This is a genomic window from Paraburkholderia sp. CNPSo 3076 (assembly GCF_026343935.1).
GTDB lineage: Bacteria > Pseudomonadota > Gammaproteobacteria > Burkholderiales > Burkholderiaceae > Paraburkholderia > Paraburkholderia nodosa.
Genome location: NZ_JAPMAL010000006.1, coordinates 1 through 114271, shown reverse-complemented (window position 1 = coordinate 114271; position 114271 = coordinate 1). Strand labels below are relative to the sequence as shown.

Genomic DNA, 114271 nt, shown 5'->3' with positions numbered 1-114271 from the left:
TCCAGGCGGAGATCGCCTCGGGCCGCGACGCGGGTCTCAAGAAGGCCGCCACGGAAGGCCTGCCTGTGATCCAGGCCGACTATGCCAAGGCTCAGGAACTCGCCAAGCGCAAGCACCTGGCAGGCTGATGACGATGTGATGCTCGAAGGGGCCGGCCGCATGCGCGCCGGCCCCAGTGCCGTTTACTCTTCCTTCTTTTCGCCGGCCGCGAGGGCGAGCCGCTCCATGCGTCGATCGGGCACGAGCCAGAGCAACGCCACAAAGAAGTAGAAGGCCGCGCCAATGCGCGGATAGTCGAACGCCGCGAGCGCAAACCCCGCCAGATACAGCGCCGGTGAAATCTTGCCCTTCACGTCATTGCCCAGCGCAATGGCAAGCGGGCTTTGCGTCCCGTGATAGCGCACCAGCGTGAATTGCAGCACGACGTAAGCCAGCGCGCAGAGCAGCAGGTTGATGCCGTAGAGCGCGGTCGGCCAGCGCCCGAACTCGTTCTCGCCCATCCAGCCCGTGGTGAACGGCAATAGCGAAAGCCAGAACAGCAGATGCAGGTTGGCCCAGAGCACCGACCCGTTCACGCGGCGCGCCACCTGCAGCATGTGGTGATGGTTGTTCCAGTAGATACCCACGTAGATGAAGCTCAACACATAGCTCAGATAAACCGGCCAGAGCGGCGCGAGCGCAGCAAGATCGTCGCCATGCGGCACCTTGAGTTCCAGCACCATGATGGTGATGATGATGGCGAGCACGCCATCGCTGAATGCTTCGAGTCGGTTTTTTTCCATCTGCGGAATCGGCTTGCAAGGGATGTAAGGCGAGCGGCAAGTATCGCCGAAGTCGCCGCGCGACGCCACGTAACCGCTGAGGGCATCGCAGTTGAGCGGGTTGCGCCATACATCGCGCGCGCATTCCTGGCCTATGATGCCTTTGAGCGCTACGCCCGGCCGCCCGCCTCGAATCATGAGCTCCACGCCATCCGCAACCCGCGACCGTCCCGAGCCCCCCGACCGCCCTGAGCGGCGCGTGCCTGTCTGGGACCTGCCCACACGGCTTTTCCACTGGCTGACCGTCGTGCTTGTGGCGGCCGCTTACGTCACACAGCGCATGAACTGGATGCAGATGCACGTGCGCCTCGGCGAGACGCTGCTCGCGCTCGTGCTGTTTCGCATCCTGTGGGGGTGCTTCGGCAGCGAGACCGCGCGCTTCTCGCATTTCGTCGCCTCGCCGCGCAAGGCGATCGAGCATCTGCGCCATCTGTGGCGGCGCGAGCCCGACGTCCAGGTGGGCCACAACGCGGCCGGCGGCTGGATGGTTCTGCTGCTGCTCGCGCTGCTGCTGGTCGAAACGCTCACCGGCCTCTACGACAACAACGACATCGCCGACGAAGGCCCGCTCAGCGAAATCGTGCCCGCAAAAATCGCCAACGCGATCGCCGGCCTGCACGCGTGGGGCTGGGATCTGCTCGCGGCAGCGGTCGTGCTGCACGTGTGCGCGATTGCGGTCTATGCGCTCGTGAAAGGCCACAATCTGGTCGGCCCGATGGTGAGCGGCAAAAAACGCCTGCCCGCCTCGGTGTGCGCGCCCGCGCGCGGGTCGCTTTGGCTCGCGGCCTTGCTGATGGGGTTATGCGGCGTCGTGGTGGCGCTGCTCGCCGCGTATCTTTGATGCCGGAAATTGCGGCGTAAAGCCCACGCGAAGCCTGCACAACGCGTAAAATCAGCGGCTCGTTTCACTCGACAAGAATTATCGATGGCTACCTACCGCGAATTGCTCGCCCAGAAGCGCGAACTCGACGAGCGCATCGAAGCGGTGCGCGCCGAAGCGGCGCACGAGGCACTGGCCAACGTGCGCGCGGCAATCGCCGAATTCGGCTTCACGCCCGACGAGGTGTTCGGCAAACCGCGCCGCGAAAAGACCGCGCGCCGCGCCCGCAAGTCCGAAGGCAATGCAGGCAAAAAGCGCGAGCGCGCCAATCTGGACCTGTTCGGCGACAACGCCTGACCGAGCGCATTCGCCCTTCATCAGCAAACAGGGCCGCAAGGGCCCTGTCGCAAGCCATGCCGCGCGCCGGCTGGCGCGAGCATGGCGTAAATACCGGAAGCGTTACTGCGCGCCGAGCTTCTTGATCAGCACGTCGAGCTGCGCTACTTCCTCTTGCGTGAGGTCGGTGAGCGGCGCGCGCACCGGGCCCGCGTCGCGGCCCACGAGCTTCGCGCCCGCCTTCACGATGCTCACCGCGTAGCCCGCGCGGCGATTGCGAATGGCGAGGTACGGCAGGAAGAATTCGTCAATGAGCTTGCCCACCGTCGCGTGGTCGTCGGCGGCAATCGCGCGGTAGAACTGCATGGCCGTCTTCGGAATGAAGTTGAACACCGCCGACGAATACACGGGCACGCCCAGTGCCTTGTACGCCGCTGCGTAGACTTCTGCCGTGGGCAGGCCGCCCAGGTACGAGAAACGGTCGCCAAGACGGCGGCGGATCGTCACCATCGCCTCGATCTCGCCCACGCCGTCCTTGAAGCCGATGAGGTTCTCGCAGCGGTCCGCGAGCTGCTCGAGCATATCGGCGTTGAGCTTCGAATTGGCGCGGTTGTAGACGATCACGCCCATCTTCGGCACGGCCTTGCAGACCTGCTCCACGTGTGCGGCAATGCCTTCCTGCGACGCTTCCGTGAGGTAGTGCGGCATCAGCAGAATGCCCTGCGCGCCGTTGCGCTCGGCTTCCTGCGCGTATTCGATGGCCACGCGCGTCGCGCCGCCCGCGCCCGCGAGAATCGGCACCTTGCCCTTGCAGGTTTCGGTGGCGGTCTTGATGACCTGCGAGTATTCGCTCTTCGTGAGCGAGAAGAATTCGCCCGTGCCGCCCGCCGCGAACAGCGCGCTCGCGCCATACGGGGCCAGCCATTCGAGGCGCTCGGCGTAGGTGCTCGCGCGGAAGTTGCCTTGCGCGTCGAAGTCGGTCACGGGGAACGAAAGCAGGCCTTCGGAGACGATTTGCTTGAGTTCTTGCGGCGTGGTCATGGTCTTGATCCTGTTGCGAAGTCAGTAGAGGTGTTCAGTCGAAGACGGCGTTCAGCGCACGAGGCACGGACGCTTGTTGTCGAATTTCCAGTTGGGAATGAGGTATTGCATGGCGATCGCGTCGTCGCGCGCGCCGAGGCCGTGCTCCTTGTAGAGCGCGTGGGCCTTTTCCAGCGCGTCCATGTCGATCTCGATGCCGAGGCCCGGCTTGTGCGGCACCTGCACCTTGCCGCCCACGATCTGCAGCGGCTCGCGCGTGAGGCGCTGGCCGTCCTGCCAGATCCAGTGCGTGTCGATCGCCGTGATCTTGCCGGGCGCCGCGGCGGCTGCATGCGTGAACATCGCGAGCGAAATGTCGAAGTGGTTGTTCGAGTGCGAGCCCCACGTGAGGCCCCAGTCGTTACACATCTGCGCCACGCGCACCGAGCCCTGCATGGTCCAGAAGTGCGGGTCGGCGAGCGGAATGTCCACCGATTGCAGCTGAATCGCGTGGCCCATCTGGCGCCAGTCGGTCGCGATCATGTTGGTGGCCGTGGGCAGGCCGGTGGCGCGGCGGAATTCGGCCATCACTTCGCGGCCCGAATAGCCGTTCTCCGCGCCGCACGGGTCTTCCGCGTAGGCGAGCACGTCATGCTTGTCGCGACACAGGCGGATGGCTTCCGCGAGCGACCACGCGCCGTTCGGGTCGAGCGTCACGCGCGCTTCGGGAAAACGCTCGGCCAGCGCCGTGACCGCTTCCATTTCCGCGTCGCCCGCCAGCACGCCGCCCTTGAGCTTGAAGTCGTTGAAGCCGTAGCGCGCTTGCGCGGCTTCGGCCAGGCGCACGACGGCTTCCGGCGTCATCGCCTCTTCGGTGCGCAGGCGCTCCCAGTCGTCGCGGCCATCGGCGCCGCTCGCGTAGGCGAGATCGGTCTTGTTGCGATCGCCAATGAAGAACAGGTAGCCGAGCATCTCCACTTCGCTGCGCTGCTGGCCTTCGCCAAGCAGCGCGGCAACGGGCACGTTCAGATGCTGGCCGAGCAGGTCGAGCAGCGCGGCTTCGAGCGCCGTGACCGCGTGAATCGTGGTGCGCAGGTCGAAGGTCTGCAGGCCGCGGCCGCCCGTGTCGCGATCGGCGAACTGCTTGCGCACGGTGTTGAGCACCGACTGCATATTGCCGATGGACTGGCCGACCACGAACGCGCGCGCGTCTTCGAGCGTCTTGCGGATCGCCTCGCCGCCCGGCACTTCGCCGATGCCGGTGTTGCCCGCGCTGTCGCACAGCAGCACGACGTTGCGCGTGAAGAACGGACCGTGCGCGCCGGAGAGGTTCAGCAGCATGCTGTCGCGGCCCGCCACGGGCACGACGCGCAGCTCGGTCACAACGGGCGTGGCGTTCGGTTGAACGGTTTGTGTAGACATGAACGGATTACCTGTAAAAGTGCGGCGCTTGGCCCTGACAATCGAAACTTTGGGTTGAACCGGTCAAGCGCTGGCGGCAACGATCTCAACCCAGTTCGCACCGTTGCCGCCCTCGCCGCGCGAGACGGGTGTGAGCGCGCCGCTCGCCGCATCGATCGCGTAGACCGACACGTGTTGCGATTTTTCTCCGCACGCCACGAGAAAACGGCCCGTCGGGTCGATGCGAAAACCGCGCGGCTGCGTCTCGGTCGGGGTCGCGCCCACGTAATCGAGCGCGCCGTTCTGGGAGACGCGCAGCGTGAGTATCTGGCTCGTCGTGCGCTCGGACACGTAGACGAAGCGCCCATCGGGCGAGACGTGGATGTCGGCGGCCCAGACGAGCTTCGCGAGCACGGCGGGGTCGGGCTGCACGGGGTCCGTGGGGCTCGGGCGCGCAAAGCCGTCGTTCAGATGCTCGAGCACCGGCGCGCGCGGCGAGACGTGCAGCGCCGTGAGCTTGCCCGTGGCGGCGTCGCGCGCGAAAGCCGCCACCGTCGCGCGGAATTCGCTCAGCACGTACAGCACGTCGCCGTTGGGCGAAAAGCGCAGATGCCGCGGACCGAAGCCCGCCCCGAGATCGACCGTGCCGGTCTCGACGAGGCGCCCCGCGTCTTCCAGCGCGAAAACAAACACGCGGTCGCTGCCGAGCGACGACGCATAGGCGAAGCGCCCGTCGGCGGAAACGATCACGGCGTGCGCATGCTCGATCTCGCCGATCACCTGCAGCGGCGCGCCATGCCCGTTCTCGAGATCCCGCGCGCCATACAGGCTCAGGCGATGCTCGCCGTACGAAGCGCCCAGCAGGAAACGCCCCTGCGGCTCGGCACACAGATACGCGAGGCTCGATTCGATCGGCGTCTGCACACGCGGCGCGAGACTGCCGCTTTGCGCGTCGATGGCGTAGTCGTTGATGCGCTTGTCCGCACCGCGCGTGGCCGCGTAAAGGCGGCGGCGATCGGGCGAGAGCGCCATCGGCATCACGTTGTCCTGCGCGGCCACGCGCGCTTGCGGCGTGAGCGCGCCATTGCGCGCATCGAGATGAAACACGCCAATGTCGCCGTCTTTCGAATTCGCGACGTAGACGAAGAAGCGTTCGGGGTTCGGCTGGTCCATGGTGTGGGTTTCCTTCTCGATTGAGGGTTGCGCGCGGGTTCAGTGCGCGCCGCTGCGGATCGAATCGTCGGCGAAGGCACGGCGCGACGGCTTGTTACGGGCGAGGAACGCGGCGGCGGCGGCAATCAGCGACGTCACGCCAAGGCCGTAGAGGCCGCCCGTAATCGAGCCCGTATGCTGTTGAAGATAGCCGAAGGTGGCCGGCGCGAAGAACCCGCCCAGGTTGCCGAGCGAATTGATGAGCGCGATCACGCCGGCGGCCACGCGGGTGTCGAGATAGCCTTGCGGCATCGGCCAGAACAGCGACGAAGCCGCCTTGAAGCCGATGGCCGAGAAGCAGATCGCCACGAACGAGAACACCGGGTCCGACGAAGTCGAAGCGAACAGGCCGCAGGCCGCGATCACAAGTGCGACGGCGAGCCACGCCTGCTGGAAGCGGTACTTCGCCGAGAGCAGCGCGAAGCAGTACATCGCGACGATGGCGATCAGCCACGGAATGGCGTTGTAGAGGCCCACCTGGAAATCGGTCAGGCCACCCATCTTGCGGATGATCGTGGGCAGCCAGAACGTGGCCGCGTAGATCGTGAGCTGGATGGCGAAGTAGAGGAAGCAGAACAGCACGATCTGCGGGTCCTTCAAGAGGCGCAGCACCGGCACGTGCGCGCCCGTGGCGGCTTCGCGCTCGGCCTGCTCGCGCGCCAGGTACGTTTCGAGCGCGCCCTGCTCGTCGCTCGTGAGCCAGTGGGCATCGCGAATGCGCGACTTCAGGAACACCCAGCTCACGCCGCAAAGCACGATGGAAAAGCCGCCTTCGATCAGGAACATCCACTGCCAGCCCGCGAGACCGAGGCCGCGCACGGAAAGCAGCGCGCCCGTGATCGGACCCGAGAGCACCGAGGCGAACGCCGAGCCTGCGAGAAACACCGCCGCCGCCTTGCCGCGTTCTTTCTGCGGCAGCCACTGCGCGAAGTAATAGATCACGCCGGGAAAGAAACCGGCTTCGGCAACGCCCAGCAGAAACCGCAGCACGTAGAACGAGGTGTCGTTGTGCACGAACGCCATGGCGGCCGCCACGACGCCCCACGTACCCATGATGCGCGTGAGCCAGGCGCGTGCGCCATACTTTTGCATGAGGATGTTGGACGGCACCTCGAAAATCGCATAGCCCACGAAGAACAGCCCCGCGCCGAACCCATACGCCGCCGCCGAAAGACCGATATCGGCTTTCATGTGCGCGCCGGCGAAGCCGACATTCACACGGTCGATATAGTTCGCGATGAACATGATGAGGAAAAGCGGGAGCACGTGCCGCAGGACCTTCGCGCTGGCTGACTCCAGCAGGTCCTCATAACGGTTGGCAGGGACGGACATCGGGGTTGTCTCCTTCAGGCGCTGGCGGCGCGCGGATTAGATGTGTCGTGGTACGTTGTCTGATGACATTCTAAGCTCGGCTGTCGAGGGAGCCAATGTCGTGTTTACCCTGCTCCGGAACGGGAATCATAACCGATAAAGCTCGAATTGGCGCGCCTGCAGCGCTCTTTGTCTGGTACAGGTGCCTGCCGCGGGTGGGCGGCGGCGATGAACTGGCGTATTATGGTTGTACGATGACTTAACTCACTGCAACGATGCTCGGAGACGATATGCAAATCACTGGCGACATGCTCATTGGAGGCCGCGCGGTGCGCGGCTCGGAAAAGCCGCTCGCGGCTTTCAATCCCGCCACGGGCGAAGCGATCCCCGCACCGGCCTTCGGCAGCGGCACGGCCGCCGACGTCGACGCCGCCTGCAAGCTCGCCGCAGAGGCGTTCGACGCCTACCGCACGCTACCCCTCGCCGTGCGCGCGGCGTTCCTCGAACGTATCGCCGACGGCATCGCCGCGCTCGGCGACGCGCTCACCGAACGCGCCCACGCGGAAACCGGCCTGCCCAAGGCGCGCCTCGAAGGCGAGCGCGGCCGCACCGTCGGTCAACTCAAGCTGTTCGCACAGGAAGTGCGCCAGGGTCTGTGGCTCACGCCCACGCTCGACGCCGCCCTGCCCGAACGCAAGCCGCTGCCGCGCGCCGACCTGCGTCTGCAGAAAATCGCGCTCGGCCCGGTCGCCGTGTTCGGCGCGAGCAACTTCCCGCTCGCGTTCTCGGTGGCGGGCGGCGACACGGCCGCGGCGCTGGCGGCGGGCTGCCCGGTCATCGTCAAGGCGCACGGCGCGCACCTCGGCACCTCGGAGATGGTGGGCCGCGTGATCCAGCAGGCCGTGCAGGAGATGGGACTGCCCGAGGGCGTGTTCTCGCTCATCGTCGGCGCGGGGCGCACCGTGGGCGAGGCGCTCGTTGCGCACCCGGCCATCAAGGCCGTGGGCTTCACCGGCTCGCGCGCGGGCGGCACGGCGCTCATGCGCATCGCCGCGAACCGGCCTGAGCCCATTCCGGTCTACGCGGAAATGAGCAGCATCAATCCCGTGTTCCTGCTGCCCGAGGCGCTCGCGGCGCGTGGCGCGGCCATCGCGCAGGGCTTCGTCGATTCGCTCGTACTCGGCGCGGGTCAGTTCTGCACGAATCCGGGTCTGGCAATCGGCATCGAGGGTCCGGCGCTCGACCAGTTCGCGCAGGCCGCCGCGCAGGCGCTGGGCGTCAAGCCCGCGCAGACCATGCTCACGGCGGGCATCCATGCGGCGTATGAAGAAGGCGCGCGGCGGCTGGCCGAAACCCAGGGCGTCAGCGCCCTCGCGCAAGGCCAGAGCGCGAGCGGCCCGAACCAGGCGTTCGCCGCCCTCTTCGTGACGGACGCGCAAACCTTCCTCGCGCAGCCCGCCCTCGAAGACGAAGTGTTCGGCCCGGCCTCGACGCTCGTGCGCTGCAAGGACGAAGCCGAACTGCTCGCCGTGGCCGAGCACTTCGCGGGCCAGCTCACCGCGACGATCCAGATGGACCGCACCGATGTGCCCGCCGCGATGCGCCTCGTGCCGATACTCGAACGCAAGGCCGGCCGCCTGCTCGTGAACGGCTTCCCGACCGGCGTGGAAGTCACGCACGCGATGGTGCACGGCGGCCCGTTCCCGGCCACCTCCGATAGCCGCGCGACGTCGGTTGGCACGAGCGCGATGGAGCGCTTCCTGCGGCCGGTGTGTTATCAGGACTTCCCGGCCGAGCTGCTGCCGCAGGCACTGGCGGACGCCAATCCGCTCGATCTCTGGCGGCGCAAGAACGGCGAGATGATGCGCGGCTGAGTTGCCTCATCAGCGCCTTTCACGCATCGCAAATGAAAACAGCGGCCATTGGCCGCTGTTTTTCGATGCACGCTACGCGCTGCAACGCGCTATGCCTTTTCGCCCGACTCCGCCGCCGCGCGGCGCAGCCGCTCGCGGCTGCTCGACAGATGCATGCGCATGGCCGCGCGTGCGCCTTCGGGATCGTGACGGGCGATGGCGTCGAAAATGCTCTCGTGCTCGCGGTTCACCAGCTCGGCGTAAGCCTGCGGATCGCGATGCGCGATGCCAGCCGAATCGACGCGACGGCGCGGGATCAACGCCGCGCCCATCTGCGTGAGGATGTCGACGAAATAGCGGTTGCCCGTGGCGCGCGCCACCGAGATATGGAAGTCGAGGTCGGCGCCCGAGCTGTCGCCGCCCGTGCGGATGACGACGTCGAGTGCGTCGAGCGCGGCGCGCATGCCCGCCAGGTCGCGCTCGCTCGCACGCTGGGCGGCGAGGCCCGCGGCCTCCGTTTCGAGACTGATGCGCAGCTCCAGCACAGAAAGCACATCGTCCAGCGTGCTGGCCGGGACGACGTCGAGATCGAGCGGCTCGCGGCGCGGTTCCAGCACGAAGCTGCCAATGCCGTGACGCGTTTCGATCACCGACATGGCCTGCAGACGCGAGATGGCCTCGCGCACCACCGTGCGGCTCACGCCCAGTTGCGTCATGAGGTTGCTTTCGGTGGGCAGCTTGTCGCCGGGCTTGAGCGCGCGCGTGGCAATCTGCGCGCTGATGAAGTTGACGACCTGCTCGGCGAGATTGCGGCTACGCGCGGCGATGGGCGTGGCAAGCGACTCCGCCATGTGGATCTCCTTGGCTCGATATGCGTGCGTAAGTCATGTTGCATTATACGTTGTCGGACAACCACCGGAAAAGCACGCACGCATGCGACCAGGGACATCCTACGACCGCATGATGGACGCCACCTGTGGAGGCCCGGACACCACACGAAATCGCTCCGTGAACGATCCTTACTTTATTTCGCATTCCGATGCAATTCGCGACGCGCCGACCCGCGGGGAGAAACGCACATCGTTGTGTTAGCAAACATATCGCACTGCAATAATCCGGCGAATTTATTTGCACATCCTGGCTGCACAAGTCGGCGTTCTCCGATAATCTCCTCCAAAAGGTGCGCGCCCGGCCGTTTTAGACAATGAGAATCCCCCACGGACGACGCCTCAACTGATATCGAATCGCAACGCGTTTGTGTCGTTACCATCCGCAACGAGGGAATCATTGAGAACCCGCATCGTCCTCCTCATCCTTGCGCTCGCGCTGCCATGGGCGCCGCTCCTCGCGGCGCCGCCCGCCGAGCCCGCGCCTGACACGATGCAGGCCCGCGTGATGGGTTGCGCGGCCTGTCACGGCGCACACGGCGAAGGCACCGACAACGACTACTTCCCGCGTCTCGCGGGCAAGCCGGCGGGCTATCTGTTCAACCAGCTCGTCGCCTTCCGCGACGGCGGCCGCAGCTACCCGCCCATGAACTATCTGCTGGCGTATTTGCCCGACGCCTACCTCAAGCAGATCGCGGAATTCTTCTCGCAGCAGCACCCGCCCTATCCGCCGCCCGCCAAACCCACGGTCGACGCGGCCACGCTCGCGTTCGGTAAAACGCTCGTCATGAACGGCGACAGCAAGCGCAATGTGCCCGCCTGCGCAGGCTGCCACGGCGCCTCGCTCACGGGCATGCAGCCGGCCATTCCGGGCCTCGTGGGCCTGCATGCGAACTACATCAGCGCGCAGCTCGGCGCGTTCCGCTACGGCACGCGCCGCGCCGCTGCGCCCGACTGCATGCACGACATCGCCACCCGTCTCGCCGACCGCGACATCACCGCGATCGCGGCCTGGCTCTCGTCGCAACCCGCGCCCGCCGATACGACGCCGGCGGCGGCCTCGCCGCTGCCGCTCGCGTGCGGCAGCGTCCATAACTAGCCGGGGCCTCGACGTGCGCAGACTTCGATCCCTTCTCCCGTCATCGTCAAAGCCACTCGCGACGCGCCTCTCGCTCGCGGCCGCCACGCTCTGCATGGGCGCCGCGGTCGCGCTCGCACAAACGGCCGCGCCCAGCGCGAACGCAGCGGACGCGGCGAGCGCCGCCGCGGCGGCAGCCACGGCCAACGCGAAGCCGGTGGCGAGCAACGCCGAACTGATCGCGCGCGGCGAATATCTCGCGCGCGCCGGCGACTGCATTGCGTGCCACACCGTGCCTTCCGAGCAGATGTTCGGCGGCGGGCGTCCGATGGAAACGCCGTTCGGCACGCTCTACACGCCGAACATCTCGTCGGACAAGACCTTCGGCATCGGCTCGTGGACCGCCGACGAGTTCTACCGCATGCTGCACGAGGGCAAGTCGCGCGACGGCACGCTGCTCTATCCGGCCATGCCGTTCGCGTCATACACCAAGGTCACGCGCGCGGACTCGGACGCCATCTTCGCGTACCTGCTCTCCACCCAGCCCGTGCGCAAGGAGAACCGCGCGCACGACCTGCGCTTCCCGTATAACAAGCGCGCGCTGCTGCTCGGCTGGCGCACGCTGTTCTTCCGCCAGGGCGAGTTCAAGCCCGACCCGAAGCAGTCTGCCGAATGGAATCGCGGCGCCTATCTCGTGGAAGGCCTCGGCCACTGCACGATGTGCCACACGGCCATCAACGCGCTGGGCGGCAACTCGGCTTCGAAGGAGTTCCAGGGCGGTCTGATTCCCGTGCAGAACTGGTACGCGCCCTCGCTCACGTCGAACCGCGAAGCGGGCCTCGGCGACTGGAGCATCGAGGACATCGTCGATCTGCTGCACGCAGGCGTGTCCAAACGCGGCGCCGTGTACGGGCCGATGGCCGAAGTGGTCTACGACAGCTTCCAGTACCTCACCGAAGACGACGTGCGCGCCGTGGCCGTATATCTGAAGTCGCTGCCGGGCCACAACAACGAAGTCGACAAGTCGCCCAAGAGCACTTTCGCAACGGAGGAAGCCGCCCGCCTCGTGCCGCTCGGCAAGAAGATCTACGAGTCGCAGTGCGCGGTGTGCCACGCGACCGAAGGCCAGGGCAAGCCGCCGCATTTCCCGCCGCTCGCCGACAACCAGTCGATCCAGATGAACTCGGCCGTGAATCCCATCCGTATGGTGCTCAACGGCGGCTATGCGCCGGGCACGCGCAAGAACCCCATGCCCTACGGCATGCCGCCCTTCGCACAGTCGCTCTCCGATGAAGAAGTAGCGGCCGTGGTCACGTATATCCGCACGGCGTGGGGCAATCACGGCTCGCCGGTTTCCGTACACGAAGTGAACGCGCTGCGTTCCGCGCCGCTTTTCTGAGGCTGCGATGATCGAAACTCCCGTACCCGAACAACCGGGCGAGCGCCCGCAACATGAACAGGTCGACGAGATCGTGGCCAGCGGCCCGGGCGGCGCGCTCGCGGTAGCGGGCATTGCCACGGCGATCGTGGCCGCGCTCTGGTTCATCTTCTACTTCGTCGTGTTCCTGCCGCGCGGCATCATCCAATAGCTCAGACAGACAAGAAAAGGCCGGCCTCATGTCGAATCCGCTCGATAACCATGCCAGTGCCGAAGTCGCCGCGCGCGTCGAGCGCCGCTGGGCGACGGTCATGGTGGCGTTCGTCTCCCTGCTCGTGGCCGTGGTGGTGTTTACGGGCCTGCACTGGGCCATGATGCCGCCCTCGCGCGTGGAACTCGTCAATCCGGAAACGCTGCACGTGTCCGGCGAATTCGTCGAGTCGAACCTGGGCAGCGCCGTGGAAACCGACGGCTCCGTGACGGTGCGCATTCTCGCCCAGCAATACTCGTTCACGCCGCAATGCATCCTCGTCCCGGCGAACACGCCCATTACGTTTCGCGCGACGAGCGCCGATGTCGTGCACGGCTTTCTCGTTACCGACACCAACCTGAACTCGATGGTCGAGCCGGGCTACATCTCAACGTTCCGCACGACCTTCGACAAACCCGCCGACCACCTCATGCCGTGTCACGAATACTGCGGCACTGGCCACCAGGGCATGTGGGCCCACGTGAAGGTCATCGACAAGGACGCCTTCATGCAGATGGCGAACCAGGCAGGCAATTCAGCGCGGAGACTCAGCTGTGTTAAATAACAAGCGACTCGTACTCGCCCACTTCTGGCTCGCGTTCATCGTCTTCGGCGTGGCGCTGCTGCTCGGCGCGTGGCAGATGTTCGTGCGCAGCCCGCTGCATCCGTGGCTCAACGACCCCGAGCTTTACTACCGCTCGGTCACGGAGCACGGCACCGTGATGGGTTACGTGTTTCCCACGCTCATCGCCATGGGCTTCGGCTACGCGGTCAGCGAACTGGCGCTCAAGCGCCCGCTCGTGGGCGTGAAGTGGGCCTGGCTCGGCTTCATCCTGCTCGCGCTCGGCGCCGTCACGGCCTCGGTGCCCGTGGCACTCGGCCTCGCCTCCGTGCTCTACACCTTCTACCCGCCGATGATCGGCAACGTGTTCTATTACCTGGGCGTCGTGCTCGTCGTGGTGGGCTCGTGGGTCTGGGTCGCGCTGATGGGCGTGAACACCGCGAAATGGAAGCGCGAGAATCGCGGCAAACCGCTGCCGCTCGCCATGTTCGCGACCACGGCGGGCGCGTATCTCTGGGGCTGGACCGCGGTGGGCGCGGCCATCGAAGTGCTGTTCCAGATCCTGCCCGTGGCCTTCGGCTGGCGCAATACGATCGACGCGGGTCTCGCGCGCGTGTTCTTCTCCTGGACCCTGCACGCCATCGTCTACTTCTGGCTCGTGCCCGCCTATATCGCCTACTACACGATCATCCCGCGCGCGATCGGCGGTCGGCTCTACAGCGACGTGATGGCGCGCATCTCGTTCATCCTGTTTCTCGTGGTGGCCATGCCGATCGGCCTGCACCACCTCTTCACCGATCCGCAGGTGGGCTCGGGCTTCAAGTTCGTGCAGTCGGTGTTCACGGCGCTCGTCTCGGTGCCCACGCTGCTCACCGTGTTCACGATCTGCGCATCGGTCGAAATCGCCGGGCGGCTGCGCGGCGGCAAGGGCCCGTTCGGCTGGATCGCCAAGCTGCCGTGGCAGAACCCGCAAATGCTGGCCGTGGCGTTCTCGTTCGTCATGCTCGGCTTCGGCGGCGCGGGCGGGCTCATCAACATGAGCTACCAGCTCGACCAATCCGTGCACAACACGCAATGGATCACGGGCCACTTTCACCTGATCTACGGCGGCGCGATCGTCATCATGTATTTCGCCATCGCCTACGACCTGTGGCCGCAGATCACGGGCCGCGCGCTCAACAACTGGCGCCTCATGCGCTGGCAGTTGTGGCTGTGGTTCATCGGCATGATCGTGACGACCTTCCCGTGGCACCTGGTCGGCCTCATGGGCATGCCGCGGCGCATGGCCTATTACGACTACAGCGACCCGGCGCTCGCGGGTCAGGGCGCGCTCGTGGTGCTCTCGGCCCTTGGCGGGCTGATCCTCGTGATCTCGGCGGTGCTGTTCTTTACCGTGCTGCTCCAGGGGCATCGCAGCGAGGCGGCCGCGCCCGAGGAATATCGCTTCAGCAAGCCGGTGCACGAGTCGGCCACGCTGCCGGTGGCGCTCAATAGCTTCGGGCTGTGGGTCGTGCTGATGATCGCGCTCACGATCACCAACTATGGCTACCCGATCGCGCAACTGCTGACGACGCCCGAAACGGCCGTGCCCGCGATCCCGATTGGAGCACAGCGATGAGCGACGAACGCCTGTTCTCGTTTCGCAATGTGTGGTTTCGCGCGGGCGTGGGCACGGCGATCGTCGTGTTCGTCGTCTCCGTGCTGATCGGCTTCATCTGGCTGCCTTCCGCGAAGAGCGACCCGTATTTTCAGGGCATCTGGACGGCGATCTGCAGCGCGGCCGGCGTGCCGCGCGAGTGGCACCCGGTCGGGTCGGCGGTGCCGCCGGGCTACCAGCTGAGCCAGGTCGAACTGACGCCGCACATGCTCGACGGCGCGACGACGCTCTCGGTTGGCCGCGGCGCGACGCTCGGCTTGCGCTGCACGATGTGCCATGGCCCGCGCGGCATCAGCATGGCCAATTCGCCGAATCTGGCGGGCCAGTTCGCCATCGTGGTCTTCAAGGAACTGCACGACTTCCAGACCGGCGCCCGCCAGAACGCGGTGATGTCGCCCATGGCGCGCGATCTGTCCGACGAGGACATGCGCGACCTCGCCGCCTACTACGCCTCGCTGCAGCCGATCGCGCACCTGCATGGCGGCGCACCCGCCATCGTGGCGCACGGCGCGCCGCTGCGCAATATTCCCGCGTGCGCGGCCTGCCATGGCGGCGTGGACAGCAAGATCGGCAGCCCGTGGCTCGACGGCCTGCCGGCCGCGTACACCAAGGCGCAGTTGCTCGCGTTCGCGAACGGCACGCGCCATAACGACATTTCCGAGCAGATGCGCAACATCGCGCGCAACATGACGCCCGAGGAAATCGACGCCGCCGCCGCCTGGTACGCGGGCGAAACGCCGCCGAAGCAACCCTGAACCCAACCACGCGGGGCTTGCGGCGGTATGCAAATTGCGCGCCCTGCACGTCCCTCACCCAACCTCGCGGAGCGACATCATGCAAAAGACGGCATCGGCAATATGGCACGGCGGCATCAAGGACGGACAGGGCACGATCTCCACGCAAACCGGCGTGCTCAAGGAAGCGCCGTATGGCTTCGCCTCGCGCTTCGAAGGCGGTCCCGGCACGAACCCCGAGGAGTTGATCGGCGCGGCGCACGCGGGCTGCTTCACGATGGCGTTCTCGCTCTTTCTCACCCAGGCGGGCTTCACGGCCGAGAGCATCGAGACGAAATCGACCGTCACACTCGACAAGGTGGGCGAAGGCTTCGCCATCACGAGCTGCCAGCTCGACATGACCGCGAAGATTCCGGGCATCGATCAAGCGAAGTTCGACGAGCTTTCGAAGGGCGCCAAGGAGAACTGCCCGGTGTCGAAGCTCTTCGCCAACAACGCGAAGATCACGCTCAACGCGAAGCTCGTTTGAGAGGCTGTCATGGCCGTCCCCCATGCCGCGCCGGGTGAGGTCTTCGACGTGCGTCCGCTAGGCGGCGCGCTCAAGAACGCGAAGTCGACTACCCTGATCCGCGCGCAGCAACTCGAAGTCATGCGCATCGTGCTGCCCGCGGGCAAGCGCCTTCCCGAGCACAGCGTGCCCGGCGAGATCACGGTGCAGTGCGTGGAAGGCGTGATCCGTTTCTTCGTAAACGGCGACCCGCGCACCATGCACGCCGGCGACATGCTGCTGCTCGGCGGCGGCGAAACGCACGCGCTGGAAGCGCTCGACGACGCCTCCGTGATCGTCACGATTCATCTTGCCCATGGGGACAAGTAAGGGTTAGTGCAGCATCCGCCACAAAAAAGGGCGTGTCCTGGCGAATGCCGGACACGCCCTTTTACTTGTCGAAGACGGGTTGCCCCGCCTCGCTCATTGCTTCGACGGCTGCGGATCGTCGTTGAGCGTCTTGAGGAACGCGATGATGTCCTGAATGTCGCTTTGCGTCATCGCCGGCTTGTCGCCGAACTTGCGGTCGAACGGCGCATCGGTCACGTCCACGTTCTTCTGGAACTGCGGCGGAATATCGTCGTACTTGTCGATCTTGCCGTCGGGGCCGTGCGGATAGAACTTGCCCGGGTCCGTATTGCGATCGTTGTAGAACGCCATTACGTCGTCGAGGTTGTGGTACACGCCGTTATGGAAAAACACCGTGCGCGTGGCCGAATTGCGCAGCGTGGGCGTGAGGAACATGCCGCAGTACTGCGTCTGGTCCTTGAAGTCCAAGCGGAACGGGCCGCATACGCCCATATCGAAGAAGTGCGGGTCCTTGTTCTGCGCGAGCTTGTTGTTGCGCGGCACGCCCAGCGCCTCGTACTGGTAGTCGGTGAACATGGGCGGCAGGCCGTCCTTGCCGGGCTTCGAGAGGTGGCAGCCCGCGCAGTTCGCCTTGTTCGGGTCGTTGAAGAGGCGCAGGCCGCGCAGCTCGGCTTGCGAGAGGCGCGCATGGCCTTCGAGCCAACGATCGTACTTGCTGTTATAGGGATGGAACGACTGATCTTCCACCTGGTAGCGCGAGATCGCGAACATCGCCTCCGCGACGGCCAGCTTCGGGTCGCCAAAGATCCGGTCTCCGAACAGTTCCGTGAAGTGCTTCGCATACGGCGCCTTTTCGAGCTTCGTCGCCACCTGTTCGATGCTCGTGTTCGCCATTTCCACGGGATTGAGCAGCGGGCCATACGCCTGCTGCTGCAGCGTGTCGGCGCGGCCGTCCCAGAACAGGCCGCCCTGCGGCACCATCTCCGCGGAAGTCGATGCGCCGCCCGCCACCTTCTGCGACTTCACGACGTCGGCTGCGGCCGTGGCCTGCTGGGCGACCGTCGGCGCGTCGTCGGCTTCACCCTGGTCGGGACCGATGCTGAAGTTCGGTTGACGGTACAGATACATGAGCGAAGGCGGCGGACGATAACCCTGCTGGTTCATCGCGAGGCCGCCTATCTGCACGTCGTGCCCATCGGGAGGACCGTAGGAACGATCGGGGCTATGGCACGACGCACAAGACTGCTGACCGGAGCCCGAGAGCGCCGGATCGAAGAAAAGCTGCTTGCCGAGCTGCGCCATCGCCGAAAGCGGTGCGACTGGCGGGCGCTGCAGCACCACCGGGTGCGGATTCGCGCCCGTCGGGTTCTCGACGACCTCGCCCACGGCATCGGGCACGTTGGCAGGAAACGCCACGGCGTAGGCGCAAAAAACCAGTGCGCCGACCGCGATCACGGCGGCGGCAGCGCGCAGGACGAGCCGCGTGGGGCTCGCCGCGCTGCGCGGTTTGGGTGAAGACGGTGTAGGCGAAGTGGAAAGCTCGGACATGATGCGATCTTTCTTTGCGTAATACCACGAGAAGGAAAAGCCGAACGCCGCGAGCACCCAGCGAACATCGAAGCTGGCGCGCAGCGCGGCGAGAGCCACACGACGTGACAACGGCGCGAGGCCGGCCGCCCTGCACGCGCGCGACTTGCGCGTGCCGACGGTCGAACCTCGCGCCGGCCGTCGATCAAATCGCGGCGCGCACCAGTGCGCCCTGCCGCCGCGGCGTTCAGACGGCGCCCATCCATCCTGCCGACAGGCCCCAATGCGCCTTACATCAGAGCGAGCGCATTACAACATCGCAGGATGACTACACGGCGACCGTTTAATTTCCAAATACTTTCAGTTATTTTCAGAATCGAAAGAATCGCTGGAGGGACGGTGTGTGCAGGGTCCTGGATTCGGCCCTGGATTCGGTCCGTGCGCAGGGGCCGGGATTGAGCCGATTGCACTCCTTGGGGCGCGAGCTATAACTGAAAGCACAGTGCGGATGTTCTCTGCGCCCGCGCGCCCTTCTTCTTGCGCCGCGCCGCGCTGTGCCGCCCCCGAATGCGTGGGCGCGCTTCCTTCGTGAGCAGTGAGCTAAGACGTTCGGCAGCCGTGCGCTGCGCGCAGGCATCCCGACTTTCCAGATGAGTGTGCGACTTAAGGCTTTGCGTCTTGCTCGCGCGCACCTTCGCCGCGGAGCCACTCCGCCGTTATCCCGCAGTGACTTCGTCATTGCCGCGAAGGCGCACTCACGAACTCGAGAAAGGAGGTTGATATGACATTACGCCTGGCATTGATCGCCACATGCGTGGCGGCCGTGACAGCCGTTGCGCCCGGCACGGCGCGCGCGAAGGACGAACCCGTTTCGCAGGAGCGCGCGCATCAGACGATGACCGACGACGCCGATGCTTCGGCTCAGGCCAGCACCGATATGTCGTATGGCGGCACGCCCGATACGCACAGCGCCTCAGGCCATCGCACGGGCAAGATGTGCTGGCCGCGGCCCGACTGCGACGTGTTTTTTGGTCACTGACCCGCGCCCGGTGAGCGAGCGCCGATGAACCTGAGGCGGCGGCGCGCAAGATCCGCCGCCCTCGCCTCTCACACTTTCAATGCCTGCGCGCGGGCTGGCCGCCGCGTTACGCGCGCCGGGCGAAACCCACCGCGCGCCACGTGAACAGCGCGCCCGCCAGCATCAGCAGGCTCGTGCCGAGGAACACGGCGCGCATGCCCAGATGCCCGCCGACGAAGCCGCCGATCAGCGGCCCCAGCACCTGCCCCGCAAACTGCGCCGATACCGAATAGCCGAGCACGCTGCCCGCGGCATGGTCCGGCGCGTTGTGACGAATCACGGTCGCGATGCACGGCAGCAGCGCCGCGAGCGACACGCCCATGAGAAAGCGCAGCGCGACGAGTTGCCAGCCCGCCGTGACGAACGCCTGCGGCACGAGCAGCAATGCCGAGGCCGCCAGCGCCACGACGATCACTTTTGCGTGCCCTGCACGGTCCGCCACGCGCCCGAGCCGCGAAGCCGCGACGATGCTGCCGAGCGCCGCCGCCGACATCGCGAGGCCCGCGACGAAGGTCACGCGCGCGGGGTCGTGCACGAGCGTCGCCACATACACGGTGATGATGGGTTCGATCGACATGTTGGCGAGCATCAGCAGCATGCCGGTCACGAGCATGGCGACGATCGGGCGCTTGTTGGGCAGCGCCGACCAGCCGCCCTTCTGCGCCGCATGCGCTACGCGCGCGGGGCGCGGCGCTTCCTTGACGAACACGCAGGTCGCGATAAAGGCCGCGAAGATCGTCGCGCCCGCCACCCAGAAGGTGGCGCGCAGGCCGATGAGCGGCGGCAGCGTGCCGCCCAGCAGCGGCCCGATCAGATTGCCGGCCATGATGCCCGACGACAGCACGCCGAGCGCCCACGCCGAGCGGTGACGCGGCGTTTGCGTAGCGACGAGGATGGTCGAGCCCGACGAATAACCGCCCGCGAAACCCGCGAGCAAACGCAGCGCGACGAGTTGCCAGATATTGCGCGACATGCCGATGAGCGACATCGTGATCGCCATGCCGAGGCTCGCGCGCACGAGCATGGGCTTGCGGCCGTAGCGGTCGCCGAGGCGCCCCCACACGGGAGCGACGAGCGCCGCCGTGAAGAACGTCGCGCTGTACGCAATACCCGACCACTGCACAATCGCCGCGTGGCCGCACACGCCCAGTTCCTCCACGTAGAGCGGCAGGAACGGCAGCATCAGCGTCATCGCGACGAGCGTCGTGAACGAGCCGACCACGCAGACCGCGAGATTGCGCCGCCAGTGTTGCTCGACATCGGCGTCGTGCGGGTTTCCGGGTAGCGCTTGCTGCGTGTGGGAGATGGCAGGCGATGGCGTAGATGAAGATGCGGAAGTCGAATCGGACGCCCCGGCGCGATCGCGAGGCGGATCGTCGGGGTCTTCTGCGCGGGAGGTCATCGGCGGATCGAGGCAGCGGCGGGCTACGCGCTTCGCCCGCTCGCCGGGTGAAGTCGCAAGGCACCTACGTTAAGCGAAGCGCGCCGCGCCTGTCAATTTTTTAAGCGTCCGCCGAAGATGGGCGCTCAGGCGCCGGCCGATGTTACTGGCGCGAGGCGCGCAGTTCGTTTGCCGCTATTGCACGGCGGTCTGCAGCAGCCCCACCACGCGCTGCAGCGGCACGAGCACTTCGGCGTCGATGCCATAGAGCGGGCCGAGCGTCTGCGAGACGTCGCGATAGTCGAGCCGCGTGTGCCCTTCGTTGTCTTCCCAGATCACCATGCGCAGCGGCAACTCGACCGCCGCGTGAGGGTTGGCCGCCATGACGGGCGTACCCGCCTTCGGATTGCCGAACAGGATGAGGCGCGTGCGGCGCAGGTTGAGCCCGGCGGTCTCGGCGGCTTCGCGCTGGTCGACGTCGGCGAAGATATCCGCGCCTGCCTTGGCCAGCGCGGTCTTCAGGCGCGCGATCGTCGTGTCGAAGTCGTGGGCGCTCTTGAGCGCCAGCACGGACGAGGGATGTTGCCCGTATTCGGCCATGACAGACTCCTCCTATGGCGCACGGCCCGCGCGAATGCGCGATGCATGCAACGGCACTTTATCCCAGAATGCACAGCGGATGATCCAGGGCGCGCGCGGGGAGGAGTCAGGCGCACGGCTACCCGGCATGCGTCTTCTTCGCGCCATGCGACTCGGCGGCATGCGCTGCGTGGCGGGACCACGCACGCCACCATGCCCACGCCGCGCCTGCCGAGAGCACGGCGGCGATCAGCAGATTCACGCGCATACCCGCGCCGATCGACGCGCGCCCCGCGATCATGGCGCCCGCCACGGCCACGCCGAGCGCCGCGCCGGTCTGCCGGGCGGCGTTGAGCACGCCGGCGGCGATGCCCGCGCGGCCCTGATCGACCGTCGCCATGAGCGCCGCCGTGGCCGCAGGCGTGATGAGACTCGCGGCAAAACCGATGGCCGGCAGCGGCAAGGCCAGCAAGTCGTATCGCGCCGTCGCGGCGTACGCTGCCGCGCCGAGATAGCCCGCGGCCGCGAGCAGGCAGGCGAGCGCGACGAGCGCGCGCGGGCCGAGCCATGCCACCGCGCGCCGCGAAAGCAGACTGCCGATCGGCACCACCACGGTGAGCGGCAGGAAGGCGAGACCCGCGCGCAACGGCGCGTAGCCGCGCTCCTGCTGGAGATACAGGCTGAGTCCGAATAGCAGACCGTAGAACGTGAACGCCGAAATCATCGAGACCAGCACGGCCGCGCTGAACACGCTCTCGCGGAAGAAGCCGAGTGGGAGCATTGGTTGCGCGCGGTGCTTTTCGAGCGCGACGAAGGCGATCGCCGCCCCACCCGCCAGCACGAGACCGCCCGCGACGAGCGGCGCATGCCAGCCGTGCGCTGGCGCCTCGATGATGGCGGCATTGAGCAGCGCCAGCGCCGCGATGGCCGCCGCCTGGCCCGCGAGATCGAGCCGGCGTGGCGCGCCTCTTCGCGGCTGCGGCGCCACACGCGCGGCCATGACGATGCCGGCGAGGCACACCGGCACGTTGAGCAGAAAGATGCTGCGCCAGCCGACGAGCCCGATCAGCACGCCGCCCAGCAACGGGCCCGCCGCCATCGCGACGCCGCCGAGTCCAGCCCACACGCCGAAGGCGGCCGCGCGCTCGCGCGCGTTCGCGCACGCGCCGTTGATGAGCGCCATCGAGGCGGGCACGAGCAGCGCCGCGCCCAGGCCCTGCAGCACGCGTCCGAGCGTGAGCAGCGCGAGGCTCGGAGCGGCGCCGCACAACGCCGAGGCCGCCGTGAAGACCGCGAGCCCGGCCATATAGACCCGGCGCGCGCCGAGCCGGTCGCCGAGCGTGCCGCCCGACAGCAGCAGGCTCGCGAAGGTGAGCGTATAGGCGTTCACGACCCATTGCAGGCCGGCCACGCCGCCGGCAAGGCTCGCACCGATGCGCTCCAGCGCGACATTGACGATCGAGGTGTCGAGGATCACCACGACATAACTGATGCTCGTGGCCCAGAGCACCCGGCGTTGCTGTTCGCGGCTGTGCGTATCGTGCGTCTCGTGTATCTGCATGGGCTCCCCCGCTACGCCGGCGCGCGTTGGGCGCCGGTCACGAGCCCAGTATCGGGCGCACGGCAGTGCCGATGCTTCGATGCGTGTCGAAACATGCGACCCGGCTCGCGCGCTACGCTATGCGTATGTCCTGGAGAAACGCATGAATGGCATGAACACGCACCCGAGGGTGTCCGCCACGGCCTTCCTGATCGCCGACCCCGCGCGCGCCGCGATGCTGATGGCGCTCGCCGATGGCCGCGCGCTGCCCGCCGGCGAACTGGCTTACGCGGCCGGGGTGACCGCGCAAACCGCGAGCAGCCATCTGGCGAAGCTGCTGGATGGCGGGCTGCTGGCCGTGGAAAAGGAAGGCCGCCACCGCTACTACCGGCTCGCGGACGCCCAGGTCGCCACCTTGCTCGAAAACCTCGCGACGGTCGGCGCGCGCGCACCGGTGCGCCGCAAGCCGCTGGGCCGCGAGGCGCGGGACCTGCGCTTCGCGCGCTGCTGCTATGACCATCTCGCGGGCCAGGTCGGCGTGGCAATCACGGAGCGCCTCACGGATGCGGGGCTCATCACGGCGCAAGCGGACAAACGCTTCGCGGTGACACCCGCGGGCGAGACATGGTTCGGCGAACTCGGGCTCGACGTCGCCGCGCTCAAGCCGGGGCGCCACGGCATTGCGCGTCAATGCCTCGACTGGACCGAGCGCCAGCATCATCTGGCCGGGCCGCTCGGCGTGGCCTTGCTCACGCTGCTGTGCGAACGCGGCTGGATGCGGCGTTCGCGTGCGTCGCGCGCGGTGCAGGTCACGCCGCGCGGCTGGCTCGATCTGCGCGAGCGGCTGGGCCTGACGCCCGACCTGTTAGCCGCCCACGCAGATGATTCGAATGACTAACGAATTGCACTTCGTCACGCGACGAGAAACCGCTGCGCGAGCCGCACCCAGCACGCCGCGCCGAGCGGCAGCACCTGGTCGTTGAAGTCGTAGCCGGGGTTGTGCACCATGCAGCCGCCGAACTCCCCTTCTCCGTTGCCGAGCAGCAGGTAGCAACCGGGCACCGCATTGAGCATCCAGGCGAAGTCCTCGCTGCCGTTCAAGCCCTTGGGCGCCTGCATGACCACGTTGTCCTCGCCCACCAGCTCCGCGCAGACCTGCTGCGCGAGCGTGGTTTCGTCCGGCGTGTTGACCATCGGCGGCGTGAGCTGCCGGTAGTCGATCAGCGCCTCCACGCCGTGTGCCTGGGCGGTGAGCGCCACGATCTCACGTACGCGCGCTTCCACGAGCGCGCGCGTTTCGGCGCGCGCCGCACGGATGTTCAGCCCGAGCGTGACCGTCGCCGGGATGACGTTGTGGGTCGCGCCGCCGCGAATGTAGCCCACGGACACCACCGCGGATTCGTCGGGCGCCACGTTGCGCGCGACGATGGTTTGCAGCGCCGTCACGAGCGCCGCCGCAGCCACGATGGGGTCCTTCACGCGGTGCGGCATCGCGCCGTGGCCGCCCACGCCCTTGAGCGTCACGTCGGCCACATCCGATGAAAGGCTCACCGCCCCCGGCAGCACGCGAAACGTCCCGGCCGGCACGCCCGGCATGTTGTGCAGCGCGTAGACCGCATCGCAGGGAAAGCGCTCGAACAGACCGTCTTCGATCATCGCCTTCGCGCCACACAGGTTCTCTTCGTCGGGCTGGAAGATCAGGTTGAGCGTACCGTCGAAATCGCGCCGCTCCGCCAGCGTTTTCGCGGCGGCGAGCAGGATGGCCGTGTGGCCGTCGTGGCCGCACGCGTGCATCTTGCCGGGCGTCTGGCTCGCGTACGGCAGACCCGTGTTCTCGACGATCGGCAGCGCGTCCATGTCGGCGCGAATGCCCAGGCGCCGCTTGCCGCTGCCCACTTTGAGCTGCCCCACCACGCCGCTCTTGCCGATTCCCGTATGCACTTCGTAGCCCCACTTCTCCAGCAGCATGGCGACGAGCTTCGCCGTAGCGCCCACTTCGAAGCCTAGTTCGGGCTGCGAATGAATCTGGCGGCGAATGTCGATGAAGGTCCCGGCGTCGATCTCGATCTCGGGCAGCAAAGTGGGCAGCAACTGGAACGGCGTGAGCGACGGTTCACGTTTCATGAGGATTCCGTTAATCGTGTGAAGGATCGAAAGGCGAAAAGCTGCGTGCAACGCATCGTCAGCCGACGCGCCGCTCGCGAATCGCGCCGACGGCGCACAGCGAGATGAGCCCGCAAACGACGAGATAGACCGCAGGCGAAAGCGGATTGCCGGTCTTCGCGAGCAGCCACGTGACGATGAACTGCGAACTGCCGCCGAACAATGTCACGCCCACGCTATAGATGACCGAGAGACCGCTTGCGCGCACGCCGGCGGGAAGCATTTCCATGAGCATCAGCAGCATGGGGGTGGAGCCGAGATTCGCCGCGGCCGTGATCATGACCGAGAGCGCGAGCACGAGCGGCACGCCCGGCATGCGCGTCATCAGCCAGAACGCGGGCACGATGGCCACGATGTTGAAGAGCAGCGCACCGAGCACGAGCCGCTTGCGGCGCGCGAGGCGGTCCGCGAGACGCCCCGAGACGAGCGATGCGACGAGCATCGTGAAGCCCGTGGCGCAGCCCGAAAGCAGCGAGAGCGACGGCGGCATCTTGAGCACGCGAATCATGTAGGTCGGCATGAAGAACACCACGAGATACATTCCCACGGTGCCGGCTGTGATCGAGAGAATGCCGAGACCCACTTTCGCGCCGTGCTCACGCATGAGCGTGCCGAGCGGGCTGGGCGCGTCGGACTCGGCCTCGTGCGTTTCGTCGAGTTTCGAGCGGATATAGAGGCCCACCGGCGCGATCAGCAGGCCCCCCAGGAACGGCAGACGCCAGCCCCAGCTCTCCAGCGCCTGCGGCGAGAGCGTGGCGTAGAGCACCGCGCCCGTGAGCGCGCCGACGAGCGCCGAGATGCCCTGGCTGCCCAGTTGCCAGCTCACGCGAAAGCCGCGCTGCCCCACTTCGCCGGACTCCATCAGCATGGCCGTGGACGCGCCGATTTCGCCGCCGAGCGAGAAGCCCTGCAGGAGCCGCCCCGCGAGAATCACGAGCGAGCCCAGCACGCCGGCCTGCGCATAGGTCGGCGCGAGCGAGATGCACAGGGTGCCCGCCACCATCAGTGCGATAGTCAGCGTCATGGCGGCCTTGCGCCCGCGCCGGTCGGCATAGCTGCCGATCACGAGGCCGCCCAGCGGCCGCATCACGAAACCGATGCCGAACGTCGCCACAGCTAGCAGCAGCGAGCCGTAAGTGCTGTCCGAGGGGAAAAAGAGCCGGCCGATCAGCAGCGCGAAAAAGCTGTAGACCGTGAAGTCGTACATTTCGAGCGCATTGCCGATCGAACACGCGGCGATCAGGCGGAACTGGCTCTGGCGAGTGGCCGCGGGCGGCGCAAGCGGGGCGGTGGCGCTGAGCGTGGCGTCATTCATGGCGGATCTCCGCGAGACGTGGAGCGGTGGGAACAGGAAGTGGCCGGTCGATATTCAGGCAGGTCTCACTTTTGAAAGAAGTCACAAATTTTCATCTTGATAACCGGATGGAATCGCAGTGACGCGCAACGGCCATCGAGCGATGGCCGCCATTGCGCGTCTCCTCTCCATTGCGGCTCACAGCCCTCGACATGACTAGACAAATTAATGGGGCACACCAATGGCTGAAACAGTCCATGCCGCAACCACGTCTCGCCTTGCCACAAACACCGATTCATCGCGAATCCACGCCCGCTCACAGGGTTTTCCATGAGCCCGGATTTATGAAATTCTCTTGCGCTCGAATTCTTTTCTCTCCATTCTTGTCTATGCAAGTCGCACGAACGAAACAACGTCCCCACGGGTCCACGGTACCCACCGACAAAGGAGCATGGTCATGCAGGCGAAGTACACCCGGCTGGCAAAAGCGCTGATTGGCGCAGCACTCGGCGTCACGCTGCTTGGAAGCGGCAGTGCCGGCGCGAAGGAATGGAAAAGCGTGACGATCGCGCTCGACGGCAGCTATGCGCCCTGGAACCTGACACTGCCCGGCGGCAAGCTTGGCGGGTTCGAACCCGAACTCGTCGAAAACCTGTGTGCGCGTGCACAAATCCAGTGCAAGCTCGTCGCCCAGGACTGGGACGGCATGATTCCGGGCCTGCAGGCGGGCAAGTTCGATGTTCTGATGGATGCGATCTCGATCACGCCGGACCGCGAGAAAATCATTGCATTCTCGAAGCCCTATGCGGCCACCCCGGCAAGCTTCGCCGTGTCCGATCCGAAGATCCTGCCGAAGGGCGGCCCGAACACGCCGCCTCTGAAGCTCGACGCGGACTCGCGCAGCAACGCGCCCGCCATCGAGTCGATGCGCAAGGCGCTGAAGGGCAAGACGATCGGCATCCAGTCGGGCACGGTGTACACCGGCTTCATCAACGCCAACTTCAAGGACGTCGCGTCAGTGCGCGTGTACAAGACCGCGCCCGAGCGTGATCTCGATCTCACCAACGGCCGCATCGACGCCACGTTCGACGACGTGACCTACTACACCGCCAACGCCGACAAGTCGCCCGTCGTGATTGCCGGCACGATGATCTCCGGTCCGATCTGGGGTCCGGGCGAAGGCCTCGCGTTCCGCAAACAGGACGCCGACCTGAAGGCGAAGTTCGACAGCGCGATCACGGCGGCACTTGCCGACGGCACCGTGAAGAAGCTCGCCCTGAAGTGGTTCAAGACCGACGTGACGCCGTAAGCGTCGCATCCTGACCGCGCGCGCCGCGCCTGACGCGCGCCTTCGCTTCCCGACCCGCGTGGATCCATGCCATGTCTCTGTTATCGCTATTCAACACACTCGGCCTCGGGCCGGACGGCTGGGGTAGCGTTCTGCTCCTAGGCGCGTTGATGACCGTTGTGCTCACGCTTGCCGCACTAGCAATCGGCGCCGTGTTCGGTGCGCTCATCGCCGCCGCAAAACTCTCGCGCTTGCGCGTGCTGCGCGTGTTCGGCGACTTCTACACGACCGTCTTTCGCGGTGTGCCCGAATTGCTCGTCATCTATCTGTTCTACTTCGGCGGCTCGTCTCTGGTCACCACCGTCGGTCAATGGTTCGGCGCCGACGGATTCGTCGGCGTGCCGCCCTTCGCCGTCGGCGCGTTCGCGGTCGGCATGATTTCGGGCGCCTATCAGGCCGAGGTCTATCGCGCAGCCGTGCTCGCCGTGGCACGCGGCGAACTCGAAGCCGCTCGCGCGATAGGCATGCCGACGCTCACGCTGTTTCGCCGGATTTTGATCCCGCAGGTGCTGCGCTACGCGCTGCCCGGCATCGGCAACGTCTGGCAACTGAGCCTGAAGGACTCCGCGCTGATTTCGGTCACCGGGCTCGCCGAGTTGCTGCGGGCGAGCCAGATCGCAGCGGGCTCGACGCACCAGTACTTCCTCTTCTTCGTCGTCGGCGGTCTGCTCTATCTCGCCATGACGGGTGTGTCGAACCGTGTCTTCGGTCGCGCCGAAGCGGTCGTCGGCCGCTCGTTCAAGCGCAACTTTGCGCGCAACTGATCGGGGAGCGCACACTCATGAATATCGATTTCGCGTTCCTGCTCGACACGATGCGCCAGCTCATCGGCGCCGTGCCGACAACGCTCGGTCTTTTCTTCGCGTCGCTCGTGCTGGGCGGCTTGCTCTCGCTCGTGATCGTCACGATGCGGGTCTCGCCGCACTGGCTGCCGAACCGTTTTGCGCGCGCCTACATCCTCGTATTTCGCGGCTCGCCGCTGCTGATCCAGATGTTCCTCGTCTATTACGGCCTCGGGCAGTTCGGCGTGATTCGCGAAAGCTTTCTGTGGCCGGTGTTGCGCGAGCCCTATGTCTGCGCGGTCCTGTCGCTCGCGCTGTGCACGGCGGGATACACGGCCGAGATCATCCGCGGCGGCCTCATGGCGGTGCCCGTCGGACAAATCGAAGCCGGCTACTCGATCGGACTTTCCGGCTTCGCCCTGCTGCGCCGCGTGATCGGCCCGATCGCGCTGCGTCAGTGCCTGCCCGCGTATTCGACCGAAGCCGTGCTGCTCGTCAAGTCGACGGCACTGGCAAGCCTCGTCACCGTTTGGGAAGTGACGGGGGTTGCGCAGCAGATCATTCAGCAGACCTATCGCACCACCGAGGTGTTTACGTGCGCCGCGCTGATCTACCTGTTCCTGAACTTCGTGGTCGTGCGCGTGATCGGCTTCGTCGAGCAACGGCTGTCGCGCCACCTGCGCGCGGCGCCGCCCGCCCCGCGCAAACCCGCTGCGCCGCTCGAAGCCACGCGTGCCGCGTCGTGACCCGCCGCCCTACCTGGAGAGATTGATGAATACGTCAGCACCCGTTGCGCTGTCGGTGCGCAACATCCACAAGTCGTTCGGTGACCATCACGTGCTCAAGGGCATTTCGCTCGACGCTCACGAAGGCGACGTCATTTCGATTCTCGGCGCGAGCGGCTCGGGCAAGAGCACGTTCCTGCGCTGCCTGAATCTGCTGGAGACGCCGGACGACGGTTCGGTCGCGCTCGCGGGCGAGGAACTCAAGATGAAGCGCCGCAGCGACGGCAAGCTGCAACCGGGCGACCGCCGTCAGGTCGACCGCGTGCGCTCGCAGCTCGGCATGGTGTTTCAGAACTTCAACCTGTGGTCGCACATGACCGTGCTGGACAACCTGATCGAAGGCCCCATGCGCGTGCTCAAGCGCAGCCGCGCCGAGTCGGTCGAAGAAGCCGAGGCGCTGCTCGCCAAGGTCGGCCTTGCCGACAAGCGCGGACACTACCCCGCACATCTGTCGGGCGGCCAGCAGCAGCGCGTGGCGATTGCGCGCGCGCTCGCGATGCATCCGAAGGTGATGCTGTTCGACGAGCCAACCTCGGCGCTCGACCCCGAGTTGGTCGGCGAAGTGCTGCGCGTGATGCGCACGCTCGCCGACGAAGGCCGCACGATGCTCGTCGTCACGCACGAGATGGGCTTCGCGCGCCACGTTTCGAATCGCGTGATGTTCCTGCACCAGGGCCAGGTGGATTCGGATGGCACGCCAGACGAGGTATTCGGCGAACTGAAGTCGGACCGCTTCCGCCAGTTCGTGTCGAGCCACCAGGATCGCAACGCTCACTAAACCCGCACCACGCACACGCACTCCCATGGCCATCACCCGTACCCAGAATCCGCTCGACTGGCGCGCGATCGCCACCGTCGCCGCAGGCGAGCCGCTGATACTCTGCGCCGATGCGCAGGCGAACATTCGTAGCGCCCGTGTGCTCGTCGAACAGATCGTCGCGCGCGGCATCCGTGCGTATGGCGTGAACACGGGCGTCGGCGCGCTGTGCGACGTGGTCGTCTCGCAAGACGAACAGCACGACCTGTCGCACAACATCCTCATGAGCCACGCAGTGGGCGTGGGCGAGCCGCTAGACGCAGAAGAAACACGCGCGATCATGGCTGCGGCCATCAACAACTTCGCGCATGGACACTCGGGTGTGCGCCTCGAAGTCGTCGAGCGTCTTGCCGCGCTGCTGGAGGCGAATTGCCTGCCGGAGGTGCCCGCGTTCGGTTCCGTCGGCTATCTAAGCCATATGGCGCACATCGCGCTCGTTTGCGTGGGCGCGGGACATGTGCGCTGGAACGGCGAGCGCGTGAGCGGCGCTCAAGCCCTGCAGCGGCTCGGCTTGCAGCCCCTGTCGCTCGAAGCGAAGGAGGGATTGAGCCTCGTGAACGGCACGCCGTGCGTGACCGGGCTCGCGGCGCTCGCGCTTCACCGCGCGGAGCGCTTGCTCGACTGGGCGGACGTCGTTGCGGCGATGAGCTTCGAGAATCTCGGCGGCCAGATCGCGGCGTTCGACACCCGTTCGCTTGCGTTTCGTGTGTCGCCGGGCCTCGCCCGCGTGGGCGAGCGTCTGCGCGCGGCGCTCGCCGGTAGCTCGCTGCTCGAGGTCTCGCTCGGGCGGCGCACACAGGACCCACTCAGCGTACGCACGATTCCGCACGTGCACGGCGCCGCGCGAGACACGTTCGCTGCAACGGCCGAAGTCGTGAACCGCGAGCTTGCCTCGGTGACCGACAATCCGATCGTTGCCGGCACGCCGGAGTCGCCCCAGGTGTACTCGCAGGCGCATGCGGTCGGCGCCTCGATCGCGCTCGCCATGGACAGTCTCGCAACCGCGATTGCACAGGTTGCGGCGATGGCCGAACGCCGCCTCGACCGTTTGGTCAACCCGCTCGTGAGCGGCCTGCCGGCCTTCCTCGCGCACGCCTGCGGCACGCGTTCGGGTTTCATGATTGCGCAGTACACGGCCGCGTCGCTCGTCGCACAGAACCGCCGTGAAGCCGCTCCCGCGAGTCTCGACGGCGGCGTGACATCGGGGCTGCAGGAAGACCATTTGTGCCATGCGACGCCGGCCGCGCTAAAGGCGCTCGCGGTCATCGAGAACAGCAACCGCATCCTCGGCATCGAACTGCTCGCTGCGGCACAGGCCTACGATCTGCAGCCGCTCGACGCGGCGCGCGCGCCCTATACGGACGCGCTCTACGCCAGCGTGCGCTCCACGCTGCCGACCTATCACGACGACCGCCCGCTCTCCGACGACATGACTTTCGCGTTTCGCCTCGTTGCCGACAGCGCCCCACCGCCGCTTCCCGGCCCGGCATGTGACGGCACCAGGGCCGTGTCGCGGGAAACGGAGCTGGACATGCCGCCAATCGCGCGCAGTACGGGGGCCCCGGCGACCAGCGCGGTTCCCGGCACTGTCGGCGTCTGATGCGAGGTCAGGTATGAACGCGCCATCTTCGCTCATCGACAACTCGACGCATGCCGCGACAGCGCATAAGGTCGCTCCGGCGTACGAGCAGATCAAGCGCTACGTGGTCGATCGAATCACGGACGGGACCTGGAAGCCGGGTGAGGCCATTCCGTCGGAGACCGAGCTCGTCAAGGAATTCGGCGTCGCGCGAATGACCGTATCGCGCGCGCTGCGCGAACTGTCGGCCGAGCACGTGCTCAGACGCGTTCAGGGCGCGGGAACGTTCGTTGCCTCGCGCGACGTCGAATCGACCGTCCTCGAGGTTCGCAACATTGCCGACGAAATCGCCGCGCGGGGTCACCGGCACAGCGCGCGGGTGCTGACGCTGGGGACAAGCTCGAACGATCAGGCGATGGCCGCACTCGAGCTCGGCTGCGGTTCCGTGTTCCATTCGCGTATCGTCCACTACGAGGAAGACGAAGCAATTCTGTACGAGGACCGCTACGTGAACCCCCATGTGTTTCCGGGCTATCTCGAGCAGGACTTCACACGGGAAACACCGAATCACTACATGATGCGGCTCGCGCCGGTTCAACGGGCGGAGTTCCGGATCTACGCGCAAAAACCGGACGCGGACATACGACGCCATCTTTCGATGAATATTGGCGAGCCCTGCCTGCTGATGTGGCGGCGTACGTGGGTCGGCAGCGCCGTTGCGACCGCCGTCGAGCTTTGGCATCCCTCATCACGTTTTCATCTGGTCGGCAAAGTATCGACATAACACCGGGTGCACCGCGCTCAGATCCTCGCCGCGTTTCGCAACGTTTAGAATCACTTCCGATCGGAGAACGTTGGAGCACCACAGATGAAACTGCACCAGTTGCGCGTCCTGCTCGCGCTCGCGCAGCACGGCAGCATGCACGAGGCATCGCGCAGCCTGCACATCTCGCAGCCGGCGCTTTCCAAGGCGGTGGCGGAGCTGGAGCGCGAACTGGGCGTGACGCTCATGTCGCGCTCGGTGCGCGGCGTGAGCCTCACGAATTATGGGCGCGCGCTCGCGAAGCGCGCGAGCGTGGTCGAACAGGAGTTGCGCCACGCGCTGGAAGATATCGAAGGCATGCGCGGCCATGCCGAGGCGCAATTGAACATCGGCTTTTCCGCCGTTGCATCGAGCGGCCCGCTGCCCGAGTCGATCGCGGCATTTCGCGCGCGCTTTCCGGTCGTGGCGGTGCACGCCTATGAAATGCGGCCGCAGCAGATACTCGAAGGGTTGCGCGAAGGCCGCCTCGACCTCGCGCTCATCTCGACGAACAGCGGCCCCGGCACGAGCGCGTTTCAGTGGGAGCGGGAGCCGCTTTTTTCGGTGGGCATGGTGCTCGCCACGCGTCCCGGCCACCCGCTTGCACGCACGACGCGCCTGCGCGATCTGCTCGAGGCCGACTGGCTCACGCTCGACCCGCTGGACGATCCCGGCAGCCCGCTCGCGAGCCTCATGCGCCTGAATCGCCTCGAGATGCCCAGGCGCATCGTGCACAGCGTGTCGAACCTGCTCGGCCTGCAGCTCGCGACCTGCACGGATGTCATCAGCATCTGGTCGGACTTCGTGTTCTACGGCATGAGCGGGCCGCTCGTCCTCAGGCGCGACGCGTTGCACACGCTGCCCATTCGCGACGAGTTGCCGGACTTCCATGTGTTCATGGTGTACCGGTCCACGGACCTGATGACTCAGGTGTGCACCGAGTTCAGCAAGGAGGTGCGCCATCGCTGCCGCACGATGGTCTCGCCGCGCGCCGCCGCGCCCGGCACGGCGCGCACGCGCACAACAACGGGCGCAGCCGCGAAGTCTCGTCTGGAGCGCTGACGTCGCGGACTGCGCGGTTTAACCGGGTGCCGGGCCCTGCTTCGCGGCCGCCTCGCGCGCCCGCGCGAGCACGTCGAGATTGCCCTCGCCGAAACCGTGATGGCCGCTGCGCTGCACGACTTCAAAAAAGATCTCGCCCGGTAGGCGTTTGGCAAAGGTCTGGAAAAAGAGCCGCGGCACGCCGTCTTCGCCAATCTCGCCATCGACCAGCACATGGCGCTTGCGCAAGGCTTCCAGGTCCACGCCGTGGCCGGGCAAACGCGCATCCACGGTGTCGTAGTACGCGCGCGGCGGTTCGACGAACTCGACGCCGTTGGCCTTGAGCGCATCGACGCTCGCGAGGATGTCGTTGCTCGCGAGCGCGATATGCTGCACGCCTTCGCCGGGATGCTCGGGCAGATAGTCGTGCAATAGCTGCGTACGGCGCGTGCCTTCCTCATAAACCGGAATGCGCAGTTCGCCATCGGGCGACACCATCACGCGGGACTCCTCGGACACATGCCAGTTCGCGTTGATCTCGTGGATCTCGCGGAAATGCAGCAGGTCGCGATAGAAGTCGAGCCATTCCGCAATGCGCCCCGCGCCCACCGTTTGCGTGAGGTGATCGACGCGCGTAAGGCCGGTGCCGCCGTGATCGAGATCGGTATGCGCGGTGGCGACGTCGATGGGCCGGAAGTCGATGTCGAAGATCGAAATGTCGCCCACGCCGCCGCGCTGGCCGCCGCGGCCGCGCCAGCGGTCGATGAAATAGAGGTGCGAATCGCCAATGCCCTGGATCGCGGGAATGTGCAGCTCCGCGGGACCCAGCCGCTCGCCCTCGAACGCCCACGCGCCGAGCGAGATGGCGTGCTTGAACGCGCGTTTCGCATTGTCGACGCGCACGCCGATCGCGCAGATGCCCATGCCGTACTCCTGCGCGTAGCGCGCGGCGAACGAATCGGGTTCGGCGTTCAGCAGGAAATTCATCTCGCCCTGGCGGTAGAGCGTGACCGCCTTGCTCACATGGCGCGCGATCGCCTTGAACCCGAATTGTTCGAAACGGCGGCCGAGATCGGCGGGCTCGGGCGCGGCGAACTCGACGAACTCGAGACCGGCCATGCCGAGCGGATTGTCCGCATGCGGCGGAGGATTACTGGGGCTGGACATGCAATAGGCTCCTGACGCAAGCGCTGAAACGGACACTTCGCCGCGCCGCCGCAAACCTGGAGGACGCGCAAAGCAGCGCCGATTTTAACCAGTTCGTTCATTTTGACGAAGATCGCCGCACGTGGGCGGTCCGCGCGCCATCTCGGTGCAAACCCGCAATGCGTTCGATAATCGCACGCATTTGGGCGATAATCGCGCAAAACGGCGGCACCACGCATTGCCGGACCGCGCGGCCCGCCCTATGCTGCGTCTCACGTTTCGTGCATCTCGCAGCATGGCACATGCGCAAAAGTCTGGAGACAACTCATGACCCCAAGCCTCGACACCACCGGCACGCCCGACGCCGCCCCTCTCGCGCCGTCGCGCAGCCAGGCCCGCAAGGCGGCGCTCGGCAGTTTCGTCGGCGCGGTCGTCGATTGGTACGACTTCCTGCTCTACGGCATTGTCGCCGCGCTGGTGTTCAACGTGGCGTTCTTCCCGCAGGTCGGCAGGACCATGGGCACGCTCGCCGCGTTCGCGACCTTCGGCGTAGGCTTTCTCTTCCGGCCGCTCGGCGGCGTCGTGTTCGGCCACTTCGGCGACCGGCTCGGCCGCAAGCGCATGCTCGTTCTGACGGTCATGATGATGGGCCTTTCCACCGTTGCCATCGGGCTCTTGCCAACCTTTGCGACCATCGGCTGGTGGGCGCCCGTGCTGCTCGTCACGATGCGCGCGCTGCAAGGCTTCGCCGTAGGCGGCGAATGGGGGGGCGCGGCGCTCATGGCCGTGGAAAGCGCGCCGCGCGGCAAAAAGGCGTTCTATAGCAGCGGCGTGCAGGTGGGCTACGGCGTGGGCCTCGTGCTCGCCACGGGCCTCGTGGCGCTGCTGAGCCACCTGCTCGGCGACGCGGCGTTCCGCTCGTGGGGCTGGCGTCTGCCGTTCCTCTTCAGCGTCGTGCTCGTGCTCGTGGGCCTGTGGGTGCGCTCGAGCATGGACGAGTCGCGCGAGTTCGTCGAGAAAGTCGAGCACGGTCATCGCAAGCTCAAGATGCCGGTGCTCGAAGCGCTCGCCCGTCACCCCAAGGCGTTTCTGTATATCGTCGCGCTGCGCCTTGCCGAACTCTTCACGATGTATATCGTGACCGCCTTCGCGCTGAGCTATTCGACCAGCAACCTCGGCCTGTCGCGCGATCTCTTTCTCGGCATCGGTCTGTTCGTGGGCGCGCTCTCGTGCATCACGATCCCCTGCTTCGCGTGGCTCGCCGATCGCCTCGGGCTGCGCCGCATCTATCTGATCGGCGCGTGCATCGGTCTCGTGAGCGCCGTGCCGTTCTTTCTCGCGCTCGAAGCGCGGGTCACGGTCTGGATCGTGATCTTCTCCGTGATGCTCGCGAACATCGCCCATGACATGGTCGTGAGCGTGCAGCAGCCGCTCTTCACCGAACTGTTCGGCGCGGAATACCGCTACAGCGGCGCGGGCGTGGGCTACCAGTTCGCGAGCGTGGTGGGCGGCGGCTTCACACCGTTCATCGCCGTGGCGCTGGTGGGCGTGGGCGGCGGTTCGTGGCACCTCGTCGCCGCATACCTCGCGATTGGCTGCCTGATCTCGCTGATCGTGGCAGCGCGCATGAAGCCCGAGTGAGCAAGAGCATATCGTTCGCGCGCAAGCCGCAGGCGTCCCGCGCCTGCGGCTTTTTCCGTTGTTTGAGCCACCGTGCAGCACAGGGTCTGGCACGCCGATGAAGAAACCGCCACTGGACCGGCGCGACTGGATCGCCGGGCTCGAAAAAGGCCTCGCGATTCTCGAAGCCTTCGACAGCGAGCACGCGCGCATGACCCCCACCCAGGCGGCCGAGCGCACGGGCCTCTCGCGCACCGCCGCGCGCCGCTATCTGCTCACGCTCGAATCGCTGGGCTATGTGTACACGGACGGCCGTCTGTACGGCCTTACGCCGCGTGTGCTGCGCGTGGGCTGGTCCTACTTCGATTCGGCGCGTCTGCCGCGCACCGTGCAGCCCTATCTGCAGCAGCTGAGCGCGACGCTCAACGAATCGGCCTATGTGAGCGTGCTCGACGGTTGGGAGCTCGTCGTGATCGCGCGCAATGGCGTGTCGCGCGTGATGACGACGGGCTTCGTGCTCGGCGCGCGCGTGCCCGCGCCGCTCATCTCGCCGGGCGTGGTGCTGCTCGCGCACGAGGCCGACCAGGACGCGGTTTCTGCGTGGCTCGATACGGTCGAACTGTCGCCCTTCACGCCGCATACCATCACGAGCAGCGCGCGCCTGCGCGAGAAAATCGGGCGCGCGCGTGTGGACGGCTATGCGCTCATCGAGCAGCAGTTGCAGGTGGGCGTGCGCGGCATTGCCGTGCCGCTCAGGAATCGCAACGGCGAGGTGGTCGCCGCGCTCAGCACCAACATGCCGATGGGCGAAGAAAGCCCCGAGGCCGCTCTCCAGCGCGTCCTGCCGCATCTGCAGGAAAGCGCGCTCGCCATGCTCAACGTGCTTTAACGCGGTGTTTGAACCACGGCTCACGAGCGCGTGAGCGCTGCATGATCGCCCGTCATGCGCGCGTTGCCCGTCACGGCGAGTCCCGCTGTGGCGAGCGCTTCGCGCGCATGTCCGCGATGCAACGCGAGGCCGATAGCGAGGCCGGCGGCGCCTGGTGCGGCGAGCACGCTAGCCGTGGCGATGCCCACTTCGCTGAGCGCGGCGACGAGCGCAATCACGCGCACCGTCCACGCCGCCATGCCAATTGCTTGCGCCCGCAACGATCTCCTCGCACTTCGACGCTAGAAGTCCACCGCATCGCGAATGATCGGGCACGTCATGCAATGGCCGCCGCCGCGCCCGCGCCCCAGTTCCGCGCCCACGATGCTCACGACCTCGATGCCGGCCTTGCGCAGCAGCGTGTTCGTATAGGTGTTGCGGTCGTAAGCGAACACCACGCCGGGCGAGGTGCACACGAGGTTCGCGCCGCTGTCCCACTGGGTGCGTTCGCGCTGATAGTCGTTGCCGCCCGCTTCGACCACCCGCATTTTCTTGATGCCGAGCGCCGCGCTCACCACCTCGACAAAGGACTTTTTCTCCTGGTGCAGTTCCACACCCGCCGGATGATCGCTGGGCCGGTACGTGAAGGTGCGGGTACGCGCCAGGAAATCCGGCGCGATCAGCACGCAGTCGCGATCTGCAAACGTGAAGACCGTATCGAGGTGCATGGCCGCGCGAATTTTCGGCATCGCCGCCACGATCACCTGCTCGGCGGCGCCCTTCCTGAACAGCGTGGCGGCGAGCTGGCTGATCGCCTGGCGCGAGGTGCGCTCGCTCATGCCGATCAGCACGGTCTTGTTGCCGATGGGCATGACATCGCCGCCTTCGAGCGTCGCCATGCCGTGGTCCTGCGTGGGGTCGCCCCACCACACGTTGACCTTGCCCGCGAAGTCCGGATGAAACTGGTAAATCGCCGCGGCAAGAATCGTTTCCTCGTGCCGCGCGGGCCAGTACAGCGGATTGAGCGTCACGCCGCCGTAAATCCAGCAGGTGGTGTCGCGCGTGTAGATCGTGTTCGGCAGCGGCGGCAGCAGATATTCGGTGGACCCGGCCGCTTCGCGCACGACCTTGAGTGCCGCGCCGCCATGCGATTCCGGGAAATCGTAGATCGACAGGCCGCCAAGCAAGGTCTCGGCCAGCTTGCGATCGTCGAGCCCTTCCAGATAGCTGCGCAATTCGTCGATGAAACCCAGCCCGACCTGGTTCGGCACGATCTGATTGTCGAGAATCCACTTCTTGCCTTCGGGCACGGCAACGGTTTCGGCGAGCAGGTTGTGCATTTCCACGACCTCGACGCCGCGGTCGCGCATCTTCGTGACGAAATCGAAATGGTCGCGCTTCGCGTTGTCGACCCACAGCACGTCGTCGAACAGCAACTCGTCGCAATTGCTCGGCGTGAGCCGCGAGTGCGCCATGCCGGGCGCGCACACCATCACCTTGCGCAGTTGCCCGACCTCCGAGTACACGCCGAGCGTGCTCTCTTCCTTCGCCCTGGCCTTGCCGCCCTTCGCGGCTTTCTCCGCCTTTTCTACCTTCTCTACCTTTTCGCCCTTCTCACTCTTGCCACCGCCCTTCGCCTTGGACATATCGATCTCCGCTCGTTCTCGTTAGACCGCCATGGTGCCCGTGGCCAGCGCAACGACGCCTACGATGGCCGCTACGGCCGCCACGATGAAAATGACCCAGTCGCTCGTACGCTGGAAAACCTTCAGCTTGCGCTCGCGCCGCGCGAGGAAATACAGCACCGTGCCAGGCGCGTAAAGAATCGCCGATAGCAGGATGAACTTGAGACCACCGGCAACAATCATGAACAACGTGTAGATCACGGCGACCGAGGCCAGCGCGAGATCGCGCTTGCGCTCTTCGGGCCGCACGTCGTAGCTCTCGCCACGGTTCGAAACCATAAACCCGTAAGCGGCGACGAAGAGATAAGGAATCAGCGACATCGAGCTCGTGAGGTTGAGCATCAATGCGAACGCGTCGCGCGAGAAATACGTGCTCGCCACCAAAATCTGTACAACGATGTTGGTGATCCAGAGCGCATTGGCCGGCACGTTGTTGGCGTTTTCGCGCGCGAACACCGCTGGCATATCCTGATTGCGCGCCGCCGCGAACATCACCTCGGCGCAGATGAGCGACCATGCCAGATACGCGCCCAGCACGGAAACGATCAGACCGATGCTTACGAAAATCCCGCCCCACGGACCGACCACGCTTTCGAGCACGGCCGCCATGGAGGGCTGGCGCATGCCTGCCACATCCGCGCGCGGCAGCACGGCGAAAGGCAGCATGGAAACGAGCACCATGAGCGTGGTGACGCCGGCGAAGCCGAAGATCGTTGCGCGCCCGACGTCCGTGCGCTCTTTTGCATAGCGCGAATACACGCTCGCCCCTTCGATGCCGATGAACACGAACACAGTCACGAACATCGTCGCGCGAATCTGCTGGACGAGGCCGCCCTCTTGCGCGGCGGACTGGATATTCAGGTGGAAGGTCCCGTACTTGAATACGAACAGGAGGATGACGATGAACACCACGATCGGAATGACCTTGGCGAACGTCACGACAGTGTTGATGAACGCGGCCTGCTTCACGCCGCGAAGAATGAGAAAGTGAAACAGCCAGATGCCGATGGAAGCGACGATGATGGCCGTGACCGTATTGCCGTCGCCGAAAACCGGGAAAAATGCGCCCAGCGTGGACTTGATCAGCACCCAGTACGAAACGTTGCCGATGCAACTGCCGATCCAGTAACCGAATGCGGAGAGGAAGCCGGGGTAATCGCCGAAGCCCTCTTTGGCGTACACGAACACACCGGCGTCGAGGTTCGGCTTTCGCTCCGCGAGCGCCTGGAAGACGCGTGCGAGCGTGTACATGCCCACGCCCGCCACCAGCCACGCAATCGCCGCGCCGACCGGCCCCGTTGCATTCGCGAAGGTTCGCGGCAGAGAAAAGATCCCGGCGCCCACCATGCCTCCGACTACCATCGCGGTCAACTGCACGCGACTCATCTTTTGCCCGGTATCGGCCATCGGTTTCCTCGCTTTGTTCGGAATTTCGCGTTATCGGGCGGCCAGCGCACTTCTGCGCCGCCGCTTAAGCTTCAGGCGTCTGCGGTGTCACCGGGTCACGCGCACCGAGTTGTTGCCGAGCAGCACACGCACGCGGTCGCCGGGAACGAACTGCTGATCCGCATCCTGGACCACCGACATCAGTTGCCCCGAATCCAGACGCACGACGATTTCAAGGCCTTGCCGCTGCGTGACGCGCTGCTCCACGGCATTGCCTGCCGCGCCGCCCAGCACCGCGCCGCCGATGCCCGCCGCGACGGAGCCCGTGCCGCGCCCGATGTTGCTGCCTGCCGCGATGCCGCCGAGCGCGCCGCCCGTTATCGCGCCGATGCCGGTTGGACCCGGCTGAATCGTGACGGGCCGCACGGATTCGACCGCGCCGAGTTCGACCACGAACACCTGCTGAGCCTGGGCCGGCGTGAAGACAGAGCCTGAAGTCGGTGCCTCACAGCCGGAAAGCGCGACAGAGACAACCACGGACCCAAGAAGTGTTGCAGCGAGATATCGCATGACATTCCCCCTAATGCGGCGCATTGCGGATTCGCTAATTCATTCGGCCTGTTTGCTAACGATTCCACGTATAGTCATTAGCGAACATTTAGCCAATACGTGCCCGGCGATTCTCATTGCTCAATCCTCATCCGGACACCTGACGAACATTATGGAATACGATTCGCACATGAGGTATTCAACGTGACATTCGTTCGAGAATAGTTCAGTAATTCAATGTGGCGCGCATTTTTTATCCGCGATTTCCCGCGCTCGCATTACGACCGGTCAAAGATCAGAAAAAGGCTCGAACATGAAATCGACGGATGACCAGAAATTGTCGCTGCCGGTACTGACGGCCATGGTTGTGGGCTCCATGGTCGGCGCCGGCATCTATTCGCTGCCGCGTAACTTCGCGCTCGAAGCGGGCCCGACGGCCGCCGTCATCTCATGGTGCATTGCGGGAGGCGGCATGTATATGCTGGCCCGGGTCTTCCAGTTTCTCGCCGAAATCCGGCCCGACCTCGACTCCGGCATCTTTGCCTATGCGCGTGACGGCTTTGGCGGCTACGCCGGCTTTCTCTCCGCGTTCGGCTACTGGATGGCCGGTTGCTTCGGCAATGTCTCTTATTGGGTGCTGATCAAATCCACGCTCGGCGCATTCGTGCCGGCATTTGGAAACGGCAATACGCCGATTGCCATTGCGGTTTCGTCGTTCGGCATCTGGGCATTTCACTGGATGCTGTTGCGGGGCATTCAGCAGGCCACGCTCATCAATGCGATTCTCACTGTCGTCAAGATTCTGCCCATTTTCGTTTTTATCGGCATTTTGAGTGTCTATGCGAGCGTGGAGCCATTCACGGACAATCTCGCGGAAAGCGCCCACGGGCTTGCCTCGCAGGTCAAGGGAACCATGCTCGTGACGGTATTCGTGTTTCTCGGCATCGAAGGGGCAAGCGTGTATTCGCGCTACGCGAAAAAGCGCTCGGACGTGGGCGCTGCCACGATACTCGGCTTCGCCTTCGTGCTGTTGCTGCTTGTGTTCGTGACGCTGCTGCCCTACGCGCATCTCATGCGCGCGGATATCGCCGCCATGCGGCAACCTTCAATGGCATCGGTGCTTGGCGCCGTAGTCGGCTCGCCAGGCGTGGTGTTCATCGGCGGCGCGCTTATCGTCTCCGTTCTCGGAGCCTACCTCGCATGGTCGCTGATCTGCGCGGAAGTGCTGTATGCCAGCGCGAAAGCGGACGCCATGCCAGCCATCTTCGCGCGCCGCAACGCGCGGCAGCTTCCCACCGCCGCGATCTGGCTCACGAGCAGTGTGGTGCAGGCCTTCGTCATCAGCACGTACTGGTCCTCCGACGCCTTCTCGCTCATGCTGCGCCTCACGAGCGCCATGGCGCTCATCCCCTACTTTTTCGTGGCGACCTTCGGGCTCAAGGCCATTCGCGCACTGCCGCAGTCGGCAATGAGCGCGCGAAAGCGCACGCTGAGCTTTGCCACAGCGATCATCGCCACGATTTATACACTGTTCCTGCTTTACGCTTGCGGAGTGGAACTGCTCGTCATGTCCGCGCTGCTCTATGGACCTGGCAGCCTGCTCTACATGTGGGCGCGGCGCGAGCGTGGCGAGGCGCTCTTTTCCCGGCCAGAGTGGTGCGCGTTTCTCGTGGTGATGGGCGGCGGACTCGTTGCGATATTCGAGCTGAGCGCCTCCGCATGGCGTTAGCCGCGTGCCGTTGCGCCTGCCCGCATCCATCGGTCTCGTGACTGCTATTCGCCTCACCGCCGCCATTCAAACGTTCCACCGTTCGACAGTGAGGAACCATGCCTATCAGCTACGCTCTGCGCAAGGCGCAACTCGCAGCGGTCGAGCAGCGCGCGATGAAGATTTCCATTTACGTCGTGTGCCTCGGTTTCGCGGCCAACGTCGGTTATGGCTTCTTCGTGAAATCCGATACGCTGCTGCTGACCGCCATTTTCTATCTGCTCAATCTCGTGAGTGCCGCGCTTGGATTGCTCGCAGCCTCCGTGATCACCCGGCCCGCGACGACCCGCTTCGAATATGGGTATTGGTTCCTCGAGCCGCTCGTGAATGGCATAAACGGCCTCATGATGCTGCTGGTATGCGTGTATGGCTTCGTGAACGGCATTGAAGGGATACGTTCAGGCGGCCACGTGGTGAACGCGCGCGGCGTTATGCTGATCAGCGTCGCGAGTTGCGTGATCTGCTTTGCCATGGTGGTCTACAAAAAGCGCGCGGCCGCGCAAATCAATTCCAAGCTGCTCAAAACCGACGGCTGGAAATGGATCATGAAATTGTCGTTCAGCGCGGCCACGCTGCTCGGTTTTTTCGTGTATTCGATATTGCCTGAAAGCTTTCACGAAGTATGGGCGCGCTATATCGACAGTGCAATGACCGCGGGGCTCTCGCTGGTATTTCTCTCGGTGCCCGTGAAAATCGTGCGCACCAGCTTTGCTGAATTACTGCACATGAGCCCCGAAGAGAACAATCCGCGTTCGGCGATCGAGAAAGCGCTTTCGAAGCTCGAACGCGAGCTTGGCATTCTGCGCCATCACACGCATGTCATTCAGGCTGGCCGGCGCAATTTTGTCGAAGTCAGCGTGCTTGTCGGCGCGACGTCCGCGTTAAGCGATCTCCCCTCGCAAGACAGATTGCGCGAACGCATCTGGGAAACGCTCGGCGCGAATCCGCTGGAAAACCGCCTCACCGTGCAGATCACCGCGGACCCGCGCTGGGAAGACGGACGCCAGCCGGGATGACGCGCGCCGCCGCCTGGCGTTGCGCCTGCCGCGATAGCCGCGTAAGCGCGTCCGAATACATCGATTTCCTACTGCGCCTGCAAGCCCACGCGCCAGAACTGCGCATCGAGATCGATGAATCAGCGTGTTGAGCGCTGGGTCGTTGTACTGGAGCCACCCGTTCGCGAGCTGGGTTTCATCGAGCGATGGTGGCGCTCGCGGTATCTGCTTCCTTCCGCTGATATTGCGCAGGCTCTGCCTGCGTACACCGGCACGGTCAATGACGACTGCGCCCTGAGCGCGCTGCCGAGCAGACGTGATTCGGCGACTGACGACCCAATACAATCGACTGGCCGAAGACCTCAAGCGCAAGTCCGCGACTTGTCTCGTCATCGACCGAATGCGCCCCCAGCAAGTGTTTTCAGCACAGGTTCGCTAACGTTGCGCAGAGCCAATGACCCATGTAGAAGTCAATCGGGCTGCCGGGAAGTGCGCATAGCGGATTCCCTCGCGACGAATATTGAACGCGTGTCACGCTTGCGCGCAATGGCTGCGCCGAAGGCAAACTACCTTTTACCGCCTCGATTGCCCCCCATTTTGGCCGAGCAGACGGAGCAACCGATGCCTCAGATGTACGCAGAAGCGCAGGGCGATTTCCGGCACGAAGCGTTCCAACAATTGCGCCTCACTTGCGAGGGCGAATCCTTGACAGTTCGGAGCGGCGTACGCTGCATTCAGGCTCCCTTCCATTTCAACTGGAAAGCTCGCGGTCGAGCCGGAACGAATTGTCAAAGCGAGTTTGACCGCGATTGCAGCGCCTGGCCTGGTTCTTAATTGCCGTATGGCGTCGTCGCTCGCCTGCTCGATATATTGGGCTCCTGATTATTTACTATTGACTATGGACACAAAAAGGGAGAGCGTATCTGCCTGGCATCAGGTTCGCTGTTGTCTCGATCAGACCAACAATCCGAGGTAACCATGTGGATCTTCCGTGTCGATGAACCTCGTCTTGGGGTCATCCGTATTCGAGAATGGCGCCGTCGCGCGCATCACACAATCGGTCTTCTCGTCATGCTGCTGGGCGGCGCCACCATCGGGCTGGTCGCTCTCGATCAGTCCGGCAACGCTTTCCCCGACAAACTGTTTACGGCTCTTTGGAACGGAGTCAATCTCATTACGACACTCGGCGCCTTCAGCGAATTCAGTCCGCCTCAAAAGGTCTTCATGCTTCTGGCCATGGTCGCGACGCTGCTGGTCGGCGGATTCGCAGTTTCGAGACTCACAGGCATGCTATCGGGCGATGACGTGATGGCTTATCGGGAGAACAGGATCATGGAACGCAAGTTCGAACAGCTCGCCAATCATGTCGTGGTAGTTGGCTTCCATGCTCTCGGCGAACGGGTCGCAAACTACCTGCATGAAGCGGGGAGCACGGTGCTCGTACTCGTGGGCGATCAGGATCAGGCCAACCGGGCAACGGATTGCGGGCATCTGGTCGTACTCGGGTCGCCGGACGCCTTCGACGACGTGCTCAAGCGTGCGCGACTGGATAGCGCGAAAGCCATGTTCGTCACGACACCGGACAGCAATAACAATCTGGCAATCACACTGCTGGCCCATACGCTCAACCCGTCGCTCGCCATTGCGGTACCTGGCGAGACCCCCTTGAGAAAAGGGCTGCTGGAGAACGCTGGCGCGACCAACGTCGTCATTGCCGACGATATCGTTGCCAAAGCGTTGATCAGCAAGATTGCGACTGTAGCGGGGACCGCACCATGAAACCCGCCGCTCCGACACCGCATCGCCTGCCTCATCTACCTTTCCTGCAAGGACTCCTGCCCTTCAATCCCGCGCAACTGCCGCACGACATCATCGCCGGGATCACGCTGGCGGCACTCGGGATTCCCGAAGTGATGGGGTATACGAAAATTGCCGGCACGCCCACCGTTACGGGCCTCTATACGATCCTGCTGCCGCTCGTGGCGTTCGCCCTCATTGGTGCGTCGCGTCAACTGGTTGTCGCCGCCGACTCGGCTACTGCCGCCATTCTCGCGGGTACGTTGACGGCCGTCGCCGCGCTCGGCAGCAAGGACTATGTCGCCCTGACGAGTACCGTTGCCTTGACCGTCGCTGTGATGCTGGTGATCGCGCGTGTCTTTCGTCTGGGTTTTCTGGCCGACTTTCTTTCCCGCAGCGCGTTGATCGGATTCCTGACCGGCGTCGGCATCCAGGTCGCAGCGGGCGAGCTTGCCGGACTGATCGGGCTCGCCAAGCAAGGGCATGGGCCGTTGATGCAGATCGCATCCGTATTGCAACGCGTAGCCGAGGCGAACTATCCGACCACGATGCTCTCAATCGGCGTGCTCGTGGTGATCATCGGCTGCAAGCGCTTCGTGCCGCGCGCACCGGGCGCGCTGATCGCCGTGATCGGCTCCATCGTGGCAAGCGGCGTGTTCAATTTCGCCAGACATGGCATCGCGGTCACGGGCGAAGTGCCGGGCGGACTCCCGTCATGGTTCCTCCCACCATTGCATATGGGCGAGATCAACCAGGTACTGGTCACGGCCGCCTCATGCTTCATCGTCATCATTGCCCAGAGCGCTGCAACGGCACGTGCGTACGCCAATCGCTATAACGAGCGGGGCGACGACAACGCCGATATCGTCGGGCTCGCGGCCGCCAACGCAGCAGCGGCCTTCACGGGAACGTTCGTCGTGAACGGCAGCCCGACCAAGACCGAGATGCTCGACGATGCGGGCGGCCGCACCCAGGTCGCCCACCTCACGACAGCCGCCATCGTGCTGCTGGTGCTGCTATTTCTCACGAGACCGCTGAGTCTTCTGCCTGCCGCTGTGCTGTCGGCCATCGTCTTCATGATCGGCGTAAAGCTGATCGACGTGAAAGGCATGATCGAACTGTACCGGATGCAGAAGGACGAGCTCGTCGTGGCGTTGCTGACTGCCGGCGTAGTCGTGTTCGTCGACGTGATGCACGGCATTCTTGCCGCCGTCGTGCTTTCGCTGATCGCGCATGCACGCCACAGCTACCGCCTGCGGACTCGGGTGCTGACGCGAGGCCCCGGCGACAGCTGGATCGCGCGACATGTCGAGGCCAATCTGCTCGCCGCGCCCGGTATCGTCGTCTACCGTTTTGAAGCCGACCTGTTCTACGCGAACACCGGCCGATTCACGGAAGAGGTGCTGAAGCTTGTCAACGAAGCGAGTCCGGGGCTGCGCTGGGTGGTGATCGACGCATCGGAGATCAACAACATCGACTACACGGCAGGCAAGACCTTGATCCAGCTGGGCGGCGAGCTCGACAAGCACGGCGTGGGTATCGCTGCGGTCGCCCTCCCCTCCGGCGTGCGACACGAAATCGAGCGGTACAAGGCGTTGCGTGTGACCGGCGTGCATCGCGAGGTCTTTGCCACAGTCGATGCCGCAATCGAGGCGCTGCGGGATATTTCGCCATCTACGTCCTCAACTTCCCAGGATGCCAAACCGCAATGAAGCGACCTGAAATGACACAGGTCCGGTTCGGCCTGGCATCGATCAAAGGAGTAATGCGTGCCTGATTCCGCTAACACAAAGCGCGCCGCGCCTGGCGCCGATCTCGCTGCGCCGGGTACACCGGCGGTGCAGGAAGACCCATCTACACTCTTTGCGGGGCGTGGCTCGCTGGCCGATCGCGTCAGACGGGGCAAGACGGCTCGCAGAGAAGTGCCGCGCGAGAAGCTCGCCGAATGCAGGATTGCCGATCGCGACCCCATCGCACTGCTCGACGCTTCCAATGTGGGTCGGGTGACGGAACTGATACCCATCCGTTATGGACGGATGGTCGCGAGTCCGTTCGCGTTCTATCGCGGCGCAGCGCCGCTCATGGCGCACGATCTGTCGAAGCTGCCGAATTCCAATGTGATCGTGCAACTGGGTGGCGATGCGCACCTGGCCAACTTCGGTCTGTTCGCAAGCCCGGAGCGGCGCATTCTCTTCGGCCCCAACGACTTCGACGAGACGCTGCCTGGACCATTCGACTGGGACGTGCGCAGACTGGCGACATCGTTCGTGATCGCTGCGCGCGAACGCGGATTTGCCTTGCGCGACCAGCAAGGCATCGTGCGCCGGTTGTGCGCAACGTTCCGCCAACGGCTCGCCGACTTCAGCCGCATGGACACGCTCGACGTCTGGTACTGCCAGTTCAAGGCGGCGACCATGCTGGCCATTGCCGATTCGGTCGAGGAAAGGAACAAGGAACTGGCCGTCATCGAAAAGGCAAGACAACAGTCGTCGCGTTCCGTGCTGACTCATGCAACCGAGGTAGTCAATGGCAAGCTGCGGATCAAGGACGTACCGCCGCTCGTGTATCACGTACCGCTGGAGAGCGCGAGTGACAGCAAGCAGTACAACGCGATGGTACGGCGCTTCTTCGCCGATTACCGGCTGACGCTTCCCGACGACAGGCGCGCACTGTTCGATCGATATGAACTGGTTGATGTCGCCATTCGTGTCGTGGGCATCGGGTCGGTCGGAACGCGTTGCTATGAGGCGCTTTTCATGGCCGACGGCGAGTGCCCACTTTTCCTTCAGCTCAAGGAGGCGCGCGCTTCCGTGCTGGAGGGTTATCTGCCGCCGAGCCGTTATCCCAATCATGGTCAACGTGTGGTCAACGGGCAGCGTCTGCTGCAGTCTGCCAGTGACATCTTTCTCGGGTGGTCCAAGATGCGCCACACCGGCAACGACTTCTATGTGAGGCAATTGCGCGACATGAAGGGCGCATTCGACTTCACGACATTCGACGTTGAAGATCTCGGCGAGTATGCGATTTCCTGCGCTCACGCGCTAGCCCATTCGATGGCGAAGGCAGGCGATCCCGCGCTGCTCAGCGGCTATGCCGGCAAGTCGGAGGCATTCGACGAAGCCATCGTGCGATTCTCGCTCGCCTACGCAGAACAAAATGAGAGAGACTGGGCGGTTTTGAAAGCGGCAGTCAAGGCGGGACGCATTCAGGTCATTCGTCAATAGGCCGGTTCAGCGGATACCGCACGCCGCCTTCACGCCCCCAATCCGTACTGCTCAGCGTCCTCACAACTGTACCGGTACTGTACCGATTACTGTCGATAAACTGGTTCCGTCCATTCTGTCTTCTCTTTCCGGAGCCCCTCGCATCATGCTGCCCGAAATGCTCAGCGCGCTGCCCGCCGGCATGCTCTTCGTCGTGGTCACGAGCATCACGCCCGGCCCCAATAACACCATGCTGCTCGCTTCCGGCGTCAACTTCGGTTTTCGTCGCACGGTGCCGCACATTCTCGGCATTAGCGCGGGCGTGGTCGTGCTGATGCTCTCGGTGGGCTTCGGGCTTGGCCAGGTGTTCAGGCATGTCCCGTCGCTCTATACCGTGCTGGAGATCGCGAGCATTGCGTACCTGCTGTATCTCGCGTGGAAAATCGGCACCTCGGGCGACATCAAGGTGAAGAGCGGCGAGCACCGGCCCATGCGCTTTCACGAAGCCATCGCGTTCCAGTGGGTCAATCCCAAGGCGTGGATGATGGTGCTCACGGCCGCCACCACGATCCGCCTTTCCGCGAACTTCGGCACCAACACGATGGCGATGGCCTTCCTGTTCTATGTGATCGGTCTGCCCTGCATCTGCATCTGGGCCGCGTTCGGCACCAGCATGCGGCGTTTTCTGTCGAATCCGCGGCGGCTGCGCGCGTTCAATATTTTTATGGCGCTTTCGCTGGTCGTTTCGCTGTATCCGATGTTCGTGCACCTGCTTCAACGTTAAAACGACCCGCCGCCATACTCCGGCTCAAACGCTACAATCGCAAGCGGGAAACATGGGCGGCGGAGTCACACTTTGTCTGAGTTTGAAGCGGGCTTTATTCTCACCCGCCATTGGCGCGATACGGGCGAACACACCGAGGTCGACTTCTGGCTCGCGACCGACGCAGGGCCGCGCCAGTTGCGCCTGCGCCCCCAACCTTCTGTCGCATTCGTGCCGGCCGCCCAGGAAGCCGCGGCCCGCGCCGCGCTAAAGGGCGACGCACGCACCGAGTTACGCCCGCTCAATCTGCGAGACTTCCAGCGCCGCCCGGTGCTGGGGCTCTATTCGCCGCAATATCGCGCTCTGGCCGGGCACGCCAAGCGCCTCGCCAAAGCGGGCGTCGACGTCTACGAAGCCGACATCCAGCCGCCGGAGCGCTACATGATGGAGCGCTTCATCACGGCGCCCGTGCTGTTCCGCGGCGATGTGGATAGCCCTGACGAAAGCGGCGTGCTGCTCGACGGCGAGATGAAACCCGCCAACGGCTATCGCCCGCGCCTGCGACTGGTGTCGCTCGACATCGAAACGAGCGCCCAGGGCGAGCTTTATTCCATCGCGCTCGAAGGCTGCGGACAACGCCAGGTCTACATGCTCGGCCCCGCAAACGGCGACGCGAGCCAGATCGACTTCGACTTCGAATACTGCGAGAGCCGCGCGCAGATGCTCGAACGCCTCAACGCATGGATGGCGCAGCACGATCCCGACGCGATCATCGGCTGGAATCTCGTGCAGTTCGATTTGCGCGTGTTGCACGCGCACGGCCAGCAAACCGGCGTGCCCCTGCGTCTTGGACGCGGCGGCGAGGTCATGGAGTGGCGCGAGCACGGCATGCGGGAGAATCATTTCTTCGCGGGCGCCGCGGGCCGCCTCATCATCGATGGTATCGAGGCACTACGCTCGGCCACCTGGAGCTTTCCGTCGTTCAGCCTCGAATACGTCGCTCAGGCGCTGCTCGGCGAAGGCAAGTCGATCGACAATCCGTATCAGCGCATGGACGAGATCCAGCGCCGCTTCGACGAAGACAAACCCGCGCTGGCCCGCTACAACCTCAAGGACTGCGAGCTGGTTACGCGCGTCTTCGAGAAAACCGAACTGATGGCCTTTTTGCTCGAACGCGCATCCGTAACGGGGCTTCCCGTGGATCGCAGCGGCGGCTCGGTAGCCGCGTTCACGCATCTGTATCTGCCGAAAATGCATCGGCTCGGCTACGTCGCGCCGAATCTCGGCGACGTGGTGGGCGAAAACAGCCCCGGCGGCTTCGTCATGGACTCGCGCCCCGGCATCTACGATTCGGTGCTCGTGCTCGATTACAAGAGCCTCTACCCCTCGATCATCCGCACCTTCCTGATCGATCCCGTCGGGCTCATCGAAGGTCTGGGCAACCCCGGCGACGACGCGTCCGTGCCCGGCTTTCTCGGCGCGCGCTTTTCCCGCGAGAAGCACTGTCTGCCGGAAATCGTGCGACAGGTCTGGGAGGGCCGCGAACATGCGAAGCGGCAGCACAACGCTGCGCTTTCGCAGGCGCTCAAGATCATCATGAACGCGTTCTACGGCGTGCTCGGATCGACCGGCTGCCGCTTCTTCGACCCGCGCCTCGCCTCTTCGATCACGATGCGCGGGCACGAGATCATGCGCAGAACCCGTCAGCTCATCGAGGCGCAAGGCTACGACGTGATTTACGGCGACACCGACTCGACCTTCGTCTGGCTCAAGCACGCGCACAGCGAAGCCGGCGCCACGCGAACCGGCCAGCAACTCGTCGAGCACGTCAATGCCTGGTGGAAGGCCGAACTGCAGGAACGCTTCGGTCTCCAAAGCGCTCTGGAACTGCAGTTCGAACGCCATTACTCGCGCTTTCTCATGCCCACGGTGCGCGGCGCGGAAGAAGGCAGCAAAAAGCGCTACGCGGGCCTCACGCTTGCCAGGAACGGCGGCGAAGAAGTCGTGTTCAAGGGCCTCGAAACGGTGCGCACCGACTGGACGCCGCTCGCGCAGGAATTCCAGCGCGAACTGTACCGGCGCATTTTCCAGCGCGAGCCCTACGTGGAGTACATCCGCGACTATGTGCGGCGCACGCTCAACGGCGAGCTGGACGACCAGCTCGTCTATCGCAAGCGCCTGCGGCGGCCGCTCGTCGAGTACCAGCGCAACGTGCCGCCGCATGTGCGGGCGGCTCGTGTCGCGGACGAGTTCAATCGCGCGAAAGGCCGACCGCTGCAGTATCAGAACGGCGGCTGGATCAGCTACGTGATAACGACGGCCGGCCCCGAGCCGCTCGAAACGCTGAGTTCGCCGCTCGATTACGCGTTCTATGTGAGCCGGCAGCTACAGCCCGTTGCGGACGCGATCCTGCCTTTCCTGCGCGAGGATTTCGATACGTTGATGTCGGGGCAGCAGAGTCTGTTTTAACCATGCGCTCTCTCGCACGCCCTAGCGCGCGCGCTCGATAAACCGCCACAGCGCATCGTCGGTCGAATACGGCGCGTTGAAGCGAAACCACGCGCTCGGTTCGTCGTCCGGCCTGAAATAGGAGCCAGGCGCGAGCCAGATGCCATCGCGCAGCGCCGCCGTGGCGATCGCGCCGGACCGTTCGGGCTCGATGGCAAGCCGCGCCCACACGAACAGCCCCGCGCGCGGCCGGTGGAATATCTCGAGCCCCAGCGCGTCGAGCCGCTCCTCCACGCAGGCATGCGCGGCCTTCAGCCGTTCGTTCACGAGTTCGACGTGGCGCGCGTGGCGCCCTTCGAGCAAGACCTTGTCGACCATGCGCTCGATGGTCGCCGACGAGGTGAGCCCCACCGCCATCTTCGCGCGCGCCAGTTCGCGCAGCACATCGCGCTCGGCGACCACATAGCCGCAACGCAGCGAAGGCGTGACCGTCTTCGAAAAGCCGCTGACGTACAGCACGCGCTGCAAGCCTTCCATCGCCGCGAGCAGCGGCGCGCCAGGCGGCGCAAGCTCGCGGCTCACATCGTCCTCGACGACCCACATGCGCTGGCGCTCGGCGATCTGCAGCAAGCGGAAGGCATTCGACATCGCATACGTCGCACCGGTGGGATTCTGCAGCGTCGTGTTCACGAAGATCGCCTTCGGCTGGTGCGCCGCCACCTGGCGCTCGAGCGCCTCGATGTCGAGCCCGGCGGGCGTGCGCGGCACGCCGTGCACCGTGAGCCCCGCGAGCTTGAGTATCTGCAGCAGATTGCAGTAGCCGGGGTCTTCCACGAGCACCGTGTCGCCGGGCCGCAGCAGCGTACGCACGATGAGATCGAGCCCCTGCGTCGCGCCCTGCGTGAGCAGGACGTTCGACACTTCGACAGGCAGCCCCTGCCGGTCCAGTTGCGCCGCGATGCGCTCGCGCAGCGGCGCGTAACCGTACGGGTGCCCGTAGTCGCCAAGCCGCACGGCCGGCACCCGGCTCATGGCGCGCAACGCGTGCTGCAGGCCGCTTTCGTTGATCCACTCGCCCGGCACCCAGCCGCAGCCCGCCTTGATCGGCACCGAATGATCGGCGAACACGTCGGAGAGCAGCCAGGTCGCCGTCAGCGTGGGCGGCTGCCAGCCCGCTGCGCTCGCGCGCGCCGAGTCGTTGCGGGGCGCCACGCGGTAGCCCGAGCCACGCCGCGCAACGACGAAGCCCATCGAAACGAGACGGTTGTACGCCTCGGTCACTGTATAGGTGGATAGCTCGTGGGTTTGCGCGAGCTGCCGCACCGAAGGCAGCAGCGCGCCGGCGCGCAGCGATTGCGCTTCGATCGCGCGCGTGAAGCCCTGCACGAGCTGCTCGACAAGCGTCGTCGTGACGCCGCGGCCGCGCTCCAGTTCGAGTTCGATCATCGGGAAAGCAAGCGTATAGTGCGAGGGAAAACCCGTACGATTCGGGGCGCCGACCAATACAGTTGGCGAGAATTGTCCAGCACGGTTTGCAGAGCAGTATAGAGACTGTCTATGCCGTCGTTCAAGCCTCGGCGCTACAGTTGAACCAAACCCACCTGAGGAGAAGCACGCATGACTTCGCGCCCCGTCATCGACGATCTCTCGTCGTTCTGGATGCCCTTCACCGCCAACCGCCAGTTCAAGGCCGCGCCGCGCCTGCTCGAATCGGCCAAGGGCATGTACTACCGCACGACCGATGGGCGCGAAGTGCTCGACGGCAGCGCGGGCCTCTGGTGTGTGAACGCAGGCCATGCGCGCGAGGAAATCGTCGCGGCCATCGCCCAGCAAGCCGCGACGCTCGACTTCGCCCCCACGTTCCAGATGGGCCACCCGCTCGCGTTCGAAGCGGCCCAGAAGATCGCGGAAATCATGCCGGCCGGGCTCGACCGCGTGTTCTTCACGAACTCCGGCTCGGAGTCGGTCGACACCGCACTGAAGATCGCGCTCGCCTACCATCGCGCACGCGGCGAAGGCCAGCGCACCAAGCTGATCGGCCGCGAGCGCGGCTATCACGGCGTAGGCTTCGGCGGCATCTCGGTGGGCGGCATCGGGCCGAATCGCAAGGCGTTCTCGGGCCAGCTGCTGCCCGCAGTCGATCATCTGCCGCACACGCATGATCTCGAGCACAACGCGTTCTCGAAGGGCCAGCCGGCCTGGGGCGCCCATCTCGCTGACGACCTCGAGCGCATCGTCGCGCTGCACGACGCCTCGACCATCGCCGCCGTGATCGTCGAGCCCGTGGCGGGCTCGACCGGCGTGCTGATTCCGCCGCAAGGCTATCTGCAGCGTCTGCGCGAGATCTGCACGAAGCACGGCATCCTGCTGATTTTCGACGAGGTCATCACAGGCTTCGGCCGCCTCGGCAAGGCCACGGCCAGCGAGTATTTCGGCGTGACGCCCGACATCATCACCATGGCCAAGGCGATCAACAACGCCGCCGTGCCGATGGGCGGCGTGGCCGCGAGCCGCACGGTTCACGACACGATCGTGAACAGCGGCGCGCAGGGCGCAATCGAGCTGTTCCATGGCTATACGTACTCGGCACACCCGCTCGCCGCCGCGGCCGCGATCGCGACGCAGGACCTGTATCGCCGCGAGGGCCTGTTCGAGCGCGCCGGAGCGCTCGCGCCGAAGTTCGAGGCTGCCGCGCATGCGCTGCGCGGCGAGAAGCACGTTAAGGACGTGCGCAATCTCGGCCTCGTTGCCGGCGTTGAACTCGACTCACGCGACAGCGCGCCGGGCGCGCGCGCTTACGAGGTTTTCGTGAAGTGCTTCGAGGCGGGCGTGCTGATCCGCTTCACGGGCGACATTCTCGCGTTCTCGCCGCCGCTGATCGTGACCGAAGAGGAAATCGCTCGCCTGTTCGGCACGGTGCGCGACGTGCTCGCCACGGTGCAGTAACGCGCGAGGCACGAGCGAACCAACACTCGCGCCTGCTTTCATTTGGTAATCCGCCGCAAAGGCGGCCCGGGGTCGGGCCGCCTTTTCTTTTTTCGGCCGTTCGACCCATGCAATACGCGGGCAGCAGGATTGCGCAGCCGTACGCGCGAGGACCGGGTTCAAGCACAGCGCGCGCCATCGGCGTATCGTTGCCCTATCCGCCATAACAACCGCGATTGCGGCGAGCGCGCATCGACCGACGTGCGCTGGCCAGGAGGGAATCTCATGAAGATGCCAGTCCGCATCGGCACGCATATCGAGGGCGTCCACTGGATCGCCGAGTATGTGGAAGCGACCCGTCAAATCCGTGTGTTCCGTGACGGCCGCGTGGTCGACACGATCCCCGCGCCCGCGGCCATGTTCGGCGAAGAACGCGACGCGGGTTCGGCCAGCGACGCGGCGAGCCGCGCCGAGGAGGCCGCGCTGCTCGCCTGCCTGCGCCGCTACGTAGCCGACGTGCAGCCAGAAGAATAGGACTCTTGATCATTATCCCTGCCTCTTGCAAGGAGAGCTCGCCGATGAACGAGCGCAACGATCACTTCCCGCCCCAGCTTGTCGAAACCGATGCGCTCATCATCGGTGCCGGGCCGGTGGGTCTCTTCCAGGTGTTCGAACTCGGCCTGATGGAAATCCACGCACACGTGGTCGATTCGCTGCCGGTGGTGGGCGGCCAGTGTGCCGAGCTTTACCCCGACAAGCCGATCTACGACATTCCGGCGGTGCTGATGTGCACCGGGCAACAGCTAGTCGATGCGCTGATGCAGCAAATCGAGCCTTTTGGCGCGACGTTCCATCTCGGCCAGGAAGTGCAAATCGTCGAGCCGCGCGCCGACGGCCGCTTTTTCGTGCAGACGAGCAAGGGTACGCAGTTTCTGACGAAGACGGTCTTCATCGCGGCGGGCGTGGGCTCGTTTCAGCCGCGCACGCTCAAGCTGAGCGGCATCGAGCGTTACCGCGACACGCAGTTGTTCTATCGCGTGCGTGATCTCGAGCGCTTTCGCGACAAGGACGTCGTGGTGTGCGGCGGCGGGGATTCGGCGCTCGATTGGGCGCTGCAGCTCGTGGACGTCGCGCAGAGCGTGATTCTGCTGCATCGGCGTGAGGGCTATCGCGCGGCGCCGGCAACGGTCGCGAAGATGCACGCGCTATGCGAGGAGTGGCGCATGCAGTCCATCGTCGGCCAACTGACCGGCTTCGACGACGAAGGCGGCAAGCTCACGCGCATCAAGGTAACCGGGGGCGACGGCGTCACGCGCTCGCTGGATCTCGATTACCTGCTGGTGTTCTACGGCTTGTCGCCACAACTCGGGCCGATCGCGCAATGGGGTCTTGAAATCGAACGCAAGCAGTTGCCGGTGGATACGGCGCGCTTCGAAACGAGCGTGCCGGGCATCTTTGCCGTCGGCGATATCAATACTTACCCGGGCAAGAAGAAGCTGATTCTCTCCGGCTTTCACGAAGCCGCGCTCGCTGCGTTCGCCGCGGCGCATCATGTGTTTCCCGAAAAGAAAATTCATCTGCAGTACACGACGACCAGCACGCGCCTGCACAAGGTGCTCGGCGTGGAGTCGCCAGTGTTCGACTGACCGCGGGGCGAGTGCCCCGCGTGTTGTCACCGCACGATCAGGCCTGCTCGGCGTCCTGCTCGCGGAAGATGCGGTCGGCGAGATGGAACGCCGAGTTCGCCGCCGGCACGCCGCAGTAAATCGCGGTCTGCAGCAACACTTCCTTGATCTCGTCGCGCGTCACGCCGTTGTTGCGCGCGGCACGCAGATGCAGCGCAAGTTCTTCGCTGCGGTTGAGCGCGACCATCATCGCGATCGTCAGCAGGCTGCGCGTGTGGCGCGGCAAGCCATCACGCGTCCAGATCTCACCCCACGCGTAGCGCGAAATGAAGTTCTGGAATTCTTCGGTCACTTCGGTGCGGTTGGCGAGCGAACGATCGACGTGCGCGTCGCCCAGTACCGCGCGGCGCACCTTCATGCCGGCTTCGTAGCGGTCTTCGTCGTTCATCACGCCCCCAGCAGGAAATCGACCACGATCTTGTTGTACTCGTCCGCCTGCTCGACGTTCGAGATGTGCGCGGCGTTCAGCTCGACATAGCGTGCGCCCGGCACCGATTCGGCCAGTTCGCGTCCTTGGGCGGGCGTCGCGGCCAGATCGTGCGTGCCCGAGATCACGAGCGTACGCGCCTTGATCGACGGCGCCTCGCCGCGCAGGTCGGCAGCGTTGATCGCTTCGCAGTTCGAAGCATAGCCGTCCTTGTCGGTATGCACGAACACGTCGCGCACCTGCGACATCACGAGCGCATTGTTCGCGATGAATTCGGGCGTGTACCAGCGCGGCAGCACCGCGTCAGCGAGTGCGAGCATGCCTTCGCTGCGAGCCTTCGCCGCACGCGGCACCCACACTTCCGGCGAACCGATCTTCGCGGCCGTATTGCACAGCACGAGGCGATCGATGCGGTTGGCGTAACGCGCGCCGAGGCCGACGCCGGTCAGGCCGCCCATCGAAACACCCACGAAATGCGCGCGTTCGATGCCAAGCTGGTCCATCAGGCCGATTACGTCGCCAGTCAGTTGCTCGATGGTGTACGGGCCCAGCGGCGCCGCCGAGTGGCCATGGCCGCGCGTGTCGTAGCGCAGCACGCGGAAATGCTTCGTGAACTCGACGATCTGCGGCGTCCACATCGACACGTCGCTACCGAGCGAATTCGACAGAACCACCCATGGCGCCGAGTGGTTCTCCGCACCGTCGATGCGGTAGAACAAATGCGTGTCGTTGACGGCTGCGTAAGGCATGCGTGTTACTCCTCGTGTGTCTTCTGTGATCAATGGGACTTGCGCTGCGCGGCTTTCGCTGCATACGACGCGAGCACCGCGTCGACGAACGCGTGCGCCTGCCCCACGTAATTGGCCGGATCGAGCAGCGCCTTGAGGCGCGCTTCGTCCAGGTGCCTCGTCACGGCGGGATCCGCCGCGAGGACTTCGTACAGCGTTCGGCCGCTTTGCACCGCCGCTTTCGATGCGTGCTCAACGAGATGATGCGCGTCCAGACGCCCGATCTGGTCGCCGAGCGCGAGCATCACGGCTTCGCCGAGAATGAGGCCGTGCGTGATGTCGAGATTCGACGCGAGCCGTTCGGGCCGCACTTCGAGTCCAGCAGTGATCTGTTCGATCTGCGCGAGCGCGCCGCCAGCGAGGCGCGCAAGATCGGGCAGCGCATCCCACTCGGCTTGCCAGCCGCCGAGCGCGCGCTCGTGTTCCTGGACCATGCCCGCGAACACCGTCGCGACGAGGCCCGGCGCGCGCGCGGCAGCCGTCAGGACGGCTGCGCAACCGACGGGATTGCGCTTGTGAGGCATGGTCGAGGAACCGCCCTTGCCTGCCGCCGCCGGTTCGCCCAGTTCGCCGATTTCGGTCTGCATCTGCAATGAAATGTCGCGCGCGATCTTGCCGAGCGTGCCGATGAGCATGCCGAAGAACGACGCGGCTTCGGCAATGCGGTCGCGCTGCGTGTGCCACGGCAAGGCGGGCGGCGCGAGCCCGAGTTCTTGCGCGAGCGCGGCGCTCACCGCCGGGGCGGCGTCGCGCAGGCTCGCGAGCGTGCCGGCCGCGCCGCCGAACTGCAGCACGAGCGCCCGCTCGCGCAGCACGGCAACGCGCTCGCGATGGCGCAGCATCGCGTCGAGCCATTGCGCGAACTTCATTCCGAGCGTGATAGGCAGCGCCTGCTGCAGCCAGGTGCGCCCGACCGCCGGCGTCGCGCGATGCGTGCGCGCGAGGTCCGCCAGCGTCGCGCAGAGCGCGTCGATGCCGCGCTCGATCAGCGCGAGCGCGTCGCGCAACTGCAGCACGGTGGCCGTGTCGATGATGTCCTGGCTCGTGGCGCCCCAGTGAACGTACTTGGCGGCTTCGGGGTCGGCGGTCTTCACGCGCGCCGTGAGCTGCTTGACGAGCGGGATTGCCAGGTTGCCGCCCAGCGCGGCGTCGCGTGCGAGCGCCGGCGCATCGAGCTGATCCGCCGCGCAGGCCTCGACGATCGCGGCCACGGCCGACTGCGGAATCACGCCATGCGCTGCCGAGGCGCGCGCGAGCGCCGCTTCGACGTCCAGCATGCGTTGCAGCGTGGCATCGGGAGACCAGACCGCGTTCATCGGTTCGGTCCCGCAGATCAGGCTCGTGAGGCGTTCAATCATGGAGTGTGGCGCGCGGAAAAAAGCAGGCGTTCAGATACAGACGGAATGAAGCGGGCGCGGCAACCGTCGACGAATGCCGACGGTTGCCGCGCCACTCACGTGCGAACGATGCGCACGTCTACGAACAGTTTACGCTGCGCGGCGGTTTTGCGTCGCGTCGATCAGCGGCACGCCGGCTAGCTTCTGCAGCGCGTCGAAATCGATGTCCGAATAGATCTCGCGCACGGCGAGGCCTTCGGGCGTGACGTCGAACGCGGCGAGGTCGGTATAGATGCGGCCCACGCAGCCCACGCCCGTCACCGGGTACGAGCATTCGCTCACGAGCTTGCTTTCGCCCTGCTTCGTCAACAGTTCCATCATGACGAACACCTGCTTGGCGCCGAGTGCGAGGTCCATCGCGCCGCCCACGGCCGGAATCGCGTCGGGCGCGCCGGTGTGCCAGTTCGCGAGGTCGCCATTGACCGACACCTGGAACGCGCCGAGCACGCAGTAGTCGAGGTGGCCGCCGCGCATCATCGCGAACGAGTCGGCGTGGTGGAAGAAGGCGCCGCCGGTGAGCAGCGTGACGTGCTGCTTGCCCGCGTTGATGAGCTCGTCGTCTTCCTCGCCGGGCGCGGGCGCCGGGCCCATGCCGAGCAGGCCGTTCTCGCTGTGCAGGAAGATTTCCTTGCTCGGATCGAGGTGGTTGGCCACCAACGTCGGAACGCCGATGCCGAGATTCACATACGCGCCTTCGGGAATGTCCGCGGCCACGCGCTTGGCCATTTCATCGCGATTCAGTCGTTTCATTGCCTCTCTCCGTTCCTTCAGGCTGCCTGGCCGCTTTGGTCGGCGTGCGCTTGATGCGCCGCTTGCGGCACTGCCACGACGCGTTGCACGAAAATGCCGGGCGTCACGATGTTTTCCGGATCGAGCTGGCCGAGTTCGACGACTTCCGAAACCTGCGCGATGGCGACCTTCGCCGCGCTCGCCATGATCGGCCCGAAGTTGCGCGCCGTCTTGCGATAGACGAGGTTGCCCCAGCGATCGCCCTTGTACGCCTTGATAAGCGCGAAGTCGGCGTGCAGCGGCGCTTCGAGCACATAGTGACGGCCGTCGATCAGGCGCGTTTCCTTGCCTTCGGCGAGCTTCGTGGCGTAGCCCGTGGGCGTGAAGAAGCCGCCAATGCCGGCGCCAGCGGCGCGGATGCGCTCGGCCAGATTACCTTGCGGCACGAGTTCGAGCTCGATTTCGCCGGCGCGATAGAGCGCGTCGAACACATACGAGTCGGTCTGGCGCGGGAACGAGCAGATGATCTTGCGCACACGCTTCGCCTTGAGCAGCGCGGCAAGGCCGATGTCGCCGTTGCCTGCGTTGTTGTTGACGATGGTGAGGTCGCGCGCGCCCTGCTCGATGAGCGCGTCGATCAGTTCGGCGGGCATACCGGCCGTGCCGAAGCCGCCGATCATCACCGTGGCGCCGTCATGCACATCGGCCACGGCGGCTTGAAGCGAGTCGAAAATCTTGTTGATCATGCCTGTTCCTGAAAGCGATGCGCATCGCGGAAGGTCCACGTCACTCGATCGCGAAAAAGTTCTATATACGAACACTGATTCGTTTAGCGAACGTCCAGCGCATTATCGGAGTGGATTCAAGCGCTTGTCAAGGCGGGTCTACCCACACAGGCAATCTACTTCATGTCGGCGCCGGTGCGCGCCGGATCGAACGCGCGGCCCGTCCTTCAGGCCAGGCGCGCCCGTGGGCACATACCCCAATATCCGGAATTCCGATTCATCGACTAGTCTTTATCCGATTTCGACATAATCAGCGCCGCCGCCTTTCATGCAAGACCTCGATCTGAATCTCATCCCCTTTCTCGTGGCCATGGAGGAAACGCGCAACGTGAGCCGCGCCGCCGAGCGCCTCGGCGTGAGCCAGCCGCGCGTGAGCACGGCGCTCGGCAAGCTGCGAGAGTACTTCGGCGACCCGCTCTTCGTGCGCACCTCGCGCGGCATGGAGCCCACGCCGCGAGCGCTCAGTCTCATTCCCGCCGCGCGCGACGCGCTGGTGCGCATCGAGAAAGGCATGCTCCAGGCGCAGGACTTCGATCCCGCCACGAGCACGCACACGTTCTCCATCGCGCTCTCCGACGTCGGCGAGATCGTGTTTCTTCCGCGCCTCCTGCAGGTGTTCGCCGAGCGCGCGCCCAACGCGAACCTGCGTTCGGTGTCGCTGCCGCCAAGCCAGGTCGAGCGCGGTCTCGAATCGGGCGACATCGATCTCGCGGTCGGTTATTTCCCCGATCTCGGCGGCAACAACTTCTTCCAGCAGCGCCTCTTCACGCACCGCTTCATCTGCATGATGCGCAGCGGGCATCCGCTCGCGGGCAAAGCCATGACGATCGAGCAGTTTCTCGCCATGGGCCATGCCGTCGTGCGCGCCGAGGGACGCAGCCAGGAAGTGCTGGAACAGTATCTGGAGAAAAGGCGCATGCGCCGCCGCGCCGTGCTCGAAACGCCTCACTTCATGAGCCTGCCGTTCATTCTCACGCGCTCCGACCTCATCGCGACCGTGCCGCATGCCATCGGCTTCGCCTATGTGTCCGAGCATGCATCGATCACGCTCGTCGAGCCGCCGCTGCAGTTGCCGCGTTTCGATCTCAAGCAGCACTGGCATCGCAAGTATCACAATGCGCCGCGTGGCGAATGGCTGCGAAGCATCGTGGCAGAACTGTTCAACGACGCCATGGACGAATGGCCCAAATGAGCCCTCGCGCCAAGCACGGCAAAACATGAAACAATGGGCGCTCGTGGTGCACGCCAGAGCGGCGTCCTCCCACCTGTCAGGAGCCCATGCATGAGCGAAGAAAAAAAGGCCGGGAAATCGAAGCAAAGCGCGACCCAGGGTTCGAAGCAACGCAAGAGCGTGACGAGCACGACCGCCGCGCGCCCGTCGCGCGCCGAAGCCGAGGACGCCGTGCGCGTGCTGTTGCGCTGGGCCGGGGACGATCCCGCTCGCGAAGGGCTGCTCGATACGCCGGGTCGCGTCGTGCGCGCCTATGAGGAGTTCTTCGCGGGCTATGAGATCGATCCGCGCGAAATCCTGTCACGCACCTTCTCGGAGGTCGACGGCTACGACGAAATGATCGTGTTGAAGGACATCCGCTTCGAGAGCTACTGCGAGCATCACATGGTGCCGATCATCGGGCGCGCACACGTGGCGTATTTGCCCGAGCATCGCGTGGTGGGTATCTCGAAGCTCGCGCGTCTCGTCGACGCGTTCGCGAAGCGCCTGCAGATCCAGGAGAAGATGACCGCGCAGATCGCCGACACGCTCAATGAAATCCTGCAGCCCAAGGGCGTGGGCGTGATACTCGAAGCAGCGCATCAATGCATGTCCACGCGCGGGGTGCACAAGGCGGGTGTGGCGATGGTGACGTCGCGCATGCTCGGCACGTTCCGCACCGATCCTTCCACGCGCCGCGAGTTTCTCGCGATCGTCGGCAATCCGGGTGCAATGAGCGTCGCGAATACCTGAACGCAACCAGCCGATAAAGAACGGGACCGCGTGTCCCGTTCCCCTCCTTACTTGAGCGGACCTTCGTCGCCCCGCTCGATCTCGCGAATCTTGCCCTGGCGCACGCTGCTGCCCGGCGGCACGCTATGCGTGAGCCACACGTTCCCGCCAATCACGGAGCCGCGCCCGATCGTCACGCGGCCGAGAATCGTCGCGCCCGCGTAGATCACCACATCGTCCTCGACGATCGGATGGCGCGCATTGCCCTTCACGAGCGTACCGTCGAGGTCGGCCGCGAAACTCTTCGCACCGAGCGTCACGGCCTGATACACGCGCACGCGCTCGCCGATGATCGCCGTCTCGCCGATCACGACGCCCGTGCCGTGGTCGATGAAGAAGCTCGAACCGATCTGTGCGCCTGGGTGAATGTCGATGCCCGTTGCCGAATGCGCGATCTCGTTGATGAAGCGCGCGAGCAGCGGCACGCCGAGACGGTGCAGCGCATGCGCGAGCCGATGATGCGTCATCGCCCACACGCCCGGGTAGCACAGCAGGATCTCGGTGATGTGCTGCGCGGCCGGGTCGCCCGTGAACGCTGCCTGAATGTCGCTCACGAGCAGCGCGCGAATGTCGGGCAGTTGCCGGCCGAACTCGCGCGCCACGTCGAATGCGCGCACGCGCAGTTCGTCGTCGCTCGCCTGCGAGCTTTCCGGCAGGAAGCGCAACGCGCGGCGAATCTGCTCGGCAAGCAGCCGCAAGGTGCTGTCGAGCGTATGGCCCACGTAGTAGTCGATGCTCTCGTCGGTCAGGTCGGGGGCGCCGTAATGCGTTGGAAAGAGCGCGGCGCGCAGGCCGGCCACGATGTTGACGACCGCATCGCGTGACGGCAGTTCGCGGATACCGAGTGGATGGCGCGTGCGGTGCCGCTCTTCACGCGACGCACGCAGATCGGCGACGATCTGTTCGAGACCCCAGTCGGGGGAAGCAGCTTTGGACATGGTGATGCGGCAGCAGACGCAGGGTCCGTGCGGGAGTGGTGTATCGACCCCAGAGATTACCGCGTTTTGCGGGAGTTCGCCGAAGCGCCCTCGAAGTCGGGCTACGCCCGCGGGGCGCGCGCGCTCAAAGCGTGACCGTGCTCGCGTCGATCCAGCGCACGGCCCAGTCGCGCGCATGGGCGATCGCGGCCGCCTCATCGGAAAAGCGCAATTCGGCAGGGAAAAATCGGTTGGCAACGAGTTCGCCGTCGCTCGAGCGCGAAATCACCACATACGGTTGATACGTGCCGTCACCGGCACGCGCCGGTGCGCAATTCAGCAAATAGCCACGATGCGTAAATGCAGCGTCGAAGTGCATGTGTGTCACCCGCCCCTGACTGCCTCGTCCATTTTATTTGGCGCGTGCATTCAAGATCGTGCGGCAAAGCCACAGCATGAGCCCTCGCCCGGCCCATTAATCGAAAGCGCGCCAACTCGTTGAAAGAGGATCATACTCCTGGGAAAAAGCGCAAACCAACGAAAAAAATGCAACATCGCTGGAGGCGTTCTCCTGGCGAACCGGCTTGCTTTTCATCCCGATTCAAGGGTGCGGCGCTGCAGCGGAACGGCGCTTGCGGAATGGCCTGCTGAACGCAGGCACCCAGATCTTCCAAGGAGGAAGCATCATGAATCGTCCCGACGACATGCAAAAATCGAATGTGGGAGATGTGAGCGCGTCGACGTCGCGGCCGCGCAGCGCCGAACTCCACAACGACCGCACGCACGACAGCTCGGTCGACACCGACGGCAAAAACCGCGAGGCGGCACGCCTGGCGGGCGAAGGCTGCATCGGCCCCGATGAAGTGACGACCAGCAATGCGACGCTCGTCAACAGCGTGGCCGAAGCAGATGACGGCCTGGCGGGCTTCGACAGTCGCAAGGGCGTACACCGGCTGCCGATCGCGCTGGAGTCCGGATACGAGGCCGTCGACCTCGGCATGAGCGCGCCGGAAGGGCCCAGCGACGCCGACTGGCAGCGCAACGCCGCACGCGAAGCGGGCGTGCGCCGCAGCCCGGGACGCCTGCACTTCGCGCTCAACCACCTGCGACCGACGCGCGTGATCGAGTTGCAGCGCAAGCCCTGAACAACGATTCGCCGCTCACGACGCGGCGAATCGTTTGCGATTATCCAGGCGATTTCGTAGCAATGGCGGATATAGACAGTATCCAGTCGAGTGCAGTTAAAACTCGAAATGAAAAGCCTGAAAATTAATGAAAGCCGATAAATCAACGGCATTATCCCGGCGAATTGCACGCTTTTGCCGCTTTCGAAATGCCGTCTGGCTTTGTCTCAGCTTCGGTGCAGTGCACTTTTTTCGTGCAGACCTGCGCTTGTTCAGGAGCCGCAGAACTCTCTCCGATGTCACCGAAATCTGACAGAAATGACCCCACAAAGCGGGAGGATTGCAGACGAGGGGGGATCAGATAGGAATTTAGTGATAAATTCTTACATCATAAGAAGCGAGGAGCGAGTGTCTGAGGGCTTGCCCCGCGATCTCGCCCAGCGCTGATGGAGAGTGTTGAACGTGCCTCTACATTTTATTGAGCAGATGTCGCCCGTGCTCGACGCGCCCGAAGAGGCAGCGTGGTTCGACGCGGTGGCGAAGCTCGCCAGCTCGTGGGGATTCAGCCAGCTCATGCTGGCTATCTTGCCGCGCCCGGGCATGAGGCTCGAGGACGCGTTCATTCGCACGAACTACTCGGCCGCCTGGCGGCAGACGTACAACGACCACGGAATGGCCTACTTCGATCCGACCGTGTCGCATTGCACCACGCGTTCGGCGCCGCTCATCTGGTCGCCGGAGCTTTTCGCGACCGAGCAGCAACAATCGATGTATGAGGAGGCCCGCTCGTACGGGCTGCGCGCAGGCATCACCCTGCCGATCCATGGCCCACGCCAGGAAATCGGCATGCTCTGCTTCGTCAACGACGCGAATCCCACAGACAAGTTCTGGGACGACGTGAACCGCGCGTTGCCGAATCTCGTCCTGCTGCGCGATCTCGTGCTGGACACGAGCCAGCGGCACCTGAACGACCACGTTCAGTCGCTGATTCCCAAGCTCACGCCACGGGAAAAGGAATGCCTCAAGTGGACTGCGCTAGGCAAGTCCACTTGGGAAATTTCTCACATCCTGAATTGCTCTGAGGCCGTCGTGAACTTCCACATGAAGAACATTCGCGGGAAGTTCGGCGTTAACTCACGGCGAGCGGCAGCCGTGATCGCGACCCAGATGGGTCTTATTGACCCGGGCTAAGCACCATCGGTGCTTCGCCGCGCAACACGCGCTCGGCACGCCCAAGGTCGCCGTCCGAAATCGTCTTGTTGAAATACAGCCCGAGCAGGATCGACACCGGCGGCGGAATCTCCGCGCCCGACTCGAACCGGCTGCCGCGCGACTGCGTCACGCCGAAACGCGCCCAGAAGCGGCGCTGGCTCTCTTTCTTCTTCTTCCGATACGCAATGATCAGGACGCGGTCGACGACCGAGGACAGATCCCCGGGGGACGACATGGTATTCGCACCCGAGTGCCATTGATTGCCCATAAGTTCCATGATGACTCTCGCTGTCAGATATGCCTGATGAGTGACTGCCGCGGAAGTGATTCTCCTTAAGAGGCCCTATCTGCGCACCTACCTATCTAGATAGGTGTTTTTTTATATTCATAACGCATAGCTTTCGAACCGTACTGCCGCGCTTCCACACAAATCGGGAGAGTTGTCATGCAAGCTGCGATACGGATCGGACTGAGACAGGACTTCGACAACGAGGACATCAATGAAATGTACCGGCTGCGCGCGCGGGTGTTCCGCGACCGCCTCGGCTGGGACATTCCCACCATCGCGGGGATGGAAATCGACGGCTACGACGCGCTCGGGCCCCATTACATGCTGATTCAGGACGGCACGGGCCACGTGCGCGGCTGCTGGCGCCTGATGCCCACCGAAGGCCCCAACATGTTGCGTGACACCTTCCCGCAACTGCTGCAGGGCAAGGCTGCGCCCACGGCCCGCAACATCTGGGAACTGAGCCGCTTCGCCATCGAGTCGGGCAACGACCAGGCATTTGGCTTCGCCGACGTGACGATGAGCGCGATGCGCGCGGTCGTCTCGTTCGCCGACCGGGCGGGCATCAACAGCTACGTGACGGTGACCACGACGCCGATGGAGCGCCTGCTGCGCCGTACGGGCATCGAGCTGACGCGGCTTGGCGCGCCGATGCGCATTGGCGTGGAGAACGCCGTCGCGCTGGAAATCGCCATGAGCCAGCAAACGCACCACGCGCTGTTCGGGGCGATGGCCCACGCCGCCTGAGGGCGACGCCGCGCAGAGACAAATACGCGCTGGCTGGGTGTTGCCGCCCTTTTCGCTCAGCCAGACACGCTGTTGTTTTTGTCAGACAAATATAACGCGAAAACCTGCGCCGACTGCGTACACCCGAACGCGGCGGCCCCTAATCGGCCTTGACCTCGTCGGCGTGCGCTTCAGTAGTTTTCTGCGCCGCCGAGGCGCTGCGGCTGAAGCGGATATGGGAAATCCGCCCCACGCACAGGGCCGCCGCGAGCGCCGCGCAGCCCGTCAGGCCGATGCCCAGATGGATCGCATCCACCAGTACGTGGCGCACCGCATCGATCAGCGCCGCGCCGTCGAGCCCTGCCGCCTTCATCTGCGCGACGAGACCCTCGCGCAACGACGGGTCGATGAGCACGCGCGGATCGGCGAGCTGGGGCTGCCAGCGCTGCTGCAGCGGCGCGCCGATCACCGCCAGCGCGTCCCCCACCCCGGCCGCATAGCGATGGTTGACGATGGTCGCCACGACGCTGGTGCCGAGCATGCCGCCCACCATCCGCGTGGATTGCAGCAAGGCGGTCGTGATACCGAAACGCTCCCGCCCGGCAATCTCCTGACCGAAGATATTCAGGTTGTTCAGGATGAAGCCGAGCCCGATGCCCACCGCCGACATCGCCAGCTCGAGCCAGAGGTGCGCCGTGTGCCGGGACGCGAAGGCAAGACCGGCGGAAGCCGCGACCAGCAAGCTGAAGCCGACCGTCAGAATCGTCGTGGGCTTGCGCAGCCGGATCACGATGCGCGTGTTGATCAGGCTGCCTAGCGCGATACAGGCGGCGATCGGCGTGGCGAGCAGCCCCGCCTCCTGGGGCGACAGCCCGAAACCGCCCTGCAGCAGGAGCGGCGCGAAAAAGATGAGCGAGAACATCACGAAGCCCGAGAGCGTCGAGAGCGTAAACAAGGTGACGAGCTGCGGGTCGCGAAACAGGTCAAGCGGGATGATCGGGTGCGTCGCGCGGCGCTCGCAGGCCAGCAGCGCCGCCGCGCCGGCGAGCACTGCCAGCGCGAGCACGCCGTTGCCGGTCGTCAGGCCGCTCCGGGGCACCGCCTCGATCAGGGTCTGGAAACCGCCCAGCACCAGTGCGACGAGCGCGGCGCCCGTCCAGTCGATGCGCACCTCGCCGGTACGCCCCGGCTGGTAGCGCGGCAGATGCGCCCAGATGAAATAAAGTGCAAGCGCGCCAACCGGCAGATTGACGAGAAAGGTCGAGCGCCAGCCAAAGTGCTCGCTGAGCCAGCCGCCCAGTGAAGGCCCCGCCGCCGTCCCGATGCCGTAGGCGGCCGCCATGACGACCTGCCAGCGCACCCGCGCACGCGGGTCGGGAAAGAGATCGGGAATCGAGGCGAACGCCGTGCCCACCATCATCCCGCCTCCAACGCCCTGCAGCGCCCGCGCCGCTGCCAGAAAACGCATGTCGGTCGCGAGGCCGCACAGCACGGAGGCCGCCGTAAACACAATCACCGCGGCGATCACGAAGCGCTTGCGGCCAAAGTAGTCGCCGAGCCGGCCGAACACGGGCACCGTCACGACCGAGGCCAGCAGGTAGGCGCTCGCGATCCACGCGTAGAACTCGAAACCGTGCAGTTCGGCGACGATCGAGGGCAAAGCGGTGCTGACGACGGTTTGATCGAGTGCGACGAGCATGTTGACGAGGCCGATGCCGAGCATGGCCAGCAACGCGTCGCGAAACGGCAGGTTAGCGGAGGAAGGTTTCACGGGAGGGGAAGACTGCGCGGAGCGAAAAAGAGGCAACGATAGCGGTATGCCGGTGCGCGTGCAACATAACGACATAGCAAATGAAACCAGGCGGCGCTGCGATATTCCGACGCAACCCACTTGATCTTCCTTCCTGCACCTTCCACATTTCATACAGTCCGGCTGCGTGTTTACTGGCGATCCATTAAGCTTCTCGCCAGTCACGACACGCCGCGCCCGCCTCGTCGCAGCATCGCCCGGGGCCGCGCGATTCTCGATCCCACTCAAAGAGGAGGTCTTATGTACACACGCATCCTTGTCGCCGTCGACGGCAGTGCCACCTCGCGCCGCGCCTTCGAAGCCGCGCTCGATCTGGCGAAGGCGATGGGCGCGACGCTGCAGCCGTATTACGTGATCGAGAACACGCCCATGTATTTCGACGCGCCCGGCTACGACCCGTCGATCCTGCGCAACCAGATGATCGCGCAGGGCAACGAACTCGCGGAAGAAATGAACAAGGCCATGGGCGAGCATGGCGTGCAGGGCGCCATGCTCACGGGCGAAGCCTCCTCGCTCGATGACGTGCCGACGCTCGTGCTCAGCGCCGCGAAAACCGCAGGCTCCGACCTGATCGTAATGGGCACACACGGCCGCCGGGGCTTCCAGCGCCTCATCCTCGGCAGCGTTGCCGAACGCTGCGTGCGGCAGTCCACGCTGCCCGTCCTCCTCATCCCGTCTGCCGCCGGAAATGCCGGGCAGTAGTCGCATTGAGCACAGGCCGTTTTGCGTGTTATTGGAGAGTCGCTTGCGCGCCGTCAGACGCCGCGCGAGCGGCTTCTGACAAGGCTCAAAAGGATTCATCTTAAATGCGCGTCGCTTTGTCACTAATCTGAGATTCGACCCCGGTGGACAATGCCTGGACAGAAATCAAAGGAGCATTGTCCATGCTGAACCATACCGTCGCTTCTCAAACCACCGTGCGCCGCAGCAATCGCACGCCCCTGACGACGGCGCCGCGCACGTCCACGCGCTGTTCGGTTTGCGCCATGCGGCACCTGTGCATGCCCCAGGGCCTCACGCTCGACGACCTGCCGAAACTCGAAGCATTGATTTGCTCCGCGCGCAGTGTGCGGCGCGGCGAAGCCGTGTATCGCGCCGGCGACGCATTCGACAATCTCTACGTCGCGCGTTCTGGCTCGCTCAAGACGGTCATGGCGCACCGCGACGGCCGCGAGCAGGTCACCGGCCTGCGTCTGGCCGGCGACCCGCTCGGCCTCGACGGCATCAGCACCGGCTTCCACACCTGCAGTGCCGTGGCGCTCGAAGACAGCTCGGTCTGCCTCATTCCCTACTCGGCCCTCAAGCATTTGTGCCGCGAAACCGGCGCTATGCAAGACCGGCTGCTCCGCCTCATGAGCGAGCAACTCATCCGCGAATCGTCGCAAATGATGGTGCTCGGCTCGCTCTCTGCCGACGAACGCGTCGCTGCGTTCCTGCTGGACGTTTCCGAACGCAACGGCCAGCGCGGCTATTCGCATGCGGAGTTCAACCTGCGCATGACGCGTGAGGACATGGGCAGCTATCTCGGCATGACGCTCGAAACGGTGAGCCGCACTCTGTCGCGATTTCAAAAGCGCGGCCTGATCGACGCACAGGGCAAGCTGATCCGTATCATCGATATCGAAGGTCTGCGGCATCTGTAATTCGCGGCAAATCCCGGGCGGGCGGCCCGCCCGGGGTGCCGGCGCCGCGCCTCGCTGGCGCGGCAACGCCGTTGGCACAACTCCTGCGCAGGGTTAAAGTTTCGTACTACGCCCACGCAAGGAGAATCGCCGAAATGCATCTCGCGCAATCCCCCACGCTCGCGGCCCGCCTCGAAGCGGCGCGCACCGCCAGCGACGCGCTCTTCAACGTCGTCAAGCCCGAGTTTCTGTACGAGCGGCCCATTCGCGAGCGGCACCGCATCGTGTTCTATATCGGTCATCTGGAAGCATTTGACCGCAACCTCTTCGACAAGCGCCTGTTCGACGTGCCCTCCGCCGATGCGCGCCTCGACCAGCTGTTCGCGTTCGGCATCGATCCGGTCGATGGCGGCCTGCCGACCGATGTGCCCGCCGACTGGCCCGACCTCGCCGAAGTCCTGGCCTACGGACGCGACGCACGCAGCCGCATCGACGCGCAGCTCTCGACGCTCGACCTGCCGCCCGATGCCTCGAATCACGACACGCCAGGGCAGTTGCTGAACGTCGCGATCGAACATCGGCTCATGCACGTCGAAACGCTCGCCTACATGCTCCACCAGTTGCCGTTCGCGCAAAAGCAGGCGCCCGCCGCTACGGGCGCGCGCGCCGACCCGCTCTATACGGTCAAGGCCGGAACGGTGCAGGTGCCCGCGGGCCGCACGGAACTCGGCATGACCGCCGAGCGAGGCCTGTTCGGCTGGGACAACGAGTTCGGCGAGCAGCAGGTCGACGTGCCGGCCTTCGAGATCGACCGCTACATGGTGACGAATGGCGCGTTTCTCGAATTTATCGAGGACGGCGGCTACCAGAAGCGCGAACTCTGGAACGACGCGGACTGGGCCTGGAAGGAAAGCGCAGTCGTGGCGCACCCCGTATTCTGGTCGCGGGGCGCCGAAGGCTGGACGCTGCGCACGATGTTCGAAGACATCGCATTGCCGCTTGCATGGCCTGTGTATGTGAGCCACGCCGAAGCCAGCGCCTTTGCGCGCTGGCGCGGCATGGCGCTGCCGAGCGAGGCGCAGTGGCAGCGCGCGGCGCATGGCGCGCTGCCCGGCCGCAGCGACAACTTCGACTTCCGCGACTGGAACCCGGTGGCCGTCGACGCCACACCGGACAGCGCCAGCACGTGGGGCGTGGAAGGCCTGTACGGCAACGGCTGGGAATGGACCTCCACGCTCTTCGGTCCACTGCCGGGCTTCAAGGCGTTCCCGTTCTACGAAGGGTATTCGGCAAACTTCTTCGACGGTCAGCACTACGCAATGAAAGGCGGCTCGCCGCGCACCGCCCAGTGCATGTTGCGGCCAACGTTCCGCAACTGGTTTCAGCCGCGTTATCAGTATGTTTATGCGGGATTTCGTTGCGTTCGCAACTGACTCGCCAATCGAACCCGACACAGAGCGCGATCGGCAAGCTACCGGACGAAATCAACGAAGCGGCGAGTCGACGGTCGGAATCCAGATCGTGGAAGTCGCTTCGTGGAATTGCTCCGGTCCGCCTTTCGGCGGCCAAATGCCGTCGGCAAACGATTTGGCGCGAATCGCGATGCGCTCATCGAGGCTGTTCCAAGGCCAGATGTGCGTGATGCGCGGCGCGCCATCGAGCGCATACATGTTGAGTGTCAGCGGCGACCGCTTTGAGCGCTCGGGCATCGCGGCCTCCCATGCCTCGATGGTCGGCGTCAGTCCGCCTGGCTTGAGCCAGTAGGTGCGGAACTCGTAATACTTGCCGAAGACTCCCGGCTCGACAATCGGGAGGAACGGAAAACCGGCGTAGCTCTCGCTCTCGAATGTACACGCGCTGCTGGCGGCCCCGAACGGATCGGGATGGTGCAACTCGCGGTACCGTTCGCGCGCCAGTTCTTCCGCATCGGCAAAGCCGCGCAGAACGCGCACGCTTCCGAGCCGGCCGTTTTCCGAGGTCCAGATCCCGAGCCTGCGTCCCGTGGCCACCGGACGATCGAGCCACGTCTGCGCATTCGCGATCACCTGGGGAAGCTTCAAAATGTGCGACGACAGCGTAGTCAGTTCGTAATGCATAGCGAATCTCCTGAGTCCATGAACGCCCCTTCGGACGTCCTTGACGAACGAGCTTAGACTGGTCCTGTTCAGAAGAGAATTCCCTCTTTGCTCACACACTCTGTCTGGAAATAGCCATGTTCGATTGGCAGGATCTACGCTACTTTGTCGTGCTCGCGCGCGTGGGGACGCTCTCCGGCGCCGCGGGCGCGCTGTCGGTCGAACATGCGACTATCGGGCGGCGTGTCGCGTCGCTGGAGACGGCACTCGGGTTGAAGCTTGTTTATCGCCTGCCTCGCAGCGTTCGCCTGACCGAGGACGGCAAAGCGATCGCCGCGCTGGCAGCACCGATGGTCGAAGGCGCGCTGGCGGTCGAGGCCTATGCGTTGCGTGCTTCCTCCTCGTTGTCCGGCACGGTACGTATCAGCGTGCCGCCTACTCTCGGCAGCCATTGCATCGCGCAGCACATGCGCGCGTTCCGCGAAGCCAACCCAACTGTGAAGATCGTCATGGAAGGCGCCGCCGGCATCGCACCACTGGATCGCGGTGTCGCCGACATTGCCATCCGGATGGTCGAGCCCAAGGAAGGCAGTCTGGTCACGCGGCGGATCGGGGCGATCCGCTTCGGCTTGTATGCCAGCCATGACTACGCCTCGCGCCCCGCGCCGCAATGGGAGTTCATCGCTTATGACGCGTCACTGGACCATGTGAGTCATCAGCGCTGGCTGCGCGCTTATCTCGACGGGCGCCCCATCGTATTCGAAACAGGCGATGTGATCGGCCAGCAGGCGGCGGCTCGAAACGGTGTCGGCGTCGCACTCCTGCCGACGATGATCGGCGATGGCGACACGGCACTCGTCAGGGTCGGCGGGGCAGCAGCGCCGCAGGAAACGCCGCTTTGGCTCGTGACCTATCCCGACCTCCGTCGCACGCCGGCCGTCAAGGCTGTCATGGCATTTCTGGTGGAATGTGTTGGCCGCGAACCGCATTTCTCAGATTCTTAGAGATCCTGTTTAATCGATGTTACTGACCTTCCCTTTGGTCGTAGGCATCCCGGGCGTGCTCAATCTCGTCCAGATGCTTGATCGACCAATCATATACGGCGCCAAACGGCACTTGCAGCGTGCGCCCTAATTCGGTAATCGAATATTCGACCGCCACCGGCGAGGCATGGATCACTTCGCGCGCAATCAGACCATTGCGCTCGAGACGCCGCAGAGCCTGCGTAAGCGCCTTGTGTGTGATGCCTTCCAGCCGCCGCTTGATTTCATTGAACCGTGTCGGCTTCTCCGTGAGCAGCGTCAGGATCATTACCGACCACTTGTTGGCCACCTGATCGAAAAACGAACGCGCGGCACAGTCCGCAAAGAATACTGCGTCAACCTCGCAAGCCATGCAGATATCCTCCTGTATATCTACGCACTTCGTGGTGCGTAATTGACCGTAGATCTCCAACGTATACCATGAGTATCACGCATATTGCTTCGAGCCCTGGCGCCTGAACGGCTCTGCCTGGGCGCAAAGCGCCCGATCGGCTCGATCACCACGGAGAATACAGAATGGAAGCAGTCCAGAGCAGTTCGGCATTACTCAATGTAGCCGATTTCGCTGTTCCAACGAACGTCTCCACTGCACGACTTTCTGCATCGGACCGCGGCACCGGGAAGAACGTGATGTTTTTGCACGGCTGGACCTGCGATTCCCAGGACTGGAGTGGGCAATTGCCCTTCTTCGAGAGCAGGTATCACGTCGTCGCCGTTGACCTGCGCGGGCACGGTGCGTCCGAGGTTCCGCCGTCCGGCGCTTATTCGCCGAAGGACTATGTTGCCGACATCGAGGCGCTGATTGTGACGCGCTACCCGAACGAGCGATTCATCGTCGTGGGACATTCGATGGGCGGCCAGATCGCAGCCCGTCTCGCGGCGCGCCGGCCCGATCTGGTCAGCGCCGTCGTCTCCGTTGACGGAGCAATTGGATTGTCGGGCGATGCCGCTGAAGTCTTCGACAAAACGGCCCATGAACTGAACGCAGGCGATCCTCGCGCCGTCGTCGCCGCGTTGTTCGAGCGCGTCTACGGGCCCGCGACCGATCCGGCTCACAAGCGTCGGCACGCGAGCCGGCTGCAAGGCATGCCGCTGCACGTCATTCGCGAATCCTTCGCCCCTTTGTTCTTCGGCGACGATCAGATAGGCATCGGAGACGCGAGCGCAAGATTCTGTGCAGGCTTGCAGGTCCCCTTCTATCACCTGTGTGTCGACCCAGTCCAGGCCGACGCCATGCGGCCGTGGTTCTCCCACCCAAAATCGAAAGTGCAAGCATGGTCCAACGCGGGTCACTGGATCATGCAGGACCGCCCGGACGACGTGAACGCCGCCGTGGCTTCATGGATAGATTCGCTTTAACCGAACGCCGCCATTTGACTTCGCCAGGCGCGCCCTGCTTTGGCGCGATCCCGGTTTCTGGACGGCCGTCGCTATGCACCCAGAATCGACAGGTCGGTCGAAAGCGTTCGTTTGAACAGCGTGAGGAGCCGACGTGCGTCCCGTGGACTCATGGCGTCGTTCGCACGCACACCACCGGCAGCCGGCATAGCGGCGATGAACACGATCAACACGCAGATCGTGAAGTCGCCGTTCATGGCGGTCTTCTTCGGTACTACGCTCACCGCGGCCGCGCTCGTGATTCTCGCCTTGTTCCGCTTGGGTCAGCCCGGTGCGCTTTCCACGCTGTCAGGCGGTGCGATTTACGTTCTCGGCATGTTCGCTCGTTGCCGCCATCGCAACGCGTTAGCGAGCAGGATCGGGTTACCGCGACCCGGGCATCCGCTGCCCCGGCAGGAAACCGCCATCGAAGCCAGACAGCGCAGGAAAGCCGGTCGATTTGCCAGGCGCGGCGAGGCCGCCAGCATTGCTCTGTGCGGTTCGCAGGCCCGGGGCCAGAAACAGGAACTTCCACCCGTCATAGGTCTCCGCGCCCTCGAAATCCTCGTATTGCCGCGGAAATCCTGCGCGCTTGATCGTGGCCTCGTCTGACCGGCTGAAGACGCCGTAGAATCGATCGCCCTGCAGCATGGGTACCCAGTCGTTCTTGCCCGTAATCGGATCCGGATACGCAAAACGCAGATGATGCAAGGACTTGGGAAACCGCTTGTCGTCGAGCAGTTCGTCGACCGATGCGGGATAAGCGCGGCCGACGCGGTAATACCGCAGAATCGCCAGCCGGTACTGGTTGCCAGCGAACAGCAGTTGCTTCTCCTGTTCGCGGCGGCGTTGCAGCGACCACACGTCGAGTGCGCCCGCCAATGCGATCGACATCAGCATCAGCGCAATCAGGAGCGTCAGCAGCACGAGCCCGCCCTCACGCGCGGCACGCCGCCGCGAGCGTCGCCGCGCCCGCGCTTTTGCGCGCGAGCCGACACGCCGCGTGCCTGCCGCGTGGCTCATTTGGCGCTCCCGTCCGCGCGCGGTGGCGCTCCCTGAGGAGCACTCGCCGGCGCCACGTCGTAGACGCCCGGCTTGGTTTCGTCCGGCGAAGCAATCACCGCCCATTTGTCATCGCCATTGACCGGATCCACCGGGACGGCGCGCAAGTAATGCTTCGCCACCAGTTCGTCGAGCGTCTCAGGATACTGGCCGTTGTCTCCGTAGTACTGATCGATCGCGTTGCGCATCACCGCGACGTTCTGCTGCCTGACCTGCTCCTTGCCGCGTTCGATGCTGTGCATATAGCGCGGCACCGCTATTGTCAGAAGCAGGCCGATGATTGCCATCACGACGACGAGTTCGATCAGGGTGAAGCCGCGGGCCTTGTGCGTGCAAGCGGGTTTCATGATGCATCGTCACCATTGTTTGTACGGGATGCCGTTAATGCCGACGCGATCGGATTTCGACGACACGTCGAACACATCCTTGCCAGCCTGTTCGCCGCTCATGCCCGGGTCGCCGCCTGCTGCCTGATCCGGCGGCTCTCCATAAGAGCGCACGTTCCACGTCTCTTCGGCAAGCGTGTCCGGGTCGCCGCTAAAGAAAGGATCGCGCGGCACGTGACGCAGGTACATCAGCAGTCCGCCTTTCGGATCCCTGGCGTTCTTTACGCCCGTCACGAGCACGCTCAACGTCGGCGGATAGCCGGACGCTTCCGCATCCTTGTCGATGAGACCGGTATCGCTCGCCTCCTTGTAGGCGTCGAGCGCGGTACGGATCTCGCGCAATGCGTCGCTCAGCTGCTGCTCCTTCTGACGCTGCACCATCAGTTCCGAAAACGGCATGATCGCGAGCGCGAGAATGCCGACGAGTGCGAGCGTGACCACCAGCTCGATCAGCGTAAATCCACGTTGATCGAGCTGGCGTGTGACGCGCAAGCGCATCGTGCTATTTCCGGTAGCCACGGCTCAGTACCCACCCTCGACCGGGCGAAGCGGGTTATCGCTCGGCATGGTGCCTGGCGGCATCGTCAACATCGGCGGCGGTGCGGCGGACGTTGCAGGCGCTGCGGGCGCAGGCGGCGGCGCTGCGGCCGCAGCTTCGCCGCCCGCCTGCTCCGCTGCCGATGGTTCGGCTGGTGCCGGCGCCGCGCTCTGGCCGGACTGCGGCGCGGGAACCGCTTGCGGTGTGGGCGTTCGCGAGAAGCGTCCACCGTACGGTTCGGGCGGCGGCGTCGTGCGCGGCGGCGGGGCCATCTGCCCGAACGCGCCATTCGAAGGCGACGGCAGTGCGGGGTACGCCTCGGCGCCTCCTCGCGAAGACGCCCCTCCAACCGTGCCGCCGCCGACCATGCCTGGCATCGGCTTCACCGGAGGCGCCACGGACGTCGCCGCGTTCGCCACGACGGGGTCCAGCCGGAGCTGATCGGCGTGCACATTGACATCGGTGCCCGACCACAATTCCTGCGTATCCGCATCGGCAGCAAGCTGCGGCCGGACGATGTGCGGTGTGATCTGCAAGACGATCTCCGTCTTGACGTGGTCGCCCTGGTGGTTGGAGAACAACCTCCCCAGCACCGGCAACTGGCCAAGACCGGGCACCTTGTTGGCATTCCTGCGGTCTTCGTCCGAGATGAGGCCGCCGAGAATCTGCGTTTCGCCATCGCGCAAGCGCAGACTCGTCGAGGCGCTGCGCGTTCCGATCTGATAGGCGAGAGAATTCAGGCCGTTTGAATTGCTGCTCGAAATCGTATTCGTGATGTTGCTGACTTCGAGATTCAGCTGGATGCCGACGTCGCCATCGCGATAGACCCGTGGCTGCACCTCGAGCTTGATGCCGACATCGAGGTACTGAATCATTTGCGTATAAGACGGGCCGCTCGTGCTCGGCGTGCTCGAACTCGAAATCACCGGTACTTTATCGCCAATCATGATGCGCGCCTTCTCGTTGTTGCGCGTCCTGATGCGCGGGCTCGCAAGGAGATTCGCGTCGGTATCGGTGAGCTTGAAGTTCGCCGTGGCCGAGAGGCTGCTGACATTCAGTTCATTGATCGTCAGATGATGCAGCAGGCCCCATGTCGTCGCGGTGCTCGGGGTCGACATCGTGAACGAATTAGGCCAGTCGATACCCAGATCGGTGAGGCGCTCGTGCGACACTTCCAGCACCTCGACCTCCATCATCACCTCGGGATCCGGCAAATCCTGCGCGGCGATCATCTCCTCGGCCACCTTGATCGTGTCGGGTGTGCCGCGAACCGTCACGGTATTCGCACGCTCGTCGATCACGACTTCCTTGACCTTCAGAATGCTCTTGAGCAACTGCTGGATCTGCTTGGCGTCGACGTTCGACAACTGGAACGTGCGCACCTTGAGTTCCTGATATTCGAGCTGCTTGGCGGGCGTGGCGGGATAAATGAAAAGCGTGTTCGCGTTGAGCTGCTTCTTGTCGAGCTGATTCTGCATGAGGATCATGTCGACCGTGTCCTGCACCGACGCGTTCGTCACGAAGATCGTCGTCTTCAGATCGGCGCGGACGTCGCGGTCGAAGATCACGTTCAATCCCGTGGTGCGCGACAGCGCTTCGAACACCATGCGCACGTTCGCGTCGCGAAACTGCAGCGTCACGGGCTTCTGCATGATCGACGAAGCCGCAAGCTTGTCATCGCGATCCGCCCGCTGCTGACTGAGTTTGGCGTTGAGTTCCGTCTGCATCTGCTGCGCAAGGGTGTTGGTCGGGTTCTCCACCAGCACACGGTGCACCCGCTCGGCCGCCTGCGCATACGCGCCGCGCTTCATCATGCGTTCGGCCTCCTGCAGGATGGCCAGATCCTTGCGATCCTGATCGATCTGCAAGCCGATCTTGCGTATGCGCTCATTGGTCGGATCGATGTCGTACGCCTGGAAGAGATTGCGGATCGCTTCGTCGAACTGGTAGTTCTTGCGGTACTGATCGGCCTGGTCGAGCAGCGTGTTGACCTGAGCGTTGCGCTGGTTCAAATAGTCGACTTTCGCCTGGGCATCGGTCGGATCGTCATGAACGTTCGGGACGTGCATGCAGCCGCTAAAGGCGAGCACCGACACGGCAATGGCCAGCGCCCGTCTTCTCGCGGCCTGTATCGCGTCCGGGCACGGAGCGGGCAACCGGATGACTGGCGAGAGGCGTGCTGCTGGGCCGCCGTCTCCATCGCGGCCCGCACCCCGTGTGCGTGAGGTTTTCATTTACTTGTCCTCTCGTGGAATGGCGACCACCTGTCTTTCGTGCAGCGGCAAATAGGTCAACACGACGTCCGACTCCGACACCGACTCGACGCGGTACTGGTTGTCGATCACGTCGCCCGGCGACACGATCAGCAACTGGTCTCCGCTGCTGAGAAAGACTTGCGGCTTCGCCGCCTTTGCATCGAGCTGCCCCACGTAGGCGAAAGGCACGGGCGGCGCGGTGGGCGGCGCGGGCCGCACCGGCGCGGCCGGCACTTCGACGGGCGGCGGCGGAAGCCACGAAGACGCCGTGAAGGGATCGTGGGCCGATTCGAGGGAAAGCGGCGCGCGCAACGAAAGTAGCCTGGCATGGGCCGCCGCAGACGCTGAGGCCTGCGCCGCAGACGCTGGCGCAGCCTTCGCGGCCGCCTCGGACGAGTGCGTGCGGCGCCTGGCATCTGGCCGCGCGTGCGCGTCGTTGCGATGCTGGCTGTCGAGCGTGGCGACTTGCGCCGGCATCTGGCGTGCCGCGACCAGCACGCGATACCCTGCCCCGGCGGCCGCGATTGCGCAAAACACCAGCAGCACACGCATGGGCAGAGCGGGTCTCATGGCTGGGCGCTCCGGTAAATCAGTTCGATGCGCACCCGCGCATCGAGAATATTGCCGTCCACCGCGGGACGTTCCACATGGATTTCCCGTAGCGCTGCATTCGGCACCTTGTTGAGCACCAGTGCAAGGAAGTGCCTGATCGCGCCGTACTGATCCTTGACGGGCAGCATCACCTGATAGCGGGTAAAGCGCGCGCCCGCATCCGTGCTCACCTGGTACTCGGCAGACCCGAGTGTCAGATTGCTGCCGCGCGCCTGCTCGAATATGGACGCGATATCATCCGCACTTTGAGAAAAGTGCGGGAACAGTTCCGGCAACGCCTCGAGCGCTATCGCATCGACTTGCGCATCGTGCTTGCCAGCTGCATGGCGCGTCCTGGCCGCCTGGACGACATGGGCCGGGGCCCGCATCTCCTTCGTATCGGCTTCCACGCGGGAAATCTCGGCGCACATGAGGGCCGCCGCGCCAATCATCAGGATACCGACGAATCCAGGCAGGCCGAACAGGCGCCGCAGCTCGAACCGCAGTGTCAGCAGCCGGTCGCGCAACTGGTCCACATTCATGACTTCCTCCAGACGGCGGTGATCTGGAAACGAACCGGCTTGCCCGGCACATTGTTCTCGACCAGGTGATCGTTGAGCACGGCCTCGCGAAGCAGCACGCTCGTCTGCAGATACTTCAGGTACGCGATCATCGCGTCGATATTCTTCGCTTCGGCCGTGATGCGAATCTGGCTCTGCGCAGGGTTCTGGTCGATGCCGATCAGCGCGACGTCATGGTCCGGATAATCCTCCACGATCGAAAAGAGGTCTTGCCACGGCACGGTCAGTTCGCGCAGTATCGACAGGCTCTGCTTTTCCGCCAGCCTGGCGGCCGGTGTGGGCGGCGGCGTCACCGCGTGTCTCTGCGCGAACGTCAGATGGCGCATGACGTCGAGCTGCGCCTGCACGCGATCGTTCTCGGCATACGCACGCCAGAGCCGCGCGCCGCACGCGAGCAGCAGCAGAACGGCGACGCACAGCAGGATCAGGCCGCTCGTCCCGGTGCGTGCGCGCCGCCTGCCGAAGTCGATATCGAGGACCTGGATCATTGCGCACACTCCATCAAGCGCCGCGCGGGCGAATTGTCCGTCGCCGGCTGTGCCGGCCGGATCGCAGCCGCAAAGCGCGCTTCGAACGGCGCCGGGTCGGTGTCGTTGCCGAACAGATAGATCGTGCAGTCCTCCCGCTTGAGGCCCGCTCGCGTCGCCGAGCGTTCGAACAGCTGCTCGGCCAGTTCGGCAAGCCGTGACGCATTGCCCGCGTCGCCGGGAAACAGGCGTTGCGCATCGTAGGCGGCCCAGCCGCGCCGCTCGATCATCACGGCCTGCATCAGCTCCTCGGCGACGAACATCAGCAGTGCATCGCCGCCCGCCGCCACGTCGATGCAATTGAGCATTTCGGGCAGTCCCAGTTTCAGGCGCGAAATCCGCACACGTCCGGAGGCACCGACCTCATGAATGCCGTCATGAAGCGCGCGGGACATGGCGCTCGCAAACAGCGCACGGCCGCCCTGCTGCACGCAAAAGCGCACCAGCAGCGTGGCGCCGTCGATCCCGTAGGTGTCGGTGAAATGGGCCAGCGCGACCTCTTCGAGTTCGCGCGCCCGCAGCGTGCGAAAGTCGCCGCGCAATATCGCGTGGATGCCCCAGAAGTCGTCCAGCACCACATGCGCGTTGCGCGTCGACGGCTTCGCCTCGCGGGGCGCCGCTTCATCCGCATCGCCTGCATCGGCGCCGGGCGTGGTGACGAGCGCCGCGCGCAGCGCGTCGAGCAGACCCGACTCGGTACCGTACTGGTCATCGGGAATCGTGAAGCTGGCGGGCTCCGCTGGTGGCAGATGCTTGCGCGTGCGCCACAGCCCGGGCGCGCGTGCGCCGACGACGATCTCGCGTGTGCCGACTCCGATCGCAACCGGACTATTCGACCATCGTGACACGATTGATCTCCTCGAGTGTCGTTTCGCCGCGCTTCACCAGATCGATTGCGGCCACGCGCAGTGTCTGCATGCCGTAGCGCATCGCCGCAGCCTTGATGTGACCGAGCGGCGCGCGCTCCGACAGCAGTTGCCGAAGTTCGTCGTTCATGCGCAGCGCCTCGGCGATCGCACGCCGTCCGCGATAGCCGCTGCCACGGCAGGCGCCACAGCCGGCGCCGCGGCGGAAGAGGTAGCCGCCCGCTGCGTCCGGGTCGATGCCCGAGCGGATGAGCGTTTCCGTGTCGATCCTGTCTTCGGTCACGCAGTCCGGGCAGCATTGCCGCAACAGGCGCTGCGCGACCACGCCATTGAGCGCGGAAACGAAGCTGTACGGGTCGACCTCCATGTTGGTGAACCGGCCGATCACGTCGAACACGTTGTTCGCGTGCACGGTCGTGAATACCTGGTGCCCGGTCAGTGCGGCCTGCACGGCGATCTGCGCCGTTTCCGGATCGCGGATTTCCCCTACCATGATCTTGTCCGGGTCATGCCGCAGAATCGAGCGCAGTCCGCGTGCGAACGTGAGCCCTTTCGCCTCGTTCACCGGGATCTGCAGGATTTCGCCCAACTGGTATTCGACCGGATCCTCGATCGTCACGATCTTCTCTAGACCGTTGTTGATTTCCGTGAGAATCGCGTAGAGCGTCGTCGTCTTGCCGCTGCCGGTCGGCCCCGTGACGAGCAGCATGCCGTATGGCATCGACGCGAGCTTGCGCATGAAGCGCGTATCGCCCTCCTGAAAGCCGAGTGCCTCGAGCGTCAGGCCGCCCGCCGATTGCGATAGCTGATAGCGGTCGAGGATCCGCAGCACCGCATCCTCGCCGAACTGGTTCGGCATGATCGACACGCGGAAGTCGATTTCACGCCCCGCGTACTGCGCCTTGAAACGGCCGTCCTGCGGCACACGCCGCTCGGCGATGTCGAGCTCGGAGATCACTTTCACGCGCGAGAGCACCTGGTCCGCGACGTCGCGACCCTCGGCACGGCCGACCACGGTGAGCACGCCGTCTACGCGGCACTTGATCATCAGCCCGTTCGCGCGGCATTCGAGGTGAATGTCGCTCGCCATCATCTTGAGCGCGTCGTAGATCGTCGAGTTGAGGAGTCTGACCACAGGACTGTCGTCGCTGCTGATGCCCTGCAGCGTCAACGCCAGCGAGGCCGGATCGACTGTGTTCTGGATCGGGTCGTCGAACGCGAGGGAGTCCATCGCGCGCACGTCCTTTTCGCGCACGGTCAAATACGCATTGATGTCTCCCGCGCTCGCGAGCGCCCAGCTATACGGCACGCCCGGCTGCGAGCGCATCCGATGCTCGACCCAGCCGCGCGTGCGCGCATCGAGCGGATCGGCGATCGCGAACAGCAGCCCGTGATTGGCGTCGGGATCGTGGAAGCACACGCAGAGGCGAGTCGTCGCTTCGACGAACGAAACCACTTCGAAATCCGGTTCGAGCTGATTCAGCTCGCGCATACCGATCGACTTCATGCGGAACAGCGCTGCCAGTTGCACGCGCAGTTCGTCCGCGCTGAGCGAGGTTTGCGCCATCAGCTCCTCGAGCGCGCGAATGCCGGAACCATGCCGCTCGCCGAGCGCTCTCAGTGCGTCGCGCAGATCTGCGCGCGCTTCGGCTTGTGTGCCATCCGGCTGGGCGATGAGTGTATCCACGCGCTTCCCCGATTCGGTTTACTGAATGCTCGACGCAATTTCGAAAATCGGCATGTACATCAGCACCACGATGCCGCCTATCACCACGCCGATGAAGATCATCATCGCGGGCTCGATCAAGCGCGAAATCAGATCGATCGTGCGCGACACCTGCGCCTCCTGGAACGCCGCGATGCGGTCGAGCACGGGGCCGAGACCGCCTGTCTTCTCGGCCACCGTCAACAGGCGGTACGCGATCGCGTTGGCGAGCCCTGCCTCCTGAAACGCGTCCGAAACCTTCGCGCCGTTGCGAACCTGGTGCAGTGCGCCCGCGAGCGCCGTCTGGTCAGCTCGTCCGACGAGGCCCTGTGCGAGGTCGAAGGCCTTCACGGCGGGAATGCCGCCGTCGACGAGCATGGCCGTCGTGCGATAGAACTGCGACTGGCGAAACACGCGAAAGTGTCGCCCGATACCGGGCAGTGCCAGCATGCGATCGGCGATCCAGTTACGCACGAACGGGCGGCGCAACGCGAAGCCGGTCGCCACGGCCAGCACCGCGACGCTCACGGACAGCCCGGACCCGTGCGCGTGTACCAACCCGCCCCAGGCCATCAGCATGCGCGACAGCAGCGGCAGCTCGCGCCCGCTGTGTTCAAGCAGGCTCGCGAAGCGCGGCACCACGAAACCGAGCAGGAACAGAACGACCGCCGCGCCGACGAACAGCAGGACCGTCGGATAGATGGCCGCGGACACCACGCGTGCACGCAGTTCGTGGAGCGTCGCGCTGTTGCGCGAGTAACGCGTGAGGCTGTCGGCGAGACCGCCGGTTTGCTCGCTCGCCTTCACGCACGCGACCAGAACCAGCGGGAAGATATGGCTTGCGTGCTCGAGCGCCGCGGATAGCGAGTGCCCTTCTTCGAGCTGGCGCAAGAGGTCGCGATACACTTGCGCCGACGTCTCGCGGCGCTCGTTGCCGCCAAGCGTGCGCAACGCGTCGACAACACCCACGCCCGCATCGAGCAGCGCGGCGAGTTCGCGCGCAAAGAGCTCGACGTTGAACCGGCCTCCGGGAATCCCCAGCCGGTTCGCACGATGCCGCCGACGGCCGCCCTCGGCGCGCACCGAGACGACACGCAGACCGCGGGAACGCGCGAGTGCCGTGGCTGCCGTGGGCGTTTCGCTGTCGATGCGAAGCGTCTGGACCGAGCCATTCGTATCGAAGACACGCAGCACGTACTTCACGTCGACTCTCCTTGCAGACAACCCACCAGCAGCGCGGCGGCCCCGCCGCGCGCCCCTACCACGACGAGATCGTGACGTTCTCGCCCGCGCCGTCACCGCGCCCGTTCTTGCCGAGCGAATACAGGTCGTAGTCGCCGTGTTCGCCCGGCGAACGATACTGATACGCGCGATCCCACGGATCCACGGGCACCGCCTTCTGCAGATACGGCCCGCTCCAGTGCGCGGCATTCTGCGGCTTCTCCACGAGCGCCTCCAGGCCTTCTTCGGTCGTCGGATACGCGCCGACGTCGAGCCGGTATTGATCGAGCGCCTGGCCGAGCGACACGATCTGGGCACGCGCGATCTTGACGTTCGACTTGCCGACCTGTTCGAAATATCGGGGCGCAACGAGACCGGCCAGCAAGCCGATGATGACCATCACGACGAGCAGTTCGAGCAGCGTGAAGCCGCGCCGCGCATACGTGCGTGCCGGTGCCGCAAAACCGGCGCAATGCCGCGGCGCCTCTGGCTCGGGCATCTGCACACCGGGTTGGATAGAGGTCGATTCGCTATGCACGGCTCCCCCCTGTATCGACTCACCGCTTCAGCGCCGCTGAAGCCGTTGAATGCATTTTTGTTCAGGTCGATACGGGCAAGAAGTAGGGAGTGCCGTCCAAAGACATGGGTAAAGACCCTCCAGTTGCAACTTCCCGTCTGGAGGGATTTCACACATGTTCGTCGTCGGGCAACGACAGCACGCCCATGTCGATCGCAATGCGCACGAGGCCATTCAGGTTCCTGATGCCGAGCTTGCGCATCAGGTTCGCGCGATGCTTTTCGATGGTCTTGGGGCTGAGACTCAGGCACGCGCCAACCTGACGGTTGGTGTGCCCTTCGACCACGAGCCGCAACACCGTGCGTTCGCGGCCCGTCAACGCGTTCCAGAGCTGCGCCTTGTGCGCGATGTCCTCCCGCGATCCGTGCGCCCCTGCACTGATCCGGTTCGCGCCGGCCGCGCGCTTGCCCTGCATCACGAAGCGCATTTCCCGGACCAGTTGATCGAACGACGCGTCCTTGACCACGTAGCCGTCGGCACCCGCGGCGAACGCCTCCCGCACATGGTCTTCGCTCCAGTGAACGGTGAGGACAATGATCCGGACGCGCGGGGACTCGCGCTTGATGGCGGTGATCGCTTCGAAGCCGCTGCCGCCGGGCATCGTCAGATCCATCAGGATCAGATCGGGCAGCGTCTCCCTGGCGAGGCGATGGGCTTCGAGCCCGCCGCTCGCCTCGCCGACGATGCAGCAGTCGTCCAGTTCGGAAACCATGCGACACAGGCCGCTGCGCAATAGATGCTGGTCCTCGGCAATCAGCACACGATGTCGTTTTTCCAATTTCGTCGCTCCTTGCGGGACGCTGCAGGCCTAGTTGGAAGCGACGACGTCGTGATAGGCGGCGAGCAGTTCCGACGGCGTGGCGAAGCCGTCGATGCGCAGCCATGGCTTGCCCGGTGCGGCGCGCAGGAAGGCAACCGGCGTGTGATTCATCTTGTCGCCCCGATAGACGTTGAACGCGCGCTGCGCCGCAATGCTCGCCTCGACCGTGCCGGTGTAGTGCTGCCACTCGGGGCCGGCTTCGAACCTGGCCGCATAGGCCTTGAGGCGCGCAGGCGTATCCTCTTCCGGATCGATCGAGATCGAGACGATATGGACCTTGTCCCGGTCGCTGCCCAGATCGCTCTGAAATTTCTCCAGCGTCTGGCTGGTCATCGGGCAGATCGTCGTGCAGGTCGTATAGATGAAGGTCACGATCACCGGACGGCCATCATTCAACTCGTCGACGAGCGAAACGGTCTTGCCGTCATCGCGCACGAGGTCGACCGAAGGCAGCGTGTATTGTGCGGTCGTGCGCGTTGTCATGCCCGCCATCATGTGATGATGCATGTGAGGATCGGCAGCAGCGTCGTCGGCGGGTGCGCTCCATGCCGCGGTTGCCGCGATCGCCATGCCCGCCAGCACCCCGATCCTTAGTTTTGCAGTCCTGTTCATACCGGTCTCCAGAAATGAGGAGAAAGGTCGCTTCTCGCGATGCGCAGGTTGCGGCGCTTTCACTTCCTCGCAAGTTCAGTGTCATGAATTTGCCTACAAGCGTCATTGGATGAGGGACCCCAAACGGCGGTAGGGTATGCCCGCTTGATGGAAAACCCGCACCGTGCATTGGGGGGTGTCCCCACACTACGACCCCACAAATTCCCCGTTGCAGCTTGCGTCGACCACGGCCTACAATCCCGATAGTCTTACGATTTGATTATTTCGACGCGTCGGGGAGCTCCAATGGATGAAAGCCAGCCAGGGGGACCGCAGGTTAGATTGCTCGATCTGATCGAAGCAATGCGCAAACTTCGCAGCGCGGCCTACTCCAGCCAACCCGACGCCGGCGTCGTCACCGACGCGCGCGGCGCAGCGCTCGCGATTCTCACGCCCGATGGGACCTTCGTGTCGGCAAACCGCAGCGCCGCCGCGCTGCTCGGCTATTCGAGCGCCGAGCTCGTCGGCAAGGGTCTCGCCGACCTCGCGCCCGACGACTCTCATAGCGACCTGGCAGACGAATTGTCCGCGAGCAAGGCTCGCGAGTTTCATTCGTTCAGCGCCGTCCTCACCGGCCGAACGGGTCATCCAACGCGGCTGGCGCTGCATCAGCAATGGGTCCCCACGAAACAGATGGAGGCGCGCGTCATGCTGACGCTTTTCGAAGAGCCGCTAATCTTCGAGCCCAGGTCTGGCGACCCGGCCGAACCGTTCGATGCAAGCGAGCGGATGTGCCAGACGTATCTGATGATGGGCCAGCAGAAGGAACGCCAGCGTCTTGCTGCGGAGTTGCACGACGGCCTCGGCCAGGCGCTAACCCTCGTCAAGCTGATGACAGAGGACGCACTGATGCGCATACGCCGCGGGCAAGTCGACGATGCGGTACAGCTGCTGGATGCGACCGTGTTCAGGGTCCGCGAAACGATCGGCGACGTGCGGCAGATATGCGGTGAACTGAGGCCGCTCATGCTGGACAAGCTGGGGCTGCCCGCAGCATTGGGTTCGCTGTGCCGGCGCATCGAACATGGCACGGAGGCGATCTCAGTCTTGTTCGACTGCGATGTCGCGGATAAGGACGTACCCGAGCATCTGAAAGCGGACATGTTCAGAGTCGCTCAGGAGGCGCTGAACAATGCCGTCAAGCATGCCGAGGCGACGGAAATTTCCCTCAGCCTGCGGAGTGACGTGGGCGGCCTGCTGTTGACGATTCAGGACAACGGCATCGGCTACGAGAACCACCCGTTCGCCACAGAAGACGCCTATTCGACCGGATTGGGCCTCATCGGCATGCAGCACCGCGTGGAGATGCACGGCGGCGCGTTTTCGATCGAGTCGTCCGCCGCGACCGGTACGCGCGTCTGCGCGACCTGGACGCGCTAGCGAAGCCTTCGTCGCACTCAGGTTCCCGTTTCGCCCAGGCGGTATTCGGGCAGCTCGCCTCCTGGGCCCGAGCCCGGCGCCGGATCGGTGCGTTCCGGCAAGTGCGCATCGTCAACGTTCGGCTCAGCGCACTTGGCGGCGAGCGAGGTCAGCAAACCCATGCTCATCGCGACGAGAACCAGTTCGGTCAGGTTGGCGATATGGAGCTTGTGCATCATGCTCGCGCGATATTTCTCGATTGTCTTCGGACTCAGGTTCAGATATTGTCCGACCTGCCGGTTGGTGCGTCCTTCCGCGATCAGCTTCAGCACGCTGCGCTCGCGCGCCGTCAGCACGTCCCAGGCATGCTTCGGTGCGGGCGCTTCGCGGCCGCTGACGAACGAGTCGACCATGTACCCGTAGACGTCCGCACTCAGATGCTTCTTGCCCTGCATGACTGAGTGCATCGCGACCAGCAGTTCCTCGAACGAGACGTCCTTCAGCACGTAACCGTCGACGCCGGCACGCAGCGCTTCCCGCACGTACTCCTCGCTTTGATGCACCGTGAGCGCAATGATCCGGATGCCCGGCGATCGCCGTTTGATCGTCGCGCTGGCGTCAATGCCGTTCATCCCCCGCATCGACAGATCCATCAGGATCAGATGTGGGACGAGCGTCATCGCCTGCTGGCAGGCTTCCTTGCCGTCCCGTGCTTCGCCGACGACGTCGTAGTCGGCTTGCGCACACAACATCGAACGTAGACCATTTCGCAGCAGATCGTGATCCTCTGCGATTACAACGCGACATTTGGTATTCACGTCTTGTCTCCCAGTGCCCGTGCCCTCGGCCGTCATTCCCGCATTCACTATTTGACGAAAATTCTTTCCTTCCGCAAAGCTTTCACTCTTTACATTCGAATTCCTAACTGTTAGCTTTATGTTATTTTCGGATTACTGTATGTGCCTGCCCTCCGCAAGGTTCACGCCACTTCGCGCAGAGCAAGCAACGGCGCGCATCTCCACTTTGTGGGGCATGCCGGCAGCGCATCGGGTGTCGAAAAATGTTTCAAATTCGAACCCTTTCGAAATCTCCAGAAGATTAGTTGCCGCAATGGATGGCGGGAAACCCGTTCATTTCTATCATTGGGTGAAAATTGGTCGATGATATTTGCATCCAGCGAGAAGAATTAAGCCGCTACGCATGACGGCGGAGCTGCTGCCGTCGATTACCGTCCATTACCATTTATTTCGAATGTTAAGTTTTTGCAATGCGCTTTTTGGCCGCGCTTTTGCGTCACAAAGTGTAGGGAGGTGCCCCATTGCCGAGCCGTTTTTTCTTCCACCACAATTCAGGTGCAGGAGAAAACAACGATGCATTGCCACCCGTCATCCCGCTTCGGAAACGCGATCATTGCCGCATTCGCGATGCTCGGTGCGGTGTTGCCGGCAACGGCATGCGCGCAGATTTTTGGCGTGATCGACGGCAACGGCGCCATCGTTCTGACGAACGTGCGGGGCAAGCCCGGATTGAAGGTGATCGTTGCGGGCGAGCCGCCAGGCGAAGCGGGTGCGAGGCGCCAGTCCCGCAAGTCACCAGGCGGCGCCGGCTCTCCCTTGTACGCGGACGTGATAGATGAAGCGAGCCGCTCCTTTCGCGTTCAACCCGAACTGCTTCGCGCGGTGATCGACATCGAGTCGGGATACAACCCGAAGGCAGTGTCGGAGAAAGGCGCGCTGGGATTGATGCAGTTGATGCCGGACACCGCCGCGCGATTCTCGCAAGGCGACATGTTCAATCCGCGAGACAACGTGCTGGCCGGCGCCCGCTATCTGCGCTTTCTTCTCGATCTGTTCAAGGACGATGTCGAACTCGCGCTGGCCGCCTACAACGCCGGTGAGAACGCGGTGATTCGCGCCGGCTATCGCGTGCCGTCGCTGCCGGAAACACGTCTGTACGTTCCGCGCGTGCTGGCGCGCTACAAGCAACTTCTCGCGGCCAGCTGATCGCCTGATTGCGCGCCCCAAACGGCATGCATAGCGAATCGGCCGACTGGGGACCAGTACAGTCGGCCGGACGCCCTCTGCGACATAGAACGCGAACACTTGCAGGGGTGCTGCGTCCTATGCCCTCCCTCCGTTGTCGACTCCGAGCCGGCGCACGTCACCGGAACAAGGGAATGGTCTTGCCCGTTCCCTCGCTGTGCGCCTGGGCACAGTGAAGCTCGATCATCTGCTCGATCTCCTCCACGCGCTCCTTCGGGACGTCGATCATCATCAAAAGCTCGCCCCGAAGGATCGCCTCTTCGAAGCGCTTCAATCGCGTATTCGGCATTTCGACGCCGATCATCGCCGCTACCCCTGCGCAGAATCCTGCGCCCGAAAGTGTGAGGATCACCACAGTGCCGCCGGCGATCCGAACGTCTTCGGACGGACAGAAAAGGGCAACCAGCGCCATCAGCAGTCCGGCCGCACAGCCTGCTGCAGTGCCACGTGCCAGCGAAGCGAGCAGATCGCTGCGTTGGGCGAGCGATGCCTGCGGCAAGCCGTCGATCGACACATTGTCGTTGGCGATGACATGCATATGCCGCCACTCGACCCGATGCATAAGCAGTTCGCCGACGACCGCCCGTGCGCGCTGTGGGGTGGGCAGCAGAAAATAGACGCGTCGCATTTGAGCCATTCCAGCTTCCCGTCGTGTGCGCAGATGCATGACACGCTTGCGCAAAACGCAGTCGATCTCACGGCACGATCCAGTCCCCGTCGGCCACGAGCTTGATATGGTCCGGCCCGGCAAAGCGGACGATATAGCCGCCCTTGGACGCGAATGTCTGCCCCGGCGCCAGCGTCAGGCGCGGATAGTAGCCCGTCAGGATGCGGCGTTCGAGCATGTCCTGAATCCGCTCCACCAGATAGTCCCTCACGAACGCATCGACCATATGGCTCAGGGTCTCGGCGAGCAGACCGCAGGCAAGGTAGGTGTCCGCCTGCACCTGGGGAGCCACCATCGGAATCTGTCTGATCGAGAACCAGCCGAACGCGTAGTCGACGCGCACGCGCCGCCCTTCCGGCAAATCGAACGGATACGCAAGGCGCGTGACGCCACGCCAGCTCGTCGGCAGGGGGGTGCTATCCAGCCCGCCCATGAGGCCCGACATGAACACCGTATGCGTCGCCGGAGGGATTCTCGCGAGCGCCGCAACATCGGGCGGACGCAGCCACAGCACGAGCACATCCGAGCGCGGTATTCCATGCATCGCACTTGCAACGCCCTCGCCGGCGGCGAGCGCGCGGTTCGATACCGTAATGCCGTGAGCCGCCAGCGCCGTGGCGAGCGACTGCGCTCCGCGTGCGCCGTTGTCGCCCGTGCGATAGATCTGCCAGACGTGCGTCCGCGCGTTCGCCTCTTTCGTGCCCTGCGCCTGCGGCGGCGCGCCAGCTTCATCGACAATGCGCGCCGCAATCAGCTCGGACTCGAGCAGCACGCCCTTCGAGAAGTACACGGAATAGAAGTCGCGATCGTCTTCGACCGGCACCTCCACGTTGGGAAAGAGGCACGGCACGGCCTCCTGCTCGCAGAAGTCGTGAATCGGCGCCCAGTTTTTCCCTCCGAGCCCCGACACGACCGCGAACACAGGCTGCCGGGCCAGAAACTGCGTAAGCTGCCCGCGCCAGGTCTCCGGCGGACCTTTGAGCTCCCACACGTGCAGTTCCCAGCGGCGGTTCACCATGAACATCATCTTGCGCGACGCACGCAACGGCGGCACCGCACCGAGCGGAAAGACGTTCTTGTCGGCGAAGTAATGCGTAAGCACATCGAGCATGCCCGCGCGTTTCACCGGGTCCGCATCGGGGGTGATGATCGTCGCGAAGTGCAGCACGGTATCCGTGACGCCCGTCGGCCTGCGCCGATCGAGCTGTTTCAGATAGCCGATCAGCGCCTGCATCTCGGCGTCGTTCAGCGCGTACTGCGGCATCAGGCTGCTGAGCGGCTTGCCTTCGGAGTCGATGCCTTCGCGAATGGCGCGCGCGACCGTCGCCTCCGTGTACGGTTCACGCTCGGCGCGCATTCCGGGAACGTATGGCAAGTCGCCGTCTTCCGGGTTTTGTGCGCGCGGCTCGACGAGGTAGCGCCAGGTAATCGGCGGGATGCTGCTGTTGCCCTCCCTGGAGCCCAGGCCACTGCGGCGATGACAGTTCACACAGGCCGCGGCTGCGCCTTGCAGGCGCACGCCCCCGTCGTGCATCGCCTCGAGCGCTTCGCCCGATCCCAGTACGCCCTGCTGATAGAGGGCCTGCCCGACGCTCGACGTCGCGACCGGCGGCGCGGCAGGCGCGCAGCGCGCCTCGCGCACGGGCATGATCAGCGCGGCGAGCAACGCGCATGGAGCAAGCCATCGCGCCGCCAGCGACGGTGTCCGTGTGCGGCCTGCCGGCCCGCTTGCGACGCGATTCATGGTCAGGGCGACGGATGTCCGGCGCCAGGCAGCGCCGGCGAGGCATCGACGTCGATCGAAACCGATTTGCGGTGCATCTGCGGCGCCGCGGGCCTCGTGAAGATTCCATCGTCCAGCGCCGGATTGAGCGACACCTTGTCGATTGTCAGCTTGTCCTTTTTGTCGGACGCCGCTGCGCCGCTCTCGATCTCGAGCGGTATCTGCAACCCCTCGACGCTTCTGAAGTCGCTGTAATTCACCTCCACGACGACCGACTGCCCACGCGGCGTGCGCACCTGGTGGTCGACCTGCACGTCGAGAAACGTTTGAGCGTCGATCCACACATGGCGGATCACACCGGAAGGCAGCTTCGCGGCAAGGCGATACGCATCGCGCCCGCCCACTTGATCCTTGCCCTCGAGCGTGACCGTGATGCCCTTCGCTTCATGGTCGATCAGGAGCCCGTCGATCACCTGCTCGTCGCGCGCCGAGGTCGCCTCCTCCATCGAATACGGACGCGGCGTCGCGCTGCCCATGCCGTTCGGGCCCAGTCTCCAGCCTTGTTTCCCGTCGAATACGCGCATGGACTTCTGGTTGAACACGGTGACCTCGAAGCGCGTCTTGTTCGGGCGCTTCATGGCGAGGACAAACGGCAGATCCGGCGCAGGTGCATTGGGGCTATCCACGTGACCGGACCAGATCATGGTCTGCACTTTGCGCCACGCGTCGAGCCCGCCTCTCGCCTCGACGTTCTTCTCGATGATCTCATCGGTGCTCAGATCGTGCGCGGGCATCTGCTCGCCCGCGAACACGACCGCCGCAACGCTGCCGGCGAGCACCCATACTGCGACTGGTTTCATGGCCGTCAACCTCATGGGGGCACCCAGCGGCTAGTGGCTTGCGCTCTGGCGTGGGCTCGCGTGCGCGCCGGCATTTGCACTTGCGCCTGGGCTCGTACTCGCCACCGGACGCGGGCTCAGGCTCGGGTTCGCGCCGAGGACCGGCGCGGGGTGCGTCACCTTCGCCACCATGATCTGCGGCTTGGCAAAGAGCGTGTCGTCTGCCTGCGGGTTCAGTGCGACTTTGTCGATGATCAGCTTGTGCGTGCCTCTCGCGCCGACAACAACCGTCTCGAGCGTATGCGGCATGACGAGGCCGCCCTCCTTGCGGTAATCGCGATAGAAGATGGCGACGTTGTGCATCTTGCCGTCGAGCTTGCGCGGATCGCCGTCGATCTTCAGTTCGAGAAAGCTGGCCGCATCGATCCATACACGGCGCGATGTGCCGTCTTTCATCGTCAGCTTCAGCACATACGCGCGATGGCCTTCGACCATTTCCATGCCGAGCACGTCGATTCGCGTACCCTTCGCCGCATAGTCCATGAGCGGACCGTCCAGTTCGGCCCACGATGCGGCCGCTTTGGCCTCCGCGGGCGTGTAGGGCTCCACTTCATTGCGGCCGAGGAACGGCCTGACCTTCCAGCCCTGCGCGCCGTCGTAGACCTGGAATGCCGTCTGGTCGTTGAAACGGACCTCGATGCGGCTCTTGCGCGGGCGCTTGAGCGTCATCGTGAAGGGCAGCCTGGTGTTCTTCGTGCCGCCCGCCTCGAGCTGCCCCGACATCGTCATCGCGTTGACCGCGTGCCACGCCTGCAGGCCGCCGCGCGCCGCGACGTTGCGCTCGACGATCTGCGCGGCGCTCATGTGCGCCGCACCCGCAGTCTGGGCGCTTGCCGCAGAAGACCCCGCGAGCGCCATCGGCGCGCTCGCCAGGAGCGTCGCCACCGAGGCGGTCCGAATCGCCAGCGAAAGAAAGCGGTTCATGAGTCATCTCCTCTTCATCTGCGCACGAACAGCCCCTGCGCAATCATTCGACTATCAGCCCGTCGACGTGGAACGACCCCACGAATACGTCGACGCGCTCCCCGGCCTTGATCAGACCGCCCTTGTTCGAGAACACCATCCAGTACTCCTGACCGGTTTCCAGCGGACCGCTCTGGCGCAGCGCGCCGACCTTGTCCATCACCGGGATTTCGAGCAACGCATGGCTCGTGCGCCCGAACATCACGGCAGTCGCGGTCTTTTCGCCGAGCGGCCGCGCGGCCGCCGGGTCCGTCACGCGATAGCTGAAGCGGATCAGGTTGCCCGACGCCGTGCGGCGCACGCTCAGGTGGTCGATGCCCTGCATCAGCTCGTAGTAGCCCTTCGCGCGCTGCGGCAGGCTCGCTGGCGAGTACGGCGACTGCTTCGCCGCCGCGCTCGCACCGGCCTCGCCCGCCGCGGGCTGAAGTAAGGCCGCGGCGAGGCAGACACTGCCGGCCATCAGCACTGCCCGCGGCGACCGGTGGCAACGCTGGCTCATGGCAACGCTCCCAGTGTCTTCAGACCCGCCGGCGTAATGATTGCGGGCGGCGTGCCCACCGGCAGCGCGGGCTGGCCCTGATTGCCCTGATTGCCTTGATTGCCCTGGTTGCCCTGGTTGCCCTGTGCGCCTCCGGCGCCGGGCAGCCCACCGCTGTTCGCGGCGCTCGGCAAGATCCCCTGCAGCAATCCGAGCAGCGTCGCCGGATTGTTGACCCCAAGCGCAAGCGGGTACGGCTGCGAGGCGAACACGCCAGGCCTCACGAACTCGACTGCGCCGATGTCGTAGCCACCCAGCTGTGGCCGCGGCGTGCCGAAGATGTCGCGATTCGGCGCACCCGCCGCCGTGGCATGGTTGACCGCCGGCGAGGTCCCCGGGATCGTGTAGTTGCCGAGCAGCGTGTTGAGTTGCGCGCCCGTGCTCGCCTCGTTGAACAGCGACAGTGGACCGTACGACATGTTGATCCAGTTGTTGCCCTCGTCCGGCGTCGCCGACGGCAGCAGGCTGAACAACGGATTCGGCAGCACCGTGTCCGCAATGCCCGGGGGCACCGCGATGCCGATGCCACCCGCCTCCGGCGGCACGCGCGCACCGTTGCAGTACTGATGCACGACGCCCGGATTCGATCCGCTGTTGTTCGCGTTCGGATAGTCGCCGGCGTCGGTCAGGATCGAGTACCGCGGGCTCATCGTCAGACCGGACCCATGGTTGGCGGCTCCGGTGTCGCCGAATGCGCCGATGTCCCAGTAGACCGCCTTCGGATCGCAATAGCCCGTGGTGTGCCCGGCCTGATTCAGCGACGGATTCAGCGTGACCACGTTCTGCAGCCCCGCGATGCCCGGATCCAGTCCTCCCACTGTGATGTAGAACGTGCGGTTCTGCCAGAACAGGTCATTCGTCAGCACCGGGTTCGAGAACGTCGTGCAGTTCGGGTTGCCTGCCGGACACGTCACGCTCGGGACGGTGAATGCCGCCACCAGGTTCTGCGTATGCCGCGCGGTCTCGAGCCCGGCCGGCTCGTACTGCGACGTCGTGGTCGGCTGGCACGTCGTTTCCGAACCTGAATTCGTGCAGTTCGGCGGCCCGACGTTGGCCTGGCTCGCGGCGGCTGTGTTGAACAGCACGCCGGCCGTCGCTGTCGTGTCGTTGGAGATGACCGTGTTGTTGATGAAGCTCACGGCCACCGCATCCTGCAGCGACACGCCACCGCCAGCCCAGCCCGCCACGTTGTTCGCAATGATGTTGTTGGTGACCTTCACGCGGTACCACCCGGAGCTGTTGTTCGGACTCCGTTGCACGTCGGTGCCATTGACGTTCTGCAGACGCAGGCCACCGCCCTTGCCGCTTTCCGCCGTGTTGCCGACGATCAGGTTGCCGTCGATCGTGATGCCCGGGCCCGCGCCATCCGAAAGCTGCGGCGCGCAGTCGACGTCCGTGGTCGAGTTCTCGCAGAAGGTGCCGTCGGGCGGCACACCCTGAACGATCAGCCCGCCGCCGTATGTCGGCAGCGTCGGGTTGTTGCTCTGGTTGAACAGGATCCAGTTGTGCGACAGGTCGCCGTTGTAGCTGAAGCCGAAGTGCGCGACTCCGCCGCCATCACCGCTGCTGATGTTGCCGCATACCCAGTTGTAGTTGAACTTGTAGTAGTCGGCGCCCGAGCAGAACGTCACCCCTCCGGCCGAAGACGGTGTGGTCGAATTGATTTCGTCGCCATACGAAGCGTTCGACGTGACCTGGTTGTTGTGCACGTTCACGTGGACGTTGTACTGGAACGCCAGTTGGGTCACGTTATCCGCCGCGATGTTGCCGTCGGGTACTTCGACCTGGCCGACGATGATCCCGCCCGTGAGCGTTCCCGCGTTGGAGAAGACGCGGTTGTTCGATACCTCCGTGTAGTGGTTCCAGCCATGCAGGTAGATACCGCCGCCGCCTTGCGAGCTGTTCGTGAACGACATGCCGTCGATGCGTGACGGGTTGCACAGGAAGTTGCTCGGATAGGTAGTGCAGTCCGCGGCGCTGTTGGTGAGCGGCGTGCAGATACCGTTCGCCACGCAGTTCTGGTCCTGTGTCAACACACCGCCCACGAGCACGTCCTTCACGCCCTTGCCGAGCACGGTAATTGCCGCGCCTTCGTACGCGCCCATCAGCGTCGGCTCGATCAGCGTCTCCGCGAGGTTGCCGTTGAGGTTGAAATCCCAGCCGGAAGTCGGCTCGAACGGGATCCCGTCGATCTTGCGCTGCATCGAAGCGAGGCAACTGTACCCGCCGGTCGGATCGTACGGATTGCTCGCCGAGATCAGCCCGCCGTTCAGCGCGTCGCCGAACAGGCACCCTACCTGCCTGCGCCACGGGTCGAGCTTGCCCGACGGATGCGGGTTGGCGTCGACCGTCACGGACGTGGCACCCACGCCTTGCAGCCGCACCGGCTTCCACATGAGCAGCATCTCCTTGTAGGTGCCCGGACCGACGACGATCATGTCGCCTGCGGTGGCATGGTCGATCGCCGTCTGGATCGCATTGCCCGCCGTGTTCTCGCCACCCACGTAGGTGGGCGCCTTGCCGCCGACGGTAACGGTGACCGCGTCGATCGAGCGCTTGCCGCTGGCTGCGGTGACGACGAGCTGGCCGCACTGGGTCGGCGTCGCCACCCCGCGCTGCTGCATCGTGCAGGCCGCATCGGCGCCGAACAGAGGCGGCACGACCACCGTGATCTTCGCATCGCTCCACGCCGTCACCAGCGCAGGGATGCCCGCGATCGTCACGACACCGCGTTGCTGTCCGAAACCGTAGTTGCGCGTGATGAACTTCTGGTTGAACGGCGCGGCGGTGGCACTCGGACCCGTGTACGCGTGGTTCGGCACCCGCTGCGTGCCGACCGAGGTGATCGTCAGCGTCTTCAAGGGTCCACTGACCCACGGGCCTGCGCCGCCGTTGCTGCCTGCGGACGTATTGCCGGCAATCGCGTCGCCCGTCACCGAGGCAATGCCCGGCGTGCCATCCGGATAGGCGCAGTCGACCTGGTTATACCCGTCTGCGAAGGCCGAGACGGGCACGACCGGCGTGTCCATGTACTGCGTCTGTCCGGGCATGAACGGAATCTCATAGCAGAACTGGCTGTATGCCGGGTTGAAGAGTGGGTCCTTGATGGTTTGGCCGGAATGCGCCGGGTCGGGCATGTACGGGTCGTTCATGCAGGCAACCATCATCGTCGGCGCATAGCCCGTCGGATTCGGCGGATTCACTTGCCAGGTCGAATAGGTCAGCCCGTTGAAGATGCCCCACTGGTCCGAATAGGTGCGCGAAATTTCGTTGCCCGCGAAGTCCTTGAACGACACCGGCACGTTTGGCACGGCGAACTTCTCGCCGAACTGCGGCGAATACGGGTCGAACTCTGACGAGAAGTCGTCCAGCATGAAGCCGGTGTAGTGCGCGGCAACGTGCGTCGAGCTAAAGATCCAGAACTTCGCCAGCACCGCGCTCTGGTCGGTGAGTTCCACCTCCTTGCGGTCGCACAGATTCCTCGAAGCCCCCGCGAACGGCGAGACTTCCTGCGAACCCGGGAACAGGCTGATGTAGTCCGGCACGATCCGCAGTTCGCCAACACACGGCCAGAAGCGTTCGACGGAGCCGGTGTCGCCTTCGGCGTGCGGGGTCGATCCGAGATTCGAGGTCATGTTCTGCGCGTTGTTCCGGTTGTAAGTGGAGTTCATCGCGGCCTGGTCGGGCAGGATGTAGATGTCGCCGATGCCGCCGAACTGCTGCGTGACCGGCGCAATGTAGTTATCGCCGATCAGGATGTTCTTGTCCTCCTCCTTCACCAGTTCGTAGCCCGGCGGCACGATGATCTCGACCACGTACTTGCCGGGTGGCAGCATCTGCGTGCCGTCCTTCGTGGGATTCGCCTGGCAGATCGTGCAATTGGTGCCGGTCGGCAGGCCGCTATGCGGATCGCGGCCCGTCACGCTCGGGAACTGGTACATCCCGTCGAACGGCGCGGGCTGCACCTGGTTGAACACGTGCATGCCGTCATAGCACTTGAACTGCGAATTATTGGGCAGCGCACGCTGCTGCGGGTCGAGCCAGTTTTTGGTGTTCTGCAGCGTGAAGAAGTACGGATCGCTGGTGCTCTGGCCCGGACAGTTCATGTTCGGCACGCCGTCCGAACGGAAGCCCTGGGACCAGTCGTCCCAGCTCGCGGTCTTCGTCGTGTCGACGAGCTTCAGGCTCGTGGAGCCGTCAGCCGCGGTGCCTTCCTGGTACAGGTTCACCGTGACGTTCGGCACGTCGGGCGTCCACTTCGTGTGAATCAGCAACGTGGGATCGTCGAACGGGCGCGTGGAGGCATAGACGACTTCGCCGTGGATGCCGCCATTCTCGTTCGCCGCGTACTGCGTCTTGCCGAACTCGATGAACGAGCTCTGACCCGAGAAGCCTTGCCAGCCCATCGTGGTCACCCACGGCGGATCGACCCGGCCGGTCGAAGGATTCGAGCCCGAGCGGTCGTTGCAGTCCGCGTCGTTGCAGTACGCCGCGCCCGGCACCCGCAGGTTCGTGGGCAGATGGATCGCTTCCTTCGTGTTGGCGAAGTTCGCGGCAATGGTCGACGTCCCGCCGCCCGGCGTGCCGTCGGGCGGACCGCCCGCGTCATAGACGACGTGCACGCCCGTCTGCTTGAAGCGAGTCTGGTCGGTATCGACGACGTACCAGTTGAACAGCGGGAACTCTTCGTTGAACGACGCATAGCCGCTTCCGTCCGTGACATTGAAATCCGAATAGCTGCCGTCACGGAAGCGAATGTTGGTCGACAATAGCGCGAGACCTGGCTTGCTCGAATCCCCCACGCCGTTGCCGTTCGTGTCGAGGAACGTCCGCGTATAGAGATTCGTCTGCCACTGAAGCACCGCGATATCTCCGGCGTCCGTTGTCGCGCCGCCTCCGAGCGTCACGGCCGATGCGAGCCCGTCGACGATCTGGTCGTTCCACTGGTCGAACACCGTGATGCGGGTAATGCCGGCGGGCAGGCCCGTGAAGCTGAACGTGCCGTCCGCGTTGCACTTGGTGAACGCGTAGTCTTCGCCGTCCGGGTCGCCCACGCTCACGTAGCATTGCGTGAAGCTCAACGGCTTGCGCGACTGGCTGCCATACAGGTGCTCGTCAGGCGGGCGGCTGTAGTGCAGGTTCGTCACCCGGCCCTTGAGTCCGTTGTTGCAGCTCGAGGTGGCGCACAGCAAAGGCAGCCGCGCGTTGACGATCTTCGGGTTCGCAAAGCCAATTGAGACGTGGAAGCCCGCGGGTCCGAACTCCTGAAAGTAAGCAGGGCCGCCGATCTTGATGAACGAGTCGTGGGCCTTCTGTCCGTCTAGCGTGTTCGTCTGCAGCCACTCCTCGCCGCGCGCGATCCGGTCAGCCGCCGGGGTCGCGATAATGCCGTACCTCCCTGGCATCAGGTTGGCGACGATCGCCTGGCCGACGAGCGGCGACAGCGTCTTGCCGTCCGACTCGTATTTCGGGCAGGTCGGGATCATGCCGACAAGGCCGTCCGGGTTCGTCGAAATCGGGCACGCATTGAGATTGGTGACCGGATCGATCGTGCCCGCCAGCGAATTGGACAGCGGCATGTTGAACATGTCATAGGTCATCTGTCCGGTCGGGCTGCCGCTGCCGCCGGCGTCGTCCCACAGCTTGATCTCGAAGCCGCCTAGACCCGGCTCACGGGCCGAGCCGAACGTGTCGGTGCCGCCGCTCACGTCCACTTCGCCGTTCAGCGGCGCGTCGTCCTCGAATACGAACACGGAAACCTTCGCTGTCGGGAATGGCGACTCCTCCAGCAACACGTTGACCGAGGTCTGTCCGGGGGCGAGCGGCGCGCCGCCCATGCCGTTGCCGCACTTGCCCGTGCCCGGCGCGAAGTTCGCGACGGTCGGACAGTCTTTGGAAATATCGAACTGCCGCTGTGGGCCTGAGGGATTGGACGGGTCGACCGGCTGCGGAGCGCCACCGCCGTTCGTGAACGAGTTGTAGGCATTGCCCGGCAAAATCGAAATGTAATAGCGCTTCTTCGGATCGAGCGCCACCTGCGACGGATCCACCGGCACCTGTTGCGCAGCCGTGGTCCGGCACACGCCGTTGCCGATGTCGCACACAGCCGGCTTGTGGGTCTGGCTGACCGGATCGTAGACCGTCTGCCCCGCTTCGCACGCGGCGACGCCGACACAGCCCGCCGCCACCACGGGCATGTAGCTCGTGTGGAAGTTGGCGCCGAGACTCGGCACCGGCAGCGGCGGACACGTCGCCGGACGCGTGGGCGAGTTCACCTGGCAGGCAGGATCGATCTGGAACGTCCGGTCTTCCTCGATGATCCAACGATAGTCGCTGATCTTCACCGGCGTCTTGCCCGGTTGCGTGCTGGGCGCGTCCAGCACGTTGACGACGAGTCCGCTGCCGCCCTTGAACGTCACCGTCACGGTCGCCGTGTTGCTCGCCGTGTTCTGCGCATTCACCGCCTGATACCGGAACGTCACGTTGGCGGACGCCGCGCTGCCCGTTGGCGCCGTCGCCGGGCTCGCCGTGAACGAGCCGTCCGGGTTCAGCGTGACGGAGCCGCCCGTCGGGGTGCCGACCAGCGTCGCGGTGAGCTGCAGGCCATTCGGATCGCTGGCGTACGTGAGCACGCCGGGCTCGGCGATCTGCAGCCGCGAAGCGATGTTGCTCGTATAGGCGGCATTGCCGGCCGTGGGCGGTCCCGACTGGCACCCGTTGCCCGTCGTGCACGCAGTGAGCGTCACCGTCGCCGCGGCGTTCGGATTGCCGTTCGCCTGGTACACAAAGCTGTCAGCCGTCGTGCCTTGATTCGGTGTGTACACGAACGTGCCGTCCGGGTTCAGCGTGAGGGAGCCACCAGTCGGTGGCGTCTTCATCTGCACGCCGTAGACGTTGGCGTCCTTCGCCGCCACGCCTCTCGCCGGGTCGGACACGGTCAGCGTCTTGCCGGGTACGAAGAAATACGTGGAGCCGGTGACCGATGCGTTCGCCACCGCGGCAGCGGACGCCGCGGTAGCGTTGTTCACGCTGATGTAACCCTGCATGCCGCCGTCACGCGCGTTGTTCGTCGACAAGCTCAGTTCGCGATCGAACACCGGCAGCGCGGAAGCGCCTGCGGCCGGCAGGTTGACCAGTGCGTCGTACGTCTTGCCGGCCGCCATGAACACTTCCGACTGAATCCGCGGATTGCCGGGCATCACATTGCCGTCCTCGGCGATCAACGCGAAGCCGGAGACCGGGGTGGTGCCGGTTTTCGCGCCGACCACGGCCGGCACGTGCATGCGCAAACCCGCGTTGACGAAGCGAAGCATCACCGGCCCGGTGGTCGCGGCGCTCGTCGCGGCGAAGGTCGAAGCGCCCGGATTGGTGCGGTCGAACGAGACGCCGTTGACCAGGTAGTAACGCGGATCGTAGTTCACTGTGGGCGGATAGCAGGTGCCGAACGAGGTCGACTTCGAATCGCCGCAGCCGCCCGGCTGCCCTGACCAGGCCAGGGTTTCGCTAAAGCCCGGGGTCGCGACCGCGGCGGCGACCGCGGTGTTCTGCACCGGATCGATTTCGCTTAGCACGAGCGGCACGTCGCTGTCGTAGCTGATGCCCGGATACGCCTGCGCGGGCGTCGTGCCGTTCGCCGCCGTTCTGACCACCAGGACGCCATAAAGCCCCATCGGCCCCTGGATCGATGGATGTGTGCTCGACTCGATCAGGTAGGTGCCGGGGTTGAGGTTGCTCCACGTGAGCGCGGTGGTGCTCCCGTGCGCCACTTCGGTCGCGAACGACTGCACGCGGGGCGCTTGCAGAGGCGGCGTAAAAGTCGCGCCGCCGGGCGCAGCCGCGGCGGTTGGCCATGTGGTCGCGGTCTGGGTGGGGTGCGTCGGGCTCGGCGTGCTCGTTGCCGTCGTGCCCAGACCGCCGCCCAGCTGCCCGACGATCACAAGCGAGGTCGGCACGGCGCCCGGCAGGCTGTTGGTGAGATTGATCGTGAGCTGCCCGGGCGGCACCGTGATCACCACGGGCGACCAGTTCGTTCCCGCCCCGGGGTTCGCGGCCGCACACGCGGCGGGCGCAACGGCCGCCGACGAGCAGGTGTAACCCCACATCGGCACAGCCTGTCCGTCCGGCATCACGGCAGTGGTGGCCTTCGCGGTCAGGTTGACGGTCGCCTGGGCGAATGCCATCCCGCTCGCGGTCAGCAACGCGGAAGCCGCAATCGATGCCTTAAGCATACCTAACAGATTTGCCTTGAGTGTGGTGGATCTCATCGCCGTTCTCCCCGCCTCTAATTCGATTCGTCGATCAGGAACGCCTGTGGATCAACGAGCATCATCATCATCATTCCGCCAGGGAAGATGTTGTTCGTGGTGATCTCGCGCTCGTTGTGCGAGTGCCACATGAATGCAAATCCGGCTTCCGTTTGCGGTGGATTCACCACCGTGCCGCTTGGCGGCGTCGTGCCTGTGGGCGAGGTCGCTCGTATGGTCGCATCGGGGCCGAGATACGGGCTGCCGCCATACCAGAAGCCGTTGGTCAGCACGTGCGAGTCCGGCAACGTCACGGGGCCGCCGCTACCCACCTTGCCGAACGGATGCGTTTCGAGCGCCTTGTTGTGATCCGCGCACCACTCGTAATAGTTCGGTGCGGTCGGATCCTGCGTGTAGTAGCCATTTGCATCCGGGATGCAGACGCTGCCGTCGCCGGGGTAATGCCCGTACACGTCCCAGTTCAGCCCCTTGCCCGTCCAGTAGAAGATCCCGTCCATCGCAAGGCCCGGTGTCGTCGTGGTCGTGAACAGCAGCGGGCCGGCTACCTTGGTCGCGTCCGTCTTTGCGAGCAGCATGTTGCCGTCGCGCGCGAGCACACGCACGTGATTGCCGTGCTCGTGGAACGGATGCTGCCAGCGGCCCGTGCCGATGATCCGCAGCAGCACCAGCTCGCCGGGGTGCATGTGCGGGTTGCCGTTGTACGGCTGATTCGGATACTGCGCCGCGTAGTTCGGGTCCATGTCGTCCGGCATCGAGCGTCCGTTCACCATGAAGTACGCCGGGTGATAGGGCTCCGTCTCGACGGTCATGCAGCCAGTCGGATTCGTGCACGCGTTGCTGGCCTGCTGCTCCGCCTGTGCATGAATGCGCGGATCCATTTCGGAGAACTGGAACAGATACTCGCGGTCGTAGCACGCCGCGCTGTGGTTGTAGGCCGCGGCGGCGTTGCGGAAGTCGGGCTGGCCATCAAGCAGCTTGCGCGTTCCGCCGATCGGGTTACAGCCGGTCGGCACGGCGACCGTGCCGGGCGACGACGTCGGCAACACGATGATCGCGCCAAACATCCCCATCTCGATCTGCAGATCGCCCTGCGTGCCGCTGTAGTAGGCGTGCGTCCCGGGCGTGGCGGCGATGAAGCTGTAGGTGACCGTGACGGTATGGGACGCCTCGCGCGTGAGCAGCCCCTGCACGCCCGTTGGCGCGCCGGAGCAGAGCTTCGTCGTCGGATCGATGGTCCCCATGCAGACGTCGAACCCGGGAAAGAGAATCGACGTATTACCCGCCGCCGCCGGCAGATTGTTGGTGAGCGTCACCGTGACGATGTCGCCCTGGTTGACGATCAGCGTCGGGCCGGGAATCTGCATGCTCGGGCAATTCGCACCGGCAATGTTGGGCGGCGAAAATCCGGCCGGCGCCGTATTGCAGCCGTAGCCCCACGAGTAGACGCTATTGCCATCCGGCTGGCTGATGCGGCTCGCCTCGGCGCGCAGATCGAAATGCGTGCCCGTGATGCCAGGTGCGGCCGCATGCACCGGCATGTAGAAGAGCGCCGCGAGCGCCGCCACGCCGAACCGTGCAAGCCGTCCGAGGCGCGCGAGGGTCGCGATCCCTATGCGGTAAGTGATGTGTCCCACGGCTCTTCTCCTAAGTGCAGGACTTCCTGGCCGAGTCCATGGCAGGGCAGCCGTGAACCGTTTTTAGCGAGTGCAAGAGGCGTTTCATAGCGCGCAGACCTTCGTCTTGGGGTCCACCGACCTGCAGATGTGCACCTCGGTCATCAGGCCTCCGAAGTTTTCCTGATCGTTCGCCAGATGATCCAGATTCGGCGTGTACAGGTAGAAGACCTGCCCTGACTGATATTTCGTCGTGTCGCTGGCGTCGAGGATCAGGTCGAGCGACTCCCCGCCGCCGAGCGTGATCGAGTTCGTGAAGTAGGTCATGTCGTTGCCGGCCATGTCGCGCAGCAGCCGCGCATTGATCGCAACCACGTGCATCGGAATGCCGAGCGAGGCGAGCGTCTGATATTCGGTGACGTCGAGATCGGAGATGCGCAGCAGCACCTTGCCGCCGACGGGAATGTTGATCAGGGACGGCAGCGGTTGCGAGAAGCGCGGCACGCCGTCCGACGCGGGCGTCGAAAGCGGATTCGGATTGACGGTGTCCGGATAGCTGCGGCCATTCAGCATGAAGAACTTGTCTTTCATGTCGGTGAACGGTTCCGGATTGAAGGTCATGCCGACGAAGTGGAAGTTCGGATCGAAGCCATGGATCTGCACCGGGTACTCGACGTCGTAGGCGGTCGAGCCGTCGCCGTCGTTGTAGGCGTAGAGCGTGGGCGTCCCGCTCAAATTGTTCACATGCAGCACGCCGTTCTGCGGCGGCAGCGGTGTCGTGCACAGAATGTCGGTGCCGCACCGCGTGCGCAGATCCTGTTGCTGCAGCACCAGCGACTGGTACAGCGACTTGCCTGCGGGCACGCGGTTCTGACGCGGACGCACGAAGATCTGGCCGACCATGCCCATCTGCAGGTGCTCCGGCGGCGTGATGTGGCAGTGCCAGAAGTAGGTGCCCGCATCCGGCGCGAGGTAGTAGTAGGTAAAGCTCGCGCCGATGTTGATCGCGACCGACGCGTCCGGCACGCCGTCATAGAACGACGAGGCATTCGGATAGCCGTGGAAGTGCACCGTATGCTTCTCGAACAGGTCGGGGCGCATGATCATGCCGACGTTCGTGAGCGTGAGGAAGAACTCGTCGTCCTCGTCGATCGCCATCGTCGGCGCAGGCTCGTTGCCGTTCATAACGCCGACGTCCATGATCGGCCGCGGGTCGACATGGCCCGTGAGCTGGCCAGGCGGCGTCGATTCCGGATCGGGCGTGAGACCGACCGCGCCGTTATACGTCGGATCGGTTCTGGGATCGCCAACGGTGTTGAACACCGAGGCGAACTCTGTGCCGGGCAGGCCCGCCTTGATGTCGGCGAGACCGGACAGCGGCCCGAACGCGAACAGATAGGTCTGCACACCATTGGCCATCGTCGCGTAACCGTCGCCCCCCGAGATCTGCTGGCACTTGATGGCGCCGTTGACGACACCTGTCGATGCCGAGGTCTGGCCCGTGGAGGACGGTCCCGTATACGGCGGTTCGCCGGCGCCCGCCGGCAGCGCCGTCGGATGGGACGGCGTGGTACTCGGGCATTGAACCATGAACGACTGGGAAAATGAGGGGATCGCAAACATCATGCATAGCAGGGCTGCCACGCAATTGCGACACATGCGGATGCTGAACATATGACCTCCGTCCTTGGGGTCAACCAGCGCGTCAGGCGCTGAACGTCACGCTCAACTGCGATTGCGGGCTGATGCGATCGCCACACTGACCCGTATGTGGATTTTGGATATGGGCAGCGTGGCCTGCGATGGGTCACCTCCCTACACTTGCAGTAGGGCAAACCCATCGCGATGCGCGGTCGTGGTCCTGACGGGCGATGGAGTGTGTCCTGGCCAACACAAGCGACGCGTCATGAAGCGATTCCGGTGTGGAAGTGGAACGCTGGCGCAGCGCCATTTCTTTCATTTGTATTTCATATCGCCATGACTCGTCGAATCAATCTGAGGATTGAAACGTCGTTCTTATGTGCCCTTTGGCATATAGCAGCGAACTTTCCGATGGGTACAATCCCGCGTATTCACGTCATGCGCGCAAACTTGGCGTACTTAGCGGCGGGAGTGGGACATGGATTTTCTGGTAAAGAGAGCAGTGGTGAACCTCGTCGAACGGAAAGATCACGCTCTTGAACTCGTCGAGCTGGAAAGCGCGAAGCGGACGTACTACCCCACCATGTCGATGTGGTTGAAGCTGGAACAGCTTCAGGTGGCGCAGCAACTCGTCGAGCCGCTGGACCAGGACCGGCAGCCGGTCCTGTCCACGTCGCTCCACGGCGTGGCGCATCTCGACGGCCAGGAGCTTTCGATCATTGGCGTTCCCCAGCAAGCGACGCGCATGCTTCAGGTGAGCTTCGAAGCCCGCGACGTCAGCACGGCCGACCGGCTTGGCCTGCGCGCACTGGAAGACGAACTGGGCAATTCGATGTCCGATGTGGCGCTCGGCACCGCCCGGCTCGGCTTCAATCCCGCCGATGACGAGACCGGAGAGCCCGATCAGTGGTGGCTCGCCTGCCACATTCCCCCCGCCTGCCTGCAGATGCTGGCGAAGGCAATCTCGGACGGCCAGCTTGGCGCGGTAGAGCTGGGGCTGGCAATGCGGCGCCTCTACACCTCCGAAGACCCCGCGGCTGAGCCCGCACGCCAGCCCCGGCTCTTTCTCCGTCCCACTGAAAGCGACGACACGATCGAATGGCCGAACATAGCGACTGGCTATGTCACCCATCTGCGGATCGACTTTGCTACGGCTTCATTGCGTGGCTCGGCGGCGAGCGGCGACCCGGAGAGAGCGGCGAAGGTCGTCGCGGAAGCCGTGAGCTCGCTGGGACCGACGCTCCTCAACCTCAGGCTGACGGTAAGGTGGATCGGCATCCTCATTGCAGTGCTGCTCTTCCTCGAAGTTCTCGAGCGGCTGCAGATCTGAACCGGCGCCTGTCCGGGGCTCGCAAACGCAAAGTCGGGCGCAGTTCGGGCGCAAAGGCGCGGCTCGCACTCGCCGCCCCGCCCCAGCCTTTCCCCGCGGGAAAGCACGCTTCACCCTTCCTCAATTTTCGCGCTCGCGAAAATCTCCCACACTTGCCATCACGCCTGTTCCGTACCGTTCGTACGGAGTTGCGCCCCGACCGCGGCTCGTGACGCGGTATCGAAAATACTGGAGACAGCATGAACAGCCATCCCCTCGACCTCGGCGGCAGCGCGCCGGGCGAAGCGCCACGCCGCCCGCTCGCTGCGGAAGCCCCGTTTCAAAGCCCCCAAGGCGTCACGCTCAGCAGCTTCATGGACGACATGCCCGTGGGCGCGCTGCACCGCTTCGTGGTGTGGGTGATCGGCATTGGCCTCTTCTTCGACATGTACGAGATCTTCCTCGTCAGTTCGATCGGCTCCGCGCTGCAGAACGAATACGGACTCGATGCGCACAGCCTCGCGTTCAAGCTCCTGCTCGCCTCGGCCTTCGTCGGCATGTTCTTCGGCTCGCTGTTCCTCGGCAGTCTCGCCGACCGCATCGGCCGGCGGCGCGCCTTCCTGTTCACGCTCGTGTGGTACAGCGCTTTCTCGCTGCTCGCCGCATTCTCCGTGAACGCCACCATGCTCGTGGTCTGCCGCTTTCTGACCGGCGTGGGCGTCGGCGCAATCTATCCCGTGGCCGATAGCTTCCTTTCGGAAATCCTCCCGAAGGAAAAACGCGGCAGGATGGCCGCATGGGCCTATACCACCTCGTATGTCGCGGTGCCGCTGGTCGGCTTCCTCGCGGTTTGGCTCAACCCGATCCATCCTGCCGGCATTGCGGGATGGCGCATCATTCTCGCCATCGGCAGCCTCGGCGCCCTGTTCGTGCTGGCCGTGCAGCATCGCCTGCCGGAAAGCCCGCGCTGGCTGCTGGCGCAAGGCCGCGCCGACGAAGCCTATGCGATGCTGGGCCGCTTTGCGCAAAGCGCCGGCGCGCCGATGCCGAAGCGCTTCGCCGAACCGCAAACGCGCCAGCACCCGCTGCGTCTCTCCGAGCGCATTGCCGTACTGCGGCGCGCGCCCTATGACAAACGCTATATCATGCTCGTCGTGTTTCACCTGTTCCAGGCCTTCGGCTACTACGGCTTCGGCACGCTTGCGGGCGTCGTCGTGAAGAGCCGCGGCATCGACGTGACGGGCAGCACGCTGTTCGTCGCCCTTTCGTTTCTCGGCTACCCGATCGGCTCACTGCTCTCCGTGCCGCTGCTCAACTGGATCGAGCGCCGCACGCTCGTGATCGCCTCGCTCATCTCCATTGCGATTTTTGGCCTTGGCTTCGCGTACTCGGGACAGGCTGCACTGATCGTTTGCTTCGGCGTGCTGACGACCTGCGCGTCGAATGTGTTCAGCAACGCTTACCACGTGTACCAAGCCGAGATTTTCCCCGCCAGCGTGCGCTCGACGGCGATTGGCAGCACCTATTCGCTCTCGCGCATCATGAGCAGCGCCCTGCCGTTCATCCTGTTGCCGGTGCTCACGCAGCACGGCCCGATCGCGATGTTCGGCGTGATCTCCGTCGCGCTGGCCATCGTCGCCGTGACCCTGCGGGCGCTCGGGCCGCTCACCACGCGGCGCAGCCAGGACGACATCAATCCGGTCTGACCGGCCGATGCCTCGAGCGTCCCTCTATCACCGGGGCGGCTGCCGCGTCATGCGGGGCCGCCCCGATTTTCATTGCGCCGCGCGCGCCGACATGTAGTCGAACAGGCTCACGATGTCCGAGCTTGGCGCGCTATCCGCCTTCATACCGACCCAAAGCGTACGCGTAGCCCACGTGTCCGCCAGCTTGACCTTGACGACTCCGGCCTTGCCGCGCTCGTCGCTCACCGCGTCGCGCGGCAGCACGCCGATCCCCAGCCCCGCTTCGATCATGCGAAACACGCCGTCGAAGTTCGAGGCCTGGATGCGCAGCTTCAGCGATCGCTCGATGGCGAACGCCGCGTCCGTCATGCGCGCGAGCAGCGAACTGCCATCGCTCAGGCCCACGTAGTCTTCGTCGAGCGTATCCACGAAGCGGATCACGTCGAGTTGCGCAAAGCGATGACTGCGCGGCACGAGCAGCACGAGTTCGTCGCGGCGATAGAGCCGCCGCTCGATGCCGGGCGCGGGCACGTTGTCGGCGAACACCCCGAGATCGGCCTTGCCTGCGCCGAGCGCCTCGACGATTTCGTGGCTCAGCCGCTCTTCGAGACTGACCTTGATGCCCGGATGCTCATTCAGGAAGCAGGCGAGATCGACGGGCAGAAACTGCACGATCGCCGACGTATTCGCCCACATGCGCACGTGCCCGCGCACACCGGCGGCGTAGTCGCTCATTTCGGTGGCCATGCGGTTCACCTGATCGACCACGCGCGTGGCGTGCGCTAGCAGCGCATGCCCCGCGGGCGTGAGATCCACGCCGCGCGCGCGACGGATGAACAAGGCGCAGTCGGTCACGCTTTCGAGTTCGGCAATGCGCTTGCTGACGGCCGAAAGCGTGAGCTGCCCGTGCTCGGCGGCCTTGGTGAGGCTGCCGTGTTCCGCGACGAGCAGAAAGACCCGCAGCGACTGCAGATCGAAGTGAAGTGGATTGACCATGACGAATGGGGCAAAGCCGGCGCGAGAGACGATTGTCCTGCATCGCGGGCCTGGGAGGAAGTGCAGATGTGGGAATGGAGAGGCGGACGTGCTGCGATGCACGCCCGCGTGCGGGCCACGCGGGCCGGCGTGCTCGCCGCCCAACCGGCGCCCCCCGGCTCAACGGCGAAAACGGCGAAAACTGGCGAGAGGGATGAACCGCTCTAGATCGGCTCGGAAATTTCGATGAGATTCAGATCCGGGTCGCGCACATAGACGGAGCGAATCTTCTGCGTCGCGCCCGTGCGCTCGACCGGACCTTCGACGATCGGCCAGTTCATCTCTGCGAGGTGCGCGATCACCGCATCGAGCGGTACCGCGGCGATGAAGCACAGATCGAGGGCACCCGGCACCGGCACATGCGCCTTGGGCTCGAATTCTGCGCCGCGCACATGCAGATTGATCTTCTGGTTGCCGAAGCGAAACGCGAGCCGCCCCGCGCCGAAGGTCTCCAGTTGCATTTGCAACACTCCCGTATAGAAGTGCTTCGTGGCCTCGGGGTCCACGCAGGTCAGCACCAGATGGTCGAGGTGGTCGATCAACGCCATGCTTCGCTCCTTGTCATGAGTACGCGCGTTGTACGGGCATGCCCTGCGCCTGTTCCGGCACCGGATGCAGGTCGAGGCGGCGGCCGGCCTTGAGAATCTGGCTGGGCACGTCGTGGCCGATCAGGCCGGGCAACAGCGCGGCGGCATCGAGCACGGCGGCGAGATTGACGCCGGTGTCGTAGCCGTCGAGTTCGAGCATGTGCACGAGTTCTTCGGTGCACACGTTGCCGCTCGCGCCCGGCGCGTACGGACAGCCGCCAAGGCCGCCGAGCGAGGCGTCGAAGCGCACGATGCCCGCATCGAGCGCAGCAAGCGTGTTGGCAAGCGCCATGCCGCGCGTATTATGGAAGTGCAGCGTCAGTTCGAGCGCGCCGAACGCCTGCGCAGCGCTTTCGCACAACACGCGCACCTGCGCCGGATGCGCCATGCCGGTCGTATCGCAAAGCGTCACGCCCTGCACGCCGAGTTCGGCGAAACGCTGCATCCAGCCGAGCACGTCCTCCCCGGGTACGTCGCCTTCCATCGGGCAGCCCATTGCTGTGGAGAGCGAAACATTGATCGCCACGCCGGTGCCGCGCACCGCGTCGATTACGTCGCGCAACTGCGCGAACGACTGCTCGCGCGTCATGCGCAGGTTGGTGCGATTGTGGGTCTCGCTCACCGACATCACGAGATTCACTTCATTCACGTTGCACGACAGCGCGCGCTCCGCGCCGCGGACGTTCGGTACGAGCACCGTATAGACGACGCCCGGCACGCGCTTGATCCCATGCATCACCGCCTCGGCGTCGCGCAGTGCGGGAATCGCCTTGGGCGACGTGAACGAGGTCGCCTCGATCTTCGCGTAGCCGCAGGCGCTCAGGCGGTTGATCAGCGCGATCTTGTCGTCGGTGTCGATGAAGGCGGTTTCGTTCTGGAAGCCGTCGCGCGTCGCGACTTCGTTGAGATACAGCACCTTGCCCTTGAAGTTTGCTTGATTTCCGGTCGTCATCTTGCCGCTCTCCATTCAGATCACACCGCGCGCGCGCCATGCTTCGCGCGTTGCGGCGTCCACGCCTATCGATTCCAGCACCGTGTCGGTATGCTCGCCGAGCTTCGGCGCGCTGCGCTCGATCGTGCCGGGTGTCCCGCACAGCTTGGGCACCACGCCCGGCACCTGCACCGCCGTGCCGTCAGGCAAGGTATCGTCCACGATCATCTCGCGGGCGTGGTAATGCGGATCGGCCGCGATGTCCGCGACATCGTAGATGCGGCCCGCCGGAATGCGCGCTTCGTTGAGCGCTGCGAGCACCTGGTCGAGCGTGTGCCGTGCGGTCCATTCGCCGATCGCGGCGTCGATGCGCTCGACTTGCGCGACGCGTCCGTCGTTCTGCGCGAGCGCGGGATCGCTGCCCAGGTCCGGGCGGCCGATCAGCTCCATGAGGCGGCGATAGATGCTGTCGCCGTTGCCTGCGATCAGCGCGTACTTGCCGTCACTGCAACGGTAGGCGTTGCTGGGCGCGATGCCGGGCAGGCTGCTGCCCGCCGGCTGGCGCACGGCGCCGAACACCGAATACTCGGGCAGCAGGCTTTCCATCATGTTGAAGACCGACTCGTAGAGCGCGACGTCCACGACCTGGCCCTTGCCACCCTGCTGCTCGCGGTGCCGCAGCGCCAGCAGGATGCCGATCACGCCATGCAGCGCGGAGAGCGAATCGCCGATCGAGATGCCCACGCGCACCGGCGTGCGTTCCGGCTCACCGCTCAGGTGACGCAGGCCGCCCATCGCTTCGGCGACCACTCCGAAACCGGGCCGGTCGCGATACGGGCCCGTCTGCCCGTAGCCCGAAACGCGCAACATGATGAGGCCGGGATTGATCGCGCTGAGTTCGTCCCAGCCGAGGCCCCAGCCTTCGAGCGTGCCGGGGCGGAAATTTTCGATCAGCACGTCGGTTTCCGACACGAGACGGCGGATCACGTCTTGCCCCTCGGGCGTGCGCAGATCGAGCGTGATGGAGTCCTTGTTGCGCGACTGGGCGGCCCACCAGACCGACGTGCCGTCGTGCAGCAGGCGCCACTTGCGCAACGGATCGCCCACGCCAGGCGGCTCCACCTTGATGACGCTCGCGCCGAATTCGGCGAGCATGCGGCCAGCAAACGGACCCGCGATGAGCTGTCCGAGCTCCAGAACGCGGATTCCTTCGAGTGGTCGTGGCATGGCTGTGTCTCCTGTCGACCAGAGTTGGGGCAAAGCGCCTTACTCTGTTCCCATGAAAGGGGTTATTTCGGACTGTCTGCGACTGACTATGGGAGACATGATGAACCCGACCGCACCCTTTGATAATCGATGCTTGCTCAATCTGGCTTGAGCAAATGGAAAGGCTGCGCGAACGCCTTGCGCGCTCACGGGGTTCGCATCGGTTCGTCTCGTGCGCGGCGTCGCTGCGAATTTCCTCATCGGAAAGTCAGTTGGCGGATCGAGCAAACCAACCGGGCACACAGTGCGCGACAATGGATGTACTGCCCCTCTTTCGCTCAGGCCAAATACCATGCACGTCGTTTTTCTCGATCGCGCGACGCTCGCGCCCCAGACGCGGCTTCGTCCGCTAGCCTGGCCGCGTATCGCGATGCCGTGCGCGCAGGCCGCTGGCTCGAATCGGGACAGTTCTGCTTCTTTGATTTTCCGATCCGCAATCTCGCGGGATCGACGCTCGGCGTCATCGGCGACGGCGCATTGGGACAGGCCGTTGCGCAAATGGGACGCGCGCTGGGTCTGCGCGTGCTGTTCGCCGCGCGCAAGACGCGCAACGACGCGCAAGCGGGCTACGTGCCGCTCGAAACGCTGCTCGAAGCAAGCGACATCATCACGCTGCACTGTCCGCTCACCGTGGAAACGCACGATCTGATCGACGCCACGGCGTTCGCGCGCATGAAGCGGCGGCCCTTGCTGATCAATACGGCGCGTGGGGGACTCGTGAACGAAGCGGCGTTGGTGGACGCCCTGCAAAGCGGCGCGATCTCAGGCGCGGGCTTCGATGTCGTGACGCAGGAACCGCTGCCAGCCGGCCATCCGTTTCAGGCCATCGTCTCGCATCCGGCGTTCATCCTCACACCCCACGTTGCGTGGGCGAGCGATGAAGCCATGCAGGCGCTTGCGGATCAACTCATTGAAAATATTGCGGCGTTTTACGAAGGCAAGCCGCGCAATCTGGTCAGTGCGCGTTGAGCGCGAGGCGCGGCAACCGCAGCGGGGTTGCCTGCGCCTGAATCATCAGGCCATTTCCGGCTGCTTGGCTTGCCACCATTCGTCGACGGCCTGCTTCGCCGTTTGCTCGACGACGCTGAGCGCCATCAGCACATCGATCTTCAGCTTGGGAATGGCAAGCTCCACGCAAGGCAGCTTCGCTGTTTCCACTTGTGCGTCAACACCTTCCAAAACCGCGCGGCACAGCCATTGCGTGTCCGTCGCGTCTGCTTTCGCTTCGACAGTGACTCGAAAGCCACGATATTCGACTGCCATATACTCTCCGGAAACCTGACAAAACGTAATGCTCGCCCCGCCGGACGGCGGTGAGGGGGCGACTATATCACCACTTACGTTACGCTTCAGCGAGGTCTGCACGAAGTCACGAAGAAGTCGTGCAAGAACACCGCGCCCGCATTCACGCCCTGTTTTAAAGGGAGATTCCGCGGGCACAATGACAATCGGGTCAGTTCGGACTTCAGACTTTCAGCTCGCGAGCGTGGTCCGCATCGAAGCCTGCCGCATCGACCGCCAGCCGACGATCGCGAGCGAAACACCCGAGATCAAGGCCGCGAGCGAAACGTAATACGCGGGCGCGAGCGTATCGCCCGTTACGTGAATCAGCACTTCGGCGATCGTCGGCGCGAAGCCGCCAAAGAGCGTCACGCCAAGGCTGTACGCGATGGAAAGCCCCGCCGAGCGCACGTGCACCGGAAAGATCTCCGACATCAAAGCTGGCATCGGGCCCGAATAGGCCGCCTTGAAGATGCCCGCCGAGCCCTGCAGCACGAGCAGCCAGCCGAGCGTGGGGTGACGCTGCAACAGCGCGAACATGGGATAAGTGAGCGCCGCAAGCAGGATCGACGTGGTCAGCATGATGCGAATGCGCCCGATGCGGTCCGAGAGCGCGCCCATCACCGGCGAAAGCG

At 64.6% G+C, this 114271-nt stretch carries 105 protein-coding genes and 1 pseudogene (1 of these 106 cut by a window edge); 48 read left to right on the top strand and 58 right to left on the bottom strand.

Annotated features, from left to right (window positions below; genetic code table 11):
• A protein-coding gene (locus tag M3A49_RS09045) for a DUF4142 domain-containing protein (RefSeq protein WP_028206315.1) crosses the window boundary here: on the top strand, positions 1–128 show its 3' portion. Its footprint begins 442 nt before the window's first position; the window shows 128 of its 570 coding nt (coding positions 443–570); the start codon falls outside the window, past its left edge; its stop codon occupies positions 126–128.
• Between the two features lie 54 nt (positions 129–182).
• Here M3A49_RS09045 and M3A49_RS09040 read toward each other — a convergent pair whose 3' ends face one another.
• Complete coding sequence (locus M3A49_RS09040) at positions 183–782, bottom strand: TMEM175 family protein (protein WP_266228387.1); 600 nt, start codon at positions 780–782, stop codon at positions 183–185.
• 175 nt (positions 783–957) lie between these two features.
• Here M3A49_RS09040 and M3A49_RS09035 point away from each other — a divergent pair, with 175 nt between their 5' ends.
• Both M3A49_RS09035 and M3A49_RS09030 read left to right on the top strand, forming a co-directional pair.
• Entirely contained in the window at positions 958–1662 is a 705-nt protein-coding gene (locus M3A49_RS09035) for a cytochrome b/b6 domain-containing protein (protein ID WP_266228385.1), read from the top strand.
• A gap of 84 nt (positions 1663–1746) precedes the next feature.
• Entirely contained in the window at positions 1747–1998 is a 252-nt protein-coding gene (locus M3A49_RS09030) for an H-NS family nucleoid-associated regulatory protein (protein ID WP_266228384.1), read from the top strand.
• 102 nt (positions 1999–2100) lie between these two features.
• Here M3A49_RS09030 and kdgD read toward each other — a convergent pair whose 3' ends face one another.
• The 4 genes from kdgD to M3A49_RS09010 form a co-directional block, all read right to left on the bottom strand.
• Positions 2101–3018 carry a 5-dehydro-4-deoxyglucarate dehydratase gene (gene kdgD, locus M3A49_RS09025; RefSeq protein WP_028206318.1) on the bottom strand — a complete coding sequence of 306 codons (918 nt, stop codon included), beginning with the start codon at positions 3016–3018 and terminating at the stop codon, positions 2101–2103.
• Between the two features lie 51 nt (positions 3019–3069).
• The gene (gene gudD / locus M3A49_RS09020; protein ID WP_266228383.1) at positions 3070–4419 is read right to left on the bottom strand and encodes a glucarate dehydratase; all 1350 of its coding nucleotides are present in this window, start codon (positions 4417–4419) and stop codon (positions 3070–3072) included.
• 63 nt (positions 4420–4482) lie between these two features.
• Positions 4483–5571, bottom strand: a complete 1089-nt coding sequence (locus tag M3A49_RS09015) for a lactonase family protein (protein ID WP_266228382.1) — start codon at positions 5569–5571, stop codon at positions 4483–4485.
• Positions 5572–5610: 39 nt separating this feature from the next.
• Entirely contained in the window at positions 5611–6942 is a 1332-nt protein-coding gene (locus tag M3A49_RS09010; RefSeq protein WP_266228381.1) for an MFS transporter, read from the bottom strand.
• Positions 6943–7211: 269 nt separating this feature from the next.
• Here M3A49_RS09010 and M3A49_RS09005 point away from each other — a divergent pair, with 269 nt between their 5' ends.
• Positions 7212–8795 carry an aldehyde dehydrogenase (NADP(+)) gene (locus M3A49_RS09005; RefSeq protein WP_254357629.1) on the top strand — a complete coding sequence of 528 codons (1584 nt, stop codon included), beginning with the start codon at positions 7212–7214 and terminating at the stop codon, positions 8793–8795.
• Between the two features lie 89 nt (positions 8796–8884).
• On the opposite strand, the gene M3A49_RS09000 is transcribed toward M3A49_RS09005, so the two are convergent.
• Positions 8885–9625, bottom strand: coding sequence for a FadR/GntR family transcriptional regulator (locus M3A49_RS09000; protein WP_266228379.1), 741 nt, complete (start codon positions 9623–9625; stop codon positions 8885–8887).
• Positions 9626–10031: 406 nt separating this feature from the next.
• On the opposite strand from M3A49_RS09000, the gene M3A49_RS08995 reads away from it, so the two are divergent.
• From M3A49_RS08995 to M3A49_RS08960, 8 genes are all read left to right on the top strand, one after another.
• On the top strand, positions 10032–10760 hold the full coding sequence (locus tag M3A49_RS08995; RefSeq protein ID WP_416338939.1) for a c-type cytochrome: 729 nt from the start codon (positions 10032–10034) through the stop codon (positions 10758–10760).
• A 94-nt stretch (positions 10761–10854) separates the two neighbouring features.
• The gene (locus M3A49_RS08990) at positions 10855–12138 is read left to right on the top strand and encodes a c-type cytochrome (RefSeq protein ID WP_266228503.1); all 1284 of its coding nucleotides are present in this window, start codon (positions 10855–10857) and stop codon (positions 12136–12138) included.
• 7 nt (positions 12139–12145) lie between these two features.
• Positions 12146–12328, top strand: coding sequence for a hypothetical protein (locus tag M3A49_RS08985; protein ID WP_266228378.1), 183 nt, complete (start codon positions 12146–12148; stop codon positions 12326–12328).
• Positions 12329–12356: 28 nt separating this feature from the next.
• A complete protein-coding gene (locus M3A49_RS08980; RefSeq protein WP_266228377.1) occupies positions 12357–12932 on the top strand; it encodes a cytochrome C oxidase subunit II in 576 nt (191 codons plus the stop codon).
• Positions 12922–14547 carry a cbb3-type cytochrome c oxidase subunit I gene (locus M3A49_RS08975; RefSeq protein ID WP_266228376.1) on the top strand — a complete coding sequence of 542 codons (1626 nt, stop codon included), beginning with the start codon at positions 12922–12924 and terminating at the stop codon, positions 14545–14547. Before M3A49_RS08980 ends, M3A49_RS08975 begins: the two co-directional genes overlap by 11 nt.
• Complete coding sequence (locus tag M3A49_RS08970) at positions 14544–15341, top strand: c-type cytochrome (protein ID WP_266228375.1); 798 nt, start codon at positions 14544–14546, stop codon at positions 15339–15341. Before M3A49_RS08975 ends, M3A49_RS08970 begins: the two co-directional genes overlap by 4 nt.
• 79 nt (positions 15342–15420) lie before the next feature.
• A complete protein-coding gene (locus tag M3A49_RS08965; RefSeq protein ID WP_266228374.1) occupies positions 15421–15849 on the top strand; it encodes an OsmC family protein in 429 nt (142 codons plus the stop codon).
• Positions 15850–15858: 9 nt separating this feature from the next.
• Entirely contained in the window at positions 15859–16197 is a 339-nt protein-coding gene (locus M3A49_RS08960; RefSeq protein ID WP_254357626.1) for a cupin domain-containing protein, read from the top strand.
• 93 nt (positions 16198–16290) lie between these two features.
• Here the strand turns inward: M3A49_RS08960 and M3A49_RS08955 are convergent, their stop codons facing one another.
• Positions 16291–17724 carry a cytochrome-c peroxidase gene (locus M3A49_RS08955; RefSeq protein WP_266228502.1) on the bottom strand — a complete coding sequence of 478 codons (1434 nt, stop codon included), beginning with the start codon at positions 17722–17724 and terminating at the stop codon, positions 16291–16293.
• A 760-nt stretch (positions 17725–18484) separates the two neighbouring features.
• On the opposite strand from M3A49_RS08955, the gene M3A49_RS08950 reads away from it, so the two are divergent.
• Positions 18485–18742 carry a hypothetical protein gene (locus tag M3A49_RS08950; RefSeq protein ID WP_035514085.1) on the top strand — a complete coding sequence of 86 codons (258 nt, stop codon included), beginning with the start codon at positions 18485–18487 and terminating at the stop codon, positions 18740–18742.
• 106 nt (positions 18743–18848) lie between these two features.
• Here M3A49_RS08950 and M3A49_RS08945 read toward each other — a convergent pair whose 3' ends face one another.
• The 3 genes from M3A49_RS08945 to M3A49_RS08935 form a co-directional block, all read right to left on the bottom strand.
• Positions 18849–20183 (bottom strand): multidrug efflux MFS transporter, encoded by a 1335-nt coding sequence (locus M3A49_RS08945; protein ID WP_266228370.1) that lies wholly within the window; start codon positions 20181–20183, stop codon positions 18849–18851.
• 174 nt (positions 20184–20357) lie between these two features.
• Entirely contained in the window at positions 20358–20762 is a 405-nt protein-coding gene (locus tag M3A49_RS08940) for a DUF302 domain-containing protein (RefSeq protein WP_266228369.1), read from the bottom strand.
• A 118-nt stretch (positions 20763–20880) separates the two neighbouring features.
• A complete protein-coding gene (locus M3A49_RS08935; RefSeq protein WP_266228368.1) occupies positions 20881–22302 on the bottom strand; it encodes an MFS transporter in 1422 nt (473 codons plus the stop codon).
• Between the two features lie 142 nt (positions 22303–22444).
• Here M3A49_RS08935 and M3A49_RS08930 point away from each other — a divergent pair, with 142 nt between their 5' ends.
• Positions 22445–23179, top strand: coding sequence for a helix-turn-helix domain-containing protein (locus M3A49_RS08930; RefSeq protein ID WP_323183126.1), 735 nt, complete (start codon positions 22445–22447; stop codon positions 23177–23179).
• Positions 23180–23193: 14 nt separating this feature from the next.
• Here M3A49_RS08930 and M3A49_RS08925 read toward each other — a convergent pair whose 3' ends face one another.
• Positions 23194–24405 (bottom strand): M20 aminoacylase family protein, encoded by a 1212-nt coding sequence (locus M3A49_RS08925; RefSeq protein ID WP_266228367.1) that lies wholly within the window; start codon positions 24403–24405, stop codon positions 23194–23196.
• Positions 24406–24463: 58 nt separating this feature from the next.
• The gene (locus M3A49_RS08920) at positions 24464–25759 is read right to left on the bottom strand and encodes an MFS transporter (protein ID WP_266228366.1); all 1296 of its coding nucleotides are present in this window, start codon (positions 25757–25759) and stop codon (positions 24464–24466) included.
• 436 nt (positions 25760–26195) lie between these two features.
• Between M3A49_RS08920 and M3A49_RS08915 the strand changes: the two genes are divergently transcribed.
• From M3A49_RS08915 to M3A49_RS08885, 7 genes are all read left to right on the top strand, one after another.
• A complete protein-coding gene (locus M3A49_RS08915) occupies positions 26196–27047 on the top strand; it encodes a transporter substrate-binding domain-containing protein (protein WP_254355675.1) in 852 nt (283 codons plus the stop codon).
• 71 nt (positions 27048–27118) lie between these two features.
• Positions 27119–27850, top strand: a complete 732-nt coding sequence (locus M3A49_RS08910) for an ABC transporter permease (protein WP_069267091.1) — start codon at positions 27119–27121, stop codon at positions 27848–27850.
• 17 nt (positions 27851–27867) lie between these two features.
• Positions 27868–28614: an ABC transporter permease gene (locus M3A49_RS08905; RefSeq protein WP_028206339.1), complete on the top strand. Its 747-nt coding sequence runs from the start codon at positions 27868–27870 to the stop codon at positions 28612–28614.
• A 25-nt stretch (positions 28615–28639) separates the two neighbouring features.
• Positions 28640–29431: an ABC transporter ATP-binding protein gene (locus tag M3A49_RS08900; RefSeq protein ID WP_028206340.1), complete on the top strand. Its 792-nt coding sequence runs from the start codon at positions 28640–28642 to the stop codon at positions 29429–29431.
• Between the two features lie 25 nt (positions 29432–29456).
• Entirely contained in the window at positions 29457–31070 is a 1614-nt protein-coding gene (locus tag M3A49_RS08895; protein WP_266228365.1) for an HAL/PAL/TAL family ammonia-lyase, read from the top strand.
• 13 nt (positions 31071–31083) lie between these two features.
• Positions 31084–31833 (top strand): histidine utilization repressor, encoded by a 750-nt coding sequence (gene hutC / locus M3A49_RS08890; RefSeq protein ID WP_266228364.1) that lies wholly within the window; start codon positions 31084–31086, stop codon positions 31831–31833.
• Positions 31834–31917: 84 nt separating this feature from the next.
• Positions 31918–32913, top strand: coding sequence for a LysR family transcriptional regulator (locus M3A49_RS08885; protein WP_266228363.1), 996 nt, complete (start codon positions 31918–31920; stop codon positions 32911–32913).
• Positions 32914–32931: 18 nt separating this feature from the next.
• Here the strand turns inward: M3A49_RS08885 and M3A49_RS08880 are convergent, their stop codons facing one another.
• Positions 32932–34059: a 4-hydroxyphenylpyruvate dioxygenase family protein gene (locus M3A49_RS08880; RefSeq protein ID WP_266228362.1), complete on the bottom strand. Its 1128-nt coding sequence runs from the start codon at positions 34057–34059 to the stop codon at positions 32932–32934.
• Between the two features lie 306 nt (positions 34060–34365).
• Here M3A49_RS08880 and shiA point away from each other — a divergent pair, with 306 nt between their 5' ends.
• Complete coding sequence (gene shiA, locus M3A49_RS08875) at positions 34366–35679, top strand: shikimate transporter (RefSeq protein ID WP_266228360.1); 1314 nt, start codon at positions 34366–34368, stop codon at positions 35677–35679.
• A gap of 97 nt (positions 35680–35776) precedes the next feature.
• Positions 35777–36547, top strand: coding sequence for an IclR family transcriptional regulator domain-containing protein (locus M3A49_RS08870; protein ID WP_266228359.1), 771 nt, complete (start codon positions 35777–35779; stop codon positions 36545–36547).
• Positions 36548–36567: 20 nt separating this feature from the next.
• Here M3A49_RS08870 and M3A49_RS42655 read toward each other — a convergent pair whose 3' ends face one another.
• The 4 genes from M3A49_RS42655 to M3A49_RS08850 form a co-directional block, all read right to left on the bottom strand.
• Positions 36568–36807: a hypothetical protein gene (locus tag M3A49_RS42655; protein WP_416338938.1), complete on the bottom strand. Its 240-nt coding sequence runs from the start codon at positions 36805–36807 to the stop codon at positions 36568–36570.
• Between the two features lie 21 nt (positions 36808–36828).
• The gene (locus M3A49_RS08860) at positions 36829–38019 is read right to left on the bottom strand and encodes an arginine deiminase (protein ID WP_416338942.1); all 1191 of its coding nucleotides are present in this window, start codon (positions 38017–38019) and stop codon (positions 36829–36831) included.
• Between the two features lie 174 nt (positions 38020–38193).
• Entirely contained in the window at positions 38194–39618 is a 1425-nt protein-coding gene (locus tag M3A49_RS08855; protein WP_266228357.1) for a basic amino acid/polyamine antiporter, read from the bottom strand.
• Between the two features lie 87 nt (positions 39619–39705).
• Positions 39706–40167: a membrane protein gene (locus tag M3A49_RS08850; RefSeq protein WP_028206348.1), complete on the bottom strand. Its 462-nt coding sequence runs from the start codon at positions 40165–40167 to the stop codon at positions 39706–39708.
• A gap of 292 nt (positions 40168–40459) precedes the next feature.
• Between M3A49_RS08850 and M3A49_RS08845 the strand changes: the two genes are divergently transcribed.
• From M3A49_RS08845 to M3A49_RS08815, 7 genes are all read left to right on the top strand, one after another.
• Entirely contained in the window at positions 40460–41875 is a 1416-nt protein-coding gene (locus tag M3A49_RS08845) for a basic amino acid/polyamine antiporter (RefSeq protein ID WP_266228356.1), read from the top strand.
• Positions 41876–41973: 98 nt separating this feature from the next.
• Positions 41974–42930: a cation diffusion facilitator family transporter gene (locus M3A49_RS08840; RefSeq protein ID WP_266228355.1), complete on the top strand. Its 957-nt coding sequence runs from the start codon at positions 41974–41976 to the stop codon at positions 42928–42930.
• Between the two features lie 957 nt (positions 42931–43887).
• Positions 43888–44688, top strand: coding sequence for an NAD(P)-binding protein (locus tag M3A49_RS08835; protein ID WP_266228354.1), 801 nt, complete (start codon positions 43888–43890; stop codon positions 44686–44688).
• Positions 44685–46418, top strand: a complete 1734-nt coding sequence (locus M3A49_RS08830; protein WP_266228353.1) for a SulP family inorganic anion transporter — start codon at positions 44685–44687, stop codon at positions 46416–46418. Before M3A49_RS08835 ends, M3A49_RS08830 begins: the two co-directional genes overlap by 4 nt.
• A 57-nt stretch (positions 46419–46475) precedes the next feature.
• Positions 46476–47930, top strand: a complete 1455-nt coding sequence (locus tag M3A49_RS08825; RefSeq protein ID WP_266228352.1) for a DUF2252 domain-containing protein — start codon at positions 46476–46478, stop codon at positions 47928–47930.
• A 145-nt stretch (positions 47931–48075) separates the two neighbouring features.
• Complete coding sequence (locus M3A49_RS08820; protein WP_266228351.1) at positions 48076–48693, top strand: LysE family translocator; 618 nt, start codon at positions 48076–48078, stop codon at positions 48691–48693.
• A 72-nt stretch (positions 48694–48765) separates the two neighbouring features.
• On the top strand, positions 48766–51141 hold the full coding sequence (locus M3A49_RS08815; RefSeq protein WP_254355660.1) for a DNA polymerase II: 2376 nt from the start codon (positions 48766–48768) through the stop codon (positions 51139–51141).
• Between the two features lie 21 nt (positions 51142–51162).
• Here M3A49_RS08815 and M3A49_RS08810 read toward each other — a convergent pair whose 3' ends face one another.
• Positions 51163–52566 carry a PLP-dependent aminotransferase family protein gene (locus M3A49_RS08810; RefSeq protein WP_254355659.1) on the bottom strand — a complete coding sequence of 468 codons (1404 nt, stop codon included), beginning with the start codon at positions 52564–52566 and terminating at the stop codon, positions 51163–51165.
• 171 nt (positions 52567–52737) lie between these two features.
• Between M3A49_RS08810 and M3A49_RS08805 the strand changes: the two genes are divergently transcribed.
• The 3 genes from M3A49_RS08805 (at position 52738) to M3A49_RS08795 (ending at position 55691) form a co-directional block, all read left to right on the top strand.
• Positions 52738–54066, top strand: coding sequence for an aspartate aminotransferase family protein (locus tag M3A49_RS08805; protein WP_266228350.1), 1329 nt, complete (start codon positions 52738–52740; stop codon positions 54064–54066).
• Positions 54067–54330: 264 nt separating this feature from the next.
• Positions 54331–54579: a hypothetical protein gene (locus M3A49_RS08800; RefSeq protein WP_266228349.1), complete on the top strand. Its 249-nt coding sequence runs from the start codon at positions 54331–54333 to the stop codon at positions 54577–54579.
• 44 nt (positions 54580–54623) lie between these two features.
• Complete coding sequence (locus tag M3A49_RS08795; RefSeq protein ID WP_266228348.1) at positions 54624–55691, top strand: NAD(P)/FAD-dependent oxidoreductase; 1068 nt, start codon at positions 54624–54626, stop codon at positions 55689–55691.
• 37 nt (positions 55692–55728) lie between these two features.
• Here M3A49_RS08795 and pcaC read toward each other — a convergent pair whose 3' ends face one another.
• From pcaC to M3A49_RS08770, 5 genes are all read right to left on the bottom strand, one after another.
• Positions 55729–56118: a 4-carboxymuconolactone decarboxylase gene (gene pcaC / locus M3A49_RS08790; protein ID WP_028206361.1), complete on the bottom strand. Its 390-nt coding sequence runs from the start codon at positions 56116–56118 to the stop codon at positions 55729–55731.
• Positions 56118–56906 carry a 3-oxoadipate enol-lactonase gene (pcaD, locus tag M3A49_RS08785; protein ID WP_254355655.1) on the bottom strand — a complete coding sequence of 263 codons (789 nt, stop codon included), beginning with the start codon at positions 56904–56906 and terminating at the stop codon, positions 56118–56120. The genes pcaC and pcaD overlap by 1 nt, the downstream gene beginning before the upstream one ends.
• A 29-nt stretch (positions 56907–56935) precedes the next feature.
• Positions 56936–58303, bottom strand: coding sequence for a 3-carboxy-cis,cis-muconate cycloisomerase (locus M3A49_RS08780; RefSeq protein ID WP_266228346.1), 1368 nt, complete (start codon positions 58301–58303; stop codon positions 56936–56938).
• A gap of 129 nt (positions 58304–58432) precedes the next feature.
• A complete protein-coding gene (locus M3A49_RS08775; RefSeq protein ID WP_042260188.1) occupies positions 58433–59092 on the bottom strand; it encodes a 3-oxoacid CoA-transferase subunit B in 660 nt (219 codons plus the stop codon).
• Positions 59093–59109: 17 nt separating this feature from the next.
• Positions 59110–59817: a 3-oxoacid CoA-transferase subunit A gene (locus tag M3A49_RS08770; protein ID WP_254355653.1), complete on the bottom strand. Its 708-nt coding sequence runs from the start codon at positions 59815–59817 to the stop codon at positions 59110–59112.
• A 307-nt stretch (positions 59818–60124) separates the two neighbouring features.
• Between M3A49_RS08770 and M3A49_RS08765 the strand changes: the two genes are divergently transcribed.
• Positions 60125–61048 carry a LysR family transcriptional regulator gene (locus tag M3A49_RS08765; RefSeq protein ID WP_266228343.1) on the top strand — a complete coding sequence of 308 codons (924 nt, stop codon included), beginning with the start codon at positions 60125–60127 and terminating at the stop codon, positions 61046–61048.
• A 90-nt stretch (positions 61049–61138) separates the two neighbouring features.
• The gene (folE, locus tag M3A49_RS08760; protein ID WP_254341905.1) at positions 61139–61819 is read left to right on the top strand and encodes a GTP cyclohydrolase I FolE; all 681 of its coding nucleotides are present in this window, start codon (positions 61139–61141) and stop codon (positions 61817–61819) included.
• 47 nt (positions 61820–61866) lie between these two features.
• Here the strand turns inward: folE and epsC are convergent, their stop codons facing one another.
• Together epsC and M3A49_RS08750 are read right to left on the bottom strand one after the other, a co-directional pair.
• The gene (gene epsC / locus M3A49_RS08755) at positions 61867–62796 is read right to left on the bottom strand and encodes a serine O-acetyltransferase EpsC (RefSeq protein ID WP_266228341.1); all 930 of its coding nucleotides are present in this window, start codon (positions 62794–62796) and stop codon (positions 61867–61869) included.
• 124 nt (positions 62797–62920) lie between these two features.
• Positions 62921–63154 carry a hypothetical protein gene (locus M3A49_RS08750; RefSeq protein ID WP_028206369.1) on the bottom strand — a complete coding sequence of 78 codons (234 nt, stop codon included), beginning with the start codon at positions 63152–63154 and terminating at the stop codon, positions 62921–62923.
• Between the two features lie 325 nt (positions 63155–63479).
• Between M3A49_RS08750 and M3A49_RS08745 the strand changes: the two genes are divergently transcribed.
• Positions 63480–63920: a DUF3005 domain-containing protein gene (locus M3A49_RS08745; protein WP_254355690.1), complete on the top strand. Its 441-nt coding sequence runs from the start codon at positions 63480–63482 to the stop codon at positions 63918–63920.
• Between the two features lie 465 nt (positions 63921–64385).
• The gene (locus tag M3A49_RS08740; protein WP_028206371.1) at positions 64386–65090 is read left to right on the top strand and encodes a helix-turn-helix transcriptional regulator; all 705 of its coding nucleotides are present in this window, start codon (positions 64386–64388) and stop codon (positions 65088–65090) included.
• On the opposite strand, the gene M3A49_RS08735 is transcribed toward M3A49_RS08740, so the two are convergent.
• The gene (locus M3A49_RS08735) at positions 65074–65388 is read right to left on the bottom strand and encodes a helix-turn-helix transcriptional regulator (protein WP_035514098.1); all 315 of its coding nucleotides are present in this window, start codon (positions 65386–65388) and stop codon (positions 65074–65076) included. The genes M3A49_RS08740 and M3A49_RS08735 overlap by 17 nt on opposite strands.
• Positions 65389–65556: 168 nt before the next feature.
• Here M3A49_RS08735 and M3A49_RS08730 point away from each other — a divergent pair, with 168 nt between their 5' ends.
• The gene (locus M3A49_RS08730) at positions 65557–66147 is read left to right on the top strand and encodes an acyl-homoserine-lactone synthase (RefSeq protein ID WP_028206373.1); all 591 of its coding nucleotides are present in this window, start codon (positions 65557–65559) and stop codon (positions 66145–66147) included.
• 139 nt (positions 66148–66286) lie between these two features.
• Here the strand turns inward: M3A49_RS08730 and M3A49_RS08725 are convergent, their stop codons facing one another.
• Positions 66287–67849 (bottom strand): MFS transporter, encoded by a 1563-nt coding sequence (locus M3A49_RS08725; RefSeq protein WP_266228500.1) that lies wholly within the window; start codon positions 67847–67849, stop codon positions 66287–66289.
• 327 nt (positions 67850–68176) lie between these two features.
• Between M3A49_RS08725 and M3A49_RS08720 the strand changes: the two genes are divergently transcribed.
• The 3 genes from M3A49_RS08720 to M3A49_RS08710 all read left to right on the top strand — a co-directional run bounded on the left by M3A49_RS08720 (position 68177) and on the right by M3A49_RS08710 (position 70991).
• Positions 68177–68638 carry a universal stress protein gene (locus tag M3A49_RS08720; RefSeq protein WP_028206374.1) on the top strand — a complete coding sequence of 154 codons (462 nt, stop codon included), beginning with the start codon at positions 68177–68179 and terminating at the stop codon, positions 68636–68638.
• 182 nt (positions 68639–68820) lie between these two features.
• Complete coding sequence (locus tag M3A49_RS08715; RefSeq protein WP_266228340.1) at positions 68821–69579, top strand: helix-turn-helix domain-containing protein; 759 nt, start codon at positions 68821–68823, stop codon at positions 69577–69579.
• 134 nt (positions 69580–69713) lie between these two features.
• Positions 69714–70991, top strand: a complete 1278-nt coding sequence (locus tag M3A49_RS08710) for an SUMF1/EgtB/PvdO family nonheme iron enzyme (RefSeq protein ID WP_266228339.1) — start codon at positions 69714–69716, stop codon at positions 70989–70991.
• Between the two features lie 51 nt (positions 70992–71042).
• Here the strand turns inward: M3A49_RS08710 and M3A49_RS08705 are convergent, their stop codons facing one another.
• Complete coding sequence (locus tag M3A49_RS08705; RefSeq protein ID WP_266228338.1) at positions 71043–71654, bottom strand: NIPSNAP family protein; 612 nt, start codon at positions 71652–71654, stop codon at positions 71043–71045.
• A gap of 116 nt (positions 71655–71770) precedes the next feature.
• Between M3A49_RS08705 and M3A49_RS08700 the strand changes: the two genes are divergently transcribed.
• On the top strand, positions 71771–72637 hold the full coding sequence (locus M3A49_RS08700) for a LysR family transcriptional regulator (protein ID WP_266228337.1): 867 nt from the start codon (positions 71771–71773) through the stop codon (positions 72635–72637).
• A 19-nt stretch (positions 72638–72656) separates the two neighbouring features.
• Here M3A49_RS08700 and M3A49_RS08695 read toward each other — a convergent pair whose 3' ends face one another.
• Entirely contained in the window at positions 72657–73028 is a 372-nt protein-coding gene (locus tag M3A49_RS08695; protein ID WP_266228336.1) for a winged helix-turn-helix transcriptional regulator, read from the bottom strand.
• Between the two features lie 164 nt (positions 73029–73192).
• On the opposite strand from M3A49_RS08695, the gene M3A49_RS08690 reads away from it, so the two are divergent.
• On the top strand, positions 73193–74035 hold the full coding sequence (locus M3A49_RS08690) for an alpha/beta fold hydrolase (protein ID WP_266228335.1): 843 nt from the start codon (positions 73193–73195) through the stop codon (positions 74033–74035).
• Between the two features lie 71 nt (positions 74036–74106).
• Here M3A49_RS08690 and M3A49_RS08685 read toward each other — a convergent pair whose 3' ends face one another.
• The 14 genes from M3A49_RS08685 to M3A49_RS08620 form a co-directional block, all read right to left on the bottom strand.
• Positions 74107–74271, bottom strand: a complete 165-nt coding sequence (locus tag M3A49_RS08685) for a hypothetical protein (RefSeq protein ID WP_254355643.1) — start codon at positions 74269–74271, stop codon at positions 74107–74109.
• 166 nt (positions 74272–74437) lie between these two features.
• Positions 74438–74977: a type II secretion system protein gene (locus M3A49_RS08680; protein ID WP_254355688.1), complete on the bottom strand. Its 540-nt coding sequence runs from the start codon at positions 74975–74977 to the stop codon at positions 74438–74440.
• A 95-nt stretch (positions 74978–75072) separates the two neighbouring features.
• Positions 75073–75462: a type IV pilin protein gene (locus tag M3A49_RS08675; protein ID WP_266228334.1), complete on the bottom strand. Its 390-nt coding sequence runs from the start codon at positions 75460–75462 to the stop codon at positions 75073–75075.
• 9 nt (positions 75463–75471) lie between these two features.
• Positions 75472–75999 carry a type II secretion system protein gene (locus tag M3A49_RS08670; RefSeq protein WP_266228333.1) on the bottom strand — a complete coding sequence of 176 codons (528 nt, stop codon included), beginning with the start codon at positions 75997–75999 and terminating at the stop codon, positions 75472–75474.
• Between the two features lie 24 nt (positions 76000–76023).
• Complete coding sequence (locus tag M3A49_RS08665) at positions 76024–78273, bottom strand: type IV pilus secretin PilQ (RefSeq protein ID WP_266228332.1); 2250 nt, start codon at positions 78271–78273, stop codon at positions 76024–76026.
• Positions 78274–78864, bottom strand: coding sequence for a hypothetical protein (locus tag M3A49_RS08660; protein ID WP_266228330.1), 591 nt, complete (start codon positions 78862–78864; stop codon positions 78274–78276). It lies immediately after the preceding gene.
• On the bottom strand, positions 78861–79427 hold the full coding sequence (locus M3A49_RS08655; protein WP_266228329.1) for a hypothetical protein: 567 nt from the start codon (positions 79425–79427) through the stop codon (positions 78861–78863). Before M3A49_RS08655 ends, M3A49_RS08660 begins: the two co-directional genes overlap by 4 nt.
• Positions 79424–79954 carry a hypothetical protein gene (locus M3A49_RS08650; protein WP_266228328.1) on the bottom strand — a complete coding sequence of 177 codons (531 nt, stop codon included), beginning with the start codon at positions 79952–79954 and terminating at the stop codon, positions 79424–79426. The genes M3A49_RS08655 and M3A49_RS08650 overlap by 4 nt, the downstream gene beginning before the upstream one ends.
• Positions 79951–80841 (bottom strand): hypothetical protein, encoded by an 891-nt coding sequence (locus M3A49_RS08645; protein ID WP_266228327.1) that lies wholly within the window; start codon positions 80839–80841, stop codon positions 79951–79953. The genes M3A49_RS08650 and M3A49_RS08645 overlap by 4 nt, the downstream gene beginning before the upstream one ends.
• Positions 80822–82546 carry a GspE/PulE family protein gene (locus M3A49_RS08640; RefSeq protein ID WP_266228326.1) on the bottom strand — a complete coding sequence of 575 codons (1725 nt, stop codon included), beginning with the start codon at positions 82544–82546 and terminating at the stop codon, positions 80822–80824. The genes M3A49_RS08645 and M3A49_RS08640 overlap by 20 nt, the downstream gene beginning before the upstream one ends.
• Positions 82547–82564: 18 nt before the next feature.
• Positions 82565–83767 carry a type II secretion system F family protein gene (locus M3A49_RS08635; RefSeq protein ID WP_266228325.1) on the bottom strand — a complete coding sequence of 401 codons (1203 nt, stop codon included), beginning with the start codon at positions 83765–83767 and terminating at the stop codon, positions 82565–82567.
• A gap of 55 nt (positions 83768–83822) precedes the next feature.
• Complete coding sequence (gspG, locus tag M3A49_RS08630) at positions 83823–84284, bottom strand: type II secretion system major pseudopilin GspG (RefSeq protein ID WP_254355633.1); 462 nt, start codon at positions 84282–84284, stop codon at positions 83823–83825.
• Positions 84285–84471: 187 nt separating this feature from the next.
• Positions 84472–85140: a response regulator gene (locus M3A49_RS08625; RefSeq protein ID WP_266228322.1), complete on the bottom strand. Its 669-nt coding sequence runs from the start codon at positions 85138–85140 to the stop codon at positions 84472–84474.
• A 30-nt stretch (positions 85141–85170) separates the two neighbouring features.
• Positions 85171–85794: an SCO family protein gene (locus tag M3A49_RS08620; protein ID WP_416338937.1), complete on the bottom strand. Its 624-nt coding sequence runs from the start codon at positions 85792–85794 to the stop codon at positions 85171–85173.
• 321 nt (positions 85795–86115) lie between these two features.
• Between M3A49_RS08620 and M3A49_RS08615 the strand changes: the two genes are divergently transcribed.
• Complete coding sequence (locus M3A49_RS08615) at positions 86116–87213, top strand: ATP-binding protein (RefSeq protein WP_323183125.1); 1098 nt, start codon at positions 86116–86118, stop codon at positions 87211–87213.
• Positions 87214–87230: 17 nt separating this feature from the next.
• On the opposite strand, the gene M3A49_RS08610 is transcribed toward M3A49_RS08615, so the two are convergent.
• Positions 87231–88010 carry a response regulator gene (locus M3A49_RS08610; RefSeq protein WP_266228321.1) on the bottom strand — a complete coding sequence of 260 codons (780 nt, stop codon included), beginning with the start codon at positions 88008–88010 and terminating at the stop codon, positions 87231–87233.
• A gap of 552 nt (positions 88011–88562) precedes the next feature.
• Between M3A49_RS08610 and M3A49_RS08605 the strand changes: the two genes are divergently transcribed.
• Positions 88563–89195 (top strand): lytic transglycosylase domain-containing protein, encoded by a 633-nt coding sequence (locus M3A49_RS08605; RefSeq protein ID WP_266228320.1) that lies wholly within the window; start codon positions 88563–88565, stop codon positions 89193–89195.
• 157 nt (positions 89196–89352) lie between these two features.
• On the opposite strand, the gene M3A49_RS08600 is transcribed toward M3A49_RS08605, so the two are convergent.
• From M3A49_RS08600 to M3A49_RS08565, 8 genes are all read right to left on the bottom strand, one after another.
• The gene (locus tag M3A49_RS08600; RefSeq protein ID WP_266228319.1) at positions 89353–89862 is read right to left on the bottom strand and encodes a DUF1269 domain-containing protein; all 510 of its coding nucleotides are present in this window, start codon (positions 89860–89862) and stop codon (positions 89353–89355) included.
• A gap of 67 nt (positions 89863–89929) precedes the next feature.
• On the bottom strand, positions 89930–91645 hold the full coding sequence (locus M3A49_RS08595) for a c-type cytochrome (RefSeq protein WP_416338936.1): 1716 nt from the start codon (positions 91643–91645) through the stop codon (positions 89930–89932).
• 2 nt (positions 91646–91647) lie between these two features.
• Positions 91648–92484 (bottom strand): hypothetical protein, encoded by an 837-nt coding sequence (locus M3A49_RS08590; protein ID WP_266228318.1) that lies wholly within the window; start codon positions 92482–92484, stop codon positions 91648–91650.
• A gap of 30 nt (positions 92485–92514) precedes the next feature.
• Positions 92515–93447 (bottom strand): outer membrane lipoprotein-sorting protein, encoded by a 933-nt coding sequence (locus tag M3A49_RS08585; protein WP_266228317.1) that lies wholly within the window; start codon positions 93445–93447, stop codon positions 92515–92517.
• Between the two features lie 43 nt (positions 93448–93490).
• Positions 93491–93985 carry a hypothetical protein gene (locus M3A49_RS08580; RefSeq protein WP_266228316.1) on the bottom strand — a complete coding sequence of 165 codons (495 nt, stop codon included), beginning with the start codon at positions 93983–93985 and terminating at the stop codon, positions 93491–93493.
• Entirely contained in the window at positions 93982–102288 is an 8307-nt protein-coding gene (locus tag M3A49_RS08575; RefSeq protein ID WP_266228315.1) for an Ig-like domain-containing protein, read from the bottom strand. The genes M3A49_RS08580 and M3A49_RS08575 overlap by 4 nt, the downstream gene beginning before the upstream one ends.
• 17 nt (positions 102289–102305) lie before the next feature.
• On the bottom strand, positions 102306–103922 hold the full coding sequence (locus M3A49_RS08570) for a multicopper oxidase domain-containing protein (RefSeq protein WP_416338935.1): 1617 nt from the start codon (positions 103920–103922) through the stop codon (positions 102306–102308).
• Positions 103923–104006: 84 nt separating this feature from the next.
• Positions 104007–105575, bottom strand: a complete 1569-nt coding sequence (locus tag M3A49_RS08565; protein WP_266228314.1) for a multicopper oxidase family protein — start codon at positions 105573–105575, stop codon at positions 104007–104009.
• Between the two features lie 445 nt (positions 105576–106020).
• On the opposite strand from M3A49_RS08565, the gene M3A49_RS08560 reads away from it, so the two are divergent.
• Complete coding sequence (locus M3A49_RS08560; protein WP_266228313.1) at positions 106021–106872, top strand: hypothetical protein; 852 nt, start codon at positions 106021–106023, stop codon at positions 106870–106872.
• A gap of 239 nt (positions 106873–107111) precedes the next feature.
• On the top strand, positions 107112–108557 hold the full coding sequence (locus tag M3A49_RS08555; protein WP_266228312.1) for an MFS transporter: 1446 nt from the start codon (positions 107112–107114) through the stop codon (positions 108555–108557).
• A 69-nt stretch (positions 108558–108626) separates the two neighbouring features.
• On the opposite strand, the gene M3A49_RS08550 is transcribed toward M3A49_RS08555, so the two are convergent.
• The 4 genes from M3A49_RS08550 to M3A49_RS08535 all read right to left on the bottom strand — a co-directional run bounded on the left by M3A49_RS08550 (position 108627) and on the right by M3A49_RS08535 (position 112316).
• Complete coding sequence (locus M3A49_RS08550; RefSeq protein ID WP_266228311.1) at positions 108627–109532, bottom strand: LysR family transcriptional regulator; 906 nt, start codon at positions 109530–109532, stop codon at positions 108627–108629.
• Between the two features lie 203 nt (positions 109533–109735).
• Positions 109736–110119, bottom strand: coding sequence for a VOC family protein (locus M3A49_RS08545; RefSeq protein WP_266228310.1), 384 nt, complete (start codon positions 110117–110119; stop codon positions 109736–109738).
• Positions 110120–110132: 13 nt separating this feature from the next.
• Positions 110133–111110 (bottom strand): hydroxymethylglutaryl-CoA lyase, encoded by a 978-nt coding sequence (locus M3A49_RS08540; protein WP_266228309.1) that lies wholly within the window; start codon positions 111108–111110, stop codon positions 110133–110135.
• Positions 111111–111125: 15 nt separating this feature from the next.
• Entirely contained in the window at positions 111126–112316 is a 1191-nt protein-coding gene (locus M3A49_RS08535) for a CaiB/BaiF CoA transferase family protein (RefSeq protein ID WP_266228308.1), read from the bottom strand.
• Positions 112317–112706: 390 nt separating this feature from the next.
• On the opposite strand from M3A49_RS08535, the pseudogene M3A49_RS08530 reads away from it, so the two are divergent.
• Positions 112707–113324: pseudogene (locus M3A49_RS08530) on the top strand (NAD(P)-dependent oxidoreductase); the annotation flags it as partial.
• Between the two features lie 45 nt (positions 113325–113369).
• On the opposite strand, the gene M3A49_RS08525 reads toward M3A49_RS08530, so the two are convergent.
• On the bottom strand, positions 113370–113618 hold the full coding sequence (locus M3A49_RS08525; RefSeq protein WP_028205099.1) for a hypothetical protein: 249 nt from the start codon (positions 113616–113618) through the stop codon (positions 113370–113372).
• Positions 113619–113828: 210 nt separating this feature from the next.
• A partial coding sequence (locus M3A49_RS08520) for an MFS transporter (RefSeq protein WP_266228307.1) occupies positions 113829–114271 on the bottom strand: 443 nt, incomplete at its 5' end.

Excerpts from the sequence above, each read along its gene's own strand:
- M3A49_RS08705 (WP_266228338.1), bottom strand. The coding sequence starts at position 71,654 with ATGCATTACGAACTGACTACGCTGTCGTCGCACATTTTGAAGCTTCCC.
- M3A49_RS08965 (WP_266228374.1), top strand. The coding sequence starts at position 15,421 with ATGCAAAAGACGGCATCGGCAATATGGCACGGCGGCATCAAGGACGGA.
- M3A49_RS08880 (WP_266228362.1), bottom strand. The coding sequence starts at position 34,059 with ATGTCCAGCCCCAGTAATCCTCCGCCGCATGCGGACAATCCGCTCGGC.
- M3A49_RS08660 (WP_266228330.1), bottom strand. The coding sequence starts at position 78,864 with ATGAGACCCGCTCTGCCCATGCGTGTGCTGCTGGTGTTTTGCGCAATC.
- M3A49_RS08885 (WP_266228363.1), top strand. The coding sequence starts at position 31,918 with ATGAAACTGCACCAGTTGCGCGTCCTGCTCGCGCTCGCGCAGCACGGC.
- M3A49_RS08765 (WP_266228343.1), top strand. The coding sequence starts at position 60,125 with ATGCAAGACCTCGATCTGAATCTCATCCCCTTTCTCGTGGCCATGGAG.
- M3A49_RS08750 (WP_028206369.1), bottom strand. The coding sequence starts at position 63,154 with ATGCACTTCGACGCTGCATTTACGCATCGTGGCTATTTGCTGAATTGC.
- M3A49_RS08555 (WP_266228312.1), top strand. The coding sequence starts at position 107,112 with ATGAACAGCCATCCCCTCGACCTCGGCGGCAGCGCGCCGGGCGAAGCG.
- M3A49_RS08710 (WP_266228339.1), top strand. The coding sequence starts at position 69,714 with ATGCATCTCGCGCAATCCCCCACGCTCGCGGCCCGCCTCGAAGCGGCG.
- M3A49_RS08860 (WP_416338942.1), bottom strand. The coding sequence starts at position 38,019 with ATGGTGTGCGCGCCCGGCATGGCGCACTCGCGGCTCACGCCGAGCAAT.
- M3A49_RS08700 (WP_266228337.1), top strand. The coding sequence starts at position 71,771 with ATGTTCGATTGGCAGGATCTACGCTACTTTGTCGTGCTCGCGCGCGTG.
- M3A49_RS08550 (WP_266228311.1), bottom strand. The coding sequence starts at position 109,532 with ATGGTCAATCCACTTCACTTCGATCTGCAGTCGCTGCGGGTCTTTCTG.
- M3A49_RS08595 (WP_416338936.1), bottom strand. The coding sequence starts at position 91,645 with ATGAATCGCGTCGCAAGCGGGCCGGCAGGCCGCACACGGACACCGTCG.
- M3A49_RS08565 (WP_266228314.1), bottom strand. The coding sequence starts at position 105,575 with ATGTTCAGCATCCGCATGTGTCGCAATTGCGTGGCAGCCCTGCTATGC.
- M3A49_RS08600 (WP_266228319.1), bottom strand. The coding sequence starts at position 89,862 with ATGCGACGCGTCTATTTTCTGCTGCCCACCCCACAGCGCGCACGGGCG.
- M3A49_RS08940 (WP_266228369.1), bottom strand. The coding sequence starts at position 20,762 with ATGGCCGAATACGGGCAACATCCCTCGTCCGTGCTGGCGCTCAAGAGC.
- M3A49_RS08945 (WP_266228370.1), bottom strand. The coding sequence starts at position 20,183 with ATGACCTCCCGCGCAGAAGACCCCGACGATCCGCCTCGCGATCGCGCC.
- M3A49_RS08650 (WP_266228328.1), bottom strand. The coding sequence starts at position 79,954 with ATGATCCAGGTCCTCGATATCGACTTCGGCAGGCGGCGCGCACGCACC.
- M3A49_RS09015 (WP_266228382.1), bottom strand. The coding sequence starts at position 5,571 with ATGGACCAGCCGAACCCCGAACGCTTCTTCGTCTACGTCGCGAATTCG.
- gudD (WP_266228383.1), bottom strand. The coding sequence starts at position 4,419 with ATGTCTACACAAACCGTTCAACCGAACGCCACGCCCGTTGTGACCGAG.
- M3A49_RS08820 (WP_266228351.1), top strand. The coding sequence starts at position 48,076 with ATGCTGCCCGAAATGCTCAGCGCGCTGCCCGCCGGCATGCTCTTCGTC.
- M3A49_RS08745 (WP_254355690.1), top strand. The coding sequence starts at position 63,480 with ATGCAAAAATCGAATGTGGGAGATGTGAGCGCGTCGACGTCGCGGCCG.
- M3A49_RS08955 (WP_266228502.1), bottom strand. The coding sequence starts at position 17,724 with ATGTCCGAGCTTTCCACTTCGCCTACACCGTCTTCACCCAAACCGCGC.
- M3A49_RS08795 (WP_266228348.1), top strand. The coding sequence starts at position 54,624 with ATGAACGAGCGCAACGATCACTTCCCGCCCCAGCTTGTCGAAACCGAT.
- M3A49_RS08685 (WP_254355643.1), bottom strand. The coding sequence starts at position 74,271 with ATGAACGGCGACTTCACGATCTGCGTGTTGATCGTGTTCATCGCCGCT.
- M3A49_RS09010 (WP_266228381.1), bottom strand. The coding sequence starts at position 6,942 with ATGTCCGTCCCTGCCAACCGTTATGAGGACCTGCTGGAGTCAGCCAGC.
- M3A49_RS08695 (WP_266228336.1), bottom strand. The coding sequence starts at position 73,028 with ATGGCTTGCGAGGTTGACGCAGTATTCTTTGCGGACTGTGCCGCGCGT.
- M3A49_RS08725 (WP_266228500.1), bottom strand. The coding sequence starts at position 67,849 with ATGCTCGGCATCGGCCTCGTCAACATGCTCGTCGCACTCGATCAAACC.
- M3A49_RS08675 (WP_266228334.1), bottom strand. The coding sequence starts at position 75,462 with ATGAAACCCGCTTGCACGCACAAGGCCCGCGGCTTCACCCTGATCGAA.
- gspG (WP_254355633.1), bottom strand. The coding sequence starts at position 84,284 with ATGCCCGAGCCAGAGGCGCCGCGGCATTGCGCCGGTTTTGCGGCACCG.
- M3A49_RS08930 (WP_323183126.1), top strand. The coding sequence starts at position 22,445 with ATGAATGGCATGAACACGCACCCGAGGGTGTCCGCCACGGCCTTCCTG.
- M3A49_RS08715 (WP_266228340.1), top strand. The coding sequence starts at position 68,821 with ATGCTGAACCATACCGTCGCTTCTCAAACCACCGTGCGCCGCAGCAAT.
- M3A49_RS08895 (WP_266228365.1), top strand. The coding sequence starts at position 29,457 with ATGGCCATCACCCGTACCCAGAATCCGCTCGACTGGCGCGCGATCGCC.
- M3A49_RS08775 (WP_042260188.1), bottom strand. The coding sequence starts at position 59,092 with ATGAAACGACTGAATCGCGATGAAATGGCCAAGCGCGTGGCCGCGGAC.
- hutC (WP_266228364.1), top strand. The coding sequence starts at position 31,084 with ATGAACGCGCCATCTTCGCTCATCGACAACTCGACGCATGCCGCGACA.
- M3A49_RS08585 (WP_266228317.1), bottom strand. The coding sequence starts at position 93,447 with ATGAACCGCTTTCTTTCGCTGGCGATTCGGACCGCCTCGGTGGCGACG.
- M3A49_RS08665 (WP_266228332.1), bottom strand. The coding sequence starts at position 78,273 with ATGAAAACCTCACGCACACGGGGTGCGGGCCGCGATGGAGACGGCGGC.
- M3A49_RS08920 (WP_266228366.1), bottom strand. The coding sequence starts at position 25,759 with ATGAATGACGCCACGCTCAGCGCCACCGCCCCGCTTGCGCCGCCCGCG.
- M3A49_RS08985 (WP_266228378.1), top strand. The coding sequence starts at position 12,146 with ATGATCGAAACTCCCGTACCCGAACAACCGGGCGAGCGCCCGCAACAT.
- M3A49_RS08870 (WP_266228359.1), top strand. The coding sequence starts at position 35,777 with ATGAAGAAACCGCCACTGGACCGGCGCGACTGGATCGCCGGGCTCGAA.
- M3A49_RS08980 (WP_266228377.1), top strand. The coding sequence starts at position 12,357 with ATGTCGAATCCGCTCGATAACCATGCCAGTGCCGAAGTCGCCGCGCGC.
- M3A49_RS08525 (WP_028205099.1), bottom strand. The coding sequence starts at position 113,618 with ATGGCAGTCGAATATCGTGGCTTTCGAGTCACTGTCGAAGCGAAAGCA.
- M3A49_RS08655 (WP_266228329.1), bottom strand. The coding sequence starts at position 79,427 with ATGAATGTGGACCAGTTGCGCGACCGGCTGCTGACACTGCGGTTCGAG.
- pcaC (WP_028206361.1), bottom strand. The coding sequence starts at position 56,118 with ATGAACGACGAAGACCGCTACGAAGCCGGCATGAAGGTGCGCCGCGCG.
- M3A49_RS09000 (WP_266228379.1), bottom strand. The coding sequence starts at position 9,625 with ATGGCGGAGTCGCTTGCCACGCCCATCGCCGCGCGTAGCCGCAATCTC.
- M3A49_RS08845 (WP_266228356.1), top strand. The coding sequence starts at position 40,460 with ATGAAATCGACGGATGACCAGAAATTGTCGCTGCCGGTACTGACGGCC.
- M3A49_RS08840 (WP_266228355.1), top strand. The coding sequence starts at position 41,974 with ATGCCTATCAGCTACGCTCTGCGCAAGGCGCAACTCGCAGCGGTCGAG.
- folE (WP_254341905.1), top strand. The coding sequence starts at position 61,139 with ATGAGCGAAGAAAAAAAGGCCGGGAAATCGAAGCAAAGCGCGACCCAG.
- M3A49_RS08540 (WP_266228309.1), bottom strand. The coding sequence starts at position 111,110 with ATGACGACCGGAAATCAAGCAAACTTCAAGGGCAAGGTGCTGTATCTC.
- M3A49_RS08800 (WP_266228349.1), top strand. The coding sequence starts at position 54,331 with ATGAAGATGCCAGTCCGCATCGGCACGCATATCGAGGGCGTCCACTGG.
- M3A49_RS08780 (WP_266228346.1), bottom strand. The coding sequence starts at position 58,303 with ATGATTGAACGCCTCACGAGCCTGATCTGCGGGACCGAACCGATGAAC.
- pcaD (WP_254355655.1), bottom strand. The coding sequence starts at position 56,906 with ATGCCTTACGCAGCCGTCAACGACACGCATTTGTTCTACCGCATCGAC.
- epsC (WP_266228341.1), bottom strand. The coding sequence starts at position 62,796 with ATGTCCAAAGCTGCTTCCCCCGACTGGGGTCTCGAACAGATCGTCGCC.
- M3A49_RS08690 (WP_266228335.1), top strand. The coding sequence starts at position 73,193 with ATGGAAGCAGTCCAGAGCAGTTCGGCATTACTCAATGTAGCCGATTTC.
- M3A49_RS08620 (WP_416338937.1), bottom strand. The coding sequence starts at position 85,794 with ATGAACAGGACTGCAAAACTAAGGATCGGGGTGCTGGCGGGCATGGCG.
- M3A49_RS08835 (WP_266228354.1), top strand. The coding sequence starts at position 43,888 with ATGTGGATCTTCCGTGTCGATGAACCTCGTCTTGGGGTCATCCGTATT.
- M3A49_RS09040 (WP_266228387.1), bottom strand. The coding sequence starts at position 782 with ATGGAAAAAAACCGACTCGAAGCATTCAGCGATGGCGTGCTCGCCATC.
- M3A49_RS08950 (WP_035514085.1), top strand. The coding sequence starts at position 18,485 with ATGACATTACGCCTGGCATTGATCGCCACATGCGTGGCGGCCGTGACA.
- shiA (WP_266228360.1), top strand. The coding sequence starts at position 34,366 with ATGACCCCAAGCCTCGACACCACCGGCACGCCCGACGCCGCCCCTCTC.
- M3A49_RS09035 (WP_266228385.1), top strand. The coding sequence starts at position 958 with ATGAGCTCCACGCCATCCGCAACCCGCGACCGTCCCGAGCCCCCCGAC.
- M3A49_RS08740 (WP_028206371.1), top strand. The coding sequence starts at position 64,386 with ATGTCGCCCGTGCTCGACGCGCCCGAAGAGGCAGCGTGGTTCGACGCG.
- M3A49_RS08605 (WP_266228320.1), top strand. The coding sequence starts at position 88,563 with ATGCATTGCCACCCGTCATCCCGCTTCGGAAACGCGATCATTGCCGCA.
- M3A49_RS08720 (WP_028206374.1), top strand. The coding sequence starts at position 68,177 with ATGTACACACGCATCCTTGTCGCCGTCGACGGCAGTGCCACCTCGCGC.
- M3A49_RS08935 (WP_266228368.1), bottom strand. The coding sequence starts at position 22,302 with ATGCAGATACACGAGACGCACGATACGCACAGCCGCGAACAGCAACGC.
- M3A49_RS08850 (WP_028206348.1), bottom strand. The coding sequence starts at position 40,167 with ATGCGATATCTCGCTGCAACACTTCTTGGGTCCGTGGTTGTCTCTGTC.
- M3A49_RS08575 (WP_266228315.1), bottom strand. The coding sequence starts at position 102,288 with ATGAGATCCACCACACTCAAGGCAAATCTGTTAGGTATGCTTAAGGCA.
- M3A49_RS08970 (WP_266228375.1), top strand. The coding sequence starts at position 14,544 with ATGAGCGACGAACGCCTGTTCTCGTTTCGCAATGTGTGGTTTCGCGCG.
- M3A49_RS08900 (WP_028206340.1), top strand. The coding sequence starts at position 28,640 with ATGAATACGTCAGCACCCGTTGCGCTGTCGGTGCGCAACATCCACAAG.
- M3A49_RS08910 (WP_069267091.1), top strand. The coding sequence starts at position 27,119 with ATGTCTCTGTTATCGCTATTCAACACACTCGGCCTCGGGCCGGACGGC.
- M3A49_RS08590 (WP_266228318.1), bottom strand. The coding sequence starts at position 92,484 with ATGAAACCAGTCGCAGTATGGGTGCTCGCCGGCAGCGTTGCGGCGGTC.
- M3A49_RS08580 (WP_266228316.1), bottom strand. The coding sequence starts at position 93,985 with ATGAGCCAGCGTTGCCACCGGTCGCCGCGGGCAGTGCTGATGGCCGGC.
- M3A49_RS08730 (WP_028206373.1), top strand. The coding sequence starts at position 65,557 with ATGCAAGCTGCGATACGGATCGGACTGAGACAGGACTTCGACAACGAG.
- M3A49_RS08670 (WP_266228333.1), bottom strand. The coding sequence starts at position 75,999 with ATGCGCTTGCGCGTCACACGCCAGCTCGATCAACGTGGATTTACGCTG.
- M3A49_RS08805 (WP_266228350.1), top strand. The coding sequence starts at position 52,738 with ATGACTTCGCGCCCCGTCATCGACGATCTCTCGTCGTTCTGGATGCCC.
- M3A49_RS08925 (WP_266228367.1), bottom strand. The coding sequence starts at position 24,405 with ATGAAACGTGAACCGTCGCTCACGCCGTTCCAGTTGCTGCCCACTTTG.
- kdgD (WP_028206318.1), bottom strand. The coding sequence starts at position 3,018 with ATGACCACGCCGCAAGAACTCAAGCAAATCGTCTCCGAAGGCCTGCTT.
- M3A49_RS09005 (WP_254357629.1), top strand. The coding sequence starts at position 7,212 with ATGCAAATCACTGGCGACATGCTCATTGGAGGCCGCGCGGTGCGCGGC.
- M3A49_RS08855 (WP_266228357.1), bottom strand. The coding sequence starts at position 39,618 with ATGGCCGATACCGGGCAAAAGATGAGTCGCGTGCAGTTGACCGCGATG.
- M3A49_RS08915 (WP_254355675.1), top strand. The coding sequence starts at position 26,196 with ATGCAGGCGAAGTACACCCGGCTGGCAAAAGCGCTGATTGGCGCAGCA.
- M3A49_RS08960 (WP_254357626.1), top strand. The coding sequence starts at position 15,859 with ATGGCCGTCCCCCATGCCGCGCCGGGTGAGGTCTTCGACGTGCGTCCG.
- M3A49_RS08810 (WP_254355659.1), bottom strand. The coding sequence starts at position 52,566 with ATGATCGAACTCGAACTGGAGCGCGGCCGCGGCGTCACGACGACGCTT.
- M3A49_RS08990 (WP_266228503.1), top strand. The coding sequence starts at position 10,855 with ATGGGCGCCGCGGTCGCGCTCGCACAAACGGCCGCGCCCAGCGCGAAC.
- M3A49_RS09030 (WP_266228384.1), top strand. The coding sequence starts at position 1,747 with ATGGCTACCTACCGCGAATTGCTCGCCCAGAAGCGCGAACTCGACGAG.
- M3A49_RS08545 (WP_266228310.1), bottom strand. The coding sequence starts at position 110,119 with ATGGCGTTGATCGACCACCTCGACCATCTGGTGCTGACCTGCGTGGAC.
- M3A49_RS08830 (WP_266228353.1), top strand. The coding sequence starts at position 44,685 with ATGAAACCCGCCGCTCCGACACCGCATCGCCTGCCTCATCTACCTTTC.
- M3A49_RS08735 (WP_035514098.1), bottom strand. The coding sequence starts at position 65,388 with ATGGAACTTATGGGCAATCAATGGCACTCGGGTGCGAATACCATGTCG.
- M3A49_RS08905 (WP_028206339.1), top strand. The coding sequence starts at position 27,868 with ATGAATATCGATTTCGCGTTCCTGCTCGACACGATGCGCCAGCTCATC.
- M3A49_RS08770 (WP_254355653.1), bottom strand. The coding sequence starts at position 59,817 with ATGATCAACAAGATTTTCGACTCGCTTCAAGCCGCCGTGGCCGATGTG.
- M3A49_RS08535 (WP_266228308.1), bottom strand. The coding sequence starts at position 112,316 with ATGCCACGACCACTCGAAGGAATCCGCGTTCTGGAGCTCGGACAGCTC.
- M3A49_RS08560 (WP_266228313.1), top strand. The coding sequence starts at position 106,021 with ATGGATTTTCTGGTAAAGAGAGCAGTGGTGAACCTCGTCGAACGGAAA.